The 114915-nt window shown below is 62.9% G+C and carries 93 protein-coding genes and 11 pseudogenes (1 of these 104 only partly in view); 41 read left to right on the top strand and 63 right to left on the bottom strand.

The features are described from left to right. Positions 1-345: 345 nt before the first annotated feature. The gene (locus ACQCSZ_RS17395) at positions 346-1785 is read right to left on the bottom strand and encodes a PucR family transcriptional regulator (RefSeq protein ID WP_427004942.1); all 1440 of its coding nucleotides are present in this window, start codon (positions 1783-1785) and stop codon (positions 346-348) included. A 123-nt stretch (positions 1786-1908) separates the two neighbouring features. Here ACQCSZ_RS17395 and ACQCSZ_RS17390 point away from each other — a divergent pair, with 123 nt between their 5' ends. The 8 genes from ACQCSZ_RS17390 to ACQCSZ_RS17355 all read left to right on the top strand — a co-directional run bounded on the left by ACQCSZ_RS17390 (position 1909) and on the right by ACQCSZ_RS17355 (position 11513). Then, positions 1909-3267 carry an aminotransferase class III-fold pyridoxal phosphate-dependent enzyme gene (locus tag ACQCSZ_RS17390; RefSeq protein WP_427004941.1) on the top strand — a complete coding sequence of 453 codons (1359 nt, stop codon included), beginning with the start codon at positions 1909-1911 and terminating at the stop codon, positions 3265-3267. Between the two features lie 34 nt (positions 3268-3301). Beyond that, positions 3302-4558 (top strand): CaiB/BaiF CoA transferase family protein, encoded by a 1257-nt coding sequence (locus ACQCSZ_RS17385; RefSeq protein ID WP_427008372.1) that lies wholly within the window; start codon positions 3302-3304, stop codon positions 4556-4558. Beyond that, the gene (locus ACQCSZ_RS17380) at positions 4542-5744 is read left to right on the top strand and encodes an acyl-CoA dehydrogenase family protein (protein ID WP_427004940.1); all 1203 of its coding nucleotides are present in this window, start codon (positions 4542-4544) and stop codon (positions 5742-5744) included. The genes ACQCSZ_RS17385 and ACQCSZ_RS17380 overlap by 17 nt, the downstream gene beginning before the upstream one ends. After that, positions 5741-7252, top strand: a complete 1512-nt coding sequence (locus ACQCSZ_RS17375) for an aldehyde dehydrogenase family protein (protein ID WP_427004939.1) — start codon at positions 5741-5743, stop codon at positions 7250-7252. Before ACQCSZ_RS17380 ends, ACQCSZ_RS17375 begins: the two co-directional genes overlap by 4 nt. Positions 7253-7270: 18 nt before the next feature. Continuing rightward, positions 7271-8371, top strand: coding sequence for a 3-hydroxyacyl-CoA dehydrogenase family protein (locus ACQCSZ_RS17370; protein WP_427004938.1), 1101 nt, complete (start codon positions 7271-7273; stop codon positions 8369-8371). A 78-nt stretch (positions 8372-8449) separates the two neighbouring features. Continuing rightward, entirely contained in the window at positions 8450-9640 is a 1191-nt protein-coding gene (locus ACQCSZ_RS17365; protein WP_427004937.1) for an acetyl-CoA C-acyltransferase, read from the top strand. Further along, positions 9640-9858: a hypothetical protein gene (locus ACQCSZ_RS17360; protein WP_243178584.1), complete on the top strand. Its 219-nt coding sequence runs from the start codon at positions 9640-9642 to the stop codon at positions 9856-9858. The genes ACQCSZ_RS17365 and ACQCSZ_RS17360 overlap by 1 nt, the downstream gene beginning before the upstream one ends. 455 nt (positions 9859-10313) lie before the next feature. Beyond that, complete coding sequence (locus ACQCSZ_RS17355; RefSeq protein ID WP_427004936.1) at positions 10314-11513, top strand: IS4 family transposase; 1200 nt, start codon at positions 10314-10316, stop codon at positions 11511-11513. A 529-nt stretch (positions 11514-12042) separates the two neighbouring features. On the opposite strand, the gene ACQCSZ_RS17350 is transcribed toward ACQCSZ_RS17355, so the two are convergent. Beyond that, a complete protein-coding gene (locus ACQCSZ_RS17350) occupies positions 12043-13437 on the bottom strand; it encodes an IS1380 family transposase (protein WP_427004787.1) in 1395 nt (464 codons plus the stop codon). Between the two features lie 226 nt (positions 13438-13663). Between ACQCSZ_RS17350 and ACQCSZ_RS17345 the strand changes: the two genes are divergently transcribed. Both ACQCSZ_RS17345 and ACQCSZ_RS17340 read left to right on the top strand, forming a co-directional pair. Beyond that, the gene (locus tag ACQCSZ_RS17345) at positions 13664-14161 is read left to right on the top strand and encodes an FUSC family protein (RefSeq protein ID WP_427004935.1); all 498 of its coding nucleotides are present in this window, start codon (positions 13664-13666) and stop codon (positions 14159-14161) included. 1186 nt (positions 14162-15347) lie between these two features. Beyond that, complete coding sequence (locus ACQCSZ_RS17340) at positions 15348-16547, top strand: amidohydrolase (RefSeq protein WP_427004934.1); 1200 nt, start codon at positions 15348-15350, stop codon at positions 16545-16547. A gap of 244 nt (positions 16548-16791) precedes the next feature. On the opposite strand, the pseudogene ACQCSZ_RS17335 reads toward ACQCSZ_RS17340, so the two are convergent. Next, positions 16792-19127, bottom strand: a pseudogene (locus tag ACQCSZ_RS17335) (FdhF/YdeP family oxidoreductase). 314 nt (positions 19128-19441) lie between these two features. Between ACQCSZ_RS17335 and ACQCSZ_RS17330 the strand changes: the two are divergent. Next, a complete protein-coding gene (locus ACQCSZ_RS17330) occupies positions 19442-19951 on the top strand; it encodes an amino-acid N-acetyltransferase (protein ID WP_427004933.1) in 510 nt (169 codons plus the stop codon). An 84-nt stretch (positions 19952-20035) separates the two neighbouring features. Here the strand turns inward: ACQCSZ_RS17330 and ACQCSZ_RS17325 are convergent, their stop codons facing one another. After that, positions 20036-20266, bottom strand: coding sequence for a hypothetical protein (locus ACQCSZ_RS17325; RefSeq protein ID WP_427004932.1), 231 nt, complete (start codon positions 20264-20266; stop codon positions 20036-20038). Positions 20267-20319: 53 nt separating this feature from the next. Continuing rightward, on the bottom strand, positions 20320-20544 hold the full coding sequence (locus ACQCSZ_RS17320; RefSeq protein ID WP_427004931.1) for a hypothetical protein: 225 nt from the start codon (positions 20542-20544) through the stop codon (positions 20320-20322). Positions 20545-20894: 350 nt separating this feature from the next. On the opposite strand from ACQCSZ_RS17320, the gene ACQCSZ_RS17315 reads away from it, so the two are divergent. Next, a complete protein-coding gene (locus ACQCSZ_RS17315) occupies positions 20895-22394 on the top strand; it encodes an amino acid permease (protein WP_427004930.1) in 1500 nt (499 codons plus the stop codon). Between the two features lie 843 nt (positions 22395-23237). Further along, positions 23238-23681: pseudogene (locus ACQCSZ_RS17310) on the top strand (AAA family ATPase); the annotation flags it as partial. 212 nt (positions 23682-23893) lie between these two features. On the opposite strand, the gene ACQCSZ_RS17305 reads toward ACQCSZ_RS17310, so the two are convergent. The 3 genes from ACQCSZ_RS17305 to ACQCSZ_RS17295 form a co-directional block, all read right to left on the bottom strand. Further along, positions 23894-25183, bottom strand: coding sequence for a purine-cytosine permease family protein (locus ACQCSZ_RS17305; RefSeq protein WP_427004929.1), 1290 nt, complete (start codon positions 25181-25183; stop codon positions 23894-23896). Positions 25184-25475: 292 nt separating this feature from the next. Then, positions 25476-27482 (bottom strand): hydantoinase B/oxoprolinase family protein, encoded by a 2007-nt coding sequence (locus tag ACQCSZ_RS17300; RefSeq protein ID WP_427004928.1) that lies wholly within the window; start codon positions 27480-27482, stop codon positions 25476-25478. 2 nt (positions 27483-27484) lie between these two features. Next, positions 27485-29539, bottom strand: coding sequence for a hydantoinase/oxoprolinase family protein (locus ACQCSZ_RS17295; RefSeq protein WP_427004927.1), 2055 nt, complete (start codon positions 29537-29539; stop codon positions 27485-27487). Between the two features lie 155 nt (positions 29540-29694). Between ACQCSZ_RS17295 and ACQCSZ_RS17290 the strand changes: the two genes are divergently transcribed. Next, positions 29695-31293 (top strand): helix-turn-helix domain-containing protein, encoded by a 1599-nt coding sequence (locus tag ACQCSZ_RS17290; protein WP_427004926.1) that lies wholly within the window; start codon positions 29695-29697, stop codon positions 31291-31293. A 148-nt stretch (positions 31294-31441) separates the two neighbouring features. On the opposite strand, the gene ACQCSZ_RS17285 is transcribed toward ACQCSZ_RS17290, so the two are convergent. The 3 genes from ACQCSZ_RS17285 to ACQCSZ_RS17275 form a co-directional block, all read right to left on the bottom strand. After that, positions 31442-32080 (bottom strand): response regulator, encoded by a 639-nt coding sequence (locus tag ACQCSZ_RS17285; protein WP_427004925.1) that lies wholly within the window; start codon positions 32078-32080, stop codon positions 31442-31444. Continuing rightward, entirely contained in the window at positions 32077-33975 is a 1899-nt protein-coding gene (locus tag ACQCSZ_RS17280) for an ATP-binding protein (protein ID WP_427004924.1), read from the bottom strand. Before ACQCSZ_RS17280 ends, ACQCSZ_RS17285 begins: the two co-directional genes overlap by 4 nt. 119 nt (positions 33976-34094) lie before the next feature. Further along, positions 34095-34304, bottom strand: a complete 210-nt coding sequence (locus ACQCSZ_RS17275; RefSeq protein WP_427004923.1) for a hypothetical protein — start codon at positions 34302-34304, stop codon at positions 34095-34097. Between the two features lie 630 nt (positions 34305-34934). On the opposite strand from ACQCSZ_RS17275, the gene ACQCSZ_RS17270 reads away from it, so the two are divergent. The 4 genes from ACQCSZ_RS17270 (at position 34935) to ACQCSZ_RS17255 (ending at position 37196) form a co-directional block, all read left to right on the top strand. Further along, positions 34935-35072, top strand: coding sequence for a hypothetical protein (locus ACQCSZ_RS17270; RefSeq protein ID WP_427004922.1), 138 nt, complete (start codon positions 34935-34937; stop codon positions 35070-35072). 395 nt (positions 35073-35467) lie between these two features. Then, positions 35468-36031, top strand: a complete 564-nt coding sequence (locus ACQCSZ_RS17265) for a hypothetical protein (protein WP_427004921.1) — start codon at positions 35468-35470, stop codon at positions 36029-36031. A gap of 3 nt (positions 36032-36034) precedes the next feature. Continuing rightward, on the top strand, positions 36035-36757 hold the full coding sequence (locus tag ACQCSZ_RS17260; RefSeq protein ID WP_427004920.1) for a hypothetical protein: 723 nt from the start codon (positions 36035-36037) through the stop codon (positions 36755-36757). Positions 36758-36818: 61 nt separating this feature from the next. Beyond that, positions 36819-37196 carry a hypothetical protein gene (locus ACQCSZ_RS17255; protein WP_427004919.1) on the top strand — a complete coding sequence of 126 codons (378 nt, stop codon included), beginning with the start codon at positions 36819-36821 and terminating at the stop codon, positions 37194-37196. Here the strand turns inward: ACQCSZ_RS17255 and ACQCSZ_RS17250 are convergent. The 3 genes from ACQCSZ_RS17250 to ACQCSZ_RS17240 all read right to left on the bottom strand — a co-directional run bounded on the left by ACQCSZ_RS17250 (position 37178) and on the right by ACQCSZ_RS17240 (position 39019). Then, positions 37178-37654, bottom strand: coding sequence for a hypothetical protein (locus ACQCSZ_RS17250; RefSeq protein ID WP_427004918.1), 477 nt, complete (start codon positions 37652-37654; stop codon positions 37178-37180). The genes ACQCSZ_RS17255 and ACQCSZ_RS17250 overlap by 19 nt on opposite strands. A 490-nt stretch (positions 37655-38144) precedes the next feature. Next, a complete protein-coding gene (locus tag ACQCSZ_RS17245) occupies positions 38145-38285 on the bottom strand; it encodes a hypothetical protein (RefSeq protein WP_427004917.1) in 141 nt (46 codons plus the stop codon). Positions 38286-38398: 113 nt separating this feature from the next. Further along, positions 38399-39019, bottom strand: coding sequence for a DUF3560 domain-containing protein (locus ACQCSZ_RS17240; protein WP_427008371.1), 621 nt, complete (start codon positions 39017-39019; stop codon positions 38399-38401). Positions 39020-39486: 467 nt separating this feature from the next. Here ACQCSZ_RS17240 and ACQCSZ_RS17235 point away from each other — a divergent pair, with 467 nt between their 5' ends. Continuing rightward, a complete protein-coding gene (locus ACQCSZ_RS17235; RefSeq protein ID WP_427004916.1) occupies positions 39487-39858 on the top strand; it encodes a hypothetical protein in 372 nt (123 codons plus the stop codon). Positions 39859-40735: 877 nt separating this feature from the next. Here ACQCSZ_RS17235 and ACQCSZ_RS17230 read toward each other — a convergent pair. Further along, positions 40736-41308, bottom strand: a complete 573-nt coding sequence (locus tag ACQCSZ_RS17230) for a transposase (protein ID WP_427008370.1) — start codon at positions 41306-41308, stop codon at positions 40736-40738. A 238-nt stretch (positions 41309-41546) separates the two neighbouring features. Then, positions 41547-41954, bottom strand: a pseudogene (locus ACQCSZ_RS17225) (IS110 family transposase); the annotation flags it as partial. Between the two features lie 127 nt (positions 41955-42081). Here ACQCSZ_RS17225 and ACQCSZ_RS17220 point away from each other — a divergent pair. The 3 genes from ACQCSZ_RS17220 (at position 42082) to ACQCSZ_RS17210 (ending at position 46844) form a co-directional block, all read left to right on the top strand. Then, on the top strand, positions 42082-43281 hold the full coding sequence (locus tag ACQCSZ_RS17220; RefSeq protein WP_427004507.1) for an IS4 family transposase: 1200 nt from the start codon (positions 42082-42084) through the stop codon (positions 43279-43281). A gap of 281 nt (positions 43282-43562) precedes the next feature. Continuing rightward, positions 43563-45005, top strand: coding sequence for an IS1380 family transposase (locus ACQCSZ_RS17215; protein WP_427004915.1), 1443 nt, complete (start codon positions 43563-43565; stop codon positions 45003-45005). A 445-nt stretch (positions 45006-45450) separates the two neighbouring features. Further along, positions 45451-46844 (top strand): IS3 family transposase gene (locus ACQCSZ_RS17210; protein ID WP_427004914.1). Its coding sequence is split into 2 segments (ribosomal slippage): positions 45451-45802 and positions 45802-46844, totalling 1395 coding nucleotides; the frame shifts between segments, so codons are not numbered across the junction. 199 nt (positions 46845-47043) lie between these two features. Here ACQCSZ_RS17210 and istB read toward each other — a convergent pair. Beyond that, positions 47044-47823 carry an IS21-like element helper ATPase IstB gene (gene istB, locus ACQCSZ_RS17205; protein WP_427004913.1) on the bottom strand — a complete coding sequence of 260 codons (780 nt, stop codon included), beginning with the start codon at positions 47821-47823 and terminating at the stop codon, positions 47044-47046. Beyond that, a pseudogene (gene istA, locus ACQCSZ_RS17200) lies at positions 47820-49358 on the bottom strand (IS21 family transposase). Before istA ends, istB begins: the two are co-directional and overlap by 4 nt. Positions 49359-50791: 1433 nt before the next feature. Here istA and ACQCSZ_RS17195 point away from each other — a divergent pair. Further along, entirely contained in the window at positions 50792-52234 is a 1443-nt protein-coding gene (locus tag ACQCSZ_RS17195; RefSeq protein ID WP_427004398.1) for an IS1380 family transposase, read from the top strand. 637 nt (positions 52235-52871) lie between these two features. Here the strand turns inward: ACQCSZ_RS17195 and panB are convergent. The 8 genes and pseudogenes from panB to ACQCSZ_RS17155 form a co-directional block, all read right to left on the bottom strand. Beyond that, the gene (gene panB, locus ACQCSZ_RS17190; protein WP_427004912.1) at positions 52872-53777 is read right to left on the bottom strand and encodes a 3-methyl-2-oxobutanoate hydroxymethyltransferase; all 906 of its coding nucleotides are present in this window, start codon (positions 53775-53777) and stop codon (positions 52872-52874) included. Positions 53778-53780: 3 nt separating this feature from the next. Continuing rightward, on the bottom strand, positions 53781-54209 hold the full coding sequence (gene panD / locus ACQCSZ_RS17185; protein ID WP_427004911.1) for an aspartate 1-decarboxylase: 429 nt from the start codon (positions 54207-54209) through the stop codon (positions 53781-53783). Between the two features lie 14 nt (positions 54210-54223). After that, the gene (locus ACQCSZ_RS17180; RefSeq protein ID WP_427008369.1) at positions 54224-54853 is read right to left on the bottom strand and encodes an adenylate kinase; all 630 of its coding nucleotides are present in this window, start codon (positions 54851-54853) and stop codon (positions 54224-54226) included. 163 nt (positions 54854-55016) lie between these two features. After that, complete coding sequence (locus tag ACQCSZ_RS17175; protein WP_427004910.1) at positions 55017-56159, bottom strand: bifunctional 2-methylcitrate synthase/citrate synthase; 1143 nt, start codon at positions 56157-56159, stop codon at positions 55017-55019. A gap of 36 nt (positions 56160-56195) precedes the next feature. Beyond that, positions 56196-56345: pseudogene (locus ACQCSZ_RS17170) on the bottom strand (methylisocitrate lyase); the annotation flags it as partial. 538 nt (positions 56346-56883) lie between these two features. Continuing rightward, entirely contained in the window at positions 56884-57810 is a 927-nt protein-coding gene (locus ACQCSZ_RS17165) for a VOC family protein (protein WP_427004909.1), read from the bottom strand. Between the two features lie 106 nt (positions 57811-57916). Continuing rightward, positions 57917-58132 carry a hypothetical protein gene (locus tag ACQCSZ_RS17160; RefSeq protein WP_427004908.1) on the bottom strand — a complete coding sequence of 72 codons (216 nt, stop codon included), beginning with the start codon at positions 58130-58132 and terminating at the stop codon, positions 57917-57919. Positions 58133-58222: 90 nt separating this feature from the next. Continuing rightward, positions 58223-59410, bottom strand: a complete 1188-nt coding sequence (locus ACQCSZ_RS17155; RefSeq protein ID WP_427004907.1) for a hydroxylase — start codon at positions 59408-59410, stop codon at positions 58223-58225. A gap of 242 nt (positions 59411-59652) precedes the next feature. On the opposite strand from ACQCSZ_RS17155, the gene ACQCSZ_RS17150 reads away from it, so the two are divergent. Both ACQCSZ_RS17150 and ACQCSZ_RS17145 read left to right on the top strand, forming a co-directional pair. Next, complete coding sequence (locus ACQCSZ_RS17150; protein ID WP_427004906.1) at positions 59653-60555, top strand: alpha/beta fold hydrolase; 903 nt, start codon at positions 59653-59655, stop codon at positions 60553-60555. Beyond that, entirely contained in the window at positions 60552-61607 is a 1056-nt protein-coding gene (locus ACQCSZ_RS17145; RefSeq protein WP_427004905.1) for a 2Fe-2S iron-sulfur cluster-binding protein, read from the top strand. The genes ACQCSZ_RS17150 and ACQCSZ_RS17145 overlap by 4 nt, the downstream gene beginning before the upstream one ends. Before the next feature lie 387 nt (positions 61608-61994). Here ACQCSZ_RS17145 and ACQCSZ_RS17140 read toward each other — a convergent pair whose 3' ends face one another. Both ACQCSZ_RS17140 and ACQCSZ_RS17135 read right to left on the bottom strand, forming a co-directional pair. Beyond that, complete coding sequence (locus tag ACQCSZ_RS17140; protein WP_427004904.1) at positions 61995-62309, bottom strand: hypothetical protein; 315 nt, start codon at positions 62307-62309, stop codon at positions 61995-61997. Further along, positions 62309-63424: a 3-ketosteroid-9-alpha-hydroxylase gene (locus ACQCSZ_RS17135; RefSeq protein ID WP_427004903.1), complete on the bottom strand. Its 1116-nt coding sequence runs from the start codon at positions 63422-63424 to the stop codon at positions 62309-62311. Before ACQCSZ_RS17135 ends, ACQCSZ_RS17140 begins: the two co-directional genes overlap by 1 nt. A 223-nt stretch (positions 63425-63647) precedes the next feature. Between ACQCSZ_RS17135 and ACQCSZ_RS17130 the strand changes: the two genes are divergently transcribed. Continuing rightward, positions 63648-65201 (top strand): FAD-dependent oxidoreductase, encoded by a 1554-nt coding sequence (locus ACQCSZ_RS17130; protein WP_427004902.1) that lies wholly within the window; start codon positions 63648-63650, stop codon positions 65199-65201. A 197-nt stretch (positions 65202-65398) separates the two neighbouring features. On the opposite strand, the gene ACQCSZ_RS17125 is transcribed toward ACQCSZ_RS17130, so the two are convergent. The 4 genes from ACQCSZ_RS17125 to ACQCSZ_RS17110 all read right to left on the bottom strand — a co-directional run bounded on the left by ACQCSZ_RS17125 (position 65399) and on the right by ACQCSZ_RS17110 (position 70452). Next, a complete protein-coding gene (locus ACQCSZ_RS17125) occupies positions 65399-66061 on the bottom strand; it encodes an enoyl-CoA hydratase-related protein (protein WP_427004901.1) in 663 nt (220 codons plus the stop codon). After that, positions 66054-67715 (bottom strand): AMP-binding protein, encoded by a 1662-nt coding sequence (locus tag ACQCSZ_RS17120; RefSeq protein WP_427004900.1) that lies wholly within the window; start codon positions 67713-67715, stop codon positions 66054-66056. The genes ACQCSZ_RS17125 and ACQCSZ_RS17120 overlap by 8 nt, the downstream gene beginning before the upstream one ends. A gap of 389 nt (positions 67716-68104) precedes the next feature. Beyond that, positions 68105-68692: a TetR/AcrR family transcriptional regulator gene (locus ACQCSZ_RS17115; RefSeq protein ID WP_427004899.1), complete on the bottom strand. Its 588-nt coding sequence runs from the start codon at positions 68690-68692 to the stop codon at positions 68105-68107. 560 nt (positions 68693-69252) lie between these two features. Next, a complete protein-coding gene (locus ACQCSZ_RS17110) occupies positions 69253-70452 on the bottom strand; it encodes an IS4 family transposase (RefSeq protein WP_427004700.1) in 1200 nt (399 codons plus the stop codon). A 27-nt stretch (positions 70453-70479) separates the two neighbouring features. Here ACQCSZ_RS17110 and ACQCSZ_RS17105 point away from each other — a divergent pair, with 27 nt between their 5' ends. After that, positions 70480-71538, top strand: coding sequence for an alpha/beta fold hydrolase (locus ACQCSZ_RS17105; protein ID WP_427004898.1), 1059 nt, complete (start codon positions 70480-70482; stop codon positions 71536-71538). A gap of 183 nt (positions 71539-71721) precedes the next feature. Here the strand turns inward: ACQCSZ_RS17105 and ACQCSZ_RS17100 are convergent, their stop codons facing one another. The 4 genes from ACQCSZ_RS17100 to ACQCSZ_RS17085 all read right to left on the bottom strand — a co-directional run bounded on the left by ACQCSZ_RS17100 (position 71722) and on the right by ACQCSZ_RS17085 (position 75912). Continuing rightward, positions 71722-73005 (bottom strand): NADH:flavin oxidoreductase, encoded by a 1284-nt coding sequence (locus tag ACQCSZ_RS17100; protein WP_427004897.1) that lies wholly within the window; start codon positions 73003-73005, stop codon positions 71722-71724. A 265-nt stretch (positions 73006-73270) separates the two neighbouring features. After that, on the bottom strand, positions 73271-73537 hold the full coding sequence (locus ACQCSZ_RS17095; RefSeq protein WP_427004896.1) for a hypothetical protein: 267 nt from the start codon (positions 73535-73537) through the stop codon (positions 73271-73273). A 266-nt stretch (positions 73538-73803) separates the two neighbouring features. Further along, positions 73804-74967, bottom strand: coding sequence for a Rieske 2Fe-2S domain-containing protein (locus ACQCSZ_RS17090; protein ID WP_427004895.1), 1164 nt, complete (start codon positions 74965-74967; stop codon positions 73804-73806). A gap of 189 nt (positions 74968-75156) precedes the next feature. Then, positions 75157-75912 (bottom strand): SDR family NAD(P)-dependent oxidoreductase, encoded by a 756-nt coding sequence (locus ACQCSZ_RS17085; RefSeq protein ID WP_427004894.1) that lies wholly within the window; start codon positions 75910-75912, stop codon positions 75157-75159. A gap of 194 nt (positions 75913-76106) precedes the next feature. On the opposite strand from ACQCSZ_RS17085, the gene ACQCSZ_RS17080 reads away from it, so the two are divergent. Next, on the top strand, positions 76107-77573 hold the full coding sequence (locus ACQCSZ_RS17080; protein ID WP_427004893.1) for an MFS transporter: 1467 nt from the start codon (positions 76107-76109) through the stop codon (positions 77571-77573). A 176-nt stretch (positions 77574-77749) separates the two neighbouring features. On the opposite strand, the pseudogene ACQCSZ_RS17075 reads toward ACQCSZ_RS17080, so the two are convergent. Together ACQCSZ_RS17075 and ACQCSZ_RS17070 are read right to left on the bottom strand one after the other, a co-directional pair. Then, positions 77750-78231, bottom strand: a pseudogene (locus ACQCSZ_RS17075) (hypothetical protein). Then, positions 78227-78889, bottom strand: coding sequence for a thiolase family protein (locus tag ACQCSZ_RS17070; protein WP_427004892.1), 663 nt, complete (start codon positions 78887-78889; stop codon positions 78227-78229). Before ACQCSZ_RS17070 ends, ACQCSZ_RS17075 begins: the two are co-directional and overlap by 5 nt. Before the next feature lie 280 nt (positions 78890-79169). Here ACQCSZ_RS17070 and ACQCSZ_RS17065 point away from each other — a divergent pair, with 280 nt between their 5' ends. Then, the gene (locus ACQCSZ_RS17065; RefSeq protein ID WP_427004891.1) at positions 79170-79940 is read left to right on the top strand and encodes a hypothetical protein; all 771 of its coding nucleotides are present in this window, start codon (positions 79170-79172) and stop codon (positions 79938-79940) included. Further along, a complete protein-coding gene (locus ACQCSZ_RS17060; protein ID WP_427004890.1) occupies positions 79937-80383 on the top strand; it encodes a nuclear transport factor 2 family protein in 447 nt (148 codons plus the stop codon). The genes ACQCSZ_RS17065 and ACQCSZ_RS17060 overlap by 4 nt, the downstream gene beginning before the upstream one ends. 66 nt (positions 80384-80449) lie before the next feature. Here ACQCSZ_RS17060 and ACQCSZ_RS17055 read toward each other — a convergent pair whose 3' ends face one another. Beyond that, complete coding sequence (locus ACQCSZ_RS17055) at positions 80450-81661, bottom strand: NADH:flavin oxidoreductase/NADH oxidase (protein ID WP_427004889.1); 1212 nt, start codon at positions 81659-81661, stop codon at positions 80450-80452. A 797-nt stretch (positions 81662-82458) separates the two neighbouring features. Here ACQCSZ_RS17055 and ACQCSZ_RS17050 point away from each other — a divergent pair. Together ACQCSZ_RS17050 and ACQCSZ_RS17045 are read left to right on the top strand one after the other, a co-directional pair. After that, positions 82459-83322 (top strand): SDR family oxidoreductase, encoded by an 864-nt coding sequence (locus ACQCSZ_RS17050; RefSeq protein WP_427004888.1) that lies wholly within the window; start codon positions 82459-82461, stop codon positions 83320-83322. Further along, complete coding sequence (locus tag ACQCSZ_RS17045) at positions 83322-84542, top strand: acetyl-CoA C-acetyltransferase (protein WP_427004887.1); 1221 nt, start codon at positions 83322-83324, stop codon at positions 84540-84542. The genes ACQCSZ_RS17050 and ACQCSZ_RS17045 overlap by 1 nt, the downstream gene beginning before the upstream one ends. 183 nt (positions 84543-84725) lie before the next feature. Here the strand turns inward: ACQCSZ_RS17045 and ACQCSZ_RS17040 are convergent, their stop codons facing one another. After that, positions 84726-85493 carry a CoA-transferase subunit beta gene (locus ACQCSZ_RS17040; RefSeq protein WP_427004886.1) on the bottom strand — a complete coding sequence of 256 codons (768 nt, stop codon included), beginning with the start codon at positions 85491-85493 and terminating at the stop codon, positions 84726-84728. Continuing rightward, positions 85483-86358, bottom strand: a complete 876-nt coding sequence (locus ACQCSZ_RS17035) for a CoA transferase subunit A (protein ID WP_427004885.1) — start codon at positions 86356-86358, stop codon at positions 85483-85485. The genes ACQCSZ_RS17040 and ACQCSZ_RS17035 overlap by 11 nt, the downstream gene beginning before the upstream one ends. 215 nt (positions 86359-86573) lie before the next feature. Between ACQCSZ_RS17035 and ACQCSZ_RS17030 the strand changes: the two are divergent. Continuing rightward, positions 86574-87316, top strand: a pseudogene (locus ACQCSZ_RS17030) (SDR family NAD(P)-dependent oxidoreductase). A 21-nt stretch (positions 87317-87337) separates the two neighbouring features. Here the strand turns inward: ACQCSZ_RS17030 and ACQCSZ_RS17025 are convergent. From ACQCSZ_RS17025 to ACQCSZ_RS17010, 4 genes and pseudogenes are all read right to left on the bottom strand, one after another. Then, positions 87338-87433, bottom strand: a pseudogene (locus ACQCSZ_RS17025) (acyl-CoA dehydrogenase family protein); the annotation flags it as partial. Between the two features lie 141 nt (positions 87434-87574). Next, on the bottom strand, positions 87575-88561 hold the full coding sequence (locus ACQCSZ_RS17020; protein WP_427004884.1) for an acyl-CoA dehydrogenase family protein: 987 nt from the start codon (positions 88559-88561) through the stop codon (positions 87575-87577). After that, the gene (locus tag ACQCSZ_RS17015; RefSeq protein WP_427004883.1) at positions 88558-89736 is read right to left on the bottom strand and encodes an acyl-CoA dehydrogenase family protein; all 1179 of its coding nucleotides are present in this window, start codon (positions 89734-89736) and stop codon (positions 88558-88560) included. Before ACQCSZ_RS17015 ends, ACQCSZ_RS17020 begins: the two co-directional genes overlap by 4 nt. Positions 89737-89747: 11 nt before the next feature. After that, positions 89748-90605 carry an enoyl-CoA hydratase gene (locus ACQCSZ_RS17010; RefSeq protein ID WP_427004882.1) on the bottom strand — a complete coding sequence of 286 codons (858 nt, stop codon included), beginning with the start codon at positions 90603-90605 and terminating at the stop codon, positions 89748-89750. A gap of 109 nt (positions 90606-90714) precedes the next feature. Between ACQCSZ_RS17010 and ACQCSZ_RS17005 the strand changes: the two genes are divergently transcribed. The 3 genes from ACQCSZ_RS17005 to ACQCSZ_RS16995 are packed head-to-tail and all read left to right on the top strand — an operon-like array spanning position 90715 to position 93876. Continuing rightward, positions 90715-91911 (top strand): acyl-CoA dehydrogenase family protein, encoded by a 1197-nt coding sequence (locus tag ACQCSZ_RS17005; protein WP_427004881.1) that lies wholly within the window; start codon positions 90715-90717, stop codon positions 91909-91911. Further along, a complete protein-coding gene (locus ACQCSZ_RS17000) occupies positions 91908-92711 on the top strand; it encodes an SDR family oxidoreductase (RefSeq protein ID WP_427004880.1) in 804 nt (267 codons plus the stop codon). The genes ACQCSZ_RS17005 and ACQCSZ_RS17000 overlap by 4 nt, the downstream gene beginning before the upstream one ends. Before the next feature lie 13 nt (positions 92712-92724). Beyond that, complete coding sequence (locus tag ACQCSZ_RS16995; protein ID WP_427004879.1) at positions 92725-93876, top strand: acetyl-CoA C-acetyltransferase; 1152 nt, start codon at positions 92725-92727, stop codon at positions 93874-93876. A gap of 92 nt (positions 93877-93968) precedes the next feature. Here ACQCSZ_RS16995 and ACQCSZ_RS16990 read toward each other — a convergent pair whose 3' ends face one another. The 4 genes from ACQCSZ_RS16990 to ACQCSZ_RS16975 are packed head-to-tail and all read right to left on the bottom strand — an operon-like array spanning position 93969 to position 95622. Beyond that, a complete protein-coding gene (locus ACQCSZ_RS16990) occupies positions 93969-94214 on the bottom strand; it encodes a hypothetical protein (protein ID WP_427004878.1) in 246 nt (81 codons plus the stop codon). 10 nt (positions 94215-94224) lie between these two features. Further along, entirely contained in the window at positions 94225-94761 is a 537-nt protein-coding gene (locus tag ACQCSZ_RS16985; protein ID WP_427004877.1) for a nitronate monooxygenase, read from the bottom strand. Then, positions 94725-95129: a nitronate monooxygenase gene (locus tag ACQCSZ_RS16980; RefSeq protein WP_427004876.1), complete on the bottom strand. Its 405-nt coding sequence runs from the start codon at positions 95127-95129 to the stop codon at positions 94725-94727. Before ACQCSZ_RS16980 ends, ACQCSZ_RS16985 begins: the two co-directional genes overlap by 37 nt. After that, positions 95056-95622 carry a CoA-transferase gene (locus tag ACQCSZ_RS16975; protein WP_427004875.1) on the bottom strand — a complete coding sequence of 189 codons (567 nt, stop codon included), beginning with the start codon at positions 95620-95622 and terminating at the stop codon, positions 95056-95058. Before ACQCSZ_RS16975 ends, ACQCSZ_RS16980 begins: the two co-directional genes overlap by 74 nt. Between ACQCSZ_RS16975 and ACQCSZ_RS16970 the strand changes: the two genes are divergently transcribed. The 4 genes from ACQCSZ_RS16970 (at position 95610) to ACQCSZ_RS16955 (ending at position 99422) form a co-directional block, all read left to right on the top strand. Beyond that, positions 95610-96539: an electron transfer flavoprotein subunit alpha/FixB family protein gene (locus ACQCSZ_RS16970; RefSeq protein WP_427004874.1), complete on the top strand. Its 930-nt coding sequence runs from the start codon at positions 95610-95612 to the stop codon at positions 96537-96539. The genes ACQCSZ_RS16975 and ACQCSZ_RS16970 overlap by 13 nt on opposite strands. A gap of 5 nt (positions 96540-96544) precedes the next feature. Next, on the top strand, positions 96545-97114 hold the full coding sequence (locus ACQCSZ_RS16965) for a hypothetical protein (RefSeq protein WP_427004873.1): 570 nt from the start codon (positions 96545-96547) through the stop codon (positions 97112-97114). After that, positions 97114-97935: a cytochrome b/b6 domain-containing protein gene (locus ACQCSZ_RS16960; protein ID WP_427004872.1), complete on the top strand. Its 822-nt coding sequence runs from the start codon at positions 97114-97116 to the stop codon at positions 97933-97935. Before ACQCSZ_RS16965 ends, ACQCSZ_RS16960 begins: the two co-directional genes overlap by 1 nt. Positions 97936-98030: 95 nt before the next feature. After that, entirely contained in the window at positions 98031-99422 is a 1392-nt protein-coding gene (locus ACQCSZ_RS16955) for a TetR/AcrR family transcriptional regulator (RefSeq protein ID WP_427004871.1), read from the top strand. Here the strand turns inward: ACQCSZ_RS16955 and ACQCSZ_RS16950 are convergent. From ACQCSZ_RS16950 to ACQCSZ_RS16935, 4 genes are read right to left on the bottom strand one after another with little or no spacing between them, the layout of a single operon-like run. Next, the gene (locus ACQCSZ_RS16950) at positions 99364-100545 is read right to left on the bottom strand and encodes a flavin reductase (RefSeq protein WP_427004870.1); all 1182 of its coding nucleotides are present in this window, start codon (positions 100543-100545) and stop codon (positions 99364-99366) included. The two genes, ACQCSZ_RS16955 and ACQCSZ_RS16950, sit on opposite strands and share 59 nt — an antisense overlap. Before the next feature lie 46 nt (positions 100546-100591). Then, complete coding sequence (dmpG, locus tag ACQCSZ_RS16945; RefSeq protein ID WP_427004869.1) at positions 100592-101599, bottom strand: 4-hydroxy-2-oxovalerate aldolase; 1008 nt, start codon at positions 101597-101599, stop codon at positions 100592-100594. Further along, positions 101596-102576, bottom strand: a complete 981-nt coding sequence (locus ACQCSZ_RS16940; RefSeq protein WP_427004868.1) for an acetaldehyde dehydrogenase (acetylating) — start codon at positions 102574-102576, stop codon at positions 101596-101598. Before ACQCSZ_RS16940 ends, dmpG begins: the two co-directional genes overlap by 4 nt. Further along, positions 102576-103391, bottom strand: coding sequence for a fumarylacetoacetate hydrolase family protein (locus tag ACQCSZ_RS16935; protein WP_427004867.1), 816 nt, complete (start codon positions 103389-103391; stop codon positions 102576-102578). The genes ACQCSZ_RS16940 and ACQCSZ_RS16935 overlap by 1 nt, the downstream gene beginning before the upstream one ends. Before the next feature lie 328 nt (positions 103392-103719). Between ACQCSZ_RS16935 and ACQCSZ_RS16930 the strand changes: the two genes are divergently transcribed. After that, positions 103720-104442, top strand: coding sequence for an IclR family transcriptional regulator (locus ACQCSZ_RS16930; RefSeq protein ID WP_427004866.1), 723 nt, complete (start codon positions 103720-103722; stop codon positions 104440-104442). Positions 104443-104608: 166 nt separating this feature from the next. On the opposite strand, the pseudogene ACQCSZ_RS16925 reads toward ACQCSZ_RS16930, so the two are convergent. From ACQCSZ_RS16925 to ACQCSZ_RS16880, 10 genes and pseudogenes are all read right to left on the bottom strand, one after another. Beyond that, positions 104609-104913 (bottom strand): annotated as a pseudogene (locus tag ACQCSZ_RS16925) (IS982 family transposase); the annotation flags it as partial. A 23-nt stretch (positions 104914-104936) separates the two neighbouring features. Then, positions 104937-105430 (bottom strand): annotated as a pseudogene (locus tag ACQCSZ_RS16920) (IS481-like element ISAar22 family transposase); the annotation flags it as partial. Positions 105431-105937: 507 nt separating this feature from the next. Further along, positions 105938-106936: pseudogene (locus ACQCSZ_RS16915) on the bottom strand (IS110 family transposase); the annotation flags it as partial. A gap of 147 nt (positions 106937-107083) precedes the next feature. After that, positions 107084-109477, bottom strand: coding sequence for a tyrosine-type recombinase/integrase (locus ACQCSZ_RS16910; RefSeq protein WP_427004865.1), 2394 nt, complete (start codon positions 109475-109477; stop codon positions 107084-107086). Next, positions 109474-109758 carry a hypothetical protein gene (locus tag ACQCSZ_RS16905; protein WP_427004864.1) on the bottom strand — a complete coding sequence of 95 codons (285 nt, stop codon included), beginning with the start codon at positions 109756-109758 and terminating at the stop codon, positions 109474-109476. Before ACQCSZ_RS16905 ends, ACQCSZ_RS16910 begins: the two co-directional genes overlap by 4 nt. Before the next feature lie 162 nt (positions 109759-109920). Beyond that, on the bottom strand, positions 109921-110385 hold the full coding sequence (locus tag ACQCSZ_RS16900; RefSeq protein ID WP_427004863.1) for a hypothetical protein: 465 nt from the start codon (positions 110383-110385) through the stop codon (positions 109921-109923). After that, a complete protein-coding gene (locus ACQCSZ_RS16895; RefSeq protein ID WP_427004862.1) occupies positions 110382-111065 on the bottom strand; it encodes a hypothetical protein in 684 nt (227 codons plus the stop codon). Before ACQCSZ_RS16895 ends, ACQCSZ_RS16900 begins: the two co-directional genes overlap by 4 nt. An 8-nt stretch (positions 111066-111073) precedes the next feature. After that, positions 111074-112585 carry a hypothetical protein gene (locus ACQCSZ_RS16890; RefSeq protein WP_427004861.1) on the bottom strand — a complete coding sequence of 504 codons (1512 nt, stop codon included), beginning with the start codon at positions 112583-112585 and terminating at the stop codon, positions 111074-111076. Then, positions 112582-114306, bottom strand: coding sequence for a hypothetical protein (locus ACQCSZ_RS16885; RefSeq protein WP_427004860.1), 1725 nt, complete (start codon positions 114304-114306; stop codon positions 112582-112584). The genes ACQCSZ_RS16890 and ACQCSZ_RS16885 overlap by 4 nt, the downstream gene beginning before the upstream one ends. Further along, positions 114306-114915: the 3' end of a tyrosine-type recombinase/integrase gene (locus ACQCSZ_RS16880; RefSeq protein ID WP_427004859.1), read on the bottom strand. 848 nt of this gene lie beyond the right edge of the window; the window shows 610 of its 1458 coding nt (coding positions 849-1458); the start codon falls outside the window, past its right edge; it ends in the stop codon at positions 114306-114308. The genes ACQCSZ_RS16885 and ACQCSZ_RS16880 overlap by 1 nt, the downstream gene beginning before the upstream one ends.

Genomic DNA, 114915 nt, shown 5'->3' with positions numbered 1-114915 from the left:
GTACGGGGGAAGGCTATTTGGGAGGGACCGTGCGGCGCTGAGCAACACCATCCGGGCTGGCTCGTGTTTCTCATCGTTCCTCCTGCAACGGGTGTGCTCCTCCCGATGGGGATCGTTCCTCCGACGACGGTCTGTCCATTGAGAGTAGGCAGGCCAGGAGTCCGCGTCACGGTGCAGAAAGTCGATATATGCACTTTTCTTTGTACGAAACGTCAAAGGGTTTGCGGGCGCGGTTGTGCAACCGCGTTTGGGGAGGTCGCTCGAGGCGGAAAGGGACCGCTTGGCATCAGGGTGGTGGACCCGCTGGCGAGCGGTTTCAGCCGTCCCGCGGGCTAGATATGCGCTCTAGTCTTTAGGGGTTGCTTGGGAGCGGCCCCTGAGGGCGAGCCAAAGTTGGGCTGCTACGTCCGGGTCATCCAGGTCAACCCCCAACAGTTCCTTAGCCTGGGCAATTCGGTAGCGCACCGAGTTCCGGTGTACTCCGAGCTCGCGGCCGGCAGCCTCCCATTGACCGCGGTGGGCCAGGTAGGCACGGACCGTTTCAAGGAGCTGCCCGGTGTGAGAGGTCAATACATCCACCCATTCATCTGCTGGCAGGTCGAGGCCGTGACCTACGCGGATCAGCTGTCCGGCCGGTGCTGAGGCAGCGACATCGGCCACTTGCGCTCCAATTTCGTGCAGGCGCCGTAGAGGCATCGGCCCGCCCCATGCACCGCGGACACCTTTCGGCAGCCTTGGATATGGGCTCGACGCTGATTGCAGGACAAACGTGACACCGGAACGTTCTAGTACCAGCCCGGACAGGGCGGGCTGCGCAGCCAGCTGTTCGGTATCGGGCAGGACGGCGACGAATGCTGTTTCCGGTAGCGGATCGGAGTCCATCTGCTTTGCAAGGAGCCGCGCTGCATCGTCATGTCCTTCCAGGACCAGCGCCGCGAGCATGCCTTCAGCCCGTCGACGCTCAGCCGCGGCGTTGCGCTGTCCGGCTGCCCTGGCGGCCAGGAGCGTGGATGCGGTGAGGAACAAGTGCCGCTCGGCAGCTGCCAGTTGCCCGCTTCTGCCCAACGCAAGATACCCGGAAGCCGCTGGACCGTCAGATACCGGGTAGAGGGAAGCAACACCGGATGCCAGTTGTATATTGCCCGTGGCGCCTCGGCGCGCGTTCCGCAGGATGGCAGATTCCCGTGTCAGTTCCGCCAGCAGTCCGGGTGGAAACTCAGCACCGCTGGCGGCGGACGATGGGGTCCCGTCACCTTCAGGCAGGTATGCAACCCAGGTTCCCAGGGCGCGCGACAATTCGCGCACGATCTCCGGTTCCGCGTCATCCTGGGCCGCGGCCCGCGTCAACGCCACCTGAAGTCCTAACAGAGCAGTGAGTTCAGCTTCGCCCCCTTGCCTGACAAGTTCCCAATAGGCGCGAGATACGGCTAGGAAGGGGGACTCACGGGGAATGGTCAGAAGGGGAAGGCCGGCCTCAACGCAGGCGGCCCGCAGTTCGTCCGGCACCATGGCATGGCCCGAGCCCAGGCCAAGACCCAGGGCAGCGACGCGACCTTCCACCAAGCGTTGCACATAGTTTTTAGCGGCCTCTTGACGCGCGTCTCCATCCAGGCCGGTGAGCTGCAATCCGACGGTGAGGAGAAGCTCGCCTCCATAGAGGAACATCGTGGGATCCTCCAGCTCAGAGACATGCACGCCAGTAAGTTCCACACGGGGGAGCGGTATGGGCCAGTAGGGCGCCAGGTCACGCTTTGCAGCCTCAACAAGCCTTGCGAGGGTGATCATGGGTAAATCATAGGCGATCGGTTTTGTACGCTGAGACCGTACAAGGAATATCTTTGGATGGATTATCCAACGACACGTCATCGGACTGTCCCTATGGTGGATTTCACCACACGAGGAGGACCTATGACTGTCACATCAGAACTCACAGCAAACCAGGCCAACGATCCGGCCAGCGTTAAAGCCACAGCACGCCGCCTGCTCACCGAGCTCCCGGGACCGCGTTCCCGTGAGCTGGAGACCGAACGCCGCCAGCACGTCACCGACGCATTTGGTATCACCCTGCCCGTATTCATCGACCACGCGCAGGACGCGCTGCTCGTAGACGTTGACGGAAACCATCTCATCGACTTCGCCTCAGGCATTGCCGTAACCAGCGTTGGCGCCGCGAACCCGAAGGTGGCCAAGCGCGCCGCCGCCCAGCTCGAGCGCTTCACCCACACCTGCTTCATGGTGACCGAATACTCGTCCTTCGTCGAGGTCTGCCGATGGCTCAATGAGCACACCCCTGGCGACTTCGAGAAGCGGACCGCACTGTTCACCACCGGTGCGGAGGCAGTTGAAAACGCGATCAAAGTCGCCCGGGCCGCCACTCGCCGCCCCAACATTCTCGTCTTCGACGAGGCATACCACGGACGCACGCAGCTCACGATGGCGATGACGGCAAAGGAAAACCCGTACCGACTCAACTTTGGACCCTTGCCGGGCTCTGTTTTCCGCGGACCGACCGCCCCCGCCCACACCTCCCCTAACGGACCGGGGGAGGCGCTTGAGCAGATCGAGGCGCTTCTCGCCGAAAACGGCGCGGAAACCTTCGCGGCCATGGTCATCGAACCGATCCAGGGCGAGGGCGGGTTCATTGTCCAGGCCCCCGGATTCCTCAAAGGTCTTCGTGAAATCGCTACCCGCCACGGCATCGTGCTGGTCGTCGACGAGATCCAGGTCGGCATGGGCCGGACCGGAACGCTGTTCGCGTCCGAGCACGAAGGAATCGCCGGTGACATCACACTGACCGCTAAGGCCCTCGGCGGCGGCCTGCCGCTTTCGGCCGCTACCGGCCGTGCCGAGCTTATGAACGCTGTCCACACCGGCGGCCTTGGCGGAACCTATGCTGGCAACCCCGTAGCCTGTGAGGCCGCTCTGGCCGTGTTCGAAATTCTAGAAGACGGCACCCTTTTGGAGAACGCCGTTGCCATCGAAGCCGCTGTGCGTCATCGTCTGGAACCGCTCGTCGCACTGGACGGCGTCGCAGACGTTCGCGGCAGGGGTGCGATGATGGCCATCGAGTTCAGCGACGCCTCCGGACCCCGCAAAGACCTCGCCACCACAGCAGCGAAGACAGCCAACGCACATGGTGTCCTGACTCTGACCTGCGGAACCAATGGAAATATCATCAGGCTGCTCCCTCCGCTCGGAATCGAAGCCGACGTCCTTGACGAGGGCCTTGCGGTACTGGAGGCATCCATCCGGTCGGTATTGTCATGATTTTCCGGGGACGGTGGACCGGGCGGGGTCAGCCATGAGGTGGGGTGCGGAATCGGGCGCGCCACTTGATGGGATTGTCGTCGCCGACTTCTCCCGCGTGCTTGCCGGTCCGCTCGCGACCATGACCCTGGCTGATCTCGGTGCCCGGGTCATCAAAGTGGAGCGGCCCGGAACCGGGGATGACACCCGGGCGTGGGCGCCACCTTCCTCAAAGACAGGCGCGACTTACTTCGAAAGCGTTAACCGGAATAAGGAATCAGTCACCCTCGATCTGACGGACCCCGGGGACCTAGAGTTTGCCCGGGAACTGGCACGCCGCGCCGATGTCTTGGTGGAGAACTTCAAACCCGGCGGGCTCGCCAAACTGGGCCTGGGATATGAGGTACTGGCCGAGGAGAACCCCGGCCTGGTGTACGCATCAATTTCGGGCTTCGGCTCCGAAGGCGGCCGTGATCTGCCCGGGTACGACTTCATAGTCCAGGCTGTCGGCGGACTGATGAGTATTACCGGCGACCCGCAGGGCGAAGCCTACAAAGTAGGCGTCGCCCTGGTCGATGTACTGACCGCGAAAGATGCCACGATCGGCATCCTCGCCGCCCTTTCAGAGCGCAATTCAACGGGTCGCGGCAGGCGGATCGAGGTCAATCTCCTCTCAAGCTTGCAGGGCGCTCTAGCCAACCAAGCTCAGGCGTACCTCGGAGCCGGTGTTACTCCTACGCGACTGGGCAACGACCACCCTTCCATCGTCCCGTACCAGCTTCTTGCCACAAGTGATGACCCACTGGCCGTCGCCGTGGGAAACGACTCACAGTTCGCCAGGCTCTGCCACGCCATCGGCAATCCGGAGCTGGCCACTGATCCCCGGTTTGTCACCAACTCAGCGCGGGTCAAGCACCGCCGGGAACTTGTCCAACTGCTGGAAGACGGGCTCGCACGCGCCGGAGCGACGGAATGGCAGGACCAGCTCGTTTCTGCGGGAGTACCCGCCGGCCGCGTGGCCAGCATAGATGAAGGCATCGCCTACGCCGAAACATTGGGTCTGGAACCGACAATTCAAGTCCATGACACAGACGGGAACGTCACCGGCCGACAAATCCGCCATCCGATCATCTGGACGCCGGCGTTGCCACCGCGGACCCAGGCCCCACCCGCTCTCGGCGAGCACACCGAGGAAGTGCTGGACTGGCTGCGTCAGACCAAAAGCAAGACGATTACCTACACCCCTCAAAGTGCCGCCCATTCCCAAGTCGTTTATGCCCAGGAGGGACCACATCATGACTCTCGCCCCTAGTTCGGCCGACATCGAGGCCACGACCGCACTCGAACCTTCGGACCTGATATCTTTCGATACTCTCCTCACGGACGAGGAGATTGCACTGCGCGACCGGGTCCGGACCTACGTTCGGGAGGAGATCAAACCGAACATCGCCACCTGGTACGAAGAGGCCAGGTTTCCGCTTGAAATCGTGCCTGATCTCGCGAAACTCGGCCTGCTCGGAATGCATTTGAAAGGATACGGCTGCGCCGGGGGAACCGCAGTGGACTATGGGCTGGCTGCTGCCGAACTAGAGGCCGGTGATTCAGGCATACGCACCTTCGTGTCCGTCCAGGGCTCTCTGGCCATGTCTGCGATCTCCAAGCACGGTTCCGAGGAACAGAAAGAGGAATGGCTTCCCCAGATGGCCGCTGGTACGGCCATCGGATGCTTTGGTCTCACGGAACCCGCTGCCGGTTCAGACCCCTCTGCCATGGCCACTTTTGCCCGCCGCGACGGCGAGGACTGGATACTGACCGGCACCAAGCGGTGGATAGGACTCGCCAACGTGGCCCAGGTGGCAGTTATCTGGGCCCAGACGGAGGCGGGAGTGCGCGGATTCGTCGTACCAACCCGGGCTCGGGGTTTCACCGCCACTCCCATCGAGCCAAAGCTGTCAATGCGTGCTTCTGTTCAGTGTGACATCACCCTGAATGACGTACGTCTGCCTGCCGACGCGGTCCTGCCGAATGTCACTGGCCTCCGCGGCCCTTTCGCCTGCCTCAACGAGGCACGTTATGGCATTGCCTGGGGCACCATGGGGGCCGCGCGTGACGCCTTCGAAGATGCCCTGGATTACTCCAAGCATCGGCTGCAGTTCGACCGGCCATTGGCCGGTTATCAGTTGACTCAGCAGAAGCTCGTGAACATGGCACTCGAGATTAACAAGGGTTTCCTTCTCGCTTTGCACCTGGGCCGGCTTAAAGATGCCGGCAAGCTGCAAAATCATCAGATCAGCGTGGGCAAACTGAACAACTGTCGCGAAGCGATCGAAATCTGCCGTGAAGCACGCACCATCCTCGGCGGCAACGGGATAACTCTCGAACACTCGCCCCTTCGCCACGCGAACAACCTTGAATCCGTTCGTACCTACGAAGGCACTGACGAGGTCCACACCCTCATACTTGGCCAGAAGCTAACAGGCATAGGAGCCTTTCGGTGAGTGCCGCCCTTGATGTGCCGGCCACGTCAGGCACCGCCCCCGGTGCGACGGGGACGGTGCAGCTCGGGCTCCTCATAGACGGGGACTGGGTACCAGGCAACGGCGGCCACCTCACCTCTGTAAATCCCAGCCGCCCGGAGGAGATCGTCGCCGAAGGCGGCACCGCCGTCCTTGCGGATCTCGACAGGGCCGTCCTGGCAGCGCGCGCCTCACAGCGGGCATGGAACCGCACCCCGATCCACGAACGCGGCGCCGTCCTGTTTCGGGCCGCCGCAGCCTTGGAGTCGCAAGCCGACGTACTTGGCCTCGAACTTTCCCGCGAAGAAGGCAAGACCCTCACCGAGGGAAGGGCAGAGGTGCTGCGTGCAGCTCAAATCCTGCGCTACTTCGCCGCAGAGGGCGACCGTGTGGCCGGGGAGCACTTTGCTTCGCCCCGGCGCGGGGAACGTATCCTCGTAACTCGCAAGCCGCTGGGCGTAGTTGGCATCGTCAGCCCGTTCAATTTTCCGATCGCCATCCCGGCATGGAAGATCGCTCCTGCCCTGGTGCACGGTAACGCGGTGGTGTGGAAGCCGGCTTCCACCGTCCCTCTTCTCGCCATGCGCTTTGCCGAAGCGCTCGTTGCCGCCGGCCTGCCGGCAGGGTTACTCAACCTTGTTATTGGTCCAGGCTCTCTCGGAACTGCTCTTGTTCAGAGCCCTGGCGTGGACGCCATGTCCTTTACCGGCTCGTCAGGGGTTGGACGCGCACTTGCCGCCCAGGCCGCCGTCAGGGGAATTCCCATGCAAGGCGAAATGGGAGGCAAGAACGCGGCGCTGGTTCTGGCCGATGCTGACCTGGATCTAGCCTCGGAACAGGTGCTTCTCGGCGCGTTCCGCTCCACTGGACAGAAATGTACCGCAACTTCACGGCTCATTCTCGCGGACTCCATCGCCGACGAATTCCTGGAGCGCCTCACGCTCCGGCTCAGCGGCTGGCTGACCGGGGACCCGGTGGACCCAGACATACAGATGGGGCCTGTGATCAACGAGGCGGCACGCAGGTCCATCACGAGCGGAATCAACGCAGCCGTAAAATCCGGTGCTGTCGCCATCGCCGGAACATCCGCCGAGAATCCCTTTGCCGGTACTCCCGGCGCCTTCATCGCACCGACTGTGCTGGAGCTCCCCACTGGCCAGGCCGGATATACCAACCTCGCCTGGCGAGAAGAACTTTTCGGCCCCGTCCTGGCGGTCCGCCGCGCCGCGACCCCCGAGGAGGCGTTCGGTTTGGCCGAAGAGTCCGAGTTCGGCCTGTCCGCAGCGTTGTTCACCCGTGACCTTGCGACAGTGCTGGAAGCAGTCGACGCCCTCGATGTGGGCATCCTTCACCTCAACTCGGAATCTGCTGGTTCGGATCCTCATGTGCCCTTTGGCGGATCAAAGAAGAGCAGCCTCGGCCCCAAGGAACAGGGTGGCGCTGCCAAAGACTTCTACACACACACGACAACGGTCTACCTCCGCGGGTAGGAACGGAAGCAGGATCAGATGTCACACACTCTTTCAACGGCTGACCCCGTGCCGGTATCAGCCGACAACCCGGGGCGGCCGAAAACTATTGAAACCTTCGGCGTCGTCGGCGCCGGTCTCATGGCGGGTCAGCTCGGCCTTCTGGTCGCGGAGAAGCTCCGCATCCCGGTCCTCATCAGCGATCTTTCCGCCGACCGGGTGTCCGCAGCCCTCCACAGGATGCGCGGACACCTTGATCGGCAGGAGTCTCGAGGCAGGCTTCAACCAGGCGAGGCAGCGGAAATCGCCGGTTTGATCCGGGGCACCACCGATCCCTCGGAGTTCAGGGGGTGCGACGCCGCCATCGAGGCCGTCTTCGAGGACCAAAAAACCAAACGCAATGTATTCCGGCAGCTGGAGGAGTCCATCGGGCCGGATGCCCTCCTGCTCACCAACACGTCCTCGCTTCCGGTCACCGGCATGGCACGTGGCCTCAGGCACCCCGAAAGGGTGCTCGGGTTCCACTTCTTTAATCCGGTCGCTGTCCTCCCGCTCGTCGAATTGGTCCGGACCCCGTTCTCATCGGACGCCGCTCTCTTCACCGCATGGGATCTCGCCTTGGGTCTGGGCAAGACAGCCGTACCTGTCGCTGACACTCCTGGCTTTGTCGTCAATCGGCTACTCACGCGCCTGTTTAGCGAAATACTGGCCGAAATCGATAAGGGCGGGGAGCCGGCTACGGTTGACCGCTCCCTGGAACCATGGGATTTGCCTATGACGCCCCTGCACCTGATCGGCTACATCGGTCCCGCGGTGCAACGGCACATCTGCGACACGTTGCACCGCGCTTACCCCGATCGTTTCGGCCGGTCAGCTGCTCTCACGGCGGTCGTCGAAGCCGGACTGCCGGGCTTCTTCGATGAAAACGGCAAGGTTCCGTCGGCAGCCCTGATCCTGCCCCCGGAGCCGCACGAAGTTGACCCGGACCGGGTACGGCGTCGCGTCCGCGATGCCCTGGCACAAGAAGGCCAGCTGATGCTGGACGAGGGCGTCGTCGCTACGTGGGGGGACATCGACCGCTGCATGACTCTCGGTGCCAACTTCCCGCCCGGCGGTCTTACCCGACTCCTCGCTACATGACCTGCATAACCGTTCAGAACGAAGAGCGGCCAACCGAAGTTCGAAACCCGGAGCATTGAATTGAAAACAGAGTCTGACTTGCGACCACCCAACCAAAGGGACGTTGTCATTGTGGGCGCAGCCCGCACCGCTCAGGGACGCCTGCTGGGCCAACTGGCACCACTTTCCGCCGCTGAACTGGGCGGAGCAGCCATCGCGGGCGCCCTTGCACGGGCCGGCGTACCGGCAGACATCGTCGGTGCCGTCATCATGGGACAAGTTCTCCAGTCAGGAGCCGGACAAAACCCTGCCCGGCAGAGCGCAGTAGCCGCGGGGATTCCCCTGAGCGCACCCGCAGTGACAGTCAACAAAGTGTGCCTCTCTGGACTGTCGGCCATCATTGAGGGCGCCCGAATGCTACGCCTCGGCGACGCAGCCGTCGTCGTCGCCGGCGGCCAGGAGTCGATGAGCCAAGCCCCCCGCCTTGTCGCAGGAACACGGACCGGGAATCCATACGGGGCGCTTACTCTGGTGGACGCAGCTGCCCAAGACGGCTTAACAGATGCATTCGACCACGAGGCAATGGGCCTGGCCACTGACCGCGCGAACTCCGCACTTGGAATATCACGTGCAGCCCAAGACGCCGTCGCCGTTACCTCCCACTTGCGAGCAGCTGCCGCCCAAGAGTCAGGAGTGTGGGCCCAGGAAATTATCCCTGTGAAGGTTCCCACACGAACTGGCATCCTCGAAGTCACCCAGGATGAAGGCATCCGCCCCGATGCTTCACAGGAGTCGCTGGCCCGTCTGCGCCCCGCATTCTCTCCGGACGGAACTGTGACGGCTGGCAACGCCTCACCTTTGACCGATGGCGCCGCGGCAGTTGTGCTGACCACTCGGGAGACCGCCCAGAGACATGGATGGGATGTCCTCGCAGTCCTTCGGGCCCACGGACAAATCGCCGGTCCTGACACATCCCTGCCGGACAAACCCGCTAAAGCCATCCGCGCCGCGCTGGAGCGCGAAGGCTGGCCGGCCGAAGAACTCGACCTGGTTGAGATCAATGAAGCCTTCGCTTCAGTTGCTTCGCATTCCGGGGAACTGCTCGGCGTGCCCGAGGATCGGATCAACATACACGGTGGCGCAGTTGCCATCGGACACCCAATCGGCGCTTCAGGGGCCAGGCTCGTTGTCACGGCCGTGCACGAACTCATCCGCCGCGAAACGGGCCGGGCCGCCGTTGCACTATGTGGGGGCGGGGGCCAGGGCGACGCACTGCTCCTGGAACGCTGATGTTCGAGCAGTGGCACGCCATCTCACACCTCCGCCAGACAGCAAGCTGGCAGAACCATGTGGGCGACATCGTGGAGATCCGTCGCAACGAAGACGTAGTTCGCCGGGGGATCGTCGAAGAAGAAATGCCGGACGGCTCAGGCCTATGGTTGGCCGCCGATGTCACTGATCGCCGGGAGTACTTCCACAAAGATCTTGGCTACGTGCTTTGGGTCTAGTGCAGAGCAGACAATCAGCGACTTGGTGAGGAGCAGGGGTCCGTGAAACACCACGTCCGAGCACTCCACAGCTTTGCGCCTCCAAGCAGGGATCACTTCTCGGCCCTACGGGTCTGCACAGGCCTGGCAGTCCCATCGTTCGGACACCCAGAGCTGGTTATCTACGCCCTTTTTGGCGCGCTGACTGGCATGTATGGCAGGACCGAACCCCACCAACTCCGTCTCCAACACCAACTGCAGGCAGCCGGCATGCTCGTGACCGGCGTGATGATCGGCACCGGGTTGTCGGTTCGTGGCCTCCATTCCTGGTGGCTCGTGGGCGTCGAAACACTCCTGGCAGGAGTGGGATCGCTCGTCGCGGACAGGCTGAACTTTAAGCCGCGCGGACCCTTTTTTGGAATTTTCGCCCTAGCCCCAATGCCGTTCACTTAGAGTAGTTGTGTTAATCTTTCGGCATGGCGCGTAGCGGATGGGTGACTCCCGAGGGTCCTGAGCGGTTGAGTGACCACGTCTCGCTCGGTGTTTTGACGCGGGTTTTCCCGCCGGATGTCGTTGATGCGGTGATTGGGCGGACCGGGGCCCGTGAGCAGCGGAACCGGTTGCTGCCGTCGCGGTTGATGGTCTATTACGTGATGGCGCTGGCCTTGTTTTCGGCCGGTTCGTATGAGGAAGTGATGCGGTCCCTGCTGGCCGGCATGGAATGGATCACGGGCCGGTTCCGGGACTGGCAGATGCCGACGAAGGCCGCGATCTTCAAGGCCCGGACCCGCCTCGGTTCCGCCGTGATGGCCGAACTGTTCGCCGAGACCGCGAAGCCTCTGGCACTCCCGGGCGGTCCGGGATTCCACGGCTCCTGGCGGCTGGTGTCCGTGGACGGGACCTGCCTGGATCTGGCGGACACGGAGGCCAACGAGCGCGCGTATGGCAGGCCGGGCACGGCCACGGATCTGAAAAGCGCCTACCCGCAGGCGCGGGTGCTCGGCCTGGTCGAATGCGCCACGCACGCGGTGATCGGGGCCGTGGTCTCCGGCTTTTCCACGTCCGAGCACGACCTCTATCCGGGCCTGCTCCACCGGCTGGAGGCGGACATGCTGGCCATGTCCGACCGCGGGTTCTTCTCCTACACGGCCTGGAAGGACAGCTCCGGAACCGGTGCGCAACTGCTGTGGCGGGTCAAGGCCAACGCCGTGCTGCCCGTGCTCGAGGACCTGGCCGACGGCTCCTACCTCTCCGCCGTCTACGCGAACCCGAAGGCACGGCGGAACAACACGGACCCCATCCGGGTGCGCGTGATCGAATACACCGTCAGCACCGGCGACACGAGCAGCGAATTCCGGCTGATCACCACGATCCTTGACCCGCACGCCGCCTCCGCGGAGGACCTTGCCGAAGCCTACGCCAAACGCTGGGAAATCGAGTCCTGCTTCGATGAACTCAAAACCCACCAGCGCGGCCCCGGGACCGTGCTGCGCTCCAAAACCCCCGACGGGGTCCTGCAGGAAATCTACGGATACCTCTGCGTGCACTACGCCATCCGGTCCCTCATCGGCGACGTCGCCCACCACTTCGAGGAAGACCCCCTGAGGTTCTCTTTCACCCGCACCCTCCGGGCAGTACGGCGTTCCCTCGCCGCGCGCCCGGCTTTTTCCCCCTGAGCGTCTGGCGGAGGCCTTCACGGTCTTCTGCCGCGAAATCCTGCATGAACTGCTGCCCCCGCGCCGGCCAAGAACCAACCCCCGCGTCATCAAAAGGAAAATGTCGAACTGGCCACTCAAGCGAATACCAAAAAAGCCTAAGTAAACAGTATTGGGGCTAGGGGCATGTGCCTCGATCCACACAACGGTTCCATGGCTCTTTGCTGTGCTCATCGGCGTGGCTTCAGCGGCCACTTCTATCTCCGTCGGTTTTCTTGGCGTGGCGACCCAATGAAACCCGAAATACGGCAGCCCTTGCCGGCCCTCGAAAACAAAGGGCGTTCATCCATGCCGGACGCTTACGTCCTTGCGGTCGGCACGGCTGGAGCCGCTGGCGTGCTTAGCCTTGATCCACCGATCCGCCTGGGTGGATGGTCTGTATCCGGTTTCGGCTCGTTGTGCGGCCTGAGGGTATGCCGGGGTGCCGGGCCTCGCTGCCCTGGGTGTTCCACGGGTTTCCTGGTTGCGCCGTGCGGCTGGGTGGACGGGTTCAGGCGGCTTGCGGCGGCGGGTAGAGCTGGTCGAACAGGTCCTGCCATGATGTTTGCCAGGGCCAGGCTTCGGGGAGGTGAAGACGGATGCGTCGGGCGCTGGTGGCGATGCGGGCCGGGACGTGGATGAGTTTGCGGCGGATCGTGCCGGTACGGGCCTTGCCGAAGGGCCCGGAGGCGAGGATCCCGGCGGCGCGGGTGAGGTTGTAGGCCATGACCGCGGCAACGAGCCATGCCGAGTTCGCGGCAAAAACGCTGGAGGGCAGGTGCGCCAGCGCACTGTCCTTCAGGTCTGCATTGACCTGCTCGATAATGGCGTGTTTCCGGTGGGTCTTGTCCGCCGCGACGGTGTCCAGGACCCCGGCGTCCACGGTGGTGAAGAACCCGTGGTGCCGGTGAGTTTGGAACAGGGTTTCCTGCCCCTCGTCGGCTTTGCGGTTCAGTTCCGGGATGCGGCGCACGACCAGGCGGCCGGTGATCTGCTCGTCCTTTTTGCGGGAGCTGAACGCGGTGAACACGGTCTCGGCGACCTCGGCCTTCGAGACCCAGGTGTTGGTGGTCTCGTCGAAGACCGCGTCGGTGTATTCGATTGTTTCCCACGCCGTCTCCGGGATCCCGGCGATGGCGCGTTTGACGGCCGGGTCCATGCGCGCGGTCACCGAGACCTCCGCCCCGCCGGCCAGCGCTGCGGACACCGCGGCATGGCCGTAGAAGGCCGAATCGAAACGGCAGAGCACCCGCCCGCCGGTGTGGACGCGCTTGAGCGTGGACAGGGCGTCGGTGATCAGGCGTTTGGCTCCGCGGGCCGAGTTCGCCGCGCCCTTGCGCAGCCGCTGGGCGGCGACCACGGGGGCGGTGTCCTTGGTGGAGACCGTGGCCAGCAGGGCGTTCAGCCCGCGGACTCCCGAGTATCCGTAGCCGGAGCCCTGCTTGGCGTAGCCGTGGACCTCGATGATCGTGTCATCGACATCGACGAACACGAAGTCCTCCACCCCGGGACGCCCGAGCAGCGGGGCCCGGGTCCCCAGGTTGGCCAGGAAACGGGACGCGACAGCGTCCAGTTGCCGCACGTGACCGAACGTGAAGGACCGAAGAAACGAACCCAGCGTCGAGGGCGCGTAGCAGGCCTTGAAAAGCCGCTTCATTCCGCCGTGGCGCAGCAGGGCCATGTCATCGATGCTGTCCGCGCCGGCGACCATCCCGGCGACCAGGGACGCGACCTTCAGCCCGGCGTTCGCACCCTTGTCCGTCGGGACCGACAGCCATTCATCGGCCAACTCATGCAGCCCGGCGTCCCGGGCCAACGTCATGACCGGCAACAGCCCTGCCGCCGACACGAGATTCGGCTCGTCAAAGGAAACTGACACCGCGGACGGTTTATGGGAAACTTCCACTTACGAGATGCCTCTCTTTTCGGTGGTCAAAGGGTTCTAGACAAGCTCCATTTTCCTTGAAAAGACGGGCATTCTCGGTTTAAACCGCCGTCGGCGCCCCGACCAACATCGGTGGATCAAGGCTTAGTGGAAGCGCGTACTCGCATTGGGCCATGGCCGCTGCGGCGGTACCGCTTGCCGCGGCATATATCTGGCCGGCGGCATTTATCGCGGAATCCACAGGGTTGTGGGAACGCTCCTTGGCCTTGTCATCGTCGCAGTCCTTCTGCTGCCTTCGCCTTGGCAGCTGGACGCACAGAGAGACGCACCTGCGCTGGTGATTGCCATCATCTTCTTCCAGTTCACCACCGAACTTTTTATGATGCGCCACTGCGGCCTGGCCATGGTGTCGTTCACACCGGTGATACTTCTTGTTACCCAGCTCGCTGCACATGCGGACCCCTATGTCCTCCTCTCCGAACGCGGCGTCGAGACACTGGTCGGTGCAATCGTAGGGATCATCGTGCTGATTATCTCTGGACACGACGGCCACGAAAGACACGCTATAAGTAGAGGAGAGGGTCACCCGCTCAGCAGCGGGTCCTACCAAACTGAAGCCCAGCTTCCAGGGGGTGACATGTCAAGGAGCGCTGGTTCTGTGGGCACTCCACAAGGCGGCGCACAAACACCGTCGGTCGCTCCTGATGAGAACGACAGCGACAGAACCGAATCGGCTGGCTCGTAGGGTTCTTGCCAGCCGCAAAAGCGCCGGGCGACAAGTGAAGCCTGCAGGAAACCAGCGCAGTTCTGCTAGCGGTTCTGAGCGCCGTATGCGGCCCTGTGCGTCGACTCGGCCGGCCGCCGATCGGCGTGCTCCTGCTTACCTGCCAGGCCTACCCACCCGGACTGCTGCGCACCGGCAACAGACGAGGAAGTACCGAGCACCTCTTCAGGTGATCCGATACGCCGGGAAGTATTCTTGCTTTGAACTAGAATTCTGCTTTTCATGAGCTTTTCTCTTTTCTCAATCTGGTAGGTGAAAGGGGGAACGACAAGACGTTGCACGTCAGGAGTATGTGCTTCGGGAGCTGGCTCTTACCGAAGGTGGCACATTGCGAACGAGCGTCCACACGGTCTGTGACCCATGCAGCGGAGGCATGATCTCTCCTTGCTGCAGGTAACAGACGGGGAGGGGATCATTTTCGGGTCGCCACCAGCCACTGGAAGGCGCGTGATGCCCTGTTCTTGCGTTGACGGTCAAACTGTCTGAACGATTCACCTGAAGCTGCAGCATGAATATCCCTTCCTTCGCGTGGTTTCGATTGCGAACACCTGAACATGGATACCGCTTTGGAGAATCAGGCTGTCCTCTGATCGTAGGGAAGCCCCAAACACGAGTCACCGTACAGTTCGTCAAAACATCCGCTTTTGTCTGTACTGATCGCCGAAAGTGCTCATCATCGCTCTCCCTGCCATCGATAGAGTCCCTTCATGGCAGAGTTGAGATGTACACAGATATCGTCGGACGACTACGAGGACCGCGGAGGTCAGAGCCCAATATTTTCGCTGTATTGATCTCAAGCGCTGGTCAGACCCCCGGACGTTTTTCTCCGTAGACACCGAAATTTTGGGCTTCAGATTTTCTCGAGCTGACCCTGACACATTCGATGAGCGCCGGGTTCCCGCCCAGGGGATATCTAAACGAAGTGGTGTAGCGCTTAGCTTTCCGGCAAGTAGCTCCTGCACCAGCAGCGCTCACCCGTCGTGCTGCCCTCTATTGGGCATAGGCTCAGGTACCTCGATGGTCATCACTCCAGCCAGCCAACAGAGATGTCGGATGGTTCGACCTTTCTGAGGCAGCCAGGGCCGACTCGTTAATGTCCTGCCTGAGCAGGCGATACTCATGAAATCAGGAAGGCACAGCAATCGTTATGGCAAGTCTGCGCACCGCCCTTGCAGAGGGCGTCAAGGAGTGGAAGTCGCAGGTTCAGGCAATGGCCCACGACATCCACTCCAACCCCGAGGTGGCTTTCGAGGAGGTCCGTTCGTCGGAGGCAGCAGCGGCGCTGCTGGCCCAAGGCGGCTTCACAGTTGAGCGTGGCACTGGTGGCCTTCCTACAGCTTTTACAGCCACAGTGGGGAGCGGTGATCTGAAGGTGGCACTGTGCGTGGAATACGACGCGCTTCCCGACATTGGACATGCGTGCGGGCACAATCTGGTTGCAGGTGCCTCGGTCGCCGCGGCCCTTGCCTTGAGACCCTATGTAGACGAGCTCGGCATCACACTAAAAGCCATTGGAACCCCTGCTGAGGAGAGCGGCGGCGGGAAGGTGCTTCTTCTTGAACGTGGAGCGTTTGACGGTATCGGCCTTGCCCTGATGGCACATCCAGTCCAGGACGGACTAACCTATAACCCAGCAGGTACCAGCGCCCAGGCGATGGGCAGGTATAAGGCGACATTTATTGGAAAGGCCGCCCATGCGGCAGCAGCCCCCCATCTGGGAATAAACGCTGCAGATGCAGCTGTGCTGAGCCAAGTCGCCGTAGGGTTACTGCGCCAGCAAATACCTGGAGACCACCGAATAGCTCTATTTGTAGCCGAGGCCGGGCACGCCACGAACATCATTCCGGAACGGGCGGTAGTCGAGTTTGAGTGCCGAGCATTCACCCTAAGGGAATATGAAGCCTTGCTTGAACGCGTCCGCGGCTGTTTCGAAGGAGCCGCCCTGGCCACCGGAACAACGCTGACCATTGAGGCTACAGAACCCGCATACGAGCCGTTGATGCAGGACAACGCCCTTGCTGCACACTGGACTGACGCCATGTACAGGTTCGGCAAAGACACAACCAGCTCCGCCCGCATGAGCGGTGGATCAACTGATATGGGCAACATCTCCCAGGTAATTCCTACCCTGCATCCCTGGCTGAGCATCCCAGGAGCGAACGTACCAATCCACTCACACGGGTTCGCAGCATTTGCCGACTCCCCTGAGGCGTACAGCGTGATGTTCGAGGCAGCCACTGCACTCGCCTGGACCATAGCTGACTCCGCGACCACCCCCAATGAAAGAGAACGCTTCATCAAATCGGCATACCACCGTCAGGCTTCCACCCGGGAAAGAATGTCATGAGGTTCGTCGGGGCAACTCCAAACTCGTCTTAGCCCTTATACGCCCTCGCACTTGCCCGCGACCGTGGAGGGTTGGCTTTGACTAGCTCTCAGGGTTGTCAGCCACTTCCGCCGAGACCTACAGAGTGATTCGATCTCCGGGTGCCACTGAAAAGTGGATCATCTTTGCCTGGTAAAAGGGAAGGACCCGTTCAGCTAGATCCTTCACCTCCATCCGTCCCCACGTCGAACTATCAACGGCAGAGTCAGGCGTGCGCGCCCGCCAGTGCCACTGCCTCGCTCGACGCGAGCGAACCATGCGGTTCGAAGCGGACGAACATCGCTTTGAAGGCGGGGGTGTTGGATTCCCGTGCCACGTTCTCCTTGTGGACCAGGGCGTTGGCCTCGGGGAAATACGCCGCGGCGCAGCCCTTGGCCGTCGGGTAGGCCACCAGCCGGAACTTGTCCGCCTGCCGGTCGTGTCCCCGGAAGGTGCTCACCACGTCCACCAGGTCCCGGTCCTGGAAGCCGAGCTCGGCCAGGTCCTCCGGATGCACCAGGATCACCCGGCGTCCGTCAGAGATCCCGCGGTACCGGTCATCGAGACCGTAGAACGTGGTGTTGTACTGGTCGTGGCTGCGGATGGTCTGGAGCACCAGGTGCCCGTCGGGAGGGGTCAGGTATTCCAGCGGGCTGACCGTGAAACGGCCGCGGCCGATGTCCGTCTTGAAGGACCGGGTGTCCCGCGGCGGGTTGGGCAGCACAAAACCGTTCCTGGTCCGCACACGGGTATTGAAGTCCTCGAAGCCGGGAAGGACGCGGGAGATGTGGTCACGGACCACGTCGTAGTCCTCGGCCATGGCTTTCCAGTCCACGGCGTGGTCCGGCCCGAAGGTTGCCTCGGCCATCCTGGCCACGATGACCGGCTCGGCGAGCAGGTGCTCGGAGACCGGCTGCAGCCTGCCCTGGGTCGAGTGGACCACGGACATGGAGTCCTCCACGGACAGGAACTGGGCGCCGCCGGGGTGCTTGTCGTCCTTGTCCGTCCGGCCCAGGGTGGGCAGGATCAGCGAGGTGCGGCCGTGCACCACGTGGGACCGGTTCGGCTTGGTGGATATGTGGACGGTCAACCCGATCCGCTGCATGCCCGCTTCCAGGGTCTCGGTGTCCGAGCAGGCGAGCGAGAAGTTACCACCCATGGACACAAAGACGTCCACCTCGTCGCGCTCGAACGCTTCCATGGCTTCCACGGCGTCGTGGCCGTGATGCCGCGGAGACTGGATGCCGAACTCCTTGTCGAGCGACTCCAGCAGCCACTCCTTCGGCTTCTCCCAGATGCCCATGGTCCGGTCACCCTGGACGTTGGAATGCCCGCGGACCGGGCACGCGCCGGCACCGGGCTTGCCGAAGTTGCCCTGCAGAAGCAGGACGTTGACCATTTCCTTGATGGTGTCCACCGAGTGCGGCTGCTGCGTCACGCCCAGCAGAAGATCGTGGCCTTGGACCGGATCAGCATCCCGGCCACGGTTTCGATCTGTTCCCGGGACATGCCGGTGGCTTTCTCGGTTTCCGCCCAGTCCAGCTCCCCGCGGGCCTCGCGGTAGACGTCGAAACCGTCCGTCTGCGCGTCGATGAAGGAACGGTCGACGACGGTGCCGGGTGCCCGTTCTTCTTCTTGGAGCAGCAGGTGGCCCAAGGCCTGGAACAAAGCCAGGTCCCCGCCCACCTTGATCTGCAGGAACTCGTCGGCCAAAGGTGTGCCGTTTCCGAGCACCCCGGAGAAGGTCTGCGGGTCCTTGAAGTTGAACAATCCGGCCTCGGGCAGCGGGTTCACCGCAACCACCTTCCCGCCGTTGTCCTTGCATTCCTTCAGCGCCGAGAGCATCCGGGGATGGTTGGTGCCGGGATTCTGACCCACGACGAAGATCAGCTCCGAGTCGTGGATATCGTCCAGGGACACAGTGCCCTTGCCGATGCCGATGGTGGGGTTCAAAGCGGAGCCGGAAGATTCATGGCACATGTTGGAGCAGTCCGGCAGGTTGTTGGTGCCCAGGGCCCGCGCGAACAACTGGTACATAAACGCCGTCTCGTTGGCCGTGCGGCCGGAGGTGTAGAAGACGCACCGCTCCGGTGTGCTGGCCCGGATGTGCTCCCCGATCAAACCGAACGCATCGGCCCAGGAAATCGGCGAATAGTGCGTCTCCCCCGCCCGGATCACCACGGGCTCACTCAGCCGGCCCTGGTTGCCCAGCCAGTACTCGGTCTCCCCCGCCAGCTCGGCGATGGAATGCCGGGCCCAGAACTCCGCCCCGACCGTGCGCAGGGTACTCTCCTCGGCCACCGCCTTGGCGCCGTTCTCACAGAACTCCGCCGCCTTGCGCTTCTTGTCCGATTCCGGCCACGCGCAACCCGGGCAGTGGAACCCGCCGCGCTGGTTCAGCCGCAGCAGCGACTGGGCCGTCCGCGATACCCCGGCCTGGGCCACGGCGCGCTCCAGCGCCACCATCACCGCCTTGACGCCGGCCGCCTCGGTTTTGGGCTTGTGGACCGAGAGCTCCTCCTCGTTGATATCTGCGACGGGTGCGGGCTGCTTACCGAGCATCCCTGTCTACCCTTCTTTGCGCAACACCACTGAGCGGTGCTGCTTTTGGTACTTCGTGACTGCCCCTCATGTGATGCGCGGGGCCGGAAAGCCTGTTGAGAAGTGAGCGAGAAGGTTCGGCGAACGTGTCTGCGCTGAGGCTGCGGACGCCCTTCACCAGCATGGTTTAGAGTTCCCTGCAGAACGGCGCGCAGCTATCCCACGATAGTAGGGATGGCCCTTGAAACACGTCACCGTACAGTTCGTCAAAACATGAGCCTCTGGCTGTACAAATCGCCCGAAACAGCTCAGGCATGGCCCGTAGGATTAGCCCTGTGACTGACTCCTTCCACATCCGGCGTGCCCGCACCAGCGACGTGTCCGCCATCAAGAAGTTGGTGGCGCCCTTGGCCGAACAGCGGATTCTAATGGCGAAGGAGTCCGTGGCTTATTACGAGAGCCTGCAGGAGTTCCAGATCGCCGAGGCCAGCGATGGCGAGGTCATCGGCTGCGGCGCACTGCACGTCATGTGGGAGGACCTAGCAGAGGTCCGTACCTTGGCAGCTTCCAAAGATTGGCGCGGCAAAGGCGTGGGGCATGTGCTGCTGGAGAACCTGCTCGAAGAGGCCCGCGCATTGGGTGTGGCCCGCGTTTTCTGCCTCACCTTCGAGGTGGACTTCTTCAAGGGCCACAACTTCGAGGTTATGGCAGACCAGTCCGCTGTGGACCCGGTGGTGTACTCGGAACTCCTTCGCTCACACGACGAAGGCGTTGCGGAGTTCCTGGACCTTGCCCGCGTGAAGCCCAACACCCTAGGCAACACGCGCATGATCCGATTCCTCTAGGACCGCTCCAGGGTAACTCAAAAATCGATCCCTGCTTTAGTTCGCCGAGGCATCGTCGAAGAAGAAATGCCCGACGGCTCGGGTTTATGGCTGGCCGCGGACGCTACTGATAGTCGAGAGTACTTCCACAAAGATCTTGGCTTCGAACTCTAGGTTTAGCCCGGAGAGCACGGCGGGATGCCGTGTTACCTCGGGTTTTGAAAACCGGGCGACGGCGCCGTCGTCGGTGTCGATTGGGTGGGCCGCCGGCCGAGGTTGTTCAGAGGAGACGAGGCGCCGGTTGCCGTTGCTTTGTACCAGGGTTCTGCGTTTCATGGCCTTACGTCCTTTGGGGTGCGATTGATGGTCAATGATGAGACGCGGCTCGCTTAGCGCTGCCGGCTCCGGGAGTGGACCCTCAGCGAAGGATCCAGTTCATGGATGAGCAGCCATAGAGTCTGTGTGCCCTCCAGAGAGGGCATGATTTCCCCCTGTTGCAGGTAGCGGAATGGCGCTGGGTCCTCGCCCGGCCGCCACCAGCCGCTGGTGGGCGCATGGTGACCGGTCGCGGCGGTGACGGTCGACCCGTGGAGACGGTTTGTCCGGAGTTTCATGGGAGCTTCCTCGTTCAGTACTCTCCGGCCCAAATTGCATACCTCCGAAGTGGTATTTCTGGTTGGAGAAGCAGACTTTCCACTGAGCGTATGCACCCCTGTCGCACGCGTCACCGTGCAAAACGTCAAGACTTTGGTCTTTGTGAAACACCAGTAAAGGAGCCGGGCGCGTCCGGCCGTGAAAACTGCCGGACCCGCCAGATTTTGGTTGGAAAATGCTCCCTCTGAGGCCCGTTCCAAGGGGCGGTGGGGGGAGGGCCCATTGTGCGTTGTGTCTAAGAGCATCAAGGGGAGCAGTGCGCATCATCCATAGTGGTAGGGGGCTGCATCGCGCACACTGGGCAGGAATCGTGTTCGGCATCACACCCCCCAACATAGGAATTACGATACGTATGCAAGACCCCACGACCCTCGCTGCACCCCTACCAACCGCCACCGGCGAATCTCAGAAGGGGGGTGCGGCCTCCTCCGCTCACGCAACCCTCCGTCCCCGGCACCTGACCATGATCGCGCTGGGTGGCATCATCGGTGCGAGTCTCTTCGTGGGCTCCGGCACCGTGATTCGTTCAGTAGGACCCGCCGCGCTGATTTCGTACGCAATCGGCGGCGCACTCGTCATCCTCGTCATGCGCATGCTGGGCGAGATGTCCGCGAACCGTCCGGTCGTCGGATCGTTTATGGAATACGCCCGCGACGGACTCGGCGAGTGGGCCGGATTCACGATCGGTTGGCTCTATTGGTACTTCTGGGTCGGGGTCGTCGCCTTCGAAGCTGTCATCGTGGGACGGATCCTGCACGAATGGATTCCATCGGTTCCGGACTGGAGTTTTGCGCTGGCCGGCATCCTCCTGTTGACAATGACGAACCTCATGTCTTTGCGCTCGTTCGGCGAAACTGAATTCTGGCTCGCGTCGATCAAAGTCTCCGCCATCATCGTGTTCCTGATATTCGGCACCCTTTACGTCCTGGGTTTGCTGCCGAATTCGACGGGGTCTGTCGCTAACCTGACAGCGCACGGCTTCATGCCACACGGCTGGACGGCGGTCTTAAACGGCGTCGCCGTCGTCGTTTTTAGCTACTTCGGCACCGAGATCGTCACGATGGCCGCGGCAGAATCAGAGCAGCCGGCCAAGGCCGTCGCCAAGGCCACGAACACTATCGTGTGGCGCATCGTATTCTTCTACATCGGCTCGGTCGCGATCCTGCTCATGGTGGTTCCCTGGGACGAACTTCCTTCCCAGACGAGCCCCTTCGCATTCGCGTTCGGCCGCTTCGGCCTCCCGGCCGCCGACCAGGTGATGAACGCCGTCGTGCTCACCGCTGCACTGTCCGTGCTCAATTCAGGCCTGTACTCCGGATCACGGATGCTCTTCGCCCTCTCCAAGCACGGTTATGCGCCCGGCTGGGTCGAGGACCGCAACCGGGCCGGCGTGCCGTGGAAGGCAATCCTGCTCTCGACCGTGGTCGGCTACATCGCGATCGCTGCCAACTACGTGGCACCGAAGGTAATTTTCGACTTCATCATGAACTCCGCAGGACTCGTGGCGATGTTCGTGTACGCGTTCGTGGCCCTGACGCAGTGGCGGCTGCGAAACCGCATGAGCGCTGCTGAGCGGGATGGGCTCAAGCTCAAGATGTGGCTACACCCTTGGCTCAACATCTCTGTACTTGCCGCCGTCGCTCTCATCGTGATCCTCATGGCCCTTGATCCCGACAACGCACCCCAAGTCTGGCTGAGCCTCAGCGCGCTGGCGGTGCTGCTGGTCATTTTCCCCTTCGTGCGACGGCGGATATCGAACCGCACGTCGAGTTCCACACCAGCCGATGAGATCCTGCCGACGGTCCCGTAGCGCCAGGGCTGCAACGGCGAGAGCCTGCGAAAGTCAATGCCGCCTGGTCCCTTGAGGAGTGGTGTGTCCGATTGAGGCTTCCCACTGACGGCACGGAGACGCGTATCCTCGCCGACCTCAAGACACCGCACGTCGGGCGGCCGTTCGGCTGACCCTCTAGCAAGCATCTAATGGCCCGGTCGATTCCAAAGAAGGAATCGACCGGGCCATTTGTTTTGTGGGGTGCAGCAGCGTGAAACCGAACGAGCGGTGCCAAGTGGTGCTGAAGAGGTCCTGACCGGTCAAGGCCTGGGCCGGAATCGTCTCCGTCTCCTTCCCGGCCCAGTCGCGTCCCGCGGTCAACGACAGCGGGGCCTTCCGTTGTGTCGGCCCAGGATCACCACCCTCGCCAGATGGTTTGCGGCCCTTTGCTCCAGAGTGGCCCGGTGAGTCCGGGCGTGCTCGACCAGTTTGCTCCGGTGGGCCACGGCACGGGCGCTTTCAGCGCCGGCGTCCTCACTTGCGCCAGCTCTCTCAGCTCCATCCCGGCGGCTGCCAGCTTCCCCGCGCCGTCCACGGGCGCGCCAGCAGGTCCGCACCGGCCCAGGCCATGGCCGCCGTTCAAATACGAAGACAAACTCATCACCCCCCGCACGAAGTGCGCGGAACTGGACGAGAAACTGAAGGCATCCATCGACCCGCCCAAGCCAGCACCGGCAGCAGAGGCTTCAACGTCGGAGGAGGACGTGGACCCGGCCCTTGCGCGACAGCCCAGACTGCAAGCCGTCAGCTTTCCGTCAGCTCCCAAAAACACGCACCCGACACACACTCACCCGCAGCAGCAAGCATCAAGCGGGCCCGTGCCCAACCACGCACGTGCTGGCCGACCATCTACAGCTTGTCCGGAATGCTGGCACCACCCGGCGAGGGTACTTCCTGCGGGCGGAAACCATGCATGGATTCTTCACTTACCTCGAGAAAAATCCGAGCACGTCCGGTCCCGACATCGCATTCCACGACATGTCCCATGGCGAGTCGTTCTTGGAACTGGCAGTCGATAGATTCCGCGGGCACGGATTGTGGGTACTCGATGAACCGGAATCCGCGTTGTCGTTCACAGGCTGCCTCAGCCTTCTTACAGTCTTGAAGGATCTCCTGGCCCAGGGAGACTCCCAGGTCGTTATGTCGACTCACTCACCTGTCCTTGCGGCCCTTCCGGGTGCGCAGATCCTGGAAGTGGGGCCATGGGGTCTACGGGCCCGGGCCTGGGAGGATCTGGACCTGGTTACCAATTGGCGGTCATTCTAAGGGGCCAGTTCACACATCGGGAGTCCGCTAGGCGTTCTCCGTGTGGTCCTCGGTGTCTGAAGCAATTGATCCGCTCCATGTGGAAGGCGCGATGATCATATGCCCAAAGACACTCGGACCCGACAGCACCGTGGAGAAGTCCGTAGTTTTCTCGCTGACGCGGGTCCGGCAGCGAAAACTGCCGGACCCGCCGGGTTCAAGGCCCTTCATATCTAATTTGTGAGGGCAGGATCAAGCTCTTCATCGGCCGGGTCGATGGTCTGTGCGGAACTGATCAGACGCGGCGGTGAGAGTTTGTAGGCGCCGCAGTACGCGCCCGCCGCCAGGGCCATGGTGATCAGGGGAGTGAGTTGGGAAACTACCGGCCACGCCGTTTGTTCGGTGAGCGCGATTCCCACTGCTGAAGCAAACACCCAGGCTACTGCCCCGGCGCTGATTCCCTTGAGATTGGCCGGCCGGATATCGGGGACCTGATCCTGCGCTTTCCAGTTCAGGCGAATGAATACCAGTGCGATGGCCACCCAGGCGGTGACGAAGACGCCCTGCCACGCCAGCGCCTTGAGGAGGTAACTCAAAACATCCGTGAGCATGAGCAAGAAGGCCAGGGCCCCGGTCACGATGACCCAGACAAAGCGGGGCAGGTCCAGCCTGAATACCCGGTTGGCAAAGGCCGACAGGTTTTCCGATGCGAGGTAGTAGTTGGCCGTGTTGATGCGCGTCTGTGAAATGAGGATGACGAGTAGGCCGACCAGTCCCAGGGATGAGATAAACGCCTGGACGACCCCTGTTTCCGAGGCTTCAATGCGCCATGCGCTCATGATGTAGATGCCAACCAGCCCGTTCAGCCCGAACGTGAATGCGTAGAAGACCCAGCCGAATGTCACGGTTCCCAGGAACTTCTCGTCCTGCTGACGTCCCAGTCGGGCATAGTCGAAGGTGTACATCATCATGATGTAGACGCCCATGTAGATAAGGTACGACGTCAGCCAGCCCGGCAGCGCCGACGAGACGGCGGCCTGGCCAATCCAGTCCGTAGGGACGCCCCTGATAAGGGTGGCCGCGACGACCACTGCGATCAGGCCGGCAACATAAAGCGGGAGAAGGACACCGTTGAGTTTGTCCAGCCAGTTCTGCACGCCGCCCAGGGCCAGGGGAATGGCGTAGATAACCACCACGGCATACCAAATGAGGATGCTCCCGCCGAAGTACTCGTGGAACGCGACGGCAATGATGGATCCTTCGAACACCGCGTAGTAGATGGCCGTGGCTGCGAAGATCAGAGACGCCAGCGCGGACCCGACGAGTCCGAAAAGGGTACGGGAGAAGAGGCTGACTGTGAGCCCTGTCCGCGCCGCATAGCGTGAGAGGACCTTGTTGATGGCACCGTAGGTGACAACGGTTAGCGCCATTCCGATGAGGGTGTTCACGACGCCGACTGCCCCTGCTGAAGCGACGGCGACGTAGATCCAGAACATGGCCGAGAACACCGCCCACCAAGCCATCGTGAGGGACCATCTTCCGGCACGCATACTTGCTGGTAGGACATAGTTTGAGTACGACAATTTCGCACCTTTCACAGCAGTTGAAGTAGCTAGGGAGGGTGAGGCTTAGCCTCGGAACGCTCGAGGAGCAGCACCTGGCTTGGGTACGCGGGGTTCGAGTCGGCGTTAGCTCCCTGCCAAATGGGGTTGCGTCCCTCACCGTGATCACGGGTGTGTCGTGATTGCAGGCAATGAGGTGCCGGGTCCGCCGACGCGATCAGCGCCGGCGGACCTGGTGTTGTTCAAAATGCGCTTAGTGCCAGTGGGAAGAGGAACGTTTCTCCATGCTCTTGCGGAACTCGGAGGTGGTCTCGGGGAACAGTTCCCCGGTGCCCCAGTCCAGGATGACGCCGTGGCGGCGGATTACGTCGAGCATGTCCACCTCTCCGGAGCGGTACTTCTCCGCTACGACCACCGGATCGGCGGTCAGCCAGCCGGGGCGGTCCGCCCGAATCTGCTGGCGAAGCTCGGTGCTGGCTGCGTGGTCGATCTCGAACTGGTCCAGTTCGCGGTCGATTTCGCGGATGATGACGCCGTAGTCCTTCGCCGCCCGTTCGATCGACACGTACTCATCGATAACGTCTTCGAGGACTTCGTCGAAGGGGCGTTCCAGAGGATCGCCGTAGCCGCCCCCACCGGCGGACGGGCGCGTGAACGAGTCCCCGGAGTGCAGCGGAACCGCTGAGAAGTTGGAACCGAGGAACTTTTCCTGGTCGGTGCCCTTGTTCATCCACACACCGTGCGGGATGGACGGCAGGCCGCCTTCGATACCCCAAGTGATGGAGCGTGCACGGTCGCAGCAGTAGCTCACCACGGTCTTCGTCGCGTCGACCAGGATGCCGCCCTTTTCGATGCCGAGGCCGCCTCGGAATCTACCGGGCCCGCCGGAGTCGGTGCCGATCTGGTGAACGGTGGTCAGGACGGGTGAAAGCCGCTCCTGGCCCTCGATGGGCTGGACGGCCAAACCGGGGCCGAAGACCGGAGCGGTGGCGCTGGCCCCGTCCTTGGAGGCTCGACCGCCCCAGCCGCCGGCCATCCAGTCGTACCACATGAAGTAGGGGTTATCGTCGGTGCGGCCGTCGCGGCCACCCACCAGGAGGTATTCGAGGTTGAACGCACATGCCATGGCGCGCTCGGGCATGATCTGGGACCACAGCTCGAAGATCCCGTTCATCAGCTTTTCGTAGGGACCGGAGCAGAACCCGGTGACCGCGAAGGGCCACCCGGCATTGACCACGGTGCCCTCCGGCCCGATTTCCGCATCGACGGCGGCGTAAAAGCCGGAGTTCAGCGGAACGTCCGGGAAGAAGGTCTTGGTGCCGGCGTAGATGGCCGAGTGGGTGGTGCCGTAACCGGAGTTAAGGAAGGTTTCGACGGCGGGCGCGGAACCGGTCAGGTCGTAGTGGATGCCCTTGCCGTCCAGCGTCAGCTTGATCTTGATGGGCACCAGGCCCTCGCCCTTGCCCGGATCGAAGTCGATGTAATCGGTGGTCTCCCACACTCCCTGCGGCAGGGATTCCAGACGGCGCAGGACGATCCGTTCAACGTAGTCCTGGGTTTCCTGCATCGCGGCGACGACCGTCGATTTGGAGTATTTGTCCACCAGGCGGAGGACTTCACGCTCGCACACGGCAGTCGCTTCTGACTGGGCCTGGAGGTCACCCATCGCCTGGCGCGGTGCCCGAGTGTTCGACACCAGGAGCTGGGCGACGTCGTGAAGGAAGACACCCTTGCTCCAGATCCGGACGGGAGTGATCCGCAGGCCTTCGCCGAAATGTTCCTTGGCATTGACATCGAATGAACCCGGAACGTTGCCGCCAATGTCAGCCCAGTGGCCCTTGTTCTGGGCGAAGGCGATCACCTCACCGTCGGAGAAGATCGGCCGAATGAAGCTAACGTCGTTGAAGTGTGTGCCGCCCCGGTACGGGTCGTTGATGGCGAACACGTCCCCGGGATGAATGTCTTTGCCGAATTCTTCGATGACGGCCTTGCACTGGAAGTGCAGGGTACCGACGTGGACGGCAATGTCGCCGCTGCCCTGCATGACGGTGTTTCCGTTCGCGTCACAGAGAGCGGAGGAGAAGTCGCGGGAGTAAATGACGAAGGAATAGCAGGTCCGGAGAATCTGCTCGCTCATCAGGTCGACGCTGGTGACGAAGGCGTTTTTCAGCACCTCGAACGTCACCGGGTCAAGGCCTGATGCCTGCCGTGCATCGGTGTGGGCGACATGGAGATCTGGCATGGTGATCACGTCGGTCATGATTAGGCTTCCTGCTCGTCTTTGAACTCTGTGAGGTGGATTCGGATGTTGAGCCACTCGTCGATCTCGGCGGTGGTGCGCGGGGGCACGACCGTCGTGGAGTCAAGCTGGTCGATGATGGCGGGACCTTGGAACGTCGCGCCGGCGCCGAGCTTGGTGCGGTCGTAGACGGGCGTATCGACCCAGCCGTCCTCACCGAAGTACACCGGCCGGACCGAATCGGGCTCGCCAGGCTCGGAGACCCATTCCGTGGCCGGAGCGAAGGAGGGCTTGGGCGTCTTGCCGACAGCGGAGAGCTGCAGCTGGTAGATTTCCACGGGCTGGTCATCCTGGCGGAACGCAAATTCGCGCTCGTGCTGCTGGTGGAAGCTCTGGATGGCTTCTTCCAGAGCACCGTCGCCGGTTCCCATATTCACGGCCAGCGAACGCCACTGTCCCTGGTAGCGCATGGAGATGATCCGCTGCAGGATCGAATTCTCCTCGGATACGCCTTCGTGGCGGAGCCGGGCGGTGGCCTCCGTTTCGAGGGCCTTGTACTTGCTCTCCAGGTCTTCCGGATCGGCGTGGGCGGCAACGGCCGTGTACATCGCGGACAGGTCGTGCCTGATATCCACCAGGAGGCAGCCCAGTGCGGACGTGACGCCGGGGTTGGGCGGTACGACGACGGTGGGAATGTTCAGTTCCCGGGCAACCTCTACGCCGTGCAGGGCGCCGGCGCCACCGAAGGCGAGCAGCGCGAAGTCGCGGGGGTCATAGCCGCGGCGGATGGAGATCAGGCGGACGGCGTCAGCCATGTTGGCGTTCGCGACTTGGAGGATAGCGTGGGCGGCCTCCTCTTCGCTCATGCCCAGCGGTTCAGCGATGGCACGCTTGATCACGGCCTGCGAGAGCCCGCGGTCCAGCGTCTTCGCGCCGCCGGCCAGGGTGGATCCGAGCCTGTTCAGGACCACGTTGGCGTCGCAGTTGGTCGGCTCTTCGCCGCCCATGTTGTAGCAGGCGGGTCCCGGATCGGCACCCGCGGACTGCGGGCCGTTGCGCAGCGAACCGGCAATGTCAATGTGCGCAATCGAGCCGCCGCCGGCGCCGATGGTGAGAACCTCGATGCTGGGAAAGACGATGGGGTGGCCGTATTCAACCTGCCATTCCTTGGTGATGCGCAGCTCACCGTCGGAGACCAGGGCAATATCGGTAGACGTGCCGCCCATGTCCAGGCTCACGGCGTTTTCGAAGCCACACTGCTGGGCGATGTGCTTAGCCGCGATGGCGCCGGCTGCGATGCCGGACGCTGCGAGGCGCACCGGGTAGCGCTTGACCATGCGCGGGGTCATGGAACCGCCGCCGGAATGCAGGAGCAGGAGGTCGCCGTCGTAACCGCCGGTTTTGAGCTCATCGGCGAGGCGGCTGACGTAGCCGGACACCAGGGGTCCCAGCACGGCGTTGGAGACGGCGGTGTTGAATCGGTCGTGCTCGAAGATTTCGGGCAGGATCTCGGCGGAGGTGGAGACCGTGGCTTCCGGAAGTTCCTCTTCCAGGATTTTCCGCATCCGGATTTCGTGCTCGGCGTTGGCGTAGGAGTTGATGAAGCAGACGGCGATGGTTGTGACGCCGCGCTTACGGAGCACCGCGGCTAGACGGCGGGCTTCCTCTTCGTCCAGGGGAGCGACGATGTTGCCGGCGTAGTCAATACGCTCGGTCACCTCGAACCTGTCGCGGCGGCGGATGTAGGGACCGGTTACGTCGTTGTAGGCGTCCCAAAGGTCGTCTTTCGTACCGTCCCGGATCTCGATGACGTCCCTGAACCCCTTTGTTGTGACCATGGCTGCGGGGGGAAAGTTCCGGGTAATCAGGGCGTTCGTTGCTACCGTGGTGCCGTGTGAGAATAGCGACACGTCCGCCAGATTGATCTCGGCACGTTCCACACCGTTCAATATCGCCAGCATGGGGTCAGCCGGTGTCGACGGGACCTTGGTGACACGCATGCGTTGTGTTTCTTCATCGAAAATGCAGACGTCAGTAAATGTGCCTCCGACGTCGACGGCGACTCTGAGATTGGACATCTATTTTCCTCCAGGATGCTGATTGGGTACCAACAACCATCCGCTGTGATGTGAGTCTCTGTCACTGGCGAAACTAAAATAAAGGGGAGAGACCGTTGTGAGATTTACAATCAGCTTCCACTCGGGTCTCCCGTTCCCTTCAGCCAGGAGGCCAGATGCCAGACAAGCCCCCCGTCACTCTTAATGACGTGGTATCAGAAGCTCCCTTAGGCTTGGCCCCGGTAGTTCCGGGTAACCCGGACGCTGTCATAACGGGAGCGCACACAAGCGACATCCACAATCCGGGGGCCTGGCTGGAACCGAACACTGTTCTGCTCACCACCGGGTTGAGGTTTGTGAACGCCGAACGGGATGAACTGCTGGCCGTGGGACTCGTAGAAGATCTACGGAAAGCCCGCGTTGCGGCCCTGTTTTTCGGCGTCGGGGTCTACTTTGACCAGGTCCCCGCCAAGCTGGTCTCGGCCTGCAAACAAGCCGGTTTCCCGTTGTATACCGTGGCGCCCGATGTTCCCTTCCACCGCATCGAGAACTTCATCAACAAGTCGCAGGCATCTCCTGACGCTTACCTGCAAAAGCGAGCACTGTGGCTAAGCAATGACCTGCTGCAGAGCATTTCTGCTGAGGACCCGGTCAAAGCCCTCATCGTCAGACTCGCCACAGCATGCCGGGGTACAGCGGTGCTTTACGAAGATTCCGGACGAATCGTCGAATCCTCCGGGGACGGCCCGACTCACTTGATCTGGAAAGAGTTGCGCAACCGCAAAAACGAGTCTGATCCCATAGTGATAGGCCAGTGGGAAGTCATGGCGCGGCCACTGGTGCTTCGAGGCGATGGCTTCACCCTGGCCGTGGCCAGTAGAAACCACCGCGTACTGAAGGATCTCGGAGATGTGCTGCTGGAAACGACACAACGGCTCCTGGCCGCAGTAAATGGGATCGCTCAGTTCTCGGATTCAAGAGAACGGCACGAAAACACGCAGTTGCTTACCATGCTGCAAGACGGCGTGCCGGTGGCCCGCGAGTTCAGGCACTGGGAACGGATGCGCACATTCCGGTTCATACCCTATGCACCGATACGGGCCGTGGTCGCTGCAAATCTCGCCCAGCAGCCATTGGACCCGTCCTTATCCGAACGACTTTTACGAGGAGCCGAAACCAGCGGCCTGGGGCTCTTGCTGGCAGAGAACGGGCGGACACCCGAAAACCCGCCAGGCTTTCATGCGGTGGTCTCGGACTCATCAGCCCTGGACGCCTGGCTGGAGTTGACGGACAGGTCCGTTTTCGTCGGCCTGTCTGAACCCTATTCCGATCTTGCAAGGACCCCCGAGGCTTTCCGAGAAGCAGAAGCAGCAGCAGGAATTGCCCGCCGGCAAATCCAGGCCGCAACGACCACCGCCTCCGGAGCGTATCGGGGGATCGTCCGGCTGGATGAGGTGGACCCTGCCACATGGCTCCTTGCACGCCGGCAGTCTCCACAGGATAAGGACAAGCTAAATAGGTTTGTTGAAGCCCTTAACGTCGACAGCGAACTGAAACAGACGGTCATCTGCTACCTGGTGAACGACTTGGACGTCGCGAAGGTTGCCGGTGTGTTGTTCGTCCACCCGAACACTGTCCGCTACCGTTTGAAGAAGGCTGAAAACTTGGTGGGCGGGTCACTTTCGAGCCCACGGATAATTGCCAACCTCTACCTCGCCTTTCATGACGACGTAGTTGCTTTGAGCCAGACCATGGACGAATCGCGCGATTCTTAGAAACATCCAACTGGGCCCAGGGACTCATTGAACCGTCCCCGTTTGATGCCGCCGTCTTTTGTGAGAAAGATGGCCATTATGCCCCGTGCGACGCAAGTAGGCGGACCTGCTCTTGGTGGGGCTTCGTACGGTTGGCGGTCTGTGGTTGTTAGTGCAGGAAGCCGCGGCGGATGGCTTGCGCTACTGCCGAGGCGCGGTCGGAAACGTCAAGTTTCTCGTATATGTGTTGCAGATGGGTTTTGACGGTCGCCAGTGAGATATGGAGTTCGCCGGCGATTTTCTGCCCCGAGTGTCCGTCAGCTGCCAAGCGGAGAATCTCGACTTCTCGGGAGGAAAGAACCGGCTTCTCTGGGGTGTCCTGACGGGTACGGAGCTCACGGGCGAGTACATCTTGGGCGAAGGGGGCGATGACGGTTCCGCCGGCGCCGACCTGAAGGACTGCGTCGGTGATCTCGCCAAAGGACGCTGCTTTCTCCAGGAACCCCCGTGCCCCGTGAGCGAAGGCCCGGTAGACGGTCGTTCTGTCCATATAGGCGGTCAGCACGAGCACGTTTGTCGGCGAGCCTTCGGCAAACAGCAATTCCAGGACCTGCATGCCGTCGAGTTCGGGAAGCTTCAGATCCATGACTGCCACGTCGGGTTTCAATTTCCGGATGGCCGCCAGTGCGCTCCTGCCGTCCCCGGCGGATCCCACGACTTTGATCTGCGGGACTGCCTCCCAGTTTCGGGCCAGTCCCTCCCGGTACACGGGGTGGTCGTCGGCAATGAAGACGGTGAGGATCTTCACGGCAGCGCCAGTGCGGTGCGGACGGTTCGGGCGAAGTGGTGGATTTCGAAGGGCTTGGTGAGGTAGTCCCGGATTCCGATGCCGCGCAGTTCACTGATGCGAGCAGGCGTGGCATCGGCGGAGAGAACTATGACCGGGATTCGTCGTGTGCGTTCATCCTTCTGCAACTGCTTCACGATCTCGACCCCTGACATGTCAGCCAGGTTCACATCCAGGAGGATGAGTTGGGGAGAGATTTCGAGTGCGAGGGCGATCCCGGATCTGCCGCTCGTCGCGGAGACAAGATTAAGGTCGCCCATCCCGGCGATGATGTTCTCGACCAAGCGGATATTGGCGTATGTATCCTCAATGTGCAGAATGGTCGCCCCTGCCCCGCCGGGGATGACGACGGTGCCGATCTCCGACTCCAGGGGCGGGACTTCATCTTCCGGCTCGGGCCCCAGCGGCATCTCAACGAAGAAGGTCGATCCTTCTCCCGGAGCGGTGTGTTCGATGCCCAGAACACCCCCCATTTCCCCGACGAGCTTCCTGGAAAGCGCCAGCCCAAGACCCGACCCCTCGACCTCAGCGGCCTGGGCCAGACGGACGAAGGGCGTAAACAACCGTTGAGCGTCGTCTTCGGACATACCGGGGCCCGTGTCCGTGACGAGGAAACGAAGGGAACCCTCTCGGACCTCGCACCAGACACGGACAGCACCCTGTGCCCTGTTGAACTTCACGGCGTTTCCGAGCAGGTTCAGGAAGACCTGCCGGAGCCGTTGGGTGTCGGCCAGAACGTAGCGGTGCAACGCCCCGTGTAGGTCGCTGGCGATTTCAATATCCTGGGCCGCCGCGAGCGGGCGAATGAGTTCGAGGGCCTGATGGATTGCTTCGATGGCTCGCACGGGGGTCGTCACCATGCCAGGGGCGCCTGCTTCAATCCAGGTGATGTCAAGCACGTCGTTGACGAGTGAGAGCAGATGATTGCCAGCATCGAGGATGTGACGAGCGCTTTCGGCTGCCTTGGGGCTGAGCGGGAGATCCTGAAGCAACTGGGCGAAGCCGAGGATGGCGTTCAGCGGTGTGCGCAATTCGTGGCTCATCCTGGAGAGAAACTCGCTCTTCGACCGGTTGGCGCGTTCTGCTTCGTGCATAGCGTCGCGGGCCGATCTCTCGGCGCGTTTGCGGTCGGTAATGTCGGTGGAGATCGCCCCGAGCGCGTACGGGCGCCCCGAGCCACTGATGAGGGGGAACTTGATGGAAAGCCAGCGGCTGTCCTCGTCGGGGGCGGTTCGGTCGCCGATTATCGCGAGCGGTTCTTCGACTTCAATGGAATTGCAGGTTCTGATCACTGTGTTGTCGTTCTCGTGGTAGACATCAGCGATCGGTCCTGCGAACAGATCGTGATCGGTGAGACCGATGATTGATTCCGCACTCATGCCAAAACGCCTGGCGAAATAGTCGTTGACGATGGTGTACCGCCCGTCGAGGTCCTTTATATACATCAGGGCGGTCGAGTTATCCAGAAGGTCTTTGAGCTGCTGGATCGTCGAGTGCAGGTCACGTTCTGTGGATTCCTGGTCGGTCAGCGTCCTGAGCTGAACGACGTAGTATTCACCCGGATCCCCAGGGCTGCTGAAGGTCCGGGCTCTGAGGCGGTAGGCGGCCTGATGATCACCCAGTTGGAGAGTGACGGTTTGAGGTTCGGAGGTCGTGGAAACGGTGGCGGCCACCAGGCGGCTGAGGGCCGCCTCTGAATCCGTTGTTGGACTTCCACGGAGGAGGGCATCAAATTCCTTGTTGCCTTCAAGAAAAACCAGCCCGCCGGCGTGCTCATTGCGGAAGATGGCAGCTGCCAGCGGTGCCGCATCGAAGGCGGCCTGTTTCAGCCAGCCGAGGGCGTCCGCGGAACTCACAGCCACAGTCTTTCACAGCGGCGTGATACACCGACAGGGCCGACGACGCGGCCGCGTCGGCCAGGGGTGCCTAACGCGATTGTGTTCAGCTCAGACACCCGTGACACTTTGCTTCCTGGTTAGGCCGATGCGAGGCGTGCGCGCAGGCGGCACGTTTCGGCGTCATCAATCTGCAGTTCGGTCATCGTCTGGTCAGCGGTGAATGCTACGCCGTACACCTCCCGTGCCCGCTCGAAGGAGACGAATCCGGACAAGACGTCCTGCCTGACGGGTTCAGTCTCGCGTTCGAAAGCCGGACCATAGCCTCCACGGCCGGTAGAGTGCTCCACGATTTTCTCGCCGGGCTGGAGTGTGATGGTACCCAGAGGCCGGGTCTCGGTTTCCTGGCCATCGCGGTCCAGTTTGAACGGGATGGCGGCTGTGATCAGGCTTCTTCCGCCGTCAACGACGCTGCATTTCTGTCTAATCAGGGACTCGCGGTTCCGCCCCTCCGCGTCCTGTTCAACTATGCCCGGGCACCGGGGAGCTCAGCGTCATGCGTGTTTCTAGCTCGGATCGCCAGCAGAAGAGGCAGTCAAGGGCGTCGCAGCTGCAGCCTGGGAAGCCCTCGTTTTTCAGTTCCGGGTCTGGCAGTACTGGCAGCGGGCACTCCCTGGCCGACGCATGCCGTCTACTGTTCACTAACGCTATCCGCTTCATGGCAAGCTTCCTGGTGTTTCAGACCTGTTGAGAGGTTTAGTTGATTCGACTTGGGCCCGGCCTTCGGGTCCTCTGGGGTACATACTCAATTGTTTCCTTGTGTCAGGAGGGACACATCGGCCGTTTGGGGGTCCAACGGAATGATCTTTTCTTGGCCGAAAGGATGATCTATTCGGCTGACTCCTGCCCACATCAACTACGTGTCGCGCAAGGGCTCTGGCCCTACGTGATCCGACGGCGAGGAATTCCTTGTCGGCGACGTGCTTGCCGTGCTCGGTGATGATGGCGACGTGGTGGGTATCGGCGTGGGTATCGACGCCGGCAATGACTTTCAGCAGATCGTTTGCCATGATGAAACTGCCCTTCCTTTGCATCACATGCATATTTGGGCACGTTGACCAGGTGGGCAGACAAGACGGCAATGGGACTGTTAGCTTCAGGCTCCTATAAAGTCATGTCCGCCTGGTCAGCGCACTTCCTGCAGTCTTGAAACGGTGGACAGATCACGTAAAGGACAGCCCCCTTTGGGGGCGTCAGTCAGGCTGGGGGTCACACCGCTTCAAGACCATTATCATCATTGCCGTCAGGCTGGAACGGTACCAGGGGCTCATAGCAAGTCCGTTTAATCGCGTGGGGCGAGAGCCAGGAATCCAGTAATCATGTCCAGTCCAGTTTTGAGTGCAGTACGCGAAGATAGTGCTGTGAGTAGTAGTAGTAAGTCGCAATCCGTCCTCTGGACACGTTCGCGAACCGCATCATCCGGATCCGTGAAGATGTCGACGCTGATCCGGAAATGCCCACCGTCATCAAGGCTGCCGTGAGCGCAGCTCTGCGCGCCATCATGATCCAGACTGTGGGTGCCTTTGCATCCAGGGGCCGGGCCTCGACGGTCATCGCCTGGAGCCCCCAGGACGTCCCGGCTCAGTATCTCTCGACCATGAAGCGGGAGGGAAAGGCCTTCGTCTACAAGGTACCCACAGCGGAATCATCCCAAACCCGACCCTACTACCGACCGGAACTCGCCGTTCAGGTATGGGCCCGAGGGCGGGCGAAGGTCCTGCTGGGCCCCAGCTCCTTGGGCGCCGATACCGCCGGGGCTCTGGCGGTGCCCTCCGGCAGCCTGTTGGGCATCAATGGTGACGCCATCTACACAACGCACATTCCGGAGTGGGCAAAGCCAGCCGATTACGGCGGCGGCGACGACAGCAAGGTCGGCCGCCTCCGCCTCCAGGGAGTACTTGAGAACGTCAAGACCCCTGTGACCAAGGACGAGCGCAACAAACTGCGCGTCAGAGCCGTCCGGGCAGGCACGGACGCGGCATTCTTCGAAACCGAGTTTTCCACCCCCGAGGATTGATCCATGCCGGCAAATGATCCCAATGAGATGACTCCCCAGGAGCTCGTCGTCCACCTCAAGGAGACCTACGGGTACACGTGGAAGGAGTTCGGCGAGCGCATGGGGCGTTCGGAGAAGATGTTGCGGAAGGTGGCTACGGGTCAGAGCCGGGGGGAGGCTTACCGTCAGTCTTTGACGGAACTGTATGAGCGCGGTGAGGTCACGCACATGCCTGGCCGGCGTCGGGCGAAGGATGGGCATATTGTTCCGGTGCGTGCCAAGGCGGGTGCTGTGGAGAAGACGGTCGTGCCGGAGGAGACGGGCGGCACGTTCACGCATGTGCCGGCGCGTGGAGCGTTTCAAAGCACGACGACGGATTTCCCTGAAGGGGGCCGGCAGTACAGCGTGGAGATGCCCAAGACGGCCCGTGCGAAGGGTCGGCAGGCTGGTATTGAGGAGCTGAGGCGGCGGTTGGTTACGATCTCGAAGTCCCAGGCGCGCCAGGATAAGCGTGTGAAGCTGCAGGTTGTGTACCGCACCCCCGATGGCAGGGGCCGGGTGATGGATATTGGTTCGAAGTCCGGGTACCACGCTTCAGACATCCTCAATGATGTGAAGAATCTGCATGGCGGGGACATGACCGCGTGGATTGTGTCCCAGAGCCAGGAACGCTACGTCAACCTCGACGTAAAAAAAATCTCCGGTTGTTTCGGTCACTATGACCGTGTTCAATGCGGCAAGACCTAAGCCGGTGCGTAAAGAGCAGGATGCGCGTGGAATTCGTAGAAGAAGTAGGAGGCGCTGATCGATGAATAGACGCAATGACGAGCTTGCGGCTGTGATTGCTGAGCACTACGGCGTGGATAATCTGGTGTCATGCGCGGACGTTGCGTTGGTGGAGAAGATCGTATCGCTGGTTGAGAAGATTCATGGCGCTGGGCTGGGACCCTCGAGCATCAAGGGCTTGGTGAACGTAGAGGGGGTGCGTCAGATACTAAATTTGGGGAGCATCCCCTCCACGCGCGTGACGATGGCCAGGGACAAGTCTTTTCCGGAACCGGTGGTGGAGGAAAAGCTGTGGAGTGCCTCTGAGATCAAGAAGTACAGTCTGGCGCGGGAGGCTTCGCGTATTGGAGCGCCAGGGCGGCCGCCGATTTCCTCACGCCGTCATTTGGCGGGGGAGTAGCGCCGCGGTTTCACTCCCGCATGGACACGGATCTTCCGGGTCCATTCCGGGCTGACACCGGCCAGCCGTGCCAGTTCGCTTACAGGTGTTTGCCCGTCGGCGGCCACTTGGGCGATGAGCCGTTGAAGGTCGGCCCGTGTCGTCGCCTTCTCTCGTTCTGCTACGGGCAGCTTGGTAACGATGGACATCAGGGATTTGAGTAGTTCGTCGGTGGTGATTTCCTTGGGCGCGGCTGAGGCTTCGAGCTGCTTGAGCCCTATGTCGCGGACCAGGTAGAGCCTCTGGCGGGACAGCCCTGCATGGCCGGCCAGCTCGGTTGCAGGGATGCCGGCCTTGAAGCCCTGGGCCACTAGAACGGCGCGTTGGGATCGGAGCGCGTCCAAGCGCTCACTGGCGGCCTTATGAGCGGTGCCGGCGTTAGCCAGTTCCTCTTGGAGGCCGTGCGTGTCGGTGGTCATGATGATGTCTCTCGTGATTATTGGCGCCTTGGGGGCGTGTGATGGATTTGTTGATCTGACATAAAACCGTAGGTTGCTCTTCGAACGAGTGTCAACAGCGTTGGTATGGCGCCCGTGCGGGAAAGGACTGTCAGATCATCATCCGCACGGGCGCCAGGTCTCTTATTTCGGCCGGCCCCTGACCGTGGTGCGCCGGTGCCTGTTACGGTGGCGTCGACGCGGGCGCAGCAAGCCAAGATCCTGGCAGCACGCGGAGGTGATGAAGGCGTTGAACTGCTCGTTCGCCGCCATCATCTTTCGACCTGGGCGGGCTCGGATGACATTGGGACTGGCCGGGGCAGTTGGTCCGCACCAGGCCGGATCCGGCTGCCCACAGGGCCACCTGGGCTATGGTCACCTGTACGTCACTTGCGTAGGTCGTTGTCTGAGTCCAAAGGATCGTCCGTTTCATCTTCACCGCCTCCCCGGGGTGTTGGTGCCGGTGTGCCGGTCAGGACCGGGCGGGATTGGGACGGTGGTCCTGGAGGCATGAGTGGGAGTAGCGGACCGAGCCGCTGTCCTTGCCCAGGGAGACCGTCACGGTCTTCTCGCTGGCCCGCAGCACCGCGTACCAGCCACCGTCGTACTGCACGACGTCGCGCGCGCGGACGCTTGCCCTGGACAGGGCCGGGATCCCGGAGTTCTTCCTGCCGGTTCTTCCAGTAACGGAGGGAGTCGCCCAGCTTCTCCATCTGCGCCTCGCACTCAACCTTCAGCTGCCCAGTGGTGTGCAGGGGTACTCTCGATGGTTCCGTTGTTGAGCTCCCGGGCGCTGCCCTCCAGCTGGCGGAGGATCCCGGGGATATCGGCTTCGAGCTTCAGTATTTGCCAGCCGATGTAGGCGGGGTCGCTGCGGTGCTCCTGGGCAGCTGCTGCCGTGCCCGCGGCGGCCTCGGCTTCCGCGGCGTTGGTCTCTGCATCCAAGGCGGCCTGAGACCTGCGGCTGACCGTGTCGTAGTGCCGGCGCATGGCCCCCTCAGAATGATGGCCAACAAGAATCGGCTGCGGTGTAGTCAATCGCTGGGCCGCGGTGGTGGCCTGCTGTGCGTCGCTCTCCGCTATTGCCCGGAAACCCTCAGCTTTGGCCTGGAGATGCTCTGCCCGGGCGGCGGCCCGGGCTTGCCTGTCGCTCTCGACCTGGTCGGGCGTCCCGAGCCCCACAATCTGACTTCGACGTCGACCGCGAGGCCCAGCTCCTCGAGGCGGCCAACGGTCGTGGTGATGAGGTTCTGCTGGGCATGGCGGTGGCGACTGTCCGGGATATACCAGCACTGCATCTGGCGCGACCACCGCCAACCCAGCCGCTTCAGAACTGCCGCGGACCATCCCCAGGGGAAGTCCCGGCCAGTAACGTGCCGTCGGCCGGGGTGTGTGTAAGAAACAGCGAGGACATAAAACCTGCCTAAGATTTGTTGATTTAACCATAACAAACCAAAGTATAAATCGGACTGATGTCAATAGTGTGGCGATGAAGTTGGCGCTGGTGGCCCGGCTTTTTGTACACAGAAAAGGCGCCCCGTTAGGAAGACCAGGATTGTCAGATCAACAGCCAAGAGCCAGGCGAGACGCCTTTGGAACAGTTTACGATACCCGCGCCCTATTCGAACGACAGTAAGGGCGGGTTGCGACTGGTATTTCTGAGGAAGCCAGGGCACAGAAGAACGAGCTTCTGGCAGAGCTTGCGGAACGACTGAAAGATAGCCGGGTACCAAGGGCCGGCAAACGAAAGAGCGGGCACATCCAACCCGTCGTAGGCTGTGCCCAGACGACACTTCGCAAGGGAGGAAGAACGTATGGGCCCCGACGCTACGGACGACATTGCTCCGGATATGGAGATGACATCCCGGGAGGCTGCGGCCTACCTTAGCGGCCCCGTAGGCTACAGCATTAGCACGAAGTTCTTGCGCGGACTCAAGTACGTCGCTAGAGGCCCGGCCGTGGAGAAGCGAGGGGCCCGGCTCGTCTACCGCAAGTCTGCGCTGGACGCCTTCCTTCGCGAGTACGGCTCTGATCCCAACGTGTGGATGGAAGGTATTTGGCGGGACGTGGCCGACCAGCTTCGCGGCATTGCTGCAGCCACCGGGGACGACGGCTTTGACCAGCTGATTGAAACCCTGGACAAGCGCGACCCGCCGGACGACTGGGATCCGGACCTGGCGAAGTGACCAGGGTCCCGTCGATGGTGCTCTTCGGAGCGTACGGTTCGGTGTGGCAGGGGTGAGGGCGCGCAGCGCAATTGCCTGCTGACCTTATTCCTTAGTGCCTGCCACTTGGCGTGTGAGGATGGAGATCATGACTGAAACGACCGGCTTCCCGTTCACTGCGCCGGCCCCCATAGTCCCCAAATGGCCTCGCTACTCCGTGCCACACTCGTTACGACGGCGCTGGACGTCCGAGACCGCAATGGTCGCATTCTTTATTCCGCTGCCTGAGCCTTTGGACGTTCCACACCTGTTCGAGGCCCCGATAGAAGTAGTGCTCGACCCGCGGGAAGGTTCTCCCTCTATTGCACTCGGGAATCGTGGGGGTGTGGAATATGCATTCCGTATCAATGTCCGGTTTCATCAGTCTGAGCAAGAGGTGTCTGATCCTGGCGGAACGGCCGTTATGAGTGCCTTAGATGATGCGCTAGGACGGAAGGCAGCTGGTGGTGGGCAGCCCATTCGCCGGCGTAGGGCTGTCACGGTAGCGGAGGTCTGCGGGCCGATGACTGTGTCGGCGAGCCAGTATGGCATTACCGACACCTTTGACGACGCTCTGAAGGTGCTGCGTTCCCTCCAGAGAGCGCACCATCTGGTCACCGCAAGACCTCTGCGGCTCGTGACCAGAAAGGGCCTCCCGGCTGCACTCCCCATCCTGCTGTCCTCAGGCGAAATCTTCGCCAAACCATCCGTGCAAATCTTCATGGCGAATGTGGGCGAGAGCGATGCAAATTATTTGCGCGGCCCTGATCTAAACCAGGAACAGCAACGAGCACTAAGCCGAGCATTCAACGACTACTCTCCCAACATTTCCCTACGTGATGCTCCTATAGTTGTCAACTCATATCTTTGCCGGGTTTTGCCCGGCCAGCCAGCTCCTGTATTCGTGGGCGAGGGCGTCATCGCGGCTGAGTCCTCGTTCGATGCGGGAAAGGGTGCCCGGCCAGGTGTTGAAGTGTCTGGCGGCGGTTTGGAGGGTGAGTCCGAGCTGCTGTCGCGTTGGGCGTAAATCGCTGATAACCGGTGCGGGCTGGGGATTTGTCAGCTGGCCGTAAATTTCCCGGGAGACGTAGCGTTTGAGGCAGCGCATGATCTCTTTCTTGGTCTTGCCCTCTTCGGTCCGCCGGGCAACATAGTCTTTCGTGCGCTGGTCGGTGGCCATGCGGGAAACGACCACGTGGTGGATGGCTGCGTTGGCGGCTCTGTCGCCGCCGTGGCTGAGCCTGTGCCGGGTGGTCTTCCCGGAGGAGGCGGGGATGGGGGCGGTGCCGGTCAGGGCGGCGGGCTTCGTTGCCGATGCGTTCCGGATTGTCTCCCATGGTGACCAGGAGCTGACTGGCGACCTCGGTTCCGACCCCGGGGAGGTCGCATAGCATCGGGGCGTGCACGGCCAGTATTTCGGCCAGCTGGTCATCTGCCTGGCTGATTTCGTGGTCCAGATTCCGGTAGCGGGTGGCCAGGTTTTTCAAGACCATGGCGGTGGCATATTCAGGGTCGGTCAGGGTGCCAGCCGGACGTGAGTGTTCCAGGGCCGGGATAAGCGGCGTGGAGCTCATGCCGCGGTATTTGCTGCGTAACGGTTCCGGGGCGGAGACCAGGATGCCCTTGATCTGGTTGACTGCAATGGTGCGGGCCTTCATCGCCGAGACCCGGGCGGCGCGCACGACCCTGAGGCATTCGACGGGTCCGTCCTTGGCTTTCGGGGTGGAGGTGCCGCGCTGGGCGAGAACGGATTCCGCGGCCTGGTAGGCGTCGAGGGGATCTGATTTGCCGCGTAGCCGGCGGGCCTGCCGGTTGGGCCGGTTGATTTCCTGGACCGTCAGTCCTTCCTTGGTCAGTACCCTGCTCAGCTCTGCGCCGTAGCTGCGGGTTCCTTCGATTCCGACGCCGAGGACGGGACCGAATTCGGTGATGAAGGCAAAGATTTTCCGGTAGCCGGATCCGAGGGCGAGGAATTCCTTGTCGGCGACGTGCTTGCCGTGCTCGGTGATGATGGCGACGTGGGGGGTATCGGCGTGGGTATCGACGCCGGCAATGACTTTCAGCAGATCGTTTGCCATGATGAAACTGCCCTTCCTTTGCATCACATGCATATTTGGGCACGTTGACCAGGTGGGCAGACAAGACGGCAATGGGACTGTTAGCCCCAATGCCGTTCACTTAGAGTAGTTGTGTTAATCTTTCGGCATGGCGCGTAGCGGATGGGTGACTCCCGAGGGTCCTGAGCGGTTGAGTGACCACGTCTCGCTCGGTGTTTTGACGCGGGTTTTCCCGCCGGATGTCGTTGATGCGGTGATTGGGCGGACCGGGGCCCGTGAGCAGCGGAACCGGTTGCTGCCGTCGCGGTTGATGGTCTATTACGTGATGGCGCTGGCCTTGTTTTCGGCCGGTTCGTATGAGGAAGTGATGCGGTCCCTGCTGGCCGGCATGGAATGGATCACGGGCCGGTTCCGGGACTGGCAGATGCCGACGAAGGCCGCGATCTTCAAGGCCCGGACCCGCCTCGGTTCCGCCGTGATGGCCGAACTGTTCGCCGAGACCGCGAAGCCTCTGGCACTCCCGGGCGGTCCGGGATTCCACGGCTCCTGGCGGCTGGTGTCCGTGGACGGGACCTGCCTGGATCTGGCGGACACGGAGGCCAACGAGCGCGCGTATGGCAGGCCGGGCACGGCCACGGATCTGAAAAGCGCCTACCCGCAGGCGCGGGTGCTCGGCCTGGTCGAATGCGCCACGCACGCGGTGATCGGGGCCGTGGTCTCCGGCTTTTCCACGTCCGAGCACGACCTCTATCCGGGCCTGCTCCACCGGCTGGAGGCGGACATGCTGGCCATGGCCGACCGCGGGTTCTTCTCCTACACGGCCTGGAAGGACAGCTCCGGAACCGGTGCGCAACTGCTGTGGCGGGTCAAGGCCAACGCCGTGCTGCCCGTGCTCGAGGACCTGGCCGACGGCTCCTACCTCTCCGCCGTCTACGCGAACCCGAAGGCACGGCGGAACAACACGGACCCCATCCGGGTGCGCGTGATCGAATACACCGTCAGCACCGGCGACACGAGCAGCGAATTCCGGCTGATCACCACGATCCTTGACCCGCACGCCGCCTCCGCGGAGGACCTTGCCGAAGCCTACGCCAAACGCTGGGAAATCGAGTCCTGCTTCGATGAACTCAAAACCCACCAGCGCGGCCCCGGGACCGTGCTGCGCTCCAAAACCCCCGACGGGGTCCTGCAGGAAATCTACGGATACCTCTGCGTGCACTACGCCATCCGGTCCCTCATCGGCGACGTCGCCCACCACTTCGAGGAAGACCCCCTGAGGTTCTCTTTCACCCGCACCCTCCGGGCAGTACGGCGTTCCCTCGCCGCGCGCCCGGCTTTTTCCCCCTGAGCGTCTGGCGGAGGCCTTCACGGTCTTCTGCCGCGAAATCCTGCATGAACTGCTGCCCCCGCGCCGGCCAAGAACCAACCCCCGCGTCATCAAAAGGAAAATGTCGAACTGGCCACTCAAGCGAATACCAAAAAAGCCTAAGTAAACAGTATTGCTGTTAGCCCGGGGTTTTCATCAATGTTGGGCTGAGGGGTGTGTTTAAGAGACGAAAAGGTGCTCTGACAAGGGAAAATAGGGGTGTCTACGCCGTTATTTCCGTGTCTTGAAGGAGCACCTTTTCGATGCACCAGCCTACCAATGTCTTCCCATCCGTCCCGGTTTCTTTCACCGGCCAGTCGCTGGTCTCCCATGCCGGAGGACGGATCCTGACCTCATTCATCGACGCCCTCGGGTTCCGGGATCTGTGCGAGGACCGGCTCGGGCAGTTCGTCCCCGTGACGGCCTCGCACCGGCCCGGGAGGCTGCTCGGGTCGCTGGCGGTGATGCTCGCCGCCGGCGGCGAGCATGCCTCCGACCTGGACATCCTGCGCTCCCAGCCCGGCGTGTTCGGCCAGGTGCCCTCGAACGCGACAGTCTCGCGGTTCTTCGAACGCACCGTGAAGAACCCGGACGTCTTCGATTACGGCTTTTCGACCCTGGCCAAGGAACTGCGGACCCGGGCCTGGGAAGCCGCAGGGGACCGCAGCCCCGCGGTGAAGGCGACGGCCGCGGACCCGCTGGTCATCGACCTCGACGCCACCTTGGTGACCTCGCACTCGGACAAGGAACAGGCCACCGGAAACTACAAGGGCGGTTTTGGATTCGCCCCGTTCACCGCCAGCATTGATTATGGTGCCGGCAGCGGCACCGGGGAGGAACTCGCGGTACTGTTGCGTCACGGCGGGGCCACGGCGAACAACGCCGGGGACCACATCCGCATCTTCGAGGCCGCCATCGCCGTCCTGCCCGACGCCCTCTACGGTGAGGACGAGGAACTGGACGGGGAGAGGATCCTGGTCCGCACCGACAGCGCCGGCGCGTCCCGGAAGTTCCTCTGGTACCTGCATTCGCGGGGCGTGCAGTTCTCCGCCTCGTACCCGGTTCCGGTCGGCAAGGCCCACATGATCGACTGGATCAACGACAAGAAATACTGGCAGCCGGCCCTGGACCAGGACGGGGTCGAACGCGACGACGCCTGGGTCATCAACGCCACCCAGGTGATCCCGCTCGAGGACTACCCGCCGGGGACGAAGATCTTCCTGCGCGCCGAACCGCTGCACCCCGGCGCGACACCGACCCTGCTCGACATCGACGGTCACCGTGTGACAGCGTTTCTGACGAATGCCCCGCGCTGGCACGGACCTTTTCTGGATGCCCGGCACCGGGCCCGCGGCCGGGCCGAGAACCGCATCAAAACCCTAAAGAACACCGGGCTCGGAAAGCTCCCGTTCTTCGATTTCGCCGCCAACCAGGCCTGGGCCAACCTCGCGGTCCTGGCCGCGAACCTGGTCTCCTGGCTCCAGCTCACCGCCCTGCCCGACGGCCACAAGGCACGGGGCTGGGACATCAAACGCTGGCGCTACCGGCTCTTCGCCACCGCCGGGAAGATCATCACCCGCGCCCGCCGGAACCACCTGCTGCTGCCCGCCGCCGCGCCGGAGCAACCCCTCATCGCCGCCCTGCTCGAAGCCATCAGCCGGATCGCCGCGGCCGCGAACCGCCCCGCACCCCTGCTGCGGACCTGACACCACAGCCCCCCGGACAATCACGAGCAGGAAAGAAGAACACCAACGGGATCAGTGGAAACCCGCGCACCGCCCGGCGCCCCCGGGCCTTCAGCCACGCCCGAAATCCGATTCAGCCCGCCGGGACGGCAAAAACCAGGCCCGGCGCCCCGACCGCCATCCGATGAAAAATCCGGGTTAGCTTCAGGCTCCTATAAAGTCATGTCCGCCTGGTCAGCGCACTTCCTGCAGTCTTGAAACGGTGGACAGATCACGTAAAGGACAGCCCCCTTTGGGGGCGTCAGTCAGGCTGGGGGTCACACCGCTTCAAGACCATTATCATCATTGCCGTCAGGGTTGGGTAAGGCCAGTACCTCATAGCAACTTCGTCTAATTCGTAGGGCGAGAACCAGGATCACCACTAATGTCTATCTCCACAATTTCCCCACCGCGGGAGAATGGGTCCATGAGCGATATTGGCCCCAGGTCCGGTGGCCCGACCCCTCGTAGGTCTTTCACGCCGGCACAAAAATTGGCGTATTTGGATGCGTACCAGCATGCCTGTGACGACGGCACCGGCGGCGGGGCATACCTGCGCCGCGAGGGCCTGTATTCCTCCCAAATCACCGAGTGGCGCAAGCTCCGCGACGCCGGCGTCCTCGAGGGCAAGAAGCCCGGGGAAAAGATCGGCAAGCCCACTGCTGAACAGGCAGAAATCGGGCGTCTACGTCGGCAGCTGGAGGTGAGCGAACGCAAGCTGGCACGGACTGAAGCTGCGTTGTCGATTATGGAAAAAGCACGACTGCTTTTGGAGGATATCTCCGAAAGCGCGGAGCAGCAGCCCTGGTACAAGAAACCCTGATGGCCGCCTACACCGCCCTTACCCAGGCGGACATCCCAACCAGGGAAGCGGCCGTGATTGCCGGGGTCTCCAGGGCCACGGCGACCCGCAAACCCCGAACTCCGGGGGAAGACCCGCGGCCGGCCCCGGCACCGGCAAACAAGCTCTCAGCGGCCGAGCGTGCCCACATCCTGGCGACCGTGAATTCGAGGGAGTTCGTTGACCTGCCGCCGATGCAGATCTATGCCCGGCTCCTGGATGAAGGCATCTATTTGTGCTCAATCTCCACGTTCTACCGTGTCCTGGAGGAGAACTGCCAGGTCAAGGAACGCCGCCGACAGGCACGCCACCCGGCCCGGGCCATCCCGGAGCTGGTCGCGACTTTACCCGGGCAGGTTTACACCTGGGACATCACCAAGCTCGCCGGCCCGATCAAGGGCAAATACTACGATTGCTACGTCATGATCGACATCTATTCGCGCTACATCGTCGGCGCCTACGTCCATGCCCACGAGTCTGGCCAACTGGCCGTGGAAATGATGAAGGAAATCTTCGGCATCCACGGCATCCCACAAATCGTCCACGCCGACCGTGGCACCTCCATGACGTCCAAAACAGTCGCCGCCCTGCTCTCGGACCTGGAGGTCACCCGGTCCCATTCACGTCCCCGGGTCAGCAATGATAATCCGTACAGTGAGGCCTGGTTCAAATCACTGAAGTTCGCTCCCATATTCCCCGAACGCTTCGGTTCCCTGCCCGACGTGAGGGCCTTCATGGACTCCTTCGTGGAGGGGTACAACCATCACCGCCATACCGGAATCGGACTCAACACACCGGCAGACGTCCACTACGGCCTGGCCGCCGGCAAAGCCCTTGAACGCGCGAAAACCCTCGCGACCGCACGGGCAAAAACACCCGAACGATTCACCACCAACAACGACCCCAAAATCCTCGCCATCCCCGACACCGCCTGGATCAATAAACCAGCCGAGAAAAACGACACAAAAGCAGCAGCCTAACTCCCACTGGCCTCATTCACCTTGACAAGTTCCGTTTTCACGGCATTTAGCGACATGAGATGTGAGTGTCAATGGCCAATAGTTTGTGCCCACGGGCGGCCAGCAAAAATGCCCGCTGGTGGCCATGAAAACTGCCCAGTCATGGCCACCGGATCTGCCCACCAGATGTTCGGTGGCGTTGGCCATGTTCGGGACTTGTTTAGCTCATTGGCGTGACTCCTTTTCCGGCCAGGGCCTGGCTGAGGCGGATCGATTCCCCTGAGGTTTGGCAGACGTGCGCGTGATGCAGCAGCCGGTCCACGGTCGCCGTGGCGAGGGTTTTGGGCATGAGCTCGTCAAAGCCGGCAGGATGCAAATTTGAGGAAACCGCGATGGACCGTTTTTCATAGGCCGCGTCGACGAGACGGTAGAGCCCCTCCGCCGCGTCAGTGCCCACCGGCAAGAGGCCTATGTCATCGACCACCACCAAATCTGCGCGCAGGATCCGCGCGACGACTTTCGTCACGCTGTCATCGGAGCGGTGGGCGCGCATGAGAGCGCCGAGGTCCTCGAGGCGGAACCATGCCACCCGCAGGCCGGCCTCGACGGCCTGCTGGCCGAGAGCCTCAAGGAAGAACGTCTTGCCCGTGCCGGAGGGGCCGCAGATCACGACGTTTTCCTTCCGCCCGATCCATTCCAGCGTCCGCAGCGCCTGCTGAGTCGGGGCCGGGATCGAGGAGGCTGCCGGGTCCCAGGTGTCGAAGGTCTTCCCGGTCGGGAAGCCCGCGGCCTTGCGTCTGGTGGCGAGCATGGACCGGGACCGACCGGCGACTTCCTCGGTGAAGAGCGCCTTGATGACCTCGGCCGGCTCCCAGCGCTGGGCGCGGGCAGTCGCGATCAGTTCCGGCGCCAAAGCCCGCGCATGGGGCATCTTCAACTGCCGCATCAACGCCTCCAGCTCCGCCGGCAACGCCGGTGCGGTGACCGGGACCGGACTCATGCGCTTTCTCCCAGGGCGCCGTCAACACGGGCGGCAACAGGTGGGCGGCCGATCGCGGCCCACCCGGCGGTGCCTTGGGTGAGGGACTGGGTTTCCCCGGCGGCATGGGTGGTGGTGCGTGAACCCGCGGCGTTCAGGATCGAGGCGAGGTCCTTGTTCGCGAGCGGCCATGGATGGCCGCGGTCCCCAACGCGTGATCGACTTCGGCCTGCCCGGCGATCTTGGCCAGGGCGACCGCTTCGGCCATTTTCACGTTCATTCGCCCGGTGCCTGCCGCGGCGGCCTCGAGCAGCCAGGTCCGGGCGCCGTCCCCGATGCTAAGGAACTCCGCCTCCGCGGCCGTCCTGGCTTTCGCCGTGTAGTCGCCCGGGATCCTGGGCCGGTGGTCCGGGAAGTGGGCGTCGTCGATCGCCGGGCTGCCCGGGCGGGCGCGCCGGTGCCGGGCGACTTCCACCGGGCCCTTGCTGCCGTGGTGGACGACGATGACCTGCTCGTCACCTCCGGCGCCGTGGGATCTGACGAACACCCGCGCGCCGAGCAAATGTGCAGGCACGGAGTACTGGCCGTTCTCGAACGTGACCATCGGCGTGTTCTCCGGGACGGCCCGGGAGAGGCCGAACGCAACCGTGTGCGCGGTGTCCGGGATCCGGTGCAACCGCGGCGCCTCCTCGGCCAGCATCACCGCGGGTTTGCGGCGGGTGGCCCGGTGCTCCCGGTGGTTGACCTCGTCCATGAACGCCTGGCAGGCCGCTTCGATCTCCGCGAAGGAAGCGTATTCGGCACGCAGGTTGGTGTCCTTGGGCACGATGTCGGCCTTGGCGAGCTTCACCGAGGACTCCACGCCGCCCTTGGACGCGGGATCCGCCGGCCGGCAGGTCAACACCGTCACGCCGTAGTGGCGGGCGAAGTCGACCGTCTGCTGGTTGCGCACCGGGACGCCGGCGACATGGGAAACCGTCACGGTCTTCTCGTTATCGGTCAGGACATAGGTTGGGGCGCCGCCCAGGACCCGGAACGTGCGGTCCAGCGCTGCGAACACGCTCGGCGCCGTCCGGTCCCGCAGCGCGATGACGATCCTGAAGCGGGACCATGCCAGCCATGCCACGAACAGCACGGTCTTCTTCCCCTCGATCAGGGGCCCGTCGCCGAAGTCGTATTGAACATTGACCAGGCTCGGTCACCCAGGGCCGGTGCACCCTGACATGGCCGAGCCGCCAGGCGGCGCGGACCTGGGCGACGGCCCGGCGGGTCGAGCGTTCCGAGCCCTCGTAGCCGAGGGCCCGGAGTTTCTCGTGGGCTTTGTCGGCGCGGATCTTGCCCTTGGAGGCCTCGATCCATTCCTCGATCTTGGGCAGGAACGCGTCGGTGACCCGGCCCCGGTAGGCCGGCTCGGCGATCGGCTGGCCGGCGTCCCGGGCAGCGACGTGCCTGGCAACGGTGTGGTGCGAACAACCGGTGAGTTCCGCGGCAGCACGCAACGATCCGGTCAGATCGTACGCAGCAAGTATTTCCATGATTTCTCCGTCAAACTTCATTAGGGCCTCTTCCCGGGCGACTTTGGTGCGACTAGACACCGTCATCAAACCCCGGGAAGAGGCTCCCGCCGCTTAAGCAGCAGGGTCAGTAAGGAAGTGGGCAGATCTCATGGCCACCAACGGGCAGTTTTCATGGCCGTCAGTGGGCAGTTCCGTGGCCGCCTACGGGCAGTTTTTCATGGCCGCTAACATGTGAGGCCAATCTCGCTTACGCACGAGGTGAAAACCTCAGCGCAATCATTTTGGCTGGTGCAGCCGCCGAAGCCCTCCTGGTTGAGGTCATGCTTCTGATGATGTGGGAAGAGGACTTAAGCGGCGCTACTGTTGCGAAAGTCTTGGACACCAAGGACACCATTACCAAAAAGGTGACATCCCAATTCTCAGGTCGACTCGGAGGCCAGTGGAATCTTGACAGGCCGGGGCCAGTGCGAAACTGGCGAATCAACCTAGCCGATCTTCGTAATGCCGCCGTACACGGCGGACACACCCCTGATGACCAAAAAATTCAAACCGCCTTGAAAGCATTGATCGAGCTTGAGCAGCACATTGGCGACCGGCTTGTAGCGAATATGCGCCGATACTCGGCGACCACTCAGATCTTCCTCGGTCCCCGGGGCCTCGATCGCCGCGGAAAGGCGGATTCATTCCGGGCTCTCCTCTCAGGGCGGACGAGGCATACCTGCCTCCTGACCCCGGCATCTACTTCCGACGCTGGAACCGAGAAATCGAGCGAATTAGAGCGGGGAGACTCATCGGAAGTGCAGAGAACGCGGACATCGTCCTCGTCCGCTATCCCAATGACGGTCACCGTTGGTTCGTCCAGGACAACGACAGTGGGCTGGCTGCACAGTTCCAAAGCCAGCAATGGCGCCAAGACAGGTGCAACAGGTGGCCAACGTGATGGCCCAGCCGGCAACGATGCCCGTTTCCATTCTCATTCACGACGCCACCTTTGAACCGACCATCCCGCTTAAATGGCTTCCAATGGGAGAGGTCAACCCTGTGCACCCATACAGGCGCTGGGAGATCTGCTTGATCCCGCCCCCACCGATCGAAACCGAGGGTGAGGATGCTTAGCGGCGGGACTGGCCCCTTGTGTTGCTCATCGCGAAATCGCCTTGTCAGGAGCGTTTTGAACCGGAGTCGATCTGGGGCAGAGGCGGGACGACTCCTGTTTCAAATGCCTTTGCAACTGCCTGCTTTGACCCTTGGTAGACCGTGAGGCCACTTGGCAGGACCAGGTGTGCGTAGAACTCTTCGTCGAATGTCACGATGCCCGAGGCCACTGCTTCCAGCTTGGCTTTGACGACTAGCCCGGGGTTTTCATCAATGTTGGGCTGACGGGTGTGTTTAAGAGACGAAAAGGTGCTCTGACAAGGGAAAATAGGGGTGTCTACGCCGTTATTTCCGTGTCTTGAAGGAGCACCTTTTCGATGCACCAGTCTACCAAGGTCTTCCCATCCGTCCCGGTTTCTTTCACCGGCCAGTCGCTGGTCTCCCATGCCGGGGGACGGATCCTGACCTCATTCATCGACGCCCTCGGGTTCCGGGACCTGTGCGAGGACCGGCTGGGCCAGTTCGTCCCCGTGACGGCCTCACACCGGCCCGGGAGGCTGCTCGGGTCGCTGGCGGTGATGCTCGCCGCCGGCGGCGAGCATGCCTCCGACCTGGACATCCTGCGCTCCCAGCCCGGCGTGTTCGGCCAGGTGCCCTCGAACGCAACAGTCTCGCGGTTCTTCGAACGCACCGTGAAGAACCCGGACGTCTTCGATTACGGCTTTTCGACCCTGGCCAAGGAACTGCGGACCCGGGCCTGGGAAGCCGCCGGGGACCGCAGCCCCGCGGTGAAGGCGACGGCCGCGGACCCGCTGGTCATCGACCTCGACGCCACCTTGGTGACCTCGCACTCGGACAAGGAACAGGCCACCGGAAACTACAAGGGCGGTTTTGGATTCGCCCCGTTCACCGCCAGCATTGATTACGGTGCCGGCAGCGGCACCGGGGAGGAACTCGCGGTGCTGCTGCGTCACGGCGGGGCCACGGCGAACAACGCCGGGGACCACATCCGCATCTTCGAGGCCGCCATCGCCGTCCTGCCCGACGCCCTCTACGGTGAGGACGAGGAACTGGACGGGGAGAGGATCCTGGTCCGCACCGACAGCGCCGGCGCGTCCCGGAAGTTCCTCTGGTACCTGCATTCGCGCGGCGTGCAGTTCTCCGCCTCGTACCCGGTTCCGGTCGGCAAGGCCCACATGATCGACTGGATCAACGACAAGAAATACTGGCAGCCGGCCCTGGACCAGGACGGGGTCGAACGCGACAACGCCTGGGTCATCAACGCCACCCAGGTGATCCCGCTCCAGGACTACCCGCCCGGGACGAAGATCTTCCTGCGCGCCGAACCGCTGCACCCCGGCGCGACACCGACCCTGCTCGACATCGACGGTCACCGTGTGACAGCGTTCCTGACGAATGCCCCGCGCTGGCACGGACCTTTTCTGGATGCCCGGCACCGGGCCCGCGGCCGGGCCGAGAACCGCATCAAAACCCTAAAGAACACCGGGCTCGGAAAGCTCCCCTTCTTCGATTTCGCCGCCAACCAGGCCTGGGCCAACCTCGCGGTCCTGGCCGCGAACCTGGTCTCCTGGCTCCAGCTCACCGCCCTGCCCGACGGCCACAAGGCACGGGGCTGGGACATCAAACGCTGGCGCTACCGGCTCTTCGCCACCGCCGGGAAGATCATCACCCGCGCCCGCCGGAACCACCTGCTGCTGCCCGCCGCCGCGCCGGAGCAACCCCTCATCGCCGCCCTGCTCGAAGCCATCAGCCGGATCGCCGCGGCCGCGAACCGCCCCGCACCCCTGCTGCGGACCTGACACCACAGCCCCCCGGACAATCACGAGCAGGAAAGAAGAACACCAACGGGATCAGTGGAAACCCGCGCACCGCCCGGCGCCCCCGGGCCTTCAGCCACGCCCGAAATCCGATTCAGGCCGCCGGGACGGCAAAAACCAGGCCCGGCGCCCCGACCGCCATCCGATGAAAAATCCGGGCTAGTGCCAGGGCCACGCTTCCTTTTGGGCGTGACCGCTGAGTGCAATTGGGGGCAAGCTTGGAGAGCTCACCCCGCCTCGCCTGCCTGGGGCCAGATCCGTTCTGCCTCCGACTCCATCTTAGAAGCGTGAGCTGTGGTCCCACCTCGAGCGCGGATAAAGGCTGGTCCAAACCTCAAACCCAAAAGTGGGGTCTATGAATTCCCGCTGACATACGGCCTCCGGAGCGAGCCATAAACCGCTGCCGTCGAGCATCGCAGCATCAACTAACCCCCGGCGGTACAACCCGCCATCGTGCCAGACTTCAACGATCTCACCAACGAGTGACTGCCACTGGTCCGTGCGGTGCATGCTGGCTCGGCCATCACCCTGAGATTTCATACGTCAATGTCTTCCTTCTCTTATGTCGGCCATCTTTTGTGTGGATCACATCTGTCCAATCCGGCTGCTCTGAGGCTGTTTAGAAGGTGTGCTCAGGGCCGGGGAACTGCCCCGAGCGGACCTCCTGGCCGTACACCTTGGCGGCGTCGCTGAGTGTGGTCCGAAGGTCCGCATACTGCTTGACGAATTTAGCCATCTTTCCACCGCGCAGGCCTGCCATGTCCGGCCACACGAGGACCTGCCCCGTGGTCGCATTCCCGGCGCCGATGCCGATCGTCGGGACGGAAACTGCGGCATCAACGGCCGCTGCGGTTTGTGCCGGCACCATTTCTAAGAGCACGCAAAAGGCACCGGCGTCCGCCAGGGCCGCCGCGTCCTGGATCAGCCGCTGGGCGTCATCCCCCCGGCCCTGCACTCGGTAGCCGCCAAGGGCATGTTCGCTTTGCGGGGTAAAGCCGATGTGTGCCATCACCGGAATGCCGGCGTGGACCATGGCCCTCACAGTTTCCGTGTAAAAACTACCTACTTCGATTTTCACCGCGTGGGCGAGACCCTCCTTCAGGAACCGGACACCCGTGGCCACCGCCTGTTGTGCAGACACCTCGTAACTGCCAAACGGCAGGTCTGCGACCACGAGAGCACGCTTTGCCGCACGGGAAACTGCCCGGCACAGCGGTAACAGTTCATCCACCGTGACTGGCAGGCTGGTTTCATTTCCGAACACATTGTTGGAAGCGGAGTCGCCCACGAGGAGGACCTCGATGCCCGCCTGGTCGAAAATCTCCGCGGTGTACTGTTCGTAAGCAGTGAGCATGGCGAAACGCTGACCGTTGTCCTTGGCCTGCTGCAGGTGATGGGTCCGGATCCTGCCCCCGGGCCTCCTTGCCATATCCGAAGACGGAACACTGGTTCCGGAAGGACCGGTTCCGTAGGGTGCCGGAACCTCAGCGGAAGTGCTTTCTTCAGGGCTGTTGCTGAGGGCCATGAATTAGTTCTCCGAGCTGTTGTTTAACGCGAAGGGCGGGCGCATCAGTCCCGGGGTGATGCCTTCCGCGGGGTCGTTGCCGAGCTGGAGGATCCTGTTGTGCTGGTCTACGTGCACCACTTTGGGGTTGTAGGCCCGGGCTTCGTCCGTGGTCATGCTCGCGTAGGTGATGAGAATGACTGTGTCGTTTTCATGGATTAGGTGTGCGGCGGGCCCGTTGATGCCGATCACACCCGAGGCCCGTTCGCCGGCGATAGTGTAGGTCTCCAGACGGGCGCCGTTGGTGACGTCGACGATGGCAACGAGCTCGCCTGGCAGGATGTCGGCGGCCTCCAACAGGTCCAGATCTACGGTGACGGAGCCGACGTAGTGCAGGTCCGCATGTGTAACGATGGCGCGGTGGATTTTGGACTTGAACATTGTGCGGGTCATAGGCTGCACGGAGATTACCTTTCGCTGAAGGCTGCGTAGACGGCGGCGGCTTCGTAGGAGGGTAGGTGCCGGTAAGAGATCGCATCACGGGTCGAAATGGCTTGGAAGAGGCGATCTGTGACGGTGTCGATTGTGCCGAGGCCATCGACGCTGGTCAGGATGCCACGTTCGGCGTATTCCGACACAACGGCTTCCGTCTGTTCGTGGTAAAGGTCAAGGCGGTGGCGGATGACGTCCTCGGTATCATCGCTGCGTCCTGAGGCTCTGGCGCGGCCGAGAAGCCGTGCGACCAGTTCTTCACGGTCTGCTGTCAATTCCAGGACCACGTCCAGCTCCTGGCCCTTTGAGGCAAGGATTCTATCCAGATGGTTAATCTGCGCGGTCGTGCGAGGGTATCCGTCCAGCAGGAATCCGCTTTCGACGTCGCTCCCACTGAGTCGGTCCTGGACCATGTTGTTGGTGACACTGTCCGGGACGAAGTCTCCGGCGTCGATATACTTCCTGGCTTCCAAGCCAAGTGGCGTCCCGCACTTGACGTTGGCGCGGAAGATGTCGCCGGTGGAGACGGCGACGACGCCCAGACGCTGGGAGATCAGCTCGGCCTGCGTGCCCTTGCCCGAGCCCGGTGGTCCGATAATCAGCATCTTCTTCATGTCAGGTCCCTTTTCAGTTGTACGGATTCAATTGGCGAAACACCAGCTTGCTTGGTGAACCGGCGGTGAGGTGGAGTAAACGTTGCGAATAGTTGATGATCCGGATGATCATCCGCCACCTCACCGCTGGAATTGAGGCAGCAAAGACCGCCAGCTAAGCGGACCTCTGCTGGTGCCCGCTATATTCGCTCAGCGGGCGGATGAGGGAGTTGGATGCCGTCTGCTCGAGGATATGGGCGGTCCAGCCGGTGATGCGGCTAGCGACGAAGATGGGTGTGAACGTGGGGGTGTCGAAGCCCATCAGATGGTAGGTGGGGCCGGCCGGGTAGTCGAGGTTCGGCTTGATGGCCTTGGCCTCGTCCATGGCCTGCTCGAGGCCGTTGTACAGCCCCAGCAGTTCGGGGCGGCCGTAGTGGGCGATCATCTTGTCCAGCGCGGCCTTCATGGTGGGCACGCGGGAGTCACCGTGCTTGTAGACACGGTGACCGAAGCCCATGACCTTCTTCTTCTGCGCCAGCGCGTCCTGCATCCAGGCTTTTGCCCGGGCGGCGGCTTGGTCCAGGGACTCCTCGGGCCGGATGCCGATCTCGTCGAACGTGTGCATGACGGCCTCGTTCGCCCCGCCGTGCAGCGGACCCTTGAGCGCACCGATCGCACCGGTCACGGCCGAGTGCAGGTCCGACAGGCTGGAGGTGATCACACGGGCGGTGAAGGTGGAGGCGTTGAAGGAGTGCTCGGCGTAGAGGATCATCGAGACCTCGAATGCCTCCACGACCTCGGGTACGTGGTCCTCACCGAAAGCCATCCACAGGAAGTTTTCCGAGTAGCCGAGATCATCCCGGGGTTCCACTACCTCCTGGCCGCGGCGGCGGCGCTGGTCGTAGGCCACCACGGCCGGGAAGGCAGCAAATAGGTCCTTCGCTTTTGCCAGATTGGCCTCGGGCGAGGAATCCTCAGCCAAGGGATGGCGGGCGCCTAGCACTGACGCTGCCGTGCGGCAGACGTCCATGGGGTGGGCGGATGTGGGGAGGGCATCCACCACCTCTTTCACATGGGGGTCCAGGGCACGGCCTGCGCGTTCAGCTGCGCGGAACTTTTCCAGCTCCTCCGCGGTGGGAAGTTCGCCGTGCCAGAGTAGGTAGGCGACCTCTTCGAAGCTGCATTTGGCGGCCAGTTCCTGGACCGGGTAGCCGCGGTACAAGAGCGAGTTGGTTTCGGCGTTGACCTTGGAGATGGCGGTGTAGTCCACTACGACGCCGGCGAGGCCCTTGCGGATTTCGGTTGTTTCGGAGTTCACAAGACTTCCTTGTCTAGGGGTGGTGGGGCGTGGCGGCTAGCGGATTCCGGGTACGTGGAAGGTGAAAACACCGGTATCGAACCGGTTGTAGGCCTCGTAGACCAAAAGTTCGTAGAGACGCGCTCGGGTCAGCATTTTTTTCCTGCGCGCCTCTAGCGTTTGCTCGGCTGCACCCATGGGCCGGCGCCTCCCGGGCGGTCGTGGGGAGACTCCGACCTGCTCGGACTGCTCCACTTCCGCCAGCACAGTGCCCGGCCGCAGACGCCGCTCAAGATCGTCTGCTCGGAGAGCTGCAAAACCCGTTCCCTTGCACACATTGCTTCACTGTATACATACAGGAGCAGTTTAACCAGTTACTGAAGCCGTAGAGGCTCCTATGTATACAAAGAGGCTATTTACGCTGCAGCGCTAAGGTGGATCACCTCCACGAAAATAGCCAGCTCGCAACGACGGGAAGCCGGTGGTAGGTCGTGCGGGCAGTGGCAGGTATCGACGCGGCCACCACGGCGCGGCACCATATCGCGGTGCGGGAGTTTTTCGACGACGGAACAGAACGGCCACGCGGTTAGCGAGCGACGGCGGGTTGAGGACCCGTCGGATCCCCGCCGCATGGCTTGGAACCAGAGCGATGCACGAAAAACTCCCCAGAAGCAGAAACTGAGCCAGTCAGTCACTGTTCCGAGGAGTTTTCGGGGATCCGCCGGCAGCTCGTGTCGGGCGCCGCTTACTGCGTGGCTGAAGTCTCCAGCGGCATCAATGCGGTGAGGGGCTCGGCACCCGTGTGGTCGTGACCCCAGTAGCTTTCGGCCGTGATTTCCTCGGCGGTGTAGTAGCGCTCATCAACCAACAAGCCGTCGGTGCCATATTCGATATCCCAGCCACCGGGGGCGCGGACGTAGAAGGAAACCATGTGGTCGTTGGTGTGGCGGCCCAAGCTTGCGGTGATGTTGAATTCCATCTGCTTGACCTTGTCGAAAGCGCGGCCCACGGTGTCCAGGTCTTCGACCTCGACCATCAGGTGGACCAGGCCCGGCGCTTCGCCGTGCGGTGCCGGTCCCATGGCCAGGCTGTGGTGGCGCTCGTTGACGCCGAAGAAGCGGAACCTGACGGCCGGACGCTGCGGACCCAGCCGGACGGAGCCGCGGGGGAGGAATCCCAGCACGTCGGTGTAGAAGGAAGCGGTCTCGTCCATGGCGGTCGTTGGCAACACGACGTGTCCCATGCCCTGGTCGCCGGTGACAAATTTGTGGGCATAGCCGGTCTTCAGCGGATTGTGGTCCAAACGCGGTCCGAAGAAGATCTCCACCGGGGTTCCGCCGGGGTCGGTGAACGAGATCGCCTGTTCCAGTCCACGTTCGTCGTTTTCCTCCTCGGTCAACCACGTGACGGCTATGCCCGCGTTCTCCACATCGCGGGCGACCGCGGCCAGCGCGAACTGGTCGCGGACTTCCCACCCAACTGCGAGCACCCTGTCGGAATCACCAGGCAACACAATCAAACGTGCTTCGCGCTCATCCATGCGCAGGTACAACCCATCTGGGTTCGGGCCGACGACTTCGGCGAAGCCCAGGGCTTCGACAGTCAGTTCCCGCCAACGGGCAATATGCGTGGTCTGGACCTTTAGAAAGCCTAGAGCTCGGATATGAGTCATTTTCTTCCTCACTTAACGGTTTGGTTCGGGTTCGGTGAATCTGGTTGGCTGGCCCGCAGCCGGGCAGCCCCGGAGGGGGCATCGGGGGTGAAGGAATTTGGGTGGTTCACGATTGGTGCACCAAGGCACTGGAAATCGGCGATATCCTGTAGCCTAGGGCCCGCTCAAAGAGCGCCCGCTGCTTGACCCCGTCCGCTCCGAGCCACAGAATGTCGGCGGAATCGACCACATCTTCGACATAGCCGGTCCGGACGACCCTTCCGTCCTTGTGAACTTGGACCTGTTGGCCGAGAAGGCCTTTCCAATCTGTATTTTCCAACATGATGCTTCCTTTCACCTCGAGACGTAGCTTGCTTGGTCGCCCATCGGGATCTTAGGCACTGCTTCGGCCTTGTATCCTGGGCGAATTTTCCTAGACCCCGGCGGCCAGGTTGGCGGGTGGCTCGAGCCCAATTTCCGTCAGGACCGCGGCATGGTAGCTGGGTCCCGGCACATGGATGGCATGCGACAAGCCCATGTGGGCATCGCGCCAATAGCGCTGTATCGGGCTGCTCATGCGCAAGCCGTTTCCGCCCGAACGGGCAAGAATGGTGTCAACGGCGGCGGTGGCCCGCCATGCAGCCTGGATCTGGGTGCGGCGGCCCACTGCGCGTTGCTCCATGCTGATCTCGCCTCCGGACGCGACGGTGTCATAGAGGCGGTTGATGTTGTCCAGCAGTGCGACGCGGGAAGCACGGATTTCGCCGGCTGCCTCGCTTACGGCATACATGCTGTATGGATCTTCGACAGACTTGAAGCCGTTGATCTGCACGCGGTTGCTCTGGTACTCGAGGTGGGAGCGCAGTGCTCCCTCGGCGATCCCGATCACGGCGGCGGTCAGGCCCTGCGGGAAGATGCTGTAGAACGGGATGCGGTGGATCGGTTCGGACTTGCCGGCGTCGCGGGAGACCTTTCCGGAGAACAGGTCCGCCTGATCGATGACACGGTATTCCGGTACGAAAACGTCATTGATGACCACGTCCTTGCTGCCGGTGCCACGCAGACCCAGCACCTCCCACGAATCGTCAACGATCGTGTAGTCGGAGCGCGGAACGACCACGTGCACGAAGCGTGGCGGCATCAGCTTCTCGCCCTCGGTGTCGGCCAGGAACGCACCGAGGATGACCCACTGGGCATGATCGGTGCCGGTGGAGAACTGCCAGTGCCCGGTGAACTTGTAGCCGCCCTCAACCGGGGTGGCAACGCCCATGGGTGCGTATGGGGAGGAGACCCAGGTGTCCTGGTCGACGCCCCAGATTTCTTCCTGAAGCTTCGGGGCCATCAGCTCCAATTCCCACGGATGTACGCCCACCACGCCGGCTACCCAGCCGGCCGAGCCGTCCAGGCTTGCCAGCCCCATGACCATCTCGGCGAATTCGGCCGGATGCGCGCGGGTTCCACCGTATTCCACCGGGGAAAGCAGCTTCATGACGCCGGACTGGTTCATGATCTCGACGGTCGTGTCGCTGAGCTTTCCGAGCTTTTCGTTGATCTCGCCCTGCGCCCGAAGCTCGTCGCCGCGTTCGGTGAGAACGTCGATACCGGTCGTGGTTGTGGTCATGGGTGGTTTCTCGCTTCCTTTAATCAGACGCCAGGTCCTTTCAAGGGCCGGTCGCCGCCGTCGGTATGAATCTAGGCGCGCACAAGAATGGATGTAATGCATGTCTCACCCATCGGGATTGCCGCCCTGGGCGCCGATCCGCGACCCATCCCGGTGATTGGGATCAACCGAGACCCGGGCGCGGGTGCAGATTATGGTTCTCGAAAGATCCGACGAGACTCACACAACGAGGAGCCTGAAAGATGACTACAGACGTTCGCCAGGAACCAGGCCTATTGCCCGGACTCGGTGATGGATCAACTCTGCGTGAATTGCCGACGGAGCACGGAACACTTCGATACCACGAGGCAGGTGAAGGCCCGCCACTGGTCTTCCTTCACGGCTCGGGGCCGGGCGTGACCGGGTGGGGCAACTTTGGCGGTATCCTCCCGACGTTCGCCAAGCATTTCCGGTGCCTTGTCATTGAGTTCCCGGGGTTCGGCGTCAGCGACCCGACCGATCTGCACCCCATGCCCGCCGCCATGCAGGCCGTGACCGACCTGCTGGACGGGCTGGGACTGGACCGCGTTGACATCATCGGCAACTCGATGGGCGGAATGGTCGGAACCCTGTACTCGATCAGCCACCCCGAACGGGTCGGACGTCTGGCTACCGTCGGGGGACTGGGGCTGAACATCTTTGGTTCATTTCCCGCCGAAGGCATCAATCTCCTGGTGGCCTTCACGGAAGACCCCACGCGCGAGCGGCTCATTCAGTGGCTGCGCTCCATGGTCTACGACGAGGCGCTGGTCACCGAGGAATTGATCGAGACCCGCCTGAAGCAGGCAACCGATCCGAAGACCCTGGCCAGCGTGCGCAAGATGTACAGTGCCGCCGCAATGAAGGCGATGATTGCGGCGCAGGCCGCCTCCGATGAACCACCGGCCTGGTCCATGCTGCACAAGGTCAAGGCCAAGACGCTGATCGTCTGGGGCCGCGACGATCGCGTCACCCCGTTGGACGGAGCATTGGTTCCCATGCGGACCATCCCCGACGTGGAGCTCCACGTCCTGCCCCAGTGTGGGCACTGGGCCATGATCGAAAAGAAGGAAGCCTTTGAGAGCGTCGTGCTTGGCTTCCTGCAGCGTAACGAGGCAGCGCAATGACCAGCACGGTGAGCACTCCGCGGATCACCGCCTGGCAGGCCCGCGTGGTGGATGTGATCCGTGAAACCGCCGATGCCCACACCTTGGTGCTGGAACCGGCAGACGGATGCAGCGACGGTTTCAGTTACCGGCCCGGTCAGTTCCTGACCGTGCGCATCCCCAGCGAACGACCCGGCGGCGCGGCCCGATGCTATTCATTGTGTAGCTCGCCGCAGCAGGACGAACAGCTGAAGATCACCATCAAGCGCACCCGCGACGGCTACGGATCCAACTGGATCTGCGACAACGTCGAGGAAGGACACGTGCTGGAGGTGCTCAAGCCGGCCGGGACCTTCGTGCCCGACTCGCTGGACTCCGACTTCCTGCTCTTCGCGGGAGGTAGCGGTGTGACCCCGGTGATGTCCATCCTCAAGTCCGCGCTGACCTCCGGCACCGGTTTGGTGACCATGGTTTACGCCAACCGCGACGAACAGAACGTGATTTTCAAGGACGAGCTGATCGCCCTGACCAAGTCCTACCCGGGACGACTGAATGTCATCCACTGGCTTGAGAGCGTCCAGGGCATTCCCGAGGTGGCGTCCTTGACGGCGTTGGCCGGCCCCTACGCCGAGCGCGAGGCCTTCATCTGCGGCCCGGGCCCGTTCATGGATTGCATCGAGAAGGTGCTGACCGAGGTCGGGGTGCCGGGGGAACGCATCCATATTGAACGGTTCAGCTCCCTGGTCACTGATCCGTTCGCGCCGATCGAGATCGTGGTTGATGAAAACGCCGCCGACAACAAGGTCGTGGAGGTGCAGATCAATGGTGAATCCAGCACCCTTGTCTGGCCGGCGGAGAACAAGTTGCTCGATGTCCTGTTGAATGCCGGCATCGATGCACCGTTCTCCTGCCGTGAAGGCTCGTGCAGCGCGTGCACCTGCATTGTCGTGGAAGGCGCAGTCACCTTGGACCGCAACGAAGTATTGGAAAAGGAAGACCTGGAGGAGGGCTACATCTTGGCCTGCCAGGCGCGGCCCGTCAGTGACAGGCTCAAGATCACCTACGACGAGTAGGATCGCAGGACCGTGGTGGACTACCCGCCCTCGACTCCGCCGGATCGCTGGCTGGCATGTGGGGGCGGATTTTTGTATGACGTCGAGCCTGCTGGGCTCCACTCCGGTGGCTGGGCGCGATGGGACACGTGGGCCCGTCTGCGTGGACGCAGCCGATGGTTGCCGGGCTTCGGGCCGCGGCACGGTTTCGGGGTGGCGCCATCTGGATCGCGGCGGCCGAGCCCGGCCGGGGGAAACTCGTGTGTCGTTTGGCCTGCCGCGGGATCGTCACGTGCACGTCAACGCACATGCGTGGAGCTCGTTTGCCGGTGCGGCGGTCCTGCCTCGTGGTCTGTGGTCCGGCGAACGGTGGGTGTTTGGTTGCGGTGCCTTCGACGGCCGGCCGACCTAGCTTGCCTGCTCCGAAGTGGCATCCGTGGCCTCCACTGGCCACTCCTCGCGGTAAACGACGTTGAGTCTCCCCTCGATGGTCGCCTCGCGGACTTCGGCGCGCAGGGACTCGCAACCGATGAACCGGTCCTTGGGCTGTTCCCCGCACTGCGTTGCGGGGCGTTCCCTGCATGCCTCCAGTGACTCCGCGGTCCATTGGATGCTGGTCTGCTGCCAGGTCGACTTGCGAACCAGGACGCGGGCCACACATTCGGTGCAGTCCAGCGGCTGCAGCGGAATTTCAATGAGTCGGGTGTCGCCTTGCGTTTCCATCAGACCGGTTGCCTTCCTGTTGGCTTACGGGAGTTGAGGTTTCGAGCCAGGGACCGCTGCCAGGTGTCCACCGGCAGGGTCGTATCCATTTCGTATTCGAAACGATCGGTCATCTCCGGTTCCACGTCGGCGACATTGCGGAAGAACTGTTCGTACCAGCGTCGCAGCTGATAAACCGGGCCGTCTTCCTCGCACAACAGCGGGTTGTCGATGCGGGTTTTCTTCTGCCATATCTCCACGTCCTTTCCGAAACCGTGGAGTATTCGAGCGGCCTGGTCGGCGGCGAACTCATGCGGGTCGCGTCCAAGCTCCTCGTTCCTCTTCACGATGACCCCGGAGAGCAGCACGAGAGAGTGCTCGTCAACCGGGTAGTGCGCGTTGATGAGGACGGCGCTCTGGTCGTGGGTTTCGTAGACGTAGTCCAGCTCGTCGACCATGAACGAAGGGCCGAAGTAGGAGGCCACCGAGTTGGTCCACATGATCTGTGGCAGGGCGTCCTCGAGGGGATGCCGGGAGTACTCCTGGCGCATTGGTCCATCGAAATACTGGGTGGCGACGTGGTCCTCAAAGACATTCTTGAAGAATGTCGGGCGGTGGGAGCTGGCGTAGAAGAAGCTTGCGGTGTCAACAATGTGGTCCACGATATCGCGCGGCTGGGCGGTGACCACCATTTCGTTCCAGACCCAATCGGTCCATTCATCGGAACCGGCGCCGCAAATGCGCGGGATCGATTGGGCCGCGGCCGGGGGATTGCCCTCGGTGTCATTCCAAACGAACAGCAGCCCATCTTGTTCGAGGACCTCCCAGCACGGGGCCTGCATATCCGGCAGGAAGCGGTGTGCACCATGCACCTGGCACGCAGGAGAGCCATGGCCGGTCCCGGTATCGGCGGAGCTCTCGGCCGCGAGCGGGCAGTGTTCATTGAAAACATGGATTCGTCCGTCCGCGGCGGTGCGGAGGGACAATTCCTGCCCGAATGCCCTGAGGGAACGTACTTTTCCGTCATTGAAATGCCTGGACAAGCCCAGGCAGTGCCAGCCGCGGGCGAACCGTGCGGGGATCCCATTGTCGACGATCTGCCGGACTTCGCCCTGCCCCGAATCAACACCGCCCATGCGGAATCCGTCCCTTCCAGATGCGCCTGTACGGTGCCTGTCGTTCAAATACTTGAACCCATATTTATCCACGTAATGTGACCTGGCACTTAGTCGGTCCCGGTGAGTGGGATTCCCGTTTTTTCCCGGGCCAAATGTCTTACTGGGTGGGACAGTCCGCAAACCACACCCTGCCGCTCTGGTTGTGTATCCCACACATGCTGTGCAGGAAGAAGGAGAGGGAATGTCCAATAATCAGGTTTGGGACGGCGAGGTCGACGTCGTCGTCGTAGGTTCCGGCGCCGGTGCCATGGCCGGTGCCTACAGCGCCGCGAAGCGCGGTCTGAAGACCGTGGTCGTGGAGAAGACCAAGCTGCTCGGCGGCGCTTCGGCCTATGCCGGCGCCTCGTGCTGGCTGCCGGCCTCACAGGTGCAGGAGCGTTTCTCGGTGCAGGACTCCTCCGAGGAGGCCAAGACCTACCTCACCTCGGTGCTTGGGGACCATGAGATCGAACGCCGCGAGGCCTTCATAAACACGGCACCGAATTTCGTGGCCGAATTTGAGCAGGATCCGGCGATCGAGTTCAAGTTCATCCCCTTCCCGGACTACTTCGCGGCCCCCGGCCGCAAGGACGTGGGTCGCTCGGTCATGCCGGAGGACCTGCCGCGCGAGCAGATCGGCGAACTGGCCGACATCGTGCGTCCACGCGTCGAAGAGGACCGCTACGGCAAGGGCCACGAGGACGGTCCGCTGACCGCCGGCCAGGCGCTGATTGGCCGGCTCCTGCTGGCCTACACCAACACCGGAAATGGCACCATACAGCTGGAGACCGCCTTGACCGAACTCATCGTCGAGAACGACAAGGTCGTCGGTATTGTCGTCGAGGGTCCGGATGGCACTCGGCGACTGCGCGCCCAGGTGGCCGTGATTCTCGGGGCCGGCGGCTTCGAGGCGAACAACGACATGCGTCAGTCCTTCGGGGCGCCGGGTTCCGCAGCATGGACCATGGCACCGGACGGTGCAAACGTCGGCACAGGCATCCGTGCCGCCGAGGCCGTGGGCGGCGTCGTGGAGTTGATGGACGAAGCGTGGTGGGCACCGGGCACCGTGCAGCCGTCGGGGCAGACCGCCTTCGCGCTGGGGTTCCGGGGAGGCATCTGGGTGGATGCCAACGGCGAGCGATTCGCCAACGAATCGCTTCCGTACGACCAAATGGGCCGTGTGCTGGCCCAAGCGGCCGAGGAGCGCATCCCGTCCTGGTTCATCTTCGATTCGCGCTTCGGCGGCGACCTGCCCGGCATCCAGCGCCCGATGAACACCACCCCGGAGGAACACCTGGCCGCTGGCACGTGGGTGAAGGCCGACAGCCTTGCCGACCTTGCCGGACTGACGGGCCTGCCCGCCGACGCACTGGCCGCAAGTGTTGAACGCTTCAACGGGTTCGCCGCCACGGGAGTCGACGCGGACTTCCACCGCGGCGAAGACGCCTACGACCTGTTCTTCGCCGATCCGAGCCACGGTCCGAACCCTGCCCTGGTCGCCCTCGAACAGGGGCCGTACTACGCGGCACGCATGGTGCTTGCAGACCTGGGCACCAAGGGAGGGCTGCGCGTGGACAAGGACGCCCGCGTGCTGACCAAGGACGGCGAAGCCATTGAGGGACTGTACGCCGTGGGCAACACCAGCGCTTCCTTCTCCGGCCGTTTCTACCCCGGTCCGGGTACCCCGTTGGGTTCGGCGATGGTCTTCGCCTACCGTGCGGTGAAGAGCATGCAGCCGGCGATCGTCGCCGGATAGGCGGCGTTCCCCGCATTCGAGGAACACCAAGGCGGGGCGTGGCGGAACCAATTGGTTCCGCCACGCCCCGTTTCGCTGTTTTCAGGGATGCCCAGCGTTGGACTTCAGCGCGGGCCGGCTGCCGATGCCGCGGGCATGCAAAGGGCGGCGGCATGAAATGCCGCCGCCCTGCGCTTGATGGTGCCCGGGTTCGGCGTCTAGGGCCGGTGGGGCAGATCCAGGGCAGCCAGTGCGGGCGCGTACATCACGGACTTCACCGTGCCCAAGGTGGCCGGGTGCCCGGGCAGCCGCCCGGTGGCAAGCGAAACGGCGTGGCCGATCAGTTCCTCGGCGCCGACAGCCGCGTCGACTACCCCGGCGCGGACCGAGTCGGCTCCTCCAGTGCGCCGTCCAGTGAGCATGGCGTCCCGGGCGGCCGCCGGGTCCAGCTTGCACTGGACAAGGGCTGCCATCCCCGGGGTGAACGGAATGCCGATGTGGACTTCCGGGAAGCAGAAGAAGCCGCGGTCCTCACGCATGACACGGTAGTCGTGCGCCATCGCCAACAGCGCCCCACCGCCGAAGGCATGCCCGTTGATTGCAGCGACGGTGGGCATGGGCAGTGTCAGGAAACGGCGGTAGAGCCGGTGCACGTGGTGGACGTAGTCGGCCTGTAGCTGCACGGGTCTTTCGGACTCGGCCACGTCCAAGCCGTTTGAGTAGAACTTTCCGCTTCCGGTGGTGACCAGGGCGGCCGGAGGACCTGTGAGCACCTGATCCGGGAGCTCGTTCACCTCTTCCATCCAGTCAAGGGAGAAGCGGTTCTCACCTTCCCCCAAATTTAGGATGGCGGCCGCGCCGATGGTGTCGAGCCTAGGCACCGGTGCCACCTGCCGGCTGTGCGACGGGACGCAGTTCGCGTTTGAGGATCTTGCCCGTGGCGTTGCGAGGCAGGCAATTGGTGATTTCCACGGTGCGCGGGACCTTGTAGTTGGCCAACCAGCGCTTGCAGTGGGCGATCACCTGTTCGGCGGTCAGCTCTGCGTGCGGTAGGATCTCCACGTAGGCCCGCGCCACCTCGCCCAGCCGTTCATCGGGCTGGCCGATGACCGCACTCGCCACGACCCCGTCCAGGGAGGAAATGGTGTTTTCCACCTCGGCCGGGTAGACGTTGAACCCGCCCACGGTAAACATGTCCTTGATGCGGTCGACGATCGACAGGTAACCCTGTTCATTGACCATGCCCATGTCGCCGGTGTGCAGCCAACCGTCCGGGTCGATGGCCTTGCTGGTCGATTCCGGATCATCCAGGTAGCCGATCATGACGTTGTCCCCGCGGACCAGGATCTCGCCTGCGGTGCCTGCAGTTGCCTGGTTCCCCTCGGGGTCGACGATGCGGATCTCGAAGCCGGCGGTGGGCACACCGCAGGTGCTGCTGATTGTCTCGTGGCTGTCATCAAGCTTGCACATGGTCACCACGACGGCTTCGCTCAGCCCGTAGGCGGTGGTGACCTGTTCGACCTTTGCTTCCCCGCGCAGGCGTTCGAGGAGACGGGCCGGCACCATGGCCGAACCGAGCACCGCCAGGCGCCAGCTCAGCTCGGAGGCATCCGGGCGCTGCGGGTGGTCCAGGATCGACTGGTGGATGGTTGGTGCGCCGGGAAGAACCGTGATGCGTTCTTCGCGCAACAGGCGCACGGTTTCATCGAGATCGAATACCGGCATCGGGTAGATGGTTGCACCGGTGGCCAGGCACACCAGGATGCCGACCTTGTAGCCGAAGGTATGCGAAAAGGGGCTGACGATCAGGTAGCGGTCCTCGGGGCCGACCTGCGCGCCCTGCGCCCAGGCCACGGCAACCCCGAGGGTCTGCCGGTGCGCCGAGATGACACCCTTGCTGCGGCCGGTGGTTCCCGAGGTAAACACGATGTCGGCCACGTCGTCGGGCTGGACCGACTTGGCGCGTGCGGCAACCTCCGCAGGATCCACTGTTGAGCCGAGTACCGTGAGCTCGTCCCAGCCCAGTAGCGGCAGCGCTGCCGCGCTGGGGGCTTGCGTCGAGTCTGCTTCGTCGGCCGGCAGGCAAATGATGGTTTGAAGCTGTGGCAGGCCGGCGACCAGCGGCGCCTGATCGGTGTACCCCAGCCGGGCGGCGCCGTCGACGAGCAGGGCCGGGTAATCCGTGTTCAGGAAGCCCTCGGCGGCAAAGAGCGCCTTCACCTTGGCGCGGCGAAGGATCTCGTGGGCCTCCACGCCCCGGTACCGCGAGTTCAGTGGAACCATCGGGGCGCCGATCGCGGCGGCGGCCAGCGCGGAAACAACCCAGCGGTAGTTGTTTGGCGCCCAAATCGCCACGCTGTCCCCGTGTTTGATTCCGCGGGAGATCAGTCCGGCCGCGACGGTGCGCACCTGCGCCGCGAGTTCGGCGAAGGAAAGTCGGGTGTCCCCGTCGACGACCGCCTCGCGGTCGGGGAAACGCTTGGCGGCGCGGGCCAGCATGGCGGGAATGGTCTGCGGCTGCTCATCGTGTTGCATGCAAAGTGCTCCCTTGTATCCTCTGCGGGACCCGTACGGCAAGGTCGACCCCGGTGTTCGTAGTCGGTCCCCGGAATGGTTCACTCGAGCGTCCGTGTGCGGCCGCTACATATTGCGCCGGGCGCAGGGATATGCCCACCAAGCGCTTGATGACAGGCTTGTGGAAGGGCCCGCGCCGTGCGGAGGGCGGTGAATGGATTTCGCCGGGAAACAACTCGAGACTACAGAGCGCGTCGACACGCCGTCCGGGTGGTCCCGGTGGGCGGGAACGAGCACGGAATCGGGGCGATGGTCGTCCAATGCCGAGGCCGCCGTGAAGACACGGCGGCCTGAATGAGAAAGTCGGGTGCCTTGCCCATGGGCGCAAGGCCGTGGGCGTGGTACCGCGCTTAGGCCATCAGCCCGTCCAGGAAAAGCGCTGCGCAGTCGTCGCCGAGCTTTTCCAGGGTATAGGTCGAAGACGGTCTGAACCAGCGGGCGGTGAGCCACAGTGAGTCGCGAAGCAGGCGGTGCACGACGTGGGCGTCAAGATCCTTCTTGAACAGTCCGCTCGTGATGCCGTTTTCAATGGTCTCCACCCACATCTCGGCAATGTCACTGCTGATTGCCCGGGCGCCGGTGGTCTTGGGGAGCTTCTGAATGTAGGCGACTTCGGTCTGGTAGATCTGGGTCGCGTGGGGATGGTCGCGAATGATCTCCAGAGTGGCGCGCATCAGGTTTTCGAGGGTGTCGCGCGGACCCTTCCCCTCCTCGAGGACCATCCGATAGCGGCCCTGCAGGTCGTCGAGGAACCCCTTGAGGATTTCTTCGACCATTTCATCCTTGGAGACGAAGTGGTGGTAGAGGCTGCCCGAAAGCATTCCCACGGAAGCGGAGATCTCGCGGACCGAGGTCGAACCGATGCCCTGTTCCGCGAAGAGGCGGGCGGCGTTGTCCAGGATCTCGGTCCGCCGGTCGGGCGAGGTCTTTTCGGCCATGGTCACTCTTTCGACGATCGCTGTGGGTGGGCGCGATTGAATGGTAATTATCAACCGTATCAAGTAACCAAGCGCTCGCTATGCTGGATGCACGCCGTCATGGCAGTGACCGCCGGGGGTTGGGCGCGGGGTACCCCAAACCCACTGCCGGTGGAGAATGCCCCAAGCGCGCGCATGTCAAGGACGGTGTTCGCGTCCCGTCCACTGGGATGAACCGGAACGCCCAGCAGTCGGTGCGCTCTAATAGGGCAGAAATGAAGTTGCGCGTAAGCCCGCGAACCCGCGGTCGAGGGTCGGGGGCGTCCCACCCGTCGATCCCGGGCCGAATATCGGCCGACTGCTGCGCCCAGGCATCGAGTGGTGAGGACCCCCACCGAGGCCACCAGAAGAATTGCCATCCTAGGGACAATACTGTTTACTTAGGCTTTTTTGGTATTCGCTTGAGTGGCCAGTTCGACATTTTCCTTTTGATGACGCGGGGGTTGGTTCTTGGCCGGCGCGGGGGCAGCAGTTCATGCAGGATTTCGCGGCAGAAGACCGTGAAGGCCTCCGCCAGACGCTCAGGGGGAAAAAGCCGGGCGCGCGGCGAGGGAACGCCGTACTGCCCGGAGGGTGCGGGTGAAAGAGAACCTCAGGGGGTCTTCCTCGAAGTGGTGGGCGACGTCGCCGATGAGGGACCGGATGGCGTAGTGCACGCAGAGGTATCCGTAGATTTCCTGCAGGACCCCGTCGGGGGTTTTGGAGCGCAGCACGGTCCCGGGGCCGCGCTGGTGGGTTTTGAGTTCATCGAAGCAGGACTCGATTTCCCAGCGTTTGGCGTAGGCTTCGGCAAGGTCCTCCGCGGAGGCGGCGTGCGGGTCAAGGATCGTGGTGATCAGCCGGAATTCGCTGCTCGTGTCGCCGGTGCTGACGGTGTATTCGATCACGCGCACCCGGATGGGGTCCGTGTTGTTCCGCCGTGTCTTCGGGTTCGCGTAGACGGCGGAGAGGTAGGAGCCGTCGGCCAGGTCCTCGAGCACGGGCAGCACGGCGTTGGCCTTGACCCGCCACAGCAGTTGCGCACCGGTTCCGGAGCTGTCCTTCCAGGCCGTGTAGGAGAAGAACCCGCGGTCGGCCATGGCCAGCATGTCCGCCTCCAGCCGGTGGAGCAGGCCCGGATAGAGGTCGTGCTCGGACGTGGAAAAGCCGGAGACCACGGCCCCGATCACCGCGTGCGTGGCGCATTCGACCAGGCCGAGCACCCGCGCCTGCGGGTAGGCGCTTTTCAGATCCGTGGCCGTGCCCGGCCTGCCATACGCGCGCTCGTTGGCCTCCGTGTCCGCCAGATCCAGGCAGGTCCCGTCCACGGACACCAGCCGCCAGGAGCCGTGGAATCCCGGACCGCCCGGGAGTGCCAGAGGCTTCGCGGTCTCGGCGAACAGTTCGGCCATCACGGCGGAACCGAGGCGGGTCCGGGCCTTGAAGATCGCGGCCTTCGTCGGCATCTGCCAGTCCCGGAACCGGCCCGTGATCCATTCCATGCCGGCCAGCAGGGACCGCATCACTTCCTCATACGAACCGGCCGAAAACAAGGCCAGCGCCATCACGTAATAGACCATCAACCGCGACGGCAGCAACCGGTTCCGCTGCTCACGGGCCCCGGTCCGCCCAATCACCGCATCAACGACATCCGGCGGGAAAACCCGCGTCAAAACACCGAGCGAGACGTGGTCACTCAACCGCTCAGGACCCTCGGGAGTCACCCATCCGCTACGCGCCATGCCGAAAGATTAACACAACTACTCTAAGTGAACGGCATTGATCCTAGGGAGGAGAAGCAGATGAGAAATTGGACCCATCACCAGGCTCGCATTAACGGGTTGGACATGCACTACGTGGAAGAGGGCGATGGGCCGCTGGTGGTTCTGTTGCACGGATTCCCGCACACTTGGTTTAGCTGGCGCCATCAGATCAGTGCCTTGGCCGCTGCCGGCTATCGGGTCGTGGCGCCAGACCTGCGGGGCATGGGGCAGACCGACGCCCCGTGGAGCGTGGCTGACTACCGCTGCGATAACATCGTCCGGGACATCTGCGCGTTGCTCGATCACCTTGGTGAACGGCAGGCGGTGTTTTCGGGCATGGATTTTGGAATGTTCGTCGCCTATGACATCGCCTGCGAGCGCCCGGAGCGGGTGCGGGGACTGCTGGGCCTTCAATACGCGACGTACTCGGCCTACGACCGCTTGCCCTCCGAAGTGGAACGCGAACGCGGCCGGGCCCACTTCAACCACATGTCCTACTATGTGGAGAATCCCGAAGCGGCACGCGCCGACTACGACGCGCACCCCCGAGAGATCATCACGAAGATTTTCAACATTCTCTCTGCCGATGGCGACTTTTCCCGTCTTTACGCGCACCCGCCGGGCACCGCATACCGCCACGCCCTGCCCAAACCGCCTCCGCTACCGTGGAAGTGGCTCAACGAATGGGAAGTCGAAGCCTACGTCTCTGACTATTCCCGCAGCGGCTTCCACGGTGGGATCAACTGGTACCTGGCCGCGGATATAAACTGGGAGTACCGCCAGCGCCGCGGGCCCAGTGTCAGTAGCGTCCCTCTGTATTTTGTGGCCTCGGAGGTGGATGTTGCGGTGGCCGAGAAGTATGGTGAGGGGCTTCCTGCGCAGCTCGCACAGAACCACAACGATGTGCGGGCGCTACGCGCGGTCAGCGGGGGCGGCTACCTTCTGGCCATGGAACGACCGCGGGAAGTCAACGAGGCGTTCATCGATTTCCTTCGCGACCTGGATCGTCGCGGGGCAGGCCGAGCGGAGCCTGCCGATGGTTTTTCGAGCGTGGATGCACGGTAACGAGCCGAAGCCGGATCTTGCCCAAGGTGCGAGGTCCCCGAGGGGAACAAGCCGCATCCCATGATGGATGTGTATAGATTTTGGCGGGACTGCGGGCCCGGCCGGAGACGTTAAGCAGCAATCGGCCCCGAACTTCTGGGGGCCGATTGCCGGACTTCAAGGACGTGCCAAGAACCTGGGCGCCTACACCGGGGTGATGGACAGTTTGTGCTCTTCGGGAACCGCATAGCTCGAAGCGGAGTCATCCAGCGGCAAGTAGTGGCTGTCCGGCTCCAGTACGCAGTGCGTGCGGGCGTACACGGTGTACATGCATTTGTTGCAATGGGTGCACCGACTGGACACCGAATGGTCCTGTTGGATTCGGTTGATCAAGTCCGGCTCGCGAAGCAGGCCGCGGCCCATGGCGATCAAGTCGAAGCCCTCCTGCATGCCGGTATTCATATGGTCCAGGTTGTTGATGCCACCGAGCAGGATCAATTTCGTGTTCTTCATGACCGGTACGAACTGGCGGGCAGCCTCGAGCATGTACAGATCCCTGTAAGGGAAGTTGCCCAGCGCCAGCTTGCCGAACAGGCGTACACCGGTCTTCATCGGTTCTTTCACCACGGCGGCGAACTCCGAGACGGGAACGTCCCCTCGGAACAGGTACATCTGCCGGATGATCGATGAGCCCTGGGTCAACTCGATCGCGTCCAGCGTCCGATCCTGGTCCAGCAGCTGTGCCGTGCGGATGGATTCGGTGAGCCAGATGCCGCCCGGCAGGCCGTCATCCATGCTGATCTTGGCGATTACGGCCACGCGGTTGCCGACAACCTCGCGGACCCGTTGGGCGATTTCGCGAACCAGGCGCGCCCGGTTCTCGATGCTTCCGCCGTACTCGTCCTTGCGGCGATTGAGTAGCGGGCTGAGAAACGAGCTTGGCAGGTAGTTGTGGCCGAAGTGGAGTTCCACCGCGTCGAATCCAGCTTCGACAGCGATCTTGGCGGCCTGCCCAAACTGGTCTATGACCGTGGGGATCTCCTCCTGCTTAATCGCGCGGCAGTATTCCATGGACGAAGGATTGAAGAAGCGGCTCGGACCCATGGCTGTGACCCCGGTGATCTTCTTGGAGGCAACCAATCCGGCGTGGCCGAGTTGGGCGGAGACCGCACCCCCTTCCGCGTGGATGGCATCGGTCAGGCGTTTCAAGCCCGGTAGTGCCTTCTCGCTCATCAAGATCTGTCCGGGGGCAGAAGCACCCTCGGGGGAAACGCAGCAGTACGCCACGGTGGTCATGCCCGCCCCACCGCGAACAAAGTCAAGGTGGAAATCAATCAGATCGTCGGTGACCAGTCCCTCGGGCGAACGGCCCTCGGAGGTGGCCGCCTTGATGATCCGGTTGCGCAACTTCACCGGACCGAGGGTGACCGGGGAGAAAATGTCCGGATGTGCTTCTGAGGTGTGGGTTGAGGGACTTGCTGAGGACATGAATGTTCCTTTCGCGGGGCCGCCGCGGAGGGATTGTTCTCCGTCCTGGAGCAGCGCACTGGGGGTGTCGAATCCATACTGAACGGGCCCCGACGTGTGACGAGACCCTTGTTGCTTCCCATGCCACGGCAAGCTGCACGATGACCGGGGCCGAGGGGACACGAGAGGGACCCCCGCCCACGCGTGGCATCGTGGCCGGAGTCCCTACACGGTGGTTTCCTAAAAGAGAGTCACGCGGCGGCGGCCCTGGACGTACGTCCGGTGCCTAGCCAAGCTGCCCGAGCACCGGCTCTACGCGGCTGATGATTTCGATACGGCCCTGCCGCACGGCGTCGTCGATGGTGGCGCGCAACGTGGAGCACGACAGGCCGGTCGTACCGCAGAGCCCGCCCTCACCGACGGCCGCGGCCTGCGCGATTTTGGGGCATGCGGCGCTCGTATCGCCCAGCCACTGAACGCTGGTGTGCGGCATGGAGAATTTCTCTACCAAGACTGCAGTGCCACACTCGTGGCAATCGATCGGTTGCATCATCGCTCCTAGATGTTCTTGGCCTTGGCCGCCTCCGCGGGTGAGACGTCTCAGGGAATACGTAGTTTCATCGTTGTGCGTAGGGGGGAGCCCTACGGTAAATCGTGTTGTTGGTGGCCGGCGTGTTGGCCCTCGGCCCGCGCAGTGGATGCACTGGACCATTGCGTGATCCGGTGGGGGTGGTACCCGGCAGGTTCCCTGCGGATATTGCCGGTGTACCACCCCCACGGATTTGAACGTCTAAGGCGGGTTCCTCGGGATGCCTGGGACTAGTCGTTGGCCATCGCAGCGTTGGCCAGGTTCTCCTTGACCTCGACCGCCCAGGTTTCCAGGGCCTTGGTGGTGTCGACCTCGAACTCGAAGCGGGCCACCATGTCCTCGGTGATGTCCTCGACGTCAACGTAGAACTGCTCATACCAGCGGCGCAGCTGGTACACCGGACCGTCCTCGGCGGTCAGCAACGGATTCTCGATGCGTGTCTTGTGCTTCCAGATCTCCACGTCCTGCTTGAACTGGGTCTCAACACCCTCGGTGAACATAGCGGCCATTTCCTCGGCCTGCTCCGGAGTCACTCCATCGATGGTCTGCACAATGGTGCCGAACTGCAACACGAACGAATCCTGGGAAATGGGGTAGTGGCAGTTGACCAGCTTGGTCTCCACGGTGGTGTCGCCCGAAACGGTGTAGACGGTGTCCAGCATGAACGACGGGCCGTAGTAGGCGGCGTCGGAAACGGTCTCGGAGTCCGGCAAGTCCAGCTGCACGCCGGTCTTGATGTCTTCGCGGCCGGTCGAGCGCATGTGTTGGGCGGCGACATGGCCCTCGAAGACATTCTTGAAGTACTGCGGCATCTGGTAGTGCACGTAGAAGAAGTGCGCCATGTCGACCACGTTGTCAACGATCTCGCGGCAGTTCGAGCCCTTCACGACGAAAGTGTTCCAGGTCCAGTTGCTCCATTGATCCGTGCCGTAGCCCGGAATCTCGGGGATGGTGATGTCCGCCGGAGGCGGGTTTCCCTGTGGGTCGTTCCAGACGAAGAAGAGGCCGTTCTGCTCCAAGGTCTCCCAGCGTGCGGTGCGGGCGCGAAGCGGAACCCGCTGGGCGTAAGGCACGGCCTTGCACTTGCCGTCGCCGCCCCAACGCCAGTCGTGGAATGGGCAGGAGATCTCGTCGCCCTTGACCTCGCCGTGGGAGAGGTCACCACCCATGTGGCGGCAGTATGCGTCCAGGGCGTTGAGCTGGCCCTTGGTGTCCACCCAGACCACGAGCTTGGTGCCGAATACCTCGATCGAGTGCGGCTTGCCGTCGCGGAAAGTCTTTGCCAGGCCCAAGCAGTGCCAGCCACGCGCGTATCGCGTTGGGTTCTTGCCCTCGTCGATCAAACGTACTTCGTCGTTCTCGTCAGCTTCCGTTGGGGTAGTCAACTCAGTCACGGCTTCTCCTATCATTGGTGATTCGCATCGGATGTTGGTTAATAAGGTGCGGGTGAACGGTACTGCTGCCGGCTGGTCTGGCAAGGCCCTACGTCGTGAACCCCACGAGCACGGCATCGGTATGTGCCGGTGAACTCAAGGGTGGGTCGTGACATGTCCCCGACTGTCTGGGGGAGCCGGGGCGAATGGTCAGCGCATGAGGACCTGACCGCCATCGACCGGAAGCGAATGCCCGGTGATGTATCGCGAATTTTCTGAGCAGAGGAACACCACCGCGGGGCCGATATCGGTTTCGGTGTCCCCCAGGCGCCCCAGGGGGATCGTGGTCATGTACTCTCGAGCTTCCTCCGGGTTGATGCGTTCCCAGTCTTCGAGCGCGGGGGATTTTGCCAGTGGCAGGATCGCATTGACTCGAATGCCGTCGGTTGCCCACTCACAGGCTGCGGTTCGCGTCAGGACACGGATGGCTTCCTTGGCTGCTGCATAACCGCCGTACCCCGTGGGATTCCATCGGACTCCAGCCGCCGAGCCGAGGTTGACGATGGCGCCGTTACCGCGAAGATGCGGATGGCAGGCGCGCATCATTCGCCAAGTTGCCAACGGCCCGGACTCCATGCCGCGCAAGTAGTCCTCTTCCGGGAGCTCAAGAAGGGTTCCGTGAACGGTGCTTTGCGCATTGTTGACCAAGACCGACAGGCTGCCGAAGTGATCAACTACGTCCTTGATGAGCGCTTCGATCTGTTCGGGCTTGGTGACATCGCAGGAAAAGGCATATGCGTCGCCGCCTTCGTTCCGGATTTCTTCGGCTACGGCTTCGACCTTATGCGCGGTGCGGCCGACGATTGCCAAGCGGGCCCCCTCGGATGCCAGTGCGCGGGATATGCCGCGGCCCACCCCTTGTCCTGCACCGGTTACCAAGGCCACTTGGCCATCGAGTACACCCATGTCTGCTTTTCCTTCCCTCAAGGCTTCAGCACACAGTCTGCCCCGACGCCATAGGCAAAATCTCCGCATATCCCACTCTCCGGGACTTCCATACCAAGGTGGAAGTGACCCAAAACATACTGATGTCACACTCTTGGAAGGGCGACCCTTTCTCCCCTCCGTGCCGCACTGACAGGCCACAGATAGGACACACAATGGCGTCGTACCTTCAGAAACAGAAAATCCCGTCTACCCGGACGCCCGGGTATGCCAAGATCATCACGGTTCTCATTGCCACCGAGCTCGTGGGAACCTTCGAATCCGCAATGATCTTTATTGCTCTTCCACGCCTCATGGTGAAATTTGAGGCCGATGCAGCAACCGCTGGCTGGGCAGCGACTGCGTTCCTCTTGGTCGCGGCCGCCTCTGCCGCCATTTGCGGGCGGCTAGGTGATGTGTATGGCCGGAAGCGGTTGTTGGTTATTGTCCTGAGCATCTCGATCGTTGGATCGATCATCAGCTTTAGCTCCGGTACCTTGGAAGGCGTCATCATTGGGCGCGCATTCCAGGGCGCGGCCGGTGCGACGTTGCCCCTGGGGTTGGGCATCGCCCGCGAAGCTCTTCCGAAGGCAAAAGTCCCCGGCGCTATCGCGCTCGTGGCGGCGGTGTCGTTTATCGCCGGTGCGGGCGGCAGCCTGATTGCCGGTATTTTGCTTGACTTTGGAAGTTGGCAGGGTCTCTTCGTTGTCTCTGGGGTCTTGGGCCTGATCGCAACGGTTATGGCAATGACGATGTTGAAGCCTTCAACAGGCCTGGACGAAGATCGCAAGAAGCTTGACTACATTGGAGGGCTATTGTTCGCACCCGCCGTTGCACTGGTTCTTTACGGACTCACGAACTCCGCAACTTGGGGAATTACCGACAGCCGCACCCTGCGCTTTGTGCTCGGCGGGCTTGTGGTAGCCGCTATTTGGTGCTGGTGGGAGCTGCGCGTTACCAACCCGATGATCAACCTGCGCCTATTGAAAACAAACAAGATGGCCCTGACCCAGCTGGTCACGGCAATCCTGAGTATTGGCCCCTTGGTTGCGGCTTCGATTGTTGGTCCCATGGTCATGCTTTCCCCAGTCGGCTCCCCGGTGGGTCTGGGCTTGTCTGCCACGATGGCTGGACTGGTCATCTTCGGCGCGGCTAGCGTAAGTTTCCTATGCTCACCAATCAGTGGCCGGATTGCCGCGAAGATGGGTGCCCGTCGGGCCCTTTTGATCGGCATTGTCATCTGTTCCATGGGCTTCGGAATGCTCTTCTGGGCCCAGCACAACCTCATCACCTTCATCATTGCCATGAATGTCATGTTTTTGGGTTCCATGTTCGCCTACACGGCATTCCCGAACCTGGTGGCTGAGTCGGTGCCGGTTGAAAACACCAGTGAGGGGATGGGCATCAACACCGTTACCCGGACCATCTTCATGGCCGTGGGCACCACGGTCACGACGATGGCACTTACCACTTCAACCGTGACGGACACCGGTGTACCTACCGAGTCCGCTTTCGGACTGGCGTACATCATCATCTTGGGTACCTGTGTTATCGGGTTCATTCTGGCGCTGCTGATCAAGAATGAGAAGGTCGAAGCCGCGGCTCCGGAGAACCCGGATCTGCTTTCCGTCTTGGGGCACTGAGCCCCTGGGCCTTTGCACTGCATTGTCCACCGGGTTCCGACGTTCATTTGATCTGAGCGGACTCCCCATCAAGCGATGAAAAATGCGGGTCCCAGGAACTGAAATACCGGTGGGCTCCTGCCATGGTGCAGGAACCCACCGGTATTGTCTTTGTATCTCCAGGAGGCGGGCCGCACTTAGCCTTCAAAGCGCTTTATCAGTGCGGCAAGCGCCTGGCCTCCACCGATGCACATCGTGACGACGCCATATTCAAGGTTGCGTCGCTGCAAATCCTTTGCGGTTCGTAGCAGCAGGATGGCCCCGGTAGCCCCGATGTGGTGATGGCACCGCCATACGGATTGGTGCGTTCGGGATCCAGGCCGGCATCGCGGATGACGGCAACGGCCTGCGACGCGAAGGCCTCATTGAGTTCAATGGTGCCGATATCCTGTGGAGTGAGACCGGTTGCTGCGAATAGCTTGTGTAGTGCCAACGCCGGAGCATAACCCATGATTTCGGGCTCCAGCGCGGCGGTGGTGACGTGTTCGAGGGTGGCTAGGGCGCTGAAGCCGCGTTCCCGTCGTCCTTCCCGCATCAGCACCACCGCTGCGGCACCTTCATTGATGCCCGAGGCATTACCGGCGGTGACGCTTCCATCCTCCTGGAAGGCTGGCTCAATGCGGAGAGGCTTTCAAAAGTTGCTTCCGGACGGGATGCTCATCGTACGTGACGGTTACGGGCTTGCGTTCTTGGATCTGAACCGGGGTGATTTCTTCGGCAAAGGCGGTGCGTGCCTTGGTGCTATCGGCGCGCTGTTGACTCTGCACCGCGAAACGGTCCTGTTCCTCGCGGGACATGTTGTACCTCTGTGCAACGTTTTGTGCGGTGACCCCCATATGCTGGCCGCTGAAGGGATTTGTCAGCATGGCCACCGTCCCGTCGAGCAGTCTGCGGTCTCCCAGACGGGCGTTGTCGCGGGCAGCGAAATCGAGGAATGGCATGCGGGACATCGACTCGGTGCCGCCCGCCACAATGGTCTGTGCCGGTCCCCAGCCCAGCTGCTGTGCCCCGGACCAGGCGGCCTGCGAACCGCTGCCGCACAGCCGGTTCACTGTGAAGGCGGAGGTTTGCACGGGCATTCCGGCGCCAAGTGAGACGCGGCGAGCCACGTAAGCATCGGCGCCGACCTGACCAACGCAGCCCATGATGACCTCGTCGATTTCCTCGGTGCTGACGCCGCTGCGTGCCATGGCCTCGCGGGCGGCAATCGCGCCAAGTTCGTGTGCGGGGACGGACTTCAGGCTCCCGCCAGCGGCCGACCGGTGTCCGGGCGCCATTGACGATGACGATTCGTTCTCTAGGCAAGGGTGTTTCCTTCGACTTGGGGTTGATGGAGGTGCAGGCACGGCTACTGGAGCACGGGCCATTGCTCGCGGTGCTACCGACTGATTGAGGGGGCGGTTTCTCTGGGCACGATACGAAATTGGGCGGGGCGTGTATGAGCGATCCCGCTCTATGGGATTTGCGCGCGGTGGGCTGCCCCAGCCGGTGACGATGGAAGCAAAGAATCCGTGGGAGGTTGCCGCACGTGAACGGCAACACCAAAGACAGGACCCGATGATTTCAGATCTTGCATTCTTCTCGTTCGTTGGACTGGACGACCCTTCCTTGCACGGTGCGTACAATCGCTGGCACCAACTGGATCACCGCCCGGAGAATCTCGCGCTACCCGGCGTGGCGTGGGGGGATCGCTGGATGCGAGTCCCGGAGCCCGCAACCCCTTCGAAGATTGATCCGGCATTTGAGGGAACCGACTTCGTGGCGATGTACTGGTTCCGTTCTCCGGTCGATGAAAGCGTCGCGGAATGGGACCGATTGGGGGAAGCCTCGTTCCAGTGGGGGCGCGGACCGATCATCCCCGGAGTCGAGCGGCATCTGCTGGCGTTCTTTCGCCCGGTCAAGGGCTACTCCGCACCGCGGGTACTGGTCGGCCCGGATGTACTGCCTTACCGACCCAACCGCGGAATAGATATTACGCTGACCCGGTATGCGCAGCCCCACTGTCTAGAAGCCCACAGGAGTTTTGGGTGGGAAGACACCCTGCTCATGCCGGAGTTGCTCGAGCTGGACGGGGTGGCCGGCGGATGGACCTTCTCCTTCAGCCATGCACAGCGGCACACCACTTTGCCCTTTGCAGATACCGTGATGCACCAGCCTGGGGAACTGCGCATTCGCCTGCTGTACCTTGACGGGGAGCCGGAGCAAACCGGAGCCGCGGTGCGTGAGACGGAACGAAGACTCGGCGCCGAAGCTGATGCTCCAACGCAAGTGGGTGAGGTGCTGTTTGCCTCGACCCTGAGCACAATCGTTCCTTGGAGGGACTGGTGAATAGCATTGAAGAACGCCTACGGGCCCTTGAAGACCGCGCCGAGATCGTTGACCTGATTGCCAGCTACGGGCCGTACGCGGATTCCGGAAATGGTGCGGCGATTGAGGCGTTGTGGACCCCGGAAGGGACCTATAGTTTTGACACCACCACGCTGCAACATGCGGAGTTGGCTGGACTGGTCGATCTTGGAACCCACCGCGATTACATGGAAGCCGGCTGCGCCCATGTGTTGACAGCGCCTTCGGTACGCATTGACGGTGATACCGCGGTTGCCACAAACCACTCACTGGTTTTCGTGCGGCGTGCGGAACCGTGGACAGCAGAACGCGTGAGTTCCAACCGCTGGTTTCTCGTCCGTACAGGTGGCGGCTGGCGGGTGTCGAAGCGGGAGAACCGCCTGTTGACCGGCAACGAATCGGCGCGCGAACTCTTCGCCACCTAGTCCTGCTGGTTCGTATCAGAGCCAAGCATGGGGAACGGATCCCGACTTTTGCCGGGATCCGTTTTCCTATGCCTCTGTGTATTGCGCGAAGCGCGTCAGGGGTGTCTCCCCGGACGCGGCAAGCGCCCGCAGCGAGTGTTGACGTGGTTCCAGCGCGCTGCCGAAACGCCGGTCCCAGTGTTCGAATTCGTCGCCGGCATGGCCGCGACGGGCATGATGGACCCAGTTGGGGTTATCCAGCATTTCCCTACCTAAAAGCACAATGTCGGTGTCGCCCTCTTCGACCAGGCGGCTTGCCTGTTCCGGGTCGATGATGAACCCAACACAGGCCACGACGGCATTGGTTCGAGCCTTGAGTTCTCGGGCGAAATCGGCATGGAATGCGAAGCCTCTGCGCACGCGGGTGTCGGTAGAACGGTCGGCACTGATGCCGCCCGAGGAGGTGTCGATGACGTCGACACCTGCGTCGACTGCACGCTGAGCGAATTCAACGATGTCATCGATGGCTAGTCCGCCTTCCGCGACTCCGTCTACTGCCGAGACGCGGTAGGAGAGGATGACGTTCCCGGGCAGCGCTGCACGGATGGCGCCGATGACCTCAAGCGGATAGCGCATTCGTCGTTCGGCGTTGCCGCCGTAGGCGTCGGCTCGGGTATTGGACACCGGGGAAAGGAAAGAGTGCAGGAGGTAGCCGTGAGCGCCATGGAGTTCGATGAAGCGGAAACCTGCCTCGACTGCACGTGTGGCGGCTGCAACCCACTGTTGGATGGACTCACCGATTTCCTGTTCATCCATGGCGTGAGGCAGCGGCCAGTTGGGGCCTGCAGGAATTGCGGAAGGGCCAACTGTTTGCCAGGGAGCGAGTCCTTGGGCGGCATCGCTTTCATCCAATGGGGCACCTGCACGCCACGGTTCACGTACCGAGGCCTTGCGCCCGGCATGACTGAGCTGGATGCCCGGGACCGAACCGCTGACTTCAAGGAATCCCGCGATCCGACGCATTCCCTCGACCTGGACATCGTCCCAGAGCCCCAAGTCGTGATGGGAAATCCGGCCGCGTGCTTCGATGGCCGTGGCTTCAACGATGACCAAGCCAGCGCCACCGAGGGCGAAGCGCCCCAGGTGTGCAAGGTGAAAGTCGCTGACCATGCCGTTGGTGGCGGCATACATGCACATGGGTGAAACACCTGCCCGCAGTGGAAGCGTGGTGCCTCGAATGGTCAGTGGCGTAAAGAGCGCCCGTGCCTCGGTGTCTGCAGTGACCGCATCAGTATTCATGATCGCACTCTACCAAGCATTTGTTTGGTTCTGGGACATCCTTGCCATACGGAAGCTGATCCCGGCTTCATGTGCGGTAGTCGAGGTGGGCCCCAGGCGGGGAGTGGCGCAAAGGGGCCGGCCTGGGCCAGGCTGCGTTGCGGGAAGTGAGAATGCCAGGAGCGAGGCCAGTACACAGCCTGCGGCGATGACCAAGAAGGCGAGGACAGCCTGGTCTCGGTGAGGAATTGCGCACCGTCGCTCCTATGAGGGCAAATGAATGCGGGTGAATTCGCTGGATGAGGTTGTCCTATGGTTCATCATAACATAGCGGACCCGGCATTTTGGTTGGTGCGCTTGGCGCGGTGAGTTGTGGTGAGGACTTGCCAGAATGCCGGAACCGTGTTCGTTAAGTGGTCACCGAGCCGCCCTCGACCCGGCATGCCCAACGAATACCAAACTAACGCATGCTTGGTAATAGAGCGTGAAAGCCATATGCTATATGTAGCAAGCGTTTGGTTGAGTGGTCTACCTTTGAAAATGAGGGTAAGTGTAGGCGTCATTCAAGGGCCTTGGCCCGTCGGCGGAGGCAGGTGACACCCGATGCGAATGGTAATTGCGGTATTGCGTGCACCACGGAACCGGACAAGCGAAAATCCGACGAGGGAAGATTACTCCGATCCGAGAGCTGCGAAGCGCGTCGCGGGTCGGTGGCAGCTCCCGGATAGTGACATTCGGCTTGAGCCGAGGTGCCACACGGGCACCCGAACGCGTGCATACCCGAATTTTAACTAGGCATAAATTTCAAGAACGTTGGGTTGGCGATTACGGTCAATCCCGCCGTCGTGAAGAAGGGCAGGGAACCGATGTCGATCGTCATTGACCTCAAGGGGTGGGTAGTACTCGTTACTGGTGGTGGCCGCGGTGTTGGCGCAGGCATCACCCAAGCATTCCTCGATGCTGGCGCCGTAGTGGAAATCTGCGGACGCACCGAAGTGGTGGCGGGAGAAATTCCGGGTGGCTCCTCCGTACATTTCAGCCAGGTGGATGTGCGCGTGGATGACCAGGTGCGGGCCTGGGTCGCCGAAATCGTGGAGCGCCGTGGGCGGATCGACGTCGTGGTCAACAATGCCGGGGGTTCCCCCTTCGGACGGTTCGAGCAGGGCTCGGCTCGCTACCAACAGGCCATCACCGAATTGAACTTCCTCTCCGCGGCCCATGTGGCCCGCGCGGTTCAGCCAATCATGCTGCGCCAAGAACAGGGCGGCTCGATCGTGAACATCACCTCGATCAGCGCCCGACGCCCAAGCCCTGGCACCGCCATCTACGGCGCCGCGAAGGCTGCCCTGGAAAGCCTGACCGGCAGCTTGGCCGTGGAATGGGCCCCGCATATCCGCGTGAACGCAGTCAGCTGTGGACTTGTGGCCACCGAGGGCGCCGTTGATCACTACGGTGATGAACTAAGCTACGCACGCGTTGCGGCAACCATTCCGCGCGGGCGATTGGCATCCCCCGGCGATATCGGTGCAGCTTGCGTGCTGTTGGCTTCCCCGCAATCCAGCCATATCACCGGGGCCGTCCTTGACGTCGACGGCGGCGGCGAATGGCCAGCATTCCTGGCCCACACCCCCAATGCAGATTCCCTCAAGCCACTTGAGCTAGAAGTAGAAGGAGCACACTGATGACCGAGGCAGTAATTGTTTCTACGGCCCGTTCGCCGATCGGCCGAGCATTCAAGGGTTCGCTGCGGGAAATGCGAGGTGACGATCTCGCGGCCCAGATGGTGCGGGCAGCACTCGGCGCGGTACCCGGGCTCGACCCGAACACCATCGATGACCTGATGATGGGATGTGCCCAGCCGGCGGGCGAGCAGGGATACAACATCGCACGCATGGTTTCCATGCAGCTTGGACTTGATACCGTCCCGGGGACCACGGTGCATCGCTATTGCTCATCCTCCCTACAGACCACACGGATGGCATTCCATGCCATCAAGGCAGGGGAAGGCGACACGTTCATCTCGGCCGGTGTCGAAACAGTCTCGCGCTTTGGTGCCGGAAAATCCGATGGCATGCCCGATACCAAGAACCCGGCATTCCTTGCGGCGATGGAACGCACCGCGGCCTTGGCCGCCGACCCCGACGCGCGCTGGAGCGATCCGCGGTTGAAGGGTGAACATTCGGATATTTACATCGCCATGGGGGACACCGCCGAGAACGTTGCGCAGCTGCGTGGCGTTTCCCGTGGGGCCCAGGACGAGTGGGCGGTGCGCAGCCATCATCGTGCGGAAGCCGCCACGGCCCGGGGTTTCTGGGCCAAAGACATTACTCCGGTGACACTGGCAGACGGTACGGTGGTTTCCACCGATGACGGCCCACGTGCCGGAGTGCAGCTGGAGAAGTTGGCTGGCATGCAGCCAGTCTTCCGCGAGCATGGCACCGTCACGGCGGCCAATTGCTGCCCGCTGAATGACGGTGCCGCAGCCATGGTGATCATGAGCGACAAGAAAGCCTCCGACCTGGGGCTGACGCCGTTGGCTCGGATCGTTTCCACCGGTGTCGCTGCCATGACCCCGGAACTCATGGGACTCGGTCCCGTCGAAGCCGTCCGCCGGGCCCTGACGAATGCGAAGATGTCGATCTCGGACATGGACATCATGGAGCTCAATGAGGCTTTCGCGGCCCAGGTGCTGCCGTCCATCGACGACATCGGCATCGACCCCGAGAAGGTGAACGTCAATGGCGGTGCCATCGCGCTGGGTCACCCGTTCGGTATGACCGGTGCGCGGATGACCACCACCGCGATCCATGCCCTTCAGGAACGCGATGAACAGTTCGCCGTTGAGGCGATGTGCGTCGCCGGCGGGCAGGGAATGGCCCTGGTGCTGGAGCGGCTGAGCTAGCTCAAGGTGGGCATGGCCCACTATACGAACAGCGTGTGCAGCGGGACCAACATCTCGCGGCACACGCTGTTTTTGTATTCAGAATGAATATGGTCAAAGCACTGGTGGGTGCTGGCCGCTGGCATGCAAGTGGCCGGGGCGAGTGACTACTAGCCGCCCGCTCCGGCCACGGCGATGTCCTGACTAACCTACAGGTTGCGACACCGGAACCTCGCGGTTGCGGGCCCCGTGTGGATCGATGACTTCACGGATGAGCCGCAGCTCTTCATCGTTCGGAAGACGGGTTGCCGGGGCCGTGGAAGCATCCAGCGGGAAACCCGTGTTGTCGGTGACTTCCTGTGGATCTACGCCCGGGTGCACCGAGAGCACCTTAACCCGGCCGTTCTGGTCATAGTCCAGCACGGCCAGGTTGGTGATAATGACGCCCAGGTGGTGATGCTTGAGCCCGGCGGCCCTCGCGCGGTCGTTACCTACGCCGGAAACCATGTCCACCGATTCAACAAACAGTCGGGCGCTGTGCCGGGCAATCCAGTAATCCACTCGGTGGTTAGCTGTATTGCCCGGGGCGCCGCGGACGCCGATGAGCTGGCGTTTTGGCTTGTTCCAGTCGCCGATCAGCGAGATGTTCTGGTTGCCATACTTGTCGATTTGGCTGGCGCCCATAATGCTCTGGCGTCGTCCGGTGGCAACAATGTCAAAGATGCGGCTGAACGGCGCCCAGCCCTCGATGGTTCCGCCATGAGCCGCTGACCTACCCAGCGCCGGGGGCTCGCTCATCATGAATGCCTCACCGTCACTGAGGATGATATCGGAGGAATGGGTGAGCTTTGCTAGGCGCGCACCAATGGTGGGGACGATGCCCACCGCGTGGGCCAAGATTTCGCCGGACTCGCGGTAGACATCTGAGCAAGCTGCCACGCAGATCTCTGCAATAGTGATGTCATTGGACATTTGTCTTCTCCTTTTCTGCATGGAAACGTTCGACTGCCGCTTGGAAGGCTGCTTCGTCACCCTCGAGGAATTCGGAGGTGAACGCTCCCCAGGCCTCGGGATCCTTTGCCGAAGCGACGTAGTGCTTCTGGAAGATCTCGTCCCGACCGTAATCCGGTTCGCAGGTAGTGAAGTGCGCACCCTTCGGCGTTTCAATGACGCCGGTAATGTACATGCGGCTGAGCATTAGGGTGTGGAACGAACCCTCATCAAGCAAGTTTTCGGTGGGAACGATCTTTTCGGTGCTGACAAAGGTGCGGGTTGCCGCCATGGCGTAGAGATCGTCGAAGTAAGGATCGGGGCCCAAGAACTGAATGTTTCCAGCGGTGTCGGCGCGGTTCGCATGAATCAATGCGACGTCCATGTGGATGGCTGGTACGGCTACGTACTCATCATCCGAATACGGCGATCTAATGGTCTTGAGGTGTGGATTTGCGGCCAACACGTCCGAGCCCATGCCCGCCAAGGTGGGCAGGAAGGACAGTCGATTTGCTGCCGCTCGAAGCCCGGTGACAAACATTCCCTCGTCATATTCCTGCAGCTCAAGCTCTCCGCGTTCGCGCGCAGCAGTAAATAGTGGGTCAAGCGGGATGCTGTCGAGGGTGACGAAGCCATAAATGAGCTTGCGTATCTTGCCTGCGGCCACGAGTAGGCCGACATCCGGGCCGCCAAGTGAAACAACGGTGAGGTCTTTGACGTCACTGCGTAGCAGCTCGCGGACTATCGCCATGGGCTTGCGGCGCGATCCCCAGCCGCCGATGCCGATGGTCATTCCTGACTCAATAAATGCAACCGCATCACTGAGTTCTATTCGCTTATCCGGCATATGGTGATCCTCATTTCTCAGAATGGTTACAAACCTAGCGCTCGCTTGGTTACAAGGCTAGCATGTTCGGACGAAGTCCGGCAGGGGCCCACCGGCCATCAGGATTGGGATGGGGCCACCTGCTCGAGTCAGTATTCAAGCCGGAAGACTCGCATGGACGAGCGAGCACATCCATGGTCCGCTAAACAGATATCGAAAGCTCTGGAGGAAAATTCATGAAAACTACCCCCATCATTGATTTAGAAGGCAAGGTCATCCTCATTACCGGTGCCGCCGGTGGACAGGGGCAAGCCCATGCCCGGCTGCTGCATGAGCTCGGGGCTCAACAAGTGCTCACGGACCTTGAACTTGACGACGTGAACCAACTTGCCGGCTCTTTGGGCAGCAATGCCATTGCCTTGAGGCACGACTTGAGCTCGCTTGCCGATTGGACCGCTGTCATTGACGCGGCGGTGGCGAGATTCGGTCGGGTTGATGTGCTGGTGAACAATGCGAGCATCGCGCCGGTGGGATTGTTGGCGGAAACCAGCGAAGCGCAGCTGCGCAGAACCCTAAATATCAATCTTGTGGGTCCGATTCTGGGGATGCAGGCAGTGCTTCCTGCTATGCGGAAGGCCGGCGGATCAATAATCAACGTGTCGTCGACCGCCGGGATCGTAGGCTACCGGGATCGTGCGCCATACGTGGCCTCGAAGTGGGGACTGCGTGGGTTGGCAAATCGGTTGCTCGCGAATACGCCGAGTACGGCATCAGGGTTAACACCATCTGCCCGGGTGCAGTGGACACGGACATGAGCGATGCTGACACCCGAGCGGGTGTTGGCATGATTACGCAGAATCCGATTCCTCGGGTCGGGAAACCGCGAGAGATTTCCACAATGCTTGCCTTCTTGGCCAGTGATGCCAGCAGCTACTGCACCGGCCAAGATTCCGTCGTAGACGGAGGCTCGACTGCTTAGCCGGGCGCCTCGGCGGTGTTCGTACACCGCCAGGCCGGTTTCGATCCAGCTGCAGCCAGCGCCACCATATTCCTCCGGGATGGCCAGCGAAGCTACACCAACTTCTTCCGCCAGCAACCGCCACAATTCCCGGCCATAGCCGATCTCGGATTCGGTGCCCGACGCACAGCCGCGGAGTCAGCATGGCGCTGCAATACCGCGTGCAATGTCTTGGAAAGCTCCTGCTGCTCTTCTGTCAATGAGAAATCCATGGTGCCCTCACGAGACCGGGGCCAACAGGGCGGAAGGGGCAAGAATGAAGGAAGCCAGGCGGTCGCGGTGATAGCGCGCCGTGCCCCATGCACCGATCAGTGCATGCACGCGCGTGATCCACAGGCTCAGGTCGTGTTCCTGCGTGTAGCCAATGGCTCCGTGGACCTGCAAGGCCACGCGGGCCGCCAGCATCGCCGCCTCACCTGCGGCGACCTTGGCCGCCGAGACGCTGCGTGGACCTGCCGGGCTGCCCAGGTCCAGTGCCGCACCATTGATCAGCGGGCGGGCAAACGTCAGGGCGATGCGGACATCGGCCAGTTGGTGTTTCAGGGCCTGATATTCGCCGACCGCGCGGCCAAATTGTTGACGGACCTTCGCATACGAAACTGCCTCTACGAGCAGGCGTTCACCGGCGCCCAACAGCACCGCGGAACAACCCAGGGTGGCCCGGTCGATGGCCAGGGCCACCGCCGTGGGGTCCACCGCACTGGCGGCATCCACGGCGTGAAGCTCGCTCAGGGTGCGCGTCTCGTCAATGGACGGCATACCGGTTCCGGCCTGGGCCCGGGTGATGGAATCCGGATTCACGATGTAGCTGTGGGTGCTGGCTGCGGCATCCAGTGCGTAGGTGAGCAGACCGGGAATCACGGCGGTGGCGATGAAGGAACCATCCACAATGCCGTCGCGGACCGAGCCGGGTACCAGATCCGGCAGCAGTGCCGCCGATTCCAGGTAGGGCCCGGGTGCCGCGTGGTAGCCCAGCCGTTCAAAGGCGACGACTAGATCCACCGCCGTGCCGCCCATGCCACCATCGGCCTCATTGACGCACAGGCCCATCAGCCCCAGTTCGGCCAAGTGCGCCCAAAGTTCCCGGCCGGCGCCCAGTTCGCCGGCCGCCCACTGGCGCGCAACGCCGGTGCCACCGGCACTTTCAATAACCTGGTCGATGGCATCGGCCAAGGCCTGTTGCTCGTCGCTGATCACGAATTTCATGACACTTTCCTTCCCTCGCCGCCACGCGGCAGGCCAAGTAGACGTTCTGCGATGATATTGCGCTGGATCTCGTTGGTGCCCGCATAGATGGGTCCGCCGAGGGAGAAGATGTAGTCATCCACCCAGCGGCCGCCGGACACCGCCTCGGCCCCACGCAATTCGGCTGCCGGGCCCAACAGGGACAGCGCGGTGCCGTGCAATGCAATGTCCAGTTCGGACCAGAAGACCTTGTTCACACTGCCTTCGGCGCCAACGTCCCCGCCATCCTGCAGGGTGCTGACGGTGCCCCAGGTGTAGAGCCGATATGCCTCCGACTTGATCCATGCGTCGATGACCGCATCCCGGGCGAACGGATCGTGCTCCTGGTGGGTGTGCCAAAGCTTGACCAATCGATCCGTGGCGGCGCAGAAGCGTCCCGGGGAGCGCAGCGAAAGTCCGCGCTCATTGCCCGCCGTGCTCATGGCCACGCGCCATCCATCGCCTGGGGCACCCAGGACGTCCTCATCGGCAACGAATACGTCATCGAAGAAGAGCTCGGCGAATCCGGTGGTTCCGTCAAGCTGCGCAATGGGCCGGACGGTAAGTCCTGGGGCGTTTAGGGGGAACAGGAAATAGGTCAGTCCGCGGTGCCGCTGGGCGTCGGGGTCGCTGCGGAAGAGGCCGAAGCCGCGATCGGCCCAAGGGGCACGCGAGCTCCACGTCTTCAGGCCGTTCAGGATCCAACCGCCCCGCGCTTCATCGCGGCGCGCGGTACTGCGGATTGCGGCCAGGTCACTGCCGGCACCCGGTTCCGACCAGGCCTGGGCCCAGACCAGCGAGCCATCGGTCATCGGGCGCAGAAAGCGTTCGCGCTGCGCCTCGGTGCCGTGTTCAAAGAGGATCGGGGCCAGCAGCGAGATGCCATTTTGTGCCACGCGGGTCGGCGCACCGGCCCGGTAGTACTCCTCCTCGAAGAGCACCCACTCGATCAGTCCGGCGCCACGGCCACCGAATTCCCTGGACCAGGAAACCACCGACCAGCCGCCACGGGCCAGTTCGGTTTCCCACTCGCGGTGCGCGGCGAAGCCCTCGGCGGTGTCCATGGAGGGAAGCGGTGTACTTGGCACGTGCTCGGCAAGCCAGGCCCGCGCCTGGGCCGCGAAGGCGACTTGATCGCTTGTTAGATCCAAATTCATGGTTTCCGGGTTCATTGTTTTGCCGCCGCTTCACGCATGCTCTGAGCTCCCATTCCCGCCAGCGAATCTCTGCCGACCTCCGCATTGTGTGCGTGGGCCGCATGGTGCAGCCCGAACACCGAGTCCATGCCGGCACGCATGCCCTGCAGATCCTCCGATTGATTGACCGCCTTCTTGGCCAAGGCCAGTCCCAGCCGCGGCATGGAGCTAATGCGTTCGGCCATGGCCAGCACCGTGCCTTCCAGCTCCGGGCCGGGAACCACGTGGTTTACCATGCCCAAATCGTGGGCGCGCTGGGCCGAGAAACGGTCGCCGGTGAAGAGGAGTTCCTTGGCCGCGCGGGGGTTCATGACCCACGGGTGGGCAAAGTACTCGACACCCGGAATCCCCATGCGCACCACTGGATCCGAGAAGAATGCATCCTCACTGGCGACAATGAAGTCACAGGACCAGGCCAGCATCAGCCCCCCGGCAATACACGCTCCGTGGACCATGGCGATCATCGGCTTGGGAATTTCGCGCCAGCGTCGGCACATGCCCAGGTACACCTCGGATTCCCGAGCGAAGCGGGCGTCGACCCCCTCGGCGCCGACGTGGTCCCACCAGGTCACAGCCTTGCGTTCAAAGCTTTGGTCAACGTCCCGCCCCGGGGTGCCGATGTCGTGTCCGGCGCTGAAGTGATTGCCATTGCCCGCCAGGACGATCGCCTTGACCGCATCATCGTTGACGGCCGCGGTGAACGCGGCGTCCAGTGCGTAGGTCATCTCTGAATTCTGCGCGTTTCGGTATTCCGGCCGGTTCAGCCGCACAATCGCCGTGGATCCGCGTACTTCATATGTCACGACCGCTTCGGAATCGATGTTTGCCATCGTTGCCTCCCTTCCTGTCTCGCTTATCCGCTGAGCAACTCCTCAGCTCCAACACTAACCAAACAAGTGCTTGGTTTGCTAGCATAGGCGATGTTCGACCTTGTGATCAATGGAAACCGGGAACGAAGGGGATTTCGTGGACCTGACCTATTCAGTGGAAGACGACGAATTTCGGCAGGAGATCCGCCAATGGCTCGAGTCCAACCTCGTCGGACGGTTTGCGCGTTTACGCGGCCTGGGCGGCTCGGGCCGCGAGCACGAGGCATTCGAGGAACGCCTCGAATGGAACCGCCACCTGGCTGCCCACGGGTGGAGCTGCGTTGGCTGGCCAAAGGAGCATGGCGGGCGGGGGCTGAACCTGCAGCAACAGGTGATTTTCCACGAGGAATATGCCAAGGCCGACGCCCCGGCCCGCGTCAACCACCTCGGCGAGGAGCTGCTCGGACCCACCCTGATCGCCTTCGGAACCCCGGAACAGCAAAAACGATTCTTACCGCGCATCATCGCGGTGGAGGATCTGTGGTGCCAGGGCTATTCCGAGCCGGGCGCCGGATCGGACCTGGCCGCCGTGTCCACCCGCGCTCGCCAGGAAGACGGCCAGTGGGTCATCGACGGGCAGAAGGTCTGGACCTCCCTGGCACACACCGCCAATTGGTGCTTCGTGATTGCGCGCACCGAGGCCGGTTCGCGCAGGCACCAGGGGCTCTCCTACCTGCTGGTCCCCATGGACCAGCCGGGCGTGGAGATCAGGCCGATCATCCAGCTGACCGGCACTTCGGAATTCAACGAAGTCTTTTTCGACGGGGCCCGCACGGATGCGGATCTTGTGGTGGGTGAACCCGGTTCCGGGTGGTCGGTCGCCATGGGAACCCTGGGCTTTGAGCGGGGGGTCTCCACCCTCGCCCAGCAGATTGCGTTCCAGCGCGAGTTGCAGGTGATCACCGACCTGGCCCGTAGCAACGGTGCGATCAACGATCCACTGATTCAGGACCGGATCGTGCAGGCGCACATGGGCCTGGACATGCTTCGCATGCATGGGCTGCGGACGCTCAGCGGTGAGCAGGGCATTGAAGCCTCGATCACCAAGCTGCTCTGGGCCCCATGGCACCGCTCGCTGGGCGAACTTGCCATGGTCGTGGCCGGCGCCGGTGGGCTGACGGTTGCCGAGGCCCCCTATCTGCTCGACGAGCTGCAGGCCCTTTACCTCTTTAGCCGAGCCGACACCCTCTACGGCGGCTCGGATGAGATCCAACGAAATGTGATTGCCGAGCGTGTGCTCGGCCTGCCCAAGGAGGCGCGCGTATGATTCCCAAGCGCATTGCGCAACCAGTCCCCGGGTATGTTGCAGCCCACGGTTTGCTGCAGGGCCGCCGGGTGGTCATCACCGCCGCGGCAGGTGCAGGCATCGGTGCCGCAGCCGCCCGCCGCTGCCTCGAAGAAGGTGCGGCGCTCGTCGTCCTCGGGGACACGCATGCCGGACGCCTTGAGGCCTCCGCTGCGGAGCTGGGCGCAGAGTTCGGCACCGAGCGCGTGAGCTACGCGGTCTGCGACGTCACCGTCGAGGAACAGGTTGAGGCGCTACTCGATGTGGCCGAGGCCGCCGGCGGGGTTGATGTCATGATCAACAACGCGGGGCTGGGAGGCACCGCTTCCATCCTCGAGATGGAAGACGACCAGTGGGACAAGGTCCTGAATGTCACGCTGACTGGAACCTTCCGCAGCGTGCGCGCGGCCAGCCGCCGCATGGTCAAGAACAAGACCAAGGGCACCATCATCAACAACGCGTCCGTCATTGGTTGGCGAGCCCAAGAAGGACAGGCGCACTATGCGGCGGCCAAGGCAGGAGTCATGGCACTTACGCGTTCGGCGGCCCTCGACGTAGCACCGCACGGCATCCGGATCAACGCGGTGGCACCCAGCCTGGCCATGCACCCGTTCCTGGCCAAGGTCACCTCCGAAGAACTCCTGGAACAGCTCACCTCGCGTGAGGCCTTCGGCCGGGCCGCCGAGCCCTGGGAAATCGCCAACGTCATGGTGTTTCTCGCCAGCGACTATTCCTCGTACATGACCGGCGAGGTCGTCCCCGTCAGCAGCCAGCAGGCATAAAAGGAGTAAGAAAATGACCGAAGCCTACATTATTGATGCGGTGCGCACCCCGGTGGGGCGTCGCGGCGGATCACTGGCCGAGATCCACTCGGCCGATCTTGGCGCCCACGTGATCTCCGCACTTGTGGAACGCACCGGGATTGACCCCGGTCTGGTGGACGATGTCATCTTCGGATGCACCGACACCCTCGGCTCGCAGGCAGGGGATATCGCCCGCACCGCGTGGCTGGTGGCCGGGCTGCCGGACCACGTCCCGGGCGTCACCATCGACCGGCAATGCGGTTCGAGCCAGCAGTCCGTGCACTTTGCCGCGCAGGGCGTCATGTCCGGCACGGCAGATTTGATCATAGCCGGCGGCGTACAGAATATGTCCGCCATTCCGATCTCCGCGGCCATGATTGCCGGCGCGGACTTTGGGTTCACCACCCCCTTTGCCGAGTCCCCGGGCTGGCTGGCGCGCTACGGGGACCAGGAGGTCTCCCAGTTCCGTGCCGCGGAAATGATCGCCGAAAAGTGGGACATCTCCCGCGAAAGCATGGAGCGGTTTGCCCTGCAGAGCCATCAGCGTGCGGCCAAAGCGGTCGACGAGGGACGCTTCGCGGCGGAAATCGTGCCACTGGCGGGGCTGGAGCAGGACGAGACCATTCGGCGGGGGACCACCCTGGAAAAAATGGCCTCCCTGGACACCCTGAGCGAGGGTGGCCGCATCACCGCCGCGGTCGCCTCGCAGATCTGCGACGGGGCCAGCGCCATGCTGATTGCCTCGCAGAAGGCGGTGGACGAACAGGGGTTGACCCCCCGCGCGCGCATTCACCACATCTCGGTGCGTGCCGATGACCCGGTCTGGATGCTGACCGGCCCCATCCGGGCCACCCGGTATGCACTGGAACGTGCCGGAATGGAGGTTGAAGACATCGACCTCTTCGAATGCAATGAGGCCTTCGCTCCCGTGGTGCTTGCCTGGGCCCACGAGCTGGGCATTGACCAGCAAAAACTCAACGTCAATGGCGGAGGCATTGCGCTGGGACACCCGATCGGTGCCACCGGTACACGCCTGATGACCACGCTGCTCAACGAACTTGAGCGCACCGAGGGCCGCTATGGCCTGCAGGTGATGTGCGAGGGCGGCGGGCAGGCCAACGTCACCATTATTGAACGTCTCTAAGGCCTCTCGGGCAAGTCCATGGCCGGCCGCTGCGCCCGTCTCCGAGTAGCCGCTGGCGCCGGTCAGCTGCGGGTGTCGTTCGTTGCCCGGCCTCAGCGGGCGGCACCTTTGGGGGCGTCCACTGTCCGCGCGGCGGCGGCAAGCCGTTCAGCGGCCTCGTCGATGATCCTGTCAATGAGCTGTTCACAGCTTGGCAGGTCATCGATGACCCCGACGACCTGGCCGGAGGCGAGCATTCCGGCTCGGGCATCCCCGTCAACCAAGCCCGCCTTGAGCAGCATGGGGGTATTGGCCGCGAGCATCATCTGCCCCCAGCTGCGTCCGCTGCTGCGCTTCATGGAAAGCCCGTCACGTGCCAGCGCCGCCCAAGACTGTCCGGACAGGCCCTTGAACTGGGCTGTGCGGCGCATTGTTCCCACCAGGCGGCCGACCGGGGACCCGCCCTCGAGCCCATCGATGAAATTCGGTGCGCAACAAGCGGTGCGGCATGCCATCGGCCTTCGCCGTGACCACCGTGCCATCAAGCCCGAACTCGAGGTAGCGCGTCTTGATAGGGTCGGGTACCGCACTGTCGTTGGTCAGCAGGAACCGCGTACCCATGCCAATGCCTGCGGCACCATAGGACAGTGCCGCGGCCAGTCCGCGGCCGTCGAAGAAACCGCCGGCGGCGATCACCGGAATGTCCACGGCATCCAGCACCGTGGGCAGCAACAACGTGGTTGGCGTGGCACCGGTATGCCCGCCGCCCTCGCCGCCCTGGATCATCACTGCATCCGCGCCCCAGGACGCGACCTTTTCGGCATGGCGCGGCAGACCGACGGACGGGATCACCACCGCGCCGTGTTCCTTCAGCTTGTCAATGAGTTCGCGCTTGGGGGCCAACACAAAGGAAGCGCCTTCACACCATATTTGACGAGCAGATTGACCCGGTCCATGGCATCGGCGGCATCGGCCCGCAGGTTGACCCCAAAGGGTTTTTCCGTGCGGCCCTTGGTTTCCACGATTGCCTGTTCCAGTTCGGCCAGGGTCATGGTGGCCGAGGCCAGGATGCCAAGGCCGCCGGCCTCGGCGGTGGCCGTGACCAAGCGGGGGCCGGCAACCCAGCCCATGCCGGTTTGCACGATGGGGTGCTCGACGCCGGTGAGCTCGGTCAGCGGTGTGCGAATGCGGTCTCGGTGCTCACGGGGAAACCTCTTCTTCTCTGCGGGCCGACGGGTCCAGGACCGCGCGGATGAGTCGTAGCTCCTGCTCATCGGGCAGGCGGGTGGTGCCGGTGGGACCGGAAACGTGCACCGGGAACCCGGTGGCGTCCTGCATCTCGGCGAGGCTCACGCCGGGGTGCGGGGTGATCAGCGCCATGTTGTCATCGGGCCCACTGAAGTCGAAGACCCCCAGGTTGGTCACCACCCGGTGAAGCCGATGGAAACGTGATGCCGATAAGCCGGCGGCCTTGGCCCGCGCAGGGCCGACACCCGTGACGAAGTCGACGTGTTCAACCAGCGTGCGTCGGTTGTGTTTGGCAATCCAATAGCTGGTGGCGTGGTTAACCGTGTTGGTGGCCGCGGCCCGGGCACCCAACAGTTGGCGGTGCGGCCGCTCATGGGCTCCGATGGCAGAGAGATTCTGGTTGCCCTGTCGGTCCAGCTGGGCCGCTCCCATCACCACGTGGCGGCGTCCGGCGGCAATTAGTTCAAAGAGCTCCCGATAGGGGAGATAGCCCGAGGCCTGGGTGCTTGGCTCGCCCACGGCCGGAACATCTCCCAGGGGCCGCGTCAACAGTGGGCACCGCGGTTGCCCTGGCAGGCGCGCCACCGGGCTGTTCACAACGGCTTGGAGCCGAACTTGCCGCCCTGGGTGCCGAGAAGGTGTTGATCTCGGAGTCTGAACAGCTGGCCACAGCCGTGATCGCACCATTCGTTGACGGACTATCGGCGGCTGCTGCTTTGGTGAGTCCCGAAGCAGTGCTGACCGCCAATTCCATTCGAGGTCGGGATGCCGCTGCCCGATTCGCGGCCCGATCCGGCTCCGCACTGGCTGTTGACGCTGTGGGAATCTCCAGGGACGAGGAGGGCATCCTTGCCCACCACTCCGTCTATGGCGGCGCATATCTTGTCGACTCCGCGGCGAGCGCTGGCGCGTTGGCCATCACGCTGCGCCAAGGAGCCTCAGATCTGCGAGCCGAGGCCAAGCCGCCCCAGATCCAGGTGCTGCAGGTAGCGGCTTCCGGAGCCCCCGATGCACTTGTCAGTTCCTACCAGGAAACCGCGGTTGCATCTTCACGACCGGAACTACGCGGCGCGGAGATCGTGGTTTCCGGTGGCCGCGGACTCGGATCGGGAGAGAACTTCACGCTGGTCGAGGACCTTGCCGATGCCTTGGGCGGGGCCGTGGGTGCTTCGCGTGCCGCAGTCGACGCTGGATACATATCGCAAGCCATGCAGGTCGGCCAGACGGGTGTCACCGTGGCTCCGCAGCTCTACATTGCCCTAGGTATTTCGGGAGCAATTCAACACCGTGCCGGCATGCAGACATCTAAGACCATCATCGCGATCAACAAGGACCCCGATGCTCCGATCTTTGAGATTGCAGACTTCGGCGTTGTGGGAGACCTGTTCACGGTGGTGCCGCAGTTGGTCGCGGCCATCGAAGGGAAGCGAGGCTAGGGACTATGGCCAGACAGGGTCTTCCCCGCATTCCGGATGCCAATGCCACGGGAACCGAATCGAAGGCTGCCGCCCAACAACCCGAAGTGGAGGTCGCCGCGGAAGCCAGTGCTGCCGTCCCCGATGGGGATGCCGGCTCGGGCCCGGGTGCCGTCGCGCCAACGGCACGCAGGCGAGGGCTGCCGCGTCCGACGGAATCCGCCGGTGCTTCTTCAACCCTGACGGTCGACCAGGGTCCAGCAACGGTGGCAGCAGTCGAACCCGTTGCGGAACATGCCGTGCAGAGCATGGTTGCGGCCTCCGGGGACAAGGTCTCGGTGGACAGCCCGTCACAGGTTCGCGAACCCGGCATATTCGAGAAGCTACGAGGCAGCAGGCTCGGGCGTCTTGCCATGTTGGGCTCGGTGCTGCTTGCGGCGCTGGCGGTCTGCGTATTTGCTGCCCGATGGCTGGTCACGTTGGAACCGGTGCAGGGCTTCCTTGCGCGCTACCCGGGCGAGACCGAGCTGCTGCAGGGCGCCCCGGTGGGATTCCCGGCCTGGCTTGCCTGCAGCACTTCTTCAACATGTTCCTGATGGTGCTGATTATCCGGTCGGGTTGGCAGGTGCGCACGCAGCGTCGCCCGCCGGCAACGTGGACAGCCCGCTGGGGTAAGAGCCCCAAGAAGATCAGCATTAATTTGTGGCTCCATCAGTCACTCGACATTCTGTGGCTGGCCAACGGCGCGATATTCGTTCTCCTGCTGATTGCCACCGGTCAATGGATGCGGATCGTCCCAACGAGCTGGGAGGTCTTCCCGAACGCGCTTTCCTCTGCACTGCAGTACGCCTCATTGGATTGGCCCACCGAGAATGGCTGGGTAAATTACAACAGCCTGCAGGTTCTGGCATACTTCGTCACCATTTTTGTCGCGGCGCCCCTGGCAGCGATCACTGGCTTCAGGATGTCGGGAGCCTGGCCCGGCAAGGCCGAGCGGCCAAGCAAGGGTTATCCGATAGAGGTGGCAAGAGCGATCCACCTGCCCGTCATGTTCTACTTTGTCGGGTTCACCATCGTGCATGTGGCTCTGGTGCTATCGACCGGGGCCCTGCGCAACCTGAACCATATGTATGGCCGGGCAGGACGTGGTCAACTGGTACGGATTCTGGATCTTCTTCGTCTCGTTGTCGGTGATTGCCGCCGGCTGGCTTGCAGCTCGTCCGCTGGTTCTTGCTCCCATTGCCTCGCTTTTTGGCAAGGTGGGTCGATAGACCGTAGTTATTCATCGAATATTCCCAAGCCGCAGGTTCCGAGGATTCCTCGGAACCTGCGGCTTGCTCCATCATGGCCTCTGCACGGACGCCCATGGCCTGTCCCAGGGAACGTACTCGCCAATAGGATGGCATCATCCCGGTGACAGGGACCGCGAACAGCACTGGCTTTACTTCGCTGGTTGACTAAAGGCTTAGGCTGGGTACGGCTGGTTCCCGGCCGGAAAGAGGCAGATAGGCAGTGCTACATCGTAAAACGGACCGCAAGAACCTGCAGGGGGAAGAGACGCGGAACCGTATTCTCGAGGAAACGATGCGTCTGGTTGCCAGGCATGGTTATGCCGGAACGAGTCTCACCATGGTCCGAAAGGCAAGCGGGGTGTCAGCCAGTTCTGTCTACTGGCATTTCTCCGATAAGGACCAACTGATTGCCGCGGCCTTGGAGCATGCTTACCGGGCACAGGCCAGGTCGCTCCCAAACTGGCTCGATACATTGCCAGGAGCGCTGCGCAGGGCGGATCTGTTCACCGAGCTGATGCGGTCGCCCAAATCGGACTCAGCCATGGAGTACTGGCGCTTCGGACTCCAATTGGCAGTGGTCCGCCCGCAGACCGAGATCCCTGCGCGGGACCGTTTCCTTCAGATCCGCCGCGAAAGCATCGAATGGCTCGGCCAGTGGTGGGAGCGAACCTTTCCCGTGGACATGGAGCAGAAAAGAGCCGCGGCACTACTGCTTGGCCAGTTCACAGTGAGCATGCGCGAAAGCGAGTTCTTGAAGCTCCACGGTAACTGGCAACTCGACGACCACCGCCTCACCTGGATGGTGGCGGCCTGCCTTGACGAGGTAGCCAACCGCACGAGCGAACTCGTTTCCGAACGCTTCATAGAATCCGTGCGGGAACTTGACCCCCAGCCTGAGGATCCGGCACCCAGTGGCGGCCGTGAGATCCTGGTGCAAGCGGCAAAGGAGGTCATCATGGAATTCGGCTACGATGGCGTCACCATTGCCAGGGTTTGTGAAAAGGCCCGATTGCCGGCCAGCTCTCTCTACTGGTCCTTCAAGGACAAAGACGAACTGATTTCCACTGTCATAGCGGCTGCGTGCAGCAAGTGGGGAGAAGCGCGCCATCGTACGGAGCCACTGCCGGCAGATGGTGACTGGTCCCGGATCGTGCGCGCCCATATCCTGCCCACAATGCGCAACTCGGCCAACGAAAGCGGGCTCCTGTCCTTGGGGTTGCTGCTTTTGCTGCAGCGCGCGGACGCAGTGCATCAGGGCCGGCGCGACCTCGAACTCGTCATGCAGGACACTTATGACTTCACGGTCGACTGGTTCCGGCAGGTGCTTGCCCTTGCTCCGAAAGAGGGCCCCGATGCTGACCTTCCCGTGTATCTCACCGAATGTCTCTTCCGGCTGCTCGACGGCATCCTGTTGAGCCGGCAAATCGATGAACGGCCATGGGACCCAGAATTTCTCGCGGACTTGATCAGCACGGCGCTGTATCGCGTTGCCCAAACGGCCAGGGACGACAAGCTCATCCTGGGCCGTGAAGGTCAAGCCGAACCAGAACCGATCATTGGCTGGCACCCATCGCAGCAGCAGCGTTCATCAGCTGCTCAGCCCATTTCGTGATCTGCTGTGCCGAGACGGCGCTTGGAAGTTGCGCGATGCGCAGTACCAGCCGGACCTTCCCGGCGGCATCCCATACCGGCGCCAGCAGGGAATCAACTTCGTATTTTTGACCGTCTTCCAAGCACACGGGGGCGTAGCTGCTTGACGTCCGGGAGATGATTTCACGAATCCCGCGTTCCTGGGCAGGGGTGTAGCAACCCGATGAGTATTCCCTCAGTGCCGCGAATATCTCTTCGTCCCGGTAATCGCCGCGCATCGTCATCGACCAGCCACGGTTGCGCACCGCCTGCAACCGTTCGCGATATTCCTGTGGGGTGCATTCGTCGCTCGGCAAGGCCCGAGCCAGCCAGCGGTCAATGGACGCATCGTCCTCCCAGGCCATGCAGAGCTCTCCCATCGGAGGCATGAGGGGAATACGCTCCCCCAGCCGGTCTTCGGTGTCCCAAGGGGAGCCGGATCCAGCGACCAGGACAGCCATCTGATCATCGATGACCGCCATGGCCGTGCATTCAGCCCCCAACGACGACGCCAGCCGATCCATTTCCGCTCGTCCCCTCTCGGCCAGACGCACCCCGGCAATGAGATCTGTTTCGAACGGAGCATGGAGCGACATCGGAGCGAAGCGGCCGTAACCGCCCTGGAAGAACAGCAGCGGGGCTACCGGGCGACAGACCTGAAGTTCCTGGACGGCGCCGACCACGATGTGGTGGTCCCCAGCGTCGTCGACGGATTCAAAGGTGCAGTCAATGTAGGCAACCACGCCTTCCAGTACCGGAGCGCCGGACGGGGAAACCGTCCACGGCACGGAGTCGAATTTGTTCTCTGTTCGTCCGGCAAACCGGCGGCATACGTCTTCCTGGTCCGCAGCCAGGACGTTGACGCAGAAGGAGCTCGCCGTGCGCAGCCTCTTGAACGTATACGAGGTGACTGCGGGCAGGAACCCCACCAATGGAGGATCAAGCGACACCGAGGTGAAGGAGCCCACAATCATGCCCACAGGCTCTCCATCGTCGGCAATGCCGGTTATGAGGACCACTCCGGTGGGGAAATGCCCTAGGACATTGCGGAAAGCCATTGGATCCCCAACGGTTGGGCTTTGCGCCCGCAGGCTCACTGCGTTCATAGTCCTTCCTTTCAGAAGGTCGTGGCTTTCGGTCGTGTGAGAGAGGTTAGTTGTGTTCCAGCAGATCCAGTGCGACGTCCACGATCATGTCCTCCTGGCCCCCCACCATCCTCCGCTTGCCCAATTCCATCAGGATCTGTGTCGTGGGAACCCCGTATCGCCTGCTGGCGGTTTCGGCGTGGCGCAGGAAGCTGGAGTACACCCCGGCGTATCCCAGGGACAGGGTTTCGCGGTCCACCCGGACCGGGCGGTCCTGCAACGGTCGTACCAGGTCATCGGCGGCGTCCATCAGGATTGGCAGAGAACAACCGTGCTCGAGGTCGTACTTGTCTGCCGCGGCGATGAAGGCTTCCAGCGGGGCATTGCCGGCGCCGGCACCCATTCCCGCCAGTGAGGCATCGACGCGGTTGGCGCCGTGTTCGACTGCCGTCAGCGAATTCGCCACACTCAGCGACAGGTTCTCGTGGGCATGGATCCCGATTTCCGTGGCCGGATCCAGGACTTGGCGGAAAGCGTCGATGCGTTCGGCCACGCCCGGGGGTGTCAGGGCACCGCCGGAATCAACCACATAGACGCACGTTGCCCCGTAGCCTTCCATCAGTTTCGCCTGTTTGGCCAGTTCCACGGCGGGAATCATGTGGGACATCATCAAGAAGCCCACGGTGTCCATGCCGAAGTCCCGGGCAGCCGCGATGTGCTGGGCCGATACGTCGGCCTCGGTGCAATGGGTGGCGATCCGCGCCACCGAAGCACCGGCGCTTTGGGCCGATTTCAGATGATGGATGGTTGCAATCCCCGGCAGAGCCAAGGTCGCGACCTTGGCGTTCTTGACCGCACCGGCAACAGCGGAGATCCACTCCAAATCGGTGTGTGCGCCGAACCCGTAGACGCAGGAAGAACCGTTGATTCCGTCCCCGTGTGCGACTTCGATGGAAGAGACGCCGGCGGCATCAAGTGCAGTGGCAATGGCGACGGCCTGGTCCACCGTGTACTGATGGCGAATGGCATGCATGCCATCGCGGAGGGTGACGTCGGAAATGTAGAGCTTGCTCATGCGCCTACCTCCTGCGGCATAGCTTCGGTGTGTCGGCCTTCTGATTCGCCGTTTTCGGCCCAACGTTCGGCGACGGCCATGGCGGCGGAGGTCATGATGTCCAGGTTGCCGGCGTAGGCCGGTAGGTAGTGGGCCGCCCCCGTCACTTCGAGCATGACTGTGATGCGGGTGCCCCGAAACTCTCCCGATCCCGGCAGATACAGAGGGGTTTCGCCGTCGAATGTCTCGAACTGGACCTCCTGCTTAAGCTGGTAGCCCGGAACGTATTGCTGCACTCGGGCAACCATCGCGCAGATGGATGCCTCCAGCGCAGCGTGGTCACTCTGGCCTTCGACGAGGCAATACACGGTGTTGCGCATCAGCATGGGCGGCTCGGCCGGGTTCAGGATCATGATGGCTTTGCCCTCGGCGGCACCGCCGACCTGGACCAATGCCGCGGAGGTGGTCTCGGTGAATTCATCGATATTTGCCCGGGTGCCCGGTCCCGCGGAACGTGACGACACGGATGAGACAATCTCTGCGTACCTGACCGGTGCCACCTGGGAAACCGCGGCCACGATGGGAACCGTCGCCTGCCCCCCACAGGTGACCATGTTCAGGTTGGTTTCCTCCAGGTGGTCTTCCATGTTGACTACCGGAATGCACGAGGGGCCGACGGCTGCCGGCGTCAGGTCGAGCATGCGTACACCGGTGCCCTTCAGCAACTCCCAGTTGGCCCGGTGCGCCGATGCGCTGGTGGCATCGAAAACGATCTTGATGTCTTTGAAGTTCGGCAGCTCGAGCAGTCCCTGGGCGCCCTCGGCAGTCGTGGGAACGCCAAATTTTGCGGCGCGCCGCAGACCGTCGGAGTCGGGATCGATCCCCACCATCGCCCCCATTTCCAGTCGGGTGGATCCGCGCAGCACCTTGATCATGAGATCGGTTCCGATGTTGCCTGAGCCGATGATCGCCACCGGCCAGCGTTCTTGTTCTTCCACTACTTCTCCTCGTGCGTGATGCGGACCTGACCAAGGCCCTGGATGGTTGCAACTGCGTTGGCCCCCGGAGGGAAGTCGACGATGGGTCCCAGGGCTCCGGTCATCAGGATTTCCCCGGCGCGAAGTGGCCTTCCGAGCCCCGCCATGCGCCGCACCAGCCAGAGCGCGGCGCGGTACGGGTGCCCGAGGCAAGCGGCGCCCGAACCTACCGAAGCCACGTGGCCGTTGACTGTCATGACCATCCCTGCCGCAGTCAGGTCCAACGCCGAAGGCAGGACAGGGACTGTCCCGGTGACAAACCGCCCGCAGGAGGCGTTGTCCGCAATGGTGTCCAGGATTGAGATATCCCAGTCATGAATTCTTGAACCCACAACCTCAATGGCTGGCAGCAGATGGTCCACGGCCGCAATCAGTTCATTTATGGTGGTGTCGGGGTTGGGCAGGTCCTTCTTCAAAACCAAGGCCACCTCGGCCTCCACGCGTGGTTGCAGGACCTCTCCGACTGCAAGTCCTTCACCATCGGCAAGACACATGTCCGCGAACAAGACCCCGAAGTCGGGCTGGTCAACTCCCATTTGTACTTGAACTGCCTTGCTGGTCAAGCCGATCTTGCGGCCAACGACCCGGCGTCCCTCCGCGACCCAATGGTCCTCATTGGATCGCTGTACCGAATACGCGGCCTCGATGCCACCGAACGCGAGCTCGTCACGGATTGGCCTTATCGCCAAGCCATTGCGTTCGGCGTCCCGCAGTCGTTTTGCCACGTCCGCAAGTTTCGCGATGCCGGCGGGTGCCGTCTCGATGAATGTAGTCATCCGTCCTCCCAGAGTGAGAACCCAGTATGGCCCGGGGCGGGGAGGCCTCGGGGCAGTGGTCCCGGAGAGCGGGATAGTGCTTGGTTCGCGCACTGGCCCAGATCCTGTAGTGAGGTGTACAGTGAACACACGTCTAGTGTTTGGCGTCACATCCCCGTGGTGGTTGTCCCGGACAAGAGGCCTTGGCCAATGTAGGTTGCGTCTCCTCACATGGAGGAGCGCGATATTTTCTTCTTTCCGGAGGTTCTTGATGAGTGTTGTAACCAGTACCCCCGCCGAGTGGTCGTCCACACCAGTAAACATCCAACCCCCCTCGATGGCGGCCCGGATGACATTGATCATGGAGGCCTTCGAGCCTTTCAACGTGAGGCTTCTGCTGGACGAAATCACCCAGCGCACGCAACTTCCGCGTTCGACGACGCACCGGATCCTGGACCAACTTGTCCAATTCGGATGGGTGGAGCACACATCGGAGGGTTATGGCATGGGGTGGCGGACGATGAAGTACCGCAGCCACGATTCCGTAACCAGCCGGATCCGTGCCGAAGCGGCACCGTTGCTGCATGATCTCCAGGTGCGCACGGGGATGGTGGTGCATTTGGCGGTTCTTGACGGTGCTGAAATCCGGTATCTCGATAAGCTTGGTGGGCGTTCGGCGGTCACCATACCGTCGCGCGTCGGCGGCAGCAATCTTGCGCACGCTACTGCGCTTGGCAAGTCGATGCTTGCATGGATGGATCCGGAAAAGCTGGACGAGCTGTTCGAGGACGGATTGCCTCAGACCACCCGGAATACCATCAATGACACACAAATGCTCTACGCCGAGCTCAGCCGAGTCCGGCGTCGGGGCGGCCTGGCATATGAATCAGGTGAGAGCTTCGAAGGCGTTGCGTGCGTGGCGGCGGCCATCCGCGGGCTCCGGGAACCGCTGGCAAGTATTTCGCTGGTCGGCCGGGCCCAGGATCCCCTGGAGCGGTTGGCCCCGTTGGTGCTTGAAGCAGCACGCCAAGTGTCAGAGGCCCTGTTGTCCCCGACCCACCCTGGAGCATAGGAAGTCCGGCGGATTCTTGTTCTCCGTGGTTTCCACGCCGGGAATCGGTGGCTGTGAACGTTGGTTTCGGACAAACTGGCTTTGTTCCGGGGGTTCCGCTTTGATAGCGCCATGGCATCTACGCACCTATGAAACGCATGATCTAGATGATTAAGTCCTATTGGGTTCAGGGGTCGTAGGCGTTCGGGGAGCGTTTCGGGGTTCGTATGTATTCCAGTTGTGCCAGATTCCGGCCGCGAGGACCGGGAGCTTTGAGGCGACGCGGGCATAAAGCCCGTCGAAGGTCCGTGCGCCGTGGTGCTCGAGGCCGAGTTGGCCCTTGAGGCTGTCGAATACCGACTCGAGCCATTGGCGGATGCCGCCGAATTTCCCGAAGCGGGGTTTTTCGTCCTTGCGGTCCGGTCGCAGGAGGTTCGCTCCGACGTCCTTGGTGATGAACCTTTCGAAGTCCCGGCCGGCGAAGCCCTTGTCGGTGTTAAGCCGCATTCTGCATAATCGCTGAGGATCTGCTGCGGGACCCTGTACGCCGCGAACGCTTCCCTAAGCACCGAGACCGCATCTTGGCCGTTCTCCAGCTGGGAGAAGCACTGGGTGCCGACATTGAAACGGGTGCCGTCATCGAGGATTTGGTAGATCATGACCTTGGTGGCGTTCGGGTCGAACAACCGGTATTCCAGCCCGTCGAGCTGCCACATCTCCATCGGAAACTACCGAGAGAAGCGCTGCACGGCCGTTTCCGGGGATTCTTCCGGGTCACGCCGGGCTCGGCCAGGATCCGGACGATCGTTGCCACCGAGGGGACCTGCTGGCTGAATTCATCGATGTCCACGGCCTCGAACCACAGGGATTGCAGACCGCTGTCCCAGCCGGACTGCGCCAGGCGTTTGCGGATGCGCAGGACCACGTCCTTGGTTTGTTCGCCATAAATCTTCTTCGTGGTTTTCGGGGCCCTCGAATGAGGGTTCAGGGTCTTGATGCCTTCGGCGATGCAATCAACGATTCAGGGGACGTCGTATTGGTCACGAACTACCACGTTGTAACGTGGCGCACCCTCGAGATCTGTTTCGTGGGAGATGCTTTCGCAAACAGAGTGCCCCGAACGCTGTGGGTAGAGCTACCCAGCGAGTTCGAGCGACCGGACACCCCGTTGTTTGATGAGCTTGGACGGTGGGAGATTCAGCTATATGACGGCGAACCAGGCGACTTGCGGCCGCGATGGTTCCAGGATGGCGATCATGTGTACGGCGACATGAAGCCACCGATAACTCACGTCGTGGTTTTTCCTGTTAATCGTGAGCAGGCAAGTCACCTGAGTCGCTACATCTACAAGTGGGATCAAGGGGAGGGCCTACCGTTGAGTATCACAGACACCCTATTTGTCGTTGGCTATCCGATATCTCTGATCGGAAAATGGAGGTGACCTGCCTGCGGCGGGCGCACTGCTGCACCCCGTCGTGGTCCGGCGGCCTGGCGATGGTATGAAGCCGGATGGGTGTCAGGCCGCGGGTGTGAGGGTGACTTTGTAGCCGAGGGCTTCGAGTTGGCGGATGTTATTGCGCTTTTGCCGATTGGCGTTGATGCGGGTGTCGTAGAAATCGGGGCCGAGGTCGATGTAGCTGGTTGTGGGATCGACGAGCAGGTGCCAGATGATGACCAGGATGGATCGGGCGACAGCGACCAGGGCCTTGAGCCTGCCCAGCCGTTTGACCAGGCGGCGGTACCGTTGCCCCAGGAAGGTGTTGGTCTTGGCAGCAGCGGAGGCGACCTCGCCCAGGACACCTTTGAGGTAGGGGTTGCCCTTTCCCGGGGAACCGGATCGGTTCCTGGCGCCGGACTGATTCGCGCGGGGACTCAACTTGGCCCACGAGGTCAGGTGTCCTGCGGTGGGGAACTGGGTCATGTCCAGGCCGATCTCGGCGATGATGGTTTGTGCGGCGCCGGGTCCGATGCCGGGAATCTGGTCAAGGCGTGCGATGGCCGGCAGGAGGGCGGCGTCGGCTCCGGTGCCTGCGTCCGGGCCGGTGGTGCCGTCGGGGTCGACTCCCTGCGCTGCTGGGATTGCTGCGATCAGTGCTTCTATCCGTGTGCTCAGGTGCTCGATCTGACCGGACAGGGCATCGATCTGGCTCAGCAGGACCCGGGCCAGGTCCGCGTGGTGGTCATCGAACCGGCCGGTGAGTGCCTGGACCAGCGCGGCGTGTTTGACCCGCAGCCGGCCCCTGGCCAGGCCGGCAAGAACATGGGGGTCACGTTCGCCGTTGATCAGCGCTTCGATCATCGCGCGTGCGGAAACGCCCATGATGTCCGTGGCCACGCTCGAGAGCTTGATCAGCGCATCCTCCAGCAGTTTCTCCACGCGCTGGACGTGACGGGAGCGTTCGACGGTCAGGTCCGTCCGAAGGCGGGTGTAGTCGCGCAGTTGCCTGAACTGGACGGGCGGGACAAACGAGGGGCGCAGCATGCCCCGCTCGTTCAGCTTGGCCAGCCAGAGCGCGTCGAGCTTGTCTTCTCCGAACTAAGAAATTGCGGGGAAATCGTCCATATTACTGTCCGTTTCGGGGGCCGGGTGGGCTGATGTTGGTGCGGCCGGCGGCTTGGGTGAAGGTGGGCATGCCGAGTTGGGTAGTGTTTCGGCGCTCGGTTATTTGGTCCATTTCGGCAAGTTTGGCTCGGGCCCCTGCGAGGCTGACTTTGAGGCCTTCGGCTTCTCCGAGCCAGCGGTGGGACTCGGCTTCGGCGATGCGCTCGATGAGGTTATCGCGGATCTGTGCCAGGCGGGGTCTGGCCGTAGCAGCGGGCAGCGCAGGCAGCTGTGCTCGTGGATGCAGGGCGTGTCGTAGGAGCGGCCGCAGTCACCGATGGAAACCTTCCGGTGTTCGAAGTGGCCGATGAACTCGGACCATTCCTCGTCGGTGGGGGTGCGGTATTCCTGGCTCGGACGCAGCGCGCGGCGGCGGGCGATGAACTCACGGTGGCCGTTGATGACTTCTTCGGGGTAGACGGCCTTGTATCCCATGGTGGTGTTGATGTCGCGGTGTCCGGCGACGAGTTGGGCGATGTGCGGTGGCATGCCGTGCATGATCGCATCGGTGATGAAGATTCGGCGGAAGTCGTGGAAGGTGTAGCGCATCGGGCTGCCGGCGCCGTCCTTGATGCCGAGTTCCTCCAGCGCGTGGTCCAGGTATGTGCGTAACGCGGTTTCTGAAACTGCCCGGTTGTCCAGACGCCGCCGCCATTGGAACAACAGGGGCAGGGGCTGGTTGTAGACGCGTTCGTTTTTGTCGTAGGACACTACCGGCGAAACATGCGGTTGCCCGGCGCGGATCCGGGAGACGATCTGGGAGAGCACGTCAGCGAGTTCGGGTGAGATGACCAGTATTCGCTCGGCGTCGGTCTTGGATGGGGCGATCTGCAGAAGAGGAACCAGTTCCCCCGTGTCGGGCAGCCGGTATTGGATCAGGCTGTGGTGTGAGAGTTCACCGAGCTCTTCGATGCGGATGCCCGTGTGGCGCAGCACCTCGACCATGGCCCAGGTCCAGAAACCACGGTGCTCTCCGAAGGTCAGATCGCGGCGTGGTCCGCCCTCCGGGTCCTCGGCCCAGACCCGGCCTGTGGCTTCGGTCTTCATGGCCGTGCGGCGCAAAGTTTGGCCTGCAGCGGTGAAAAGTTCACCGGCAGTGGTGCGTTCGCCGGCGGCGAGCAGGTCACTGGTGCGTGCCCGTTCGGCCTGCACCCACGAGACCAGCGCCGGCAGCACCGGCAGCCGTTCGCGGGTGCGTTGGTCCGTGCGTGATTTACGGGCCAACCGGTCTTTTTTGTGGGAGACATCGGTGGCGCTGACCGGGCAACGCACCGCCCACGGACCCCACCGTGCAGGGTCGTCATCGGCCCATTCGGCCAGATCCAGGTAGAAGGCGCGCACGGCAGAAAAGACGCTGCGTCCATCCAGCCGTGCCGACGTCCTTTGGATCTGCTCCCCGTTGGCAGAGGTGCTGGTGCGGGCACGGGTCATGACCCGCTTTTTCCATGACGCGGCGACCTCGGACGAGAACTTCAGTGAATCGATCCCTGGCTGGTGGGCTTCCAGGTCGGCCCAGAACAATTTGCCCAGCAGGTAGGCGGTGCGTTGCAATGAGGAGAAGTCCATCGCCATCTGGCGTTCCCGCAGGTAATCCACGAGCACGTCCCGGACCGGTCGGCACTTGATGTTGTAGCGGTCGATCAGCTGCTCGCACGTGGGTTGGCCGTTGCCGGAGAACATTTCAATGGCGGCGGGCGCATCCTCGCCCCAGACATGGTGGCGCAGCAGTTGATAGAACAGCGGGCTGCGCGCGTTTGTCTGCAGCCGGGTACTGGTGCCGATGCCGGTGACGGTCGCAAGCAGCTCAACGCAGTCTCCGACCCTCACCGCCGAGATCGGGCCTCCCTTGGCGGCCATGATGACTGCGATCCGGGTCAGGGCCTGTTGGCTGGTTTGCGGTTCCAGGTGCGCGTCGGTGCAGGCCTGGTTCAAGTCGGCGAACGCCTTGCTGTCGCGGGTGCGGGCCATCTCGGGGGCCAATCCCCGGCGCGCCGGGGCGAAACGCAACAGCCAGTCCAGGCCCGGACGGATCACATCAGCGCAGATCAGCACCATCAGGCCGATGCTCAGGTGGGGTGCCGGCTCACCAGGAGCGTTCCGCCCCCGGCCGGCGGCCTCGCCGATGAACAAGTCCCGCCAGTCGGGCGCAGCCTCCGCGCCGCTGGCCTGCCACCGTTGCTGCCAGTTCCCGCCGGGGAAATCGGCCAGCCAGCCCAGCACTGCCAGCACTCCCGTGCGGCGGATCCGCTGGCTGTTCGGATTCTCCAAACTGAACGGTGCAGCGAGCACGCGGGCCAGCACCGCAGAACGATCATCACAGGTCGAAGGCCACGACGGGCCGACCCCGCGCGCGGGGAACGCGGCCATCAGCTGCGCCCCGGTTTGCCCCACTGCGTTGCCCGTCACCGCACCGCTGGCCACCGGCGGGGCGAGCAGTTGTTCGCTGCCCGTCATGGCTGGTTCCCTCCGAAGAGGATCCGCAGGCTTTCGGGACGGTAACCGGGTGCCGGCGGGGGCGCCGGGTCACGCAGGAGCTGCCGGGCATGAAAGGCAAGCACTCCGGCAATCACGTCCTCGGTCACCGGGTTCAGATACCGCTGCGTGGTCGATAAAAATGCATGACCCAGGACCCATTGCACGTCGGTCAACGGCATCTTCGGATCCTGGGCCATCCGGTAGGCGGCCGTGTGGCTTGTGTCCGCAGAGGCCGTGTGCGGTCGGGTTTGTGTGGTCATTGGTCCGGGTTCGTTAAGGACGATGTGATGGTGACGTGGATCGTCCAGCGTGTTGCATTCGACCGCTGACGCCATGACAGAGATCACATTGCGGACGCGTTGTGAGTACCCGTGTGGCGCGGAGTCGCTGTCGCGCAGATGCTGTCGGGTCGGCTGGGCAGCTCAGCATGGTCCGATCGATGGGGTCTTCGCTCGGCGTACCGGGAGACGGGCGACGCGGCTCGATGTGTCGGCGACGGCGCGGAGTCGGATGATCTCCTCGTGCTGCGCGGCCAGACGGGCCAGGGTCTTGCCGCGGAAGTCGCCGAGTTCTGCGATGGCCTGTTCCGCCTGTGTGAGACGGTCCCTGAGCTTGGCGTTCTCAGTCTTGAGTCGATCGACCTGCGCGATCTTCGGGTCGGGGGTGGTCCCGGTGTCCTGAAGGCGCTTGAGTCGGTCCTCGAACTCGGCGCGCAGGTGGGCGTAGGGGCGGCTGCCGTAGAAGGCGGTTCGGTCGACGCCGGATTCGCGGGCCAGGGTCTTGATGTCGCAGTTCCCGCCGGGCGGGATCTCGCCGCGCAGCAGGCGGTCCATGGCGGCGCGGATGCGCATCTCGTTCTCGGTGCGGGCCGCGGCAGTAATCCTCACGCGTCGTCCTCCTTCGTGATCTGGGACGAAGCGACGTCGATCTCGGCGATGACGCGCAGGGCCCGGTCGTAGTCGCCGCTCAGACGTGTGCGTTCGGCGGTGCGGGTCTTGCCGAGCTGGCCGAGGAACGCCTTGGTGCTTGCGGCGTGCTCGGCCCATACCGGGCGGTGGGCCAGGTGGTGGGTGGCCTGCGGGCAACGGGCCGAGTCACACATTCCGGCTAGCGGCCGCGTCGCGGCAGGGGTGCCGGCCAGCTTCAGGCAGAGCGCCCGGGAGGGGTCGGTGAACCAGCAGTAGTTCGCCGGCCCCAGGTGCAGCACCTTCGCCCGCTTGCTCAACAGGTTGAGGATGTCGCGGTCGTTGCGCTGGATCGTCGGCGCCGGGGCGGAGCCCTCATTAGGGGTGCCGTCGATGCTGGCGAAGAACTCTGTCAGGGCCCGGGCGCCGGGTCCTGCCGGCAGGATGCCCTGCTGGTAGTTTCGGAACTCGGCCAGGACCAGCTCCAGGTTCCGGTCGGCTTCATTCTTGTTGACCTCGGCTAACAGCATGGCTTGGGCGCCGCCGGGGCGAGAGCTGTAGCCCTCCGTTGTGGCGACGGCGATGTGTTTCAGGTGGATCTTGGTGGCGAGGACGCCGCCGGGCCGGTAGGCCATCTCCAAGGACAGTGTCCGCCTGAGCATTCTGAGGTTCACCCGGCCTTCCGGGATCGGGTCCAGGCCGATCCGTGCCCCGGCCGGGGAGTTGACCCAGGCCCGGAACCAGGCGTAGCGGACCGAGAAGGCGAAGCGCCCGAACAGCGGCGCCCCGTCGTGGGCGTCCTCGTGCAGCCGTTCGGCGAGCTCGACCGCCCGGTAGGCCGGTTCGATGACGATCCACTCGTCGTCGGTGCCGCCCAGGGGCTGACCTTGACGATCTTGCTGGCGATCCGGAAGCGGTGCAGGCCGGGGATGGGTTCCTCGACCGGGCGGCGGCAGCCGACGCGCAGGGCCATCAGCTCGGAGGCGCGCATCCCGGAGACCGCGGCCAGGACGATGATCGAAGCGGTGCGGACGGTTCCGATCAGCGCGACGGCCTGGGACCGGTGCAGCGGGAGTGTCCAGGGAAGCGTGCCGGAGCCGTCGGCGGCCGGGGTGTCGGCCGCGTCGCGTCCGAACACCTTCTCAACCCCCACCGACGCCACCGCCTGCTCCAGTGGCCCCCGCATGGTCGGGATCCACCGGGCCCAGAACTGGCTATAACCGGCCGTCCTGGCCAGCGCTCCGGTGGCCAGTGGCAGCAGCGGGTCCTCGGCCGCCCAGCCGTCGGCGATCCGGGCGGCGATGTCGTGGTCTTCCATCATCGGGAGCCCCGTGCCGGCGGATGTGTACTGGGCCAGCACGGCCTTGATGTCCTCGGGGAAGGACGGGGAGCTGTGGCGCAGGCCGGCTGCCTTGAGCGAGGAGACGCGGTCGACGGCGCGTACTTGCTGTTGCAGTTCGATCACGTGCGGGCCGAGCACGCCGACCAAGTGCAGGGCCGCGGCGAGTATCGGCTGCAGGACGTGGTCGGGGACCGGCTCTGTGGCGTTCCCTGTCCGGCCCGAGGGCATCTCGGCGACCGCCGAAGCCGTGGCCCCGCCCCAGGGCCGCAGGTCTGTCCGGACGCGGTCGGCGGTGAACAGCTCCCGGTAGTTGACCAGATCGACGATGACTTGGGCGGCGGTGCGTCGGATGCCGTGGCTCTGCTCTCCGACGACGACGCCTTCGTCATCGACGATGTAGCGCCGATGCCCCAGGTAGGCCTCGCAGTCGGCGGTCTCCAAGTGTTCCAGGCTGGGCAGCCCGCGCTGGGCGAGCCAGGCGAAGAACCTGGTGATTTCCTTCAGGCGTCCGTTGCAGCTGCGCAGGTGCAGCGGCGTGCGGTAGGCCCGTGGCAGCAGCGCGACGGCCTCGTGCCGCGGGGCCAGCAGTGCCAGGACGAGTTCCTTGGCGACCATGCGCCATCGCGGATCGGTGATCGCGGCGAAGTCAAAGCGCCGGTTGGCCAGAGCCATGTCGACCGGGAGGCCGACGACGTCGGTGAAGTCCCAGAGGTCCTCCTCGAACACCGGACGGTAGGTGTCGGGCGGGAGTGTCAAGCCGGCCTCGCCGCAGATGTCGGAGCCGGTGAACGGGGCGGCCCGGCGGTCATCGGCCTGGATGGGGGAAACGGCGGATCTCATGTGGTGCGCTCCTCGGGACGTAGCGGGATCTCCTCGTCGGCGCCGGCCACGGCGATTGCCGCGGCGGCCACGACCGCGGGGTCGAAGCGGTCCAGCACCTGGCTGATCCGGACGGCATAGGGGCCGAAAACGGCCATGAACTGGGCGGCGGGCATCTGCTGCCACTGGCGGGAGAAGAATGCCTTTAGGCGCAGCAGGTTCGCCGCGTGGCGCGGGGCGAACACCGCCAGCGGACAGAGCAGGCAGACCCAGGGACGGGCCGGGCACGGTTTGCCCGCCGGGCCGTGCAGCCCGGAGAGCTGGTCGCCGCAGGCTGCGGTGAACACGTCCCGGGCTCCGCCGACCAGTTCGGAAATCGCGGCGTCGCCCAGGCCGAGCCCGGCCATCAGCTGCGGGTAGTCCCTGGCCAGCGCAGCCGCGTCCTCCTCGGTGATCACCGTGGGCGGGTGAGCACGGCGCAGGATGTCGTGCTGGGCATCCTCCACGATCGTCTCGACCAGGTGCCGCTGCGCCGGCGTCGTGGCGGTCAGGTAGTGGTCGCCTTCGACCGACGGGGTGTGGTTGGGATCGATCGTGGCCCGGGCGCTGCCGCTCCAGGTGCTCTTGTCACGCACCGCGTGGTAGGTGGTGCGGATCCGCGACCGGTGGATCTTCAACGGCTGCCCGTCCGAGCCGAAGACCTCCCGGCGGCGGACCCAGCGCTGGATAGCGACGCGGTCAACATCCCGGACCAGGCGGGCATTGCCGACCAGGCTCATTCCCAGCCAGAGCCTGTCGCGCTCGGCGGCGGGAACCAGGCCCCGCAGCAACGCCGAGTGTGAGAGCCACTGCTCCAGCAGCCGCACCGCGGCCCGCGGCAGGTTCAGGCTCTCCGTCGAAGTCCGGCCTTTGACATAGGACAGCAGCACCGTGGAGTCACCGGCCCAGTCGACATCCCCGACGCCCAGGTCCGCGATACCGTCCGGGACGATCCCGGAGTAGACGCCGAACAGCAGTCGGTAGGCGATGAGTGCATCAAGGTGCGGGAACGCGGCCTGTACGGCCTGGTGGAACAGGACAGTGCCGCCGCGGCTGCGGAAAGCGTCGTAGGTGACGCCCAGCGCGGCGGCGAAGCCCGGCGTGCTGATCGGGCCGCTGCGGGCCAGCAGCCAACAGAAGTTCTCCGCTGTCCAACCGCCTTCGGCCGGGTGTCGGCCTGCGGCCACTGACAGCAGGGCTCTGCGGTGCGCGGCGTAGGATTCCTCGACCAGCGTCCGGCATGCCGAGGCCAACCGGTCCCACTCGGCCTCCGGGTAGGGCGGCAACGCCTGCCGGTTCGGCTGGATGTTGAAGTGGCGTCCCGCGGCCAACTCCAGCACCCCCTCGCCCAGGACGCCGCCGGAGCGGGCGAACCCCTCCACCAACGCCCGGGTCTGCGCCTCCAGATGGGTCGGACCGGCCATCCAGAACTTGGCCAACTGGCCCCGGCGCAGGTCACCGGCACCGCCGATGAAGCCCCCCTCTGCCACGGCCAGGACCATACGCCGCAGAGCCCGGACATAGTGAACGACCGAGCCTGCCGAATCGACGGTGCCGTGCGGATGGATCAGCTCCACCAAGCCGACCGCCAGGTCCCTGGCCAGGCGCGGGTTGGGCAGGCCCTCAAGCGAGAACTCGGCCGTGTCACCGTCGCTGAACACGCAGACCACGCCCAGCGGATCATCGAGAACCATCGTGGGCATCAGGCTTGGTCCTGCTCGTCAAACTCCGCATCGGACTCACGCTCGGCCGCGGCCGCGTCGAGGATCCCCGCCTCCGCCCCGGCGGCCTCGTAAGCGTGCCGGTAGATCCGTGTGGTGTCCAAGCGCTTGAGGTACTTCTCCGTCGTCAAGACAGTCGAGTGGCCGAGGAGATCGCGCAGCACCAGCAGCGGGTCGGCCTTCGACAGGTAGAACACCAGCGCCGCGTCGGCGTCAGCGTCCTTCGCCAGCCGTGCGGCAGCCCGGTAGTGCCCGCTGACCAGGTACTCGAGGGTTCTCATGGCAAAGCTGTGGCGAAGCCGATGGGGGTTTACGTGGGGGAACCTGGGTTCGAACCGGGCCCGGATCCGATCCGAGGTCCGCTCGAACACCGTGGCCCAGGCTGTGAACGGGCCGCCGCCGCTCTTGACCGCCAGCAGGCACGATCCGCCCCCGGGCGCGACCAGACGTCGCCGCTCCGCCGGTGTCAGCGACGCCCACGGCCGGCGGACGCCATTGATCCGGCCGCCCCGCTCGTCGGGGTCGCTCACCAGCAGCGGCTCGCCCCAGCGTCGCGGCGGACGCCATGCCGAGCCGGCGGTTGCGGCCTCC

Origin of the sequence: Pseudarthrobacter sp. H2 (assembly GCF_050157045.1) — a bacterium.
GTDB lineage: Bacteria > Actinomycetota > Actinomycetes > Actinomycetales > Micrococcaceae > Arthrobacter.
The sequence above is the reverse complement of the archived record's forward strand: the minus strand, read 5'-3'. Positions and strand labels throughout refer to the sequence as shown.

What these genes read in the sequence shown, in the direction of transcription:
- ACQCSZ_RS17380 (WP_427004940.1), top strand. Translation starts at nt 4,542, where the DNA reads ATGACTCTCGCCCCTAGTTCGGCCGACATCGAGGCCACGACCGCACTC.
- ACQCSZ_RS16905 (WP_427004864.1), bottom strand. Translation starts at nt 109,758, where the DNA reads ATGACCACACAAACCCGACCGCACACGGCCTCTGCGGACACAAGCCAC.
- ACQCSZ_RS17155 (WP_427004907.1), bottom strand. Translation starts at nt 59,410, where the DNA reads ATGACCACAACCACGACCGGTATCGACGTTCTCACCGAACGCGGCGAC.
- ACQCSZ_RS17290 (WP_427004926.1), top strand. Translation starts at nt 29,695, where the DNA reads ATGCCAGACAAGCCCCCCGTCACTCTTAATGACGTGGTATCAGAAGCT.
- ACQCSZ_RS17010 (WP_427004882.1), bottom strand. Translation starts at nt 90,605, where the DNA reads ATGGCAAACATCGATTCCGAAGCGGTCGTGACATATGAAGTACGCGGA.
- ACQCSZ_RS17045 (WP_427004887.1), top strand. Translation starts at nt 83,322, where the DNA reads ATGACCGAGGCAGTAATTGTTTCTACGGCCCGTTCGCCGATCGGCCGA.
- ACQCSZ_RS16910 (WP_427004865.1), bottom strand. Translation starts at nt 109,477, where the DNA reads ATGACGGGCAGCGAACAACTGCTCGCCCCGCCGGTGGCCAGCGGTGCG.
- ACQCSZ_RS17300 (WP_427004928.1), bottom strand. Translation starts at nt 27,482, where the DNA reads ATGACCGACGTGATCACCATGCCAGATCTCCATGTCGCCCACACCGAT.
- ACQCSZ_RS17005 (WP_427004881.1), top strand. Translation starts at nt 90,715, where the DNA reads ATGGAAACCGGGAACGAAGGGGATTTCGTGGACCTGACCTATTCAGTG.
- panB (WP_427004912.1), bottom strand. Translation starts at nt 53,777, where the DNA reads ATGGCCCTCAGCAACAGCCCTGAAGAAAGCACTTCCGCTGAGGTTCCG.
- ACQCSZ_RS16930 (WP_427004866.1), top strand. Translation starts at nt 103,720, where the DNA reads ATGACATTGATCATGGAGGCCTTCGAGCCTTTCAACGTGAGGCTTCTG.
- ACQCSZ_RS17385 (WP_427008372.1), top strand. Translation starts at nt 3,302, where the DNA reads ATGAGGTGGGGTGCGGAATCGGGCGCGCCACTTGATGGGATTGTCGTC.
- ACQCSZ_RS16965 (WP_427004873.1), top strand. Translation starts at nt 96,545, where the DNA reads ATGGCCAGACAGGGTCTTCCCCGCATTCCGGATGCCAATGCCACGGGA.
- ACQCSZ_RS17255 (WP_427004919.1), top strand. Translation starts at nt 36,819, where the DNA reads ATGAATAGACGCAATGACGAGCTTGCGGCTGTGATTGCTGAGCACTAC.
- ACQCSZ_RS17165 (WP_427004909.1), bottom strand. Translation starts at nt 57,810, where the DNA reads ATGACTCATATCCGAGCTCTAGGCTTTCTAAAGGTCCAGACCACGCAT.
- ACQCSZ_RS16990 (WP_427004878.1), bottom strand. Translation starts at nt 94,214, where the DNA reads ATGAAGCGCAGCAGCGGACGCAGCTGGGGGCAGATGATGCTCGCGGCC.
- ACQCSZ_RS17340 (WP_427004934.1), top strand. Translation starts at nt 15,348, where the DNA reads ATGGCAAGTCTGCGCACCGCCCTTGCAGAGGGCGTCAAGGAGTGGAAG.
- ACQCSZ_RS17250 (WP_427004918.1), bottom strand. Translation starts at nt 37,654, where the DNA reads ATGACCACCGACACGCACGGCCTCCAAGAGGAACTGGCTAACGCCGGC.
- ACQCSZ_RS17130 (WP_427004902.1), top strand. Translation starts at nt 63,648, where the DNA reads ATGTCCAATAATCAGGTTTGGGACGGCGAGGTCGACGTCGTCGTCGTA.
- ACQCSZ_RS17070 (WP_427004892.1), bottom strand. Translation starts at nt 78,889, where the DNA reads ATGGCGCCCGGACACCGGTCGGCCGCTGGCGGGAGCCTGAAGTCCGTC.
- ACQCSZ_RS16995 (WP_427004879.1), top strand. Translation starts at nt 92,725, where the DNA reads ATGACCGAAGCCTACATTATTGATGCGGTGCGCACCCCGGTGGGGCGT.
- ACQCSZ_RS17240 (WP_427008371.1), bottom strand. Translation starts at nt 39,019, where the DNA reads ATGGTCCGCGGCAGTTCTGAAGCGGCTGGGTTGGCGGTGGTCGCGCCA.
- ACQCSZ_RS17150 (WP_427004906.1), top strand. Translation starts at nt 59,653, where the DNA reads ATGACTACAGACGTTCGCCAGGAACCAGGCCTATTGCCCGGACTCGGT.
- ACQCSZ_RS17360 (WP_243178584.1), top strand. Translation starts at nt 9,640, where the DNA reads ATGTTCGAGCAGTGGCACGCCATCTCACACCTCCGCCAGACAGCAAGC.
- ACQCSZ_RS17140 (WP_427004904.1), bottom strand. Translation starts at nt 62,309, where the DNA reads ATGGAAACGCAAGGCGACACCCGACTCATTGAAATTCCGCTGCAGCCG.
- ACQCSZ_RS17120 (WP_427004900.1), bottom strand. Translation starts at nt 67,715, where the DNA reads ATGCAACACGATGAGCAGCCGCAGACCATTCCCGCCATGCTGGCCCGC.
- ACQCSZ_RS17115 (WP_427004899.1), bottom strand. Translation starts at nt 68,692, where the DNA reads ATGGCCGAAAAGACCTCGCCCGACCGGCGGACCGAGATCCTGGACAAC.
- ACQCSZ_RS17020 (WP_427004884.1), bottom strand. Translation starts at nt 88,561, where the DNA reads ATGAAATTCGTGATCAGCGACGAGCAACAGGCCTTGGCCGATGCCATC.
- ACQCSZ_RS17325 (WP_427004932.1), bottom strand. Translation starts at nt 20,266, where the DNA reads ATGAAACGCAGAACCCTGGTACAAAGCAACGGCAACCGGCGCCTCGTC.
- ACQCSZ_RS17160 (WP_427004908.1), bottom strand. Translation starts at nt 58,132, where the DNA reads ATGTTGGAAAATACAGATTGGAAAGGCCTTCTCGGCCAACAGGTCCAA.
- ACQCSZ_RS16980 (WP_427004876.1), bottom strand. Translation starts at nt 95,129, where the DNA reads ATGAGCAGGAGCTACGACTCATCCGCGCGGTCCTGGACCCGTCGGCCC.
- ACQCSZ_RS17295 (WP_427004927.1), bottom strand. Translation starts at nt 29,539, where the DNA reads ATGTCCAATCTCAGAGTCGCCGTCGACGTCGGAGGCACATTTACTGAC.
- ACQCSZ_RS16895 (WP_427004862.1), bottom strand. Translation starts at nt 111,065, where the DNA reads ATGCTCAGGCGGACACTGTCCTTGGAGATGGCCTACCGGCCCGGCGGC.
- ACQCSZ_RS17265 (WP_427004921.1), top strand. Translation starts at nt 35,468, where the DNA reads ATGCCCACCGTCATCAAGGCTGCCGTGAGCGCAGCTCTGCGCGCCATC.
- ACQCSZ_RS16950 (WP_427004870.1), bottom strand. Translation starts at nt 100,545, where the DNA reads ATGAACGCAGTGAGCCTGCGGGCGCAAAGCCCAACCGTTGGGGATCCA.
- dmpG (WP_427004869.1), bottom strand. Translation starts at nt 101,599, where the DNA reads ATGAGCAAGCTCTACATTTCCGACGTCACCCTCCGCGATGGCATGCAT.
- ACQCSZ_RS17035 (WP_427004885.1), bottom strand. Translation starts at nt 86,358, where the DNA reads ATGCCGGATAAGCGAATAGAACTCAGTGATGCGGTTGCATTTATTGAG.
- ACQCSZ_RS17080 (WP_427004893.1), top strand. Translation starts at nt 76,107, where the DNA reads ATGGCGTCGTACCTTCAGAAACAGAAAATCCCGTCTACCCGGACGCCC.
- ACQCSZ_RS16890 (WP_427004861.1), bottom strand. Translation starts at nt 112,585, where the DNA reads ATGAGATCCGCCGTTTCCCCCATCCAGGCCGATGACCGCCGGGCCGCC.
- panD (WP_427004911.1), bottom strand. Translation starts at nt 54,209, where the DNA reads ATGACCCGCACAATGTTCAAGTCCAAAATCCACCGCGCCATCGTTACA.
- ACQCSZ_RS17195 (WP_427004398.1), top strand. Translation starts at nt 50,792, where the DNA reads ATGCACCAGTCTACCAAGGTCTTCCCATCCGTCCCGGTTTCTTTCACC.
- ACQCSZ_RS17230 (WP_427008370.1), bottom strand. Translation starts at nt 41,308, where the DNA reads ATGACCAGCTGGCCGAAATACTGGCCGTGCACGCCCCGATGCTATGCG.
- ACQCSZ_RS17110 (WP_427004700.1), bottom strand. Translation starts at nt 70,452, where the DNA reads ATGGCGCGTAGCGGATGGGTGACTCCCGAGGGTCCTGAGCGGTTGAGT.
- ACQCSZ_RS17100 (WP_427004897.1), bottom strand. Translation starts at nt 73,005, where the DNA reads ATGTCCTCAGCAAGTCCCTCAACCCACACCTCAGAAGCACATCCGGAC.
- ACQCSZ_RS17215 (WP_427004915.1), top strand. Translation starts at nt 43,563, where the DNA reads ATGCACCAGCCTACCAATGTCTTCCCATCCGTCCCGGTTTCTTTCACC.
- ACQCSZ_RS17220 (WP_427004507.1), top strand. Translation starts at nt 42,082, where the DNA reads ATGGCGCGTAGCGGATGGGTGACTCCCGAGGGTCCTGAGCGGTTGAGT.
- ACQCSZ_RS17305 (WP_427004929.1), bottom strand. Translation starts at nt 25,183, where the DNA reads ATGGCTTGGTGGGCGGTGTTCTCGGCCATGTTCTGGATCTACGTCGCC.
- ACQCSZ_RS17095 (WP_427004896.1), bottom strand. Translation starts at nt 73,537, where the DNA reads ATGATGCAACCGATCGATTGCCACGAGTGTGGCACTGCAGTCTTGGTA.
- ACQCSZ_RS17065 (WP_427004891.1), top strand. Translation starts at nt 79,170, where the DNA reads ATGATTTCAGATCTTGCATTCTTCTCGTTCGTTGGACTGGACGACCCT.
- ACQCSZ_RS16935 (WP_427004867.1), bottom strand. Translation starts at nt 103,391, where the DNA reads ATGACTACATTCATCGAGACGGCACCCGCCGGCATCGCGAAACTTGCG.
- ACQCSZ_RS17015 (WP_427004883.1), bottom strand. Translation starts at nt 89,736, where the DNA reads ATGAATTTGGATCTAACAAGCGATCAAGTCGCCTTCGCGGCCCAGGCG.
- ACQCSZ_RS17000 (WP_427004880.1), top strand. Translation starts at nt 91,908, where the DNA reads ATGATTCCCAAGCGCATTGCGCAACCAGTCCCCGGGTATGTTGCAGCC.
- ACQCSZ_RS17320 (WP_427004931.1), bottom strand. Translation starts at nt 20,544, where the DNA reads ATGAAACTCCGGACAAACCGTCTCCACGGGTCGACCGTCACCGCCGCG.
- ACQCSZ_RS17180 (WP_427008369.1), bottom strand. Translation starts at nt 54,853, where the DNA reads ATGCTGATTATCGGACCACCGGGCTCGGGCAAGGGCACGCAGGCCGAG.
- ACQCSZ_RS17390 (WP_427004941.1), top strand. Translation starts at nt 1,909, where the DNA reads ATGACTGTCACATCAGAACTCACAGCAAACCAGGCCAACGATCCGGCC.
- ACQCSZ_RS17395 (WP_427004942.1), bottom strand. Translation starts at nt 1,785, where the DNA reads ATGATCACCCTCGCAAGGCTTGTTGAGGCTGCAAAGCGTGACCTGGCG.
- ACQCSZ_RS17370 (WP_427004938.1), top strand. Translation starts at nt 7,271, where the DNA reads ATGTCACACACTCTTTCAACGGCTGACCCCGTGCCGGTATCAGCCGAC.
- ACQCSZ_RS16885 (WP_427004860.1), bottom strand. Translation starts at nt 114,306, where the DNA reads ATGCCCACGATGGTTCTCGATGATCCGCTGGGCGTGGTCTGCGTGTTC.
- ACQCSZ_RS17085 (WP_427004894.1), bottom strand. Translation starts at nt 75,912, where the DNA reads ATGGGTGTACTCGATGGCCAAGTGGCCTTGGTAACCGGTGCAGGACAA.
- ACQCSZ_RS16960 (WP_427004872.1), top strand. Translation starts at nt 97,114, where the DNA reads ATGGTGCTGATTATCCGGTCGGGTTGGCAGGTGCGCACGCAGCGTCGC.
- ACQCSZ_RS17135 (WP_427004903.1), bottom strand. Translation starts at nt 63,424, where the DNA reads ATGGGCGGTGTTGATTCGGGGCAGGGCGAAGTCCGGCAGATCGTCGAC.
- ACQCSZ_RS17355 (WP_427004936.1), top strand. Translation starts at nt 10,314, where the DNA reads ATGGCGCGTAGCGGATGGGTGACTCCCGAGGGTCCTGAGCGGTTGAGT.
- ACQCSZ_RS17145 (WP_427004905.1), top strand. Translation starts at nt 60,552, where the DNA reads ATGACCAGCACGGTGAGCACTCCGCGGATCACCGCCTGGCAGGCCCGC.
- ACQCSZ_RS17055 (WP_427004889.1), bottom strand. Translation starts at nt 81,661, where the DNA reads ATGAATACTGATGCGGTCACTGCAGACACCGAGGCACGGGCGCTCTTT.
- ACQCSZ_RS17235 (WP_427004916.1), top strand. Translation starts at nt 39,487, where the DNA reads ATGGGCCCCGACGCTACGGACGACATTGCTCCGGATATGGAGATGACA.
- ACQCSZ_RS17040 (WP_427004886.1), bottom strand. Translation starts at nt 85,493, where the DNA reads ATGTCCAATGACATCACTATTGCAGAGATCTGCGTGGCAGCTTGCTCA.
- istB (WP_427004913.1), bottom strand. Translation starts at nt 47,823, where the DNA reads ATGAGTCCGGTCCCGGTCACCGCACCGGCGTTGCCGGCGGAGCTGGAG.
- ACQCSZ_RS17260 (WP_427004920.1), top strand. Translation starts at nt 36,035, where the DNA reads ATGCCGGCAAATGATCCCAATGAGATGACTCCCCAGGAGCTCGTCGTC.